The sequence below is a fragment of the Streptomyces caelestis genome (assembly GCF_001279005.1).
Taxonomy (GTDB): domain Bacteria; phylum Actinomycetota; class Actinomycetes; order Streptomycetales; family Streptomycetaceae; genus Streptomyces; species Streptomyces heliomycini.
The window spans coordinates 1-115,343 of the sequence record NZ_LGCN01000154.1; the positions used below are offsets into that span (position 1 = coordinate 1).

General features: G+C 74.2%; 74 protein-coding genes and 8 pseudogenes. 42 read left to right on the plus strand and 40 right to left on the minus strand.

From position 1 onward, the window contains the following. Window positions 1-6,141, plus strand: a 6,141-nt coding sequence (locus ADK41_RS14310; protein ID WP_053670248.1) for a type I polyketide synthase, incomplete at its 5' end; no start/stop codon positions are given. Between the two features lie 692 nt (window positions 6,142-6,833). On the opposite strand, the gene ADK41_RS14315 is transcribed toward ADK41_RS14310, so the two are convergent. The 9 genes from ADK41_RS14315 to ADK41_RS14355 all read right to left on the minus strand — a co-directional run bounded on the left by ADK41_RS14315 (window position 6,834) and on the right by ADK41_RS14355 (window position 21,843). After that, a complete protein-coding gene (locus tag ADK41_RS14315; RefSeq protein WP_030826423.1) occupies window positions 6,834-7,682 on the minus strand; it encodes an ABC transporter permease in 849 nt (282 codons plus the stop codon). A 31-nt stretch (window positions 7,683-7,713) separates the two neighbouring features. Continuing rightward, window positions 7,714-8,709, minus strand: a complete 996-nt coding sequence (locus tag ADK41_RS14320) for a daunorubicin resistance protein DrrA family ABC transporter ATP-binding protein (protein ID WP_030826425.1) — start codon at window positions 8,707-8,709, stop codon at window positions 7,714-7,716. A 121-nt stretch (window positions 8,710-8,830) separates the two neighbouring features. After that, window positions 8,831-14,080, minus strand: coding sequence for a type I polyketide synthase (locus ADK41_RS14325; protein WP_030826427.1), 5,250 nt, complete (start codon window positions 14,078-14,080; stop codon window positions 8,831-8,833). Between the two features lie 203 nt (window positions 14,081-14,283). Continuing rightward, window positions 14,284-16,557, minus strand: coding sequence for an aminodeoxychorismate synthase component I (gene pabB, locus ADK41_RS14330; protein WP_030826429.1), 2,274 nt, complete (start codon window positions 16,555-16,557; stop codon window positions 14,284-14,286). A gap of 160 nt (window positions 16,558-16,717) precedes the next feature. After that, a complete protein-coding gene (locus ADK41_RS14335) occupies window positions 16,718-17,488 on the minus strand; it encodes a thioesterase II family protein (RefSeq protein WP_030826432.1) in 771 nt (256 codons plus the stop codon). A 319-nt stretch (window positions 17,489-17,807) separates the two neighbouring features. Then, window positions 17,808-18,002 (minus strand): ferredoxin, encoded by a 195-nt coding sequence (locus tag ADK41_RS14340; protein ID WP_030826435.1) that lies wholly within the window; start codon window positions 18,000-18,002, stop codon window positions 17,808-17,810. Between the two features lie 88 nt (window positions 18,003-18,090). Beyond that, window positions 18,091-19,272 carry a cytochrome P450 gene (locus ADK41_RS14345; RefSeq protein WP_030826438.1) on the minus strand — a complete coding sequence of 394 codons (1,182 nt, stop codon included), beginning with the start codon at window positions 19,270-19,272 and terminating at the stop codon, window positions 18,091-18,093. Between the two features lie 70 nt (window positions 19,273-19,342). Further along, window positions 19,343-20,401, minus strand: a complete 1,059-nt coding sequence (locus ADK41_RS14350; protein ID WP_030826441.1) for a DegT/DnrJ/EryC1/StrS family aminotransferase — start codon at window positions 20,399-20,401, stop codon at window positions 19,343-19,345. Window positions 20,402-20,466: 65 nt separating this feature from the next. Next, window positions 20,467-21,843, minus strand: a complete 1,377-nt coding sequence (locus ADK41_RS14355; protein WP_030826444.1) for a glycosyltransferase — start codon at window positions 21,841-21,843, stop codon at window positions 20,467-20,469. Between the two features lie 347 nt (window positions 21,844-22,190). On the opposite strand from ADK41_RS14355, the gene ADK41_RS14360 reads away from it, so the two are divergent. The 6 genes from ADK41_RS14360 (at window position 22,191) to ADK41_RS14385 (ending at window position 34,150) form a co-directional block, all read left to right on the plus strand. After that, window positions 22,191-25,097 carry an ATP-binding protein gene (locus tag ADK41_RS14360; RefSeq protein WP_030826448.1) on the plus strand — a complete coding sequence of 969 codons (2,907 nt, stop codon included), beginning with the start codon at window positions 22,191-22,193 and terminating at the stop codon, window positions 25,095-25,097. Between the two features lie 25 nt (window positions 25,098-25,122). Next, entirely contained in the window at window positions 25,123-27,972 is a 2,850-nt protein-coding gene (locus ADK41_RS14365; RefSeq protein ID WP_051843158.1) for an AAA family ATPase, read from the plus strand. Between the two features lie 4 nt (window positions 27,973-27,976). After that, on the plus strand, window positions 27,977-30,787 hold the full coding sequence (locus ADK41_RS14370) for a helix-turn-helix transcriptional regulator (RefSeq protein ID WP_030826454.1): 2,811 nt from the start codon (window positions 27,977-27,979) through the stop codon (window positions 30,785-30,787). 520 nt (window positions 30,788-31,307) lie between these two features. Next, window positions 31,308-31,964, plus strand: coding sequence for a PAS and helix-turn-helix domain-containing protein (locus tag ADK41_RS14375; protein WP_037804237.1), 657 nt, complete (start codon window positions 31,308-31,310; stop codon window positions 31,962-31,964). 82 nt (window positions 31,965-32,046) lie between these two features. Beyond that, entirely contained in the window at window positions 32,047-32,820 is a 774-nt protein-coding gene (locus tag ADK41_RS14380; RefSeq protein WP_030826461.1) for an aminotransferase class IV, read from the plus strand. Window positions 32,821-32,944: 124 nt separating this feature from the next. Then, the gene (locus ADK41_RS14385; protein ID WP_030826463.1) at window positions 32,945-34,150 is read left to right on the plus strand and encodes a glycoside hydrolase family 64 protein; all 1,206 of its coding nucleotides are present in this window, start codon (window positions 32,945-32,947) and stop codon (window positions 34,148-34,150) included. A 60-nt stretch (window positions 34,151-34,210) separates the two neighbouring features. On the opposite strand, the gene ADK41_RS14390 is transcribed toward ADK41_RS14385, so the two are convergent. Continuing rightward, a complete protein-coding gene (locus ADK41_RS14390) occupies window positions 34,211-36,832 on the minus strand; it encodes a SpoIIE family protein phosphatase (protein ID WP_030826466.1) in 2,622 nt (873 codons plus the stop codon). Between the two features lie 121 nt (window positions 36,833-36,953). On the opposite strand from ADK41_RS14390, the gene ADK41_RS14395 reads away from it, so the two are divergent. From ADK41_RS14395 to ADK41_RS14405, 3 genes are read left to right on the plus strand one after another with little or no spacing between them, the layout of a single operon-like run. Further along, on the plus strand, window positions 36,954-38,051 hold the full coding sequence (locus tag ADK41_RS14395) for an AI-2E family transporter (RefSeq protein WP_030826471.1): 1,098 nt from the start codon (window positions 36,954-36,956) through the stop codon (window positions 38,049-38,051). A gap of 38 nt (window positions 38,052-38,089) precedes the next feature. Then, window positions 38,090-39,313, plus strand: coding sequence for a cysteine desulfurase-like protein (locus tag ADK41_RS14400; RefSeq protein ID WP_030826474.1), 1,224 nt, complete (start codon window positions 38,090-38,092; stop codon window positions 39,311-39,313). Continuing rightward, window positions 39,306-39,899, plus strand: coding sequence for a DUF1990 family protein (locus ADK41_RS14405; RefSeq protein WP_063756530.1), 594 nt, complete (start codon window positions 39,306-39,308; stop codon window positions 39,897-39,899). The genes ADK41_RS14400 and ADK41_RS14405 overlap by 8 nt, the downstream gene beginning before the upstream one ends. Here the strand turns inward: ADK41_RS14405 and ADK41_RS14410 are convergent. Both ADK41_RS14410 and ADK41_RS14415 read right to left on the minus strand, forming a co-directional pair. After that, window positions 39,841-41,757 (minus strand): AMP-dependent synthetase/ligase, encoded by a 1,917-nt coding sequence (locus tag ADK41_RS14410; protein WP_030826478.1) that lies wholly within the window; start codon window positions 41,755-41,757, stop codon window positions 39,841-39,843. The two genes, ADK41_RS14405 and ADK41_RS14410, sit on opposite strands and share 59 nt — an antisense overlap. A gap of 101 nt (window positions 41,758-41,858) precedes the next feature. Then, on the minus strand, window positions 41,859-42,071 hold the full coding sequence (locus tag ADK41_RS14415) for a hypothetical protein (protein ID WP_030826480.1): 213 nt from the start codon (window positions 42,069-42,071) through the stop codon (window positions 41,859-41,861). 464 nt (window positions 42,072-42,535) lie between these two features. On the opposite strand from ADK41_RS14415, the gene ADK41_RS14420 reads away from it, so the two are divergent. The 4 genes from ADK41_RS14420 (at window position 42,536) to ADK41_RS14435 (ending at window position 47,861) form a co-directional block, all read left to right on the plus strand. Then, complete coding sequence (locus ADK41_RS14420) at window positions 42,536-43,300, plus strand: ABC transporter ATP-binding protein (protein ID WP_037804239.1); 765 nt, start codon at window positions 42,536-42,538, stop codon at window positions 43,298-43,300. 3 nt (window positions 43,301-43,303) lie between these two features. Continuing rightward, window positions 43,304-45,832, plus strand: coding sequence for an FtsX-like permease family protein (locus tag ADK41_RS14425; protein WP_030826486.1), 2,529 nt, complete (start codon window positions 43,304-43,306; stop codon window positions 45,830-45,832). A 113-nt stretch (window positions 45,833-45,945) separates the two neighbouring features. Continuing rightward, a complete protein-coding gene (locus tag ADK41_RS14430; protein ID WP_030826489.1) occupies window positions 45,946-47,214 on the plus strand; it encodes a sensor histidine kinase in 1,269 nt (422 codons plus the stop codon). After that, window positions 47,202-47,861, plus strand: coding sequence for a response regulator (locus tag ADK41_RS14435; protein ID WP_030826492.1), 660 nt, complete (start codon window positions 47,202-47,204; stop codon window positions 47,859-47,861). Before ADK41_RS14430 ends, ADK41_RS14435 begins: the two co-directional genes overlap by 13 nt. 242 nt (window positions 47,862-48,103) lie before the next feature. Here the strand turns inward: ADK41_RS14435 and ADK41_RS14440 are convergent, their stop codons facing one another. Continuing rightward, a complete protein-coding gene (locus tag ADK41_RS14440; RefSeq protein WP_030826495.1) occupies window positions 48,104-48,649 on the minus strand; it encodes a DoxX family protein in 546 nt (181 codons plus the stop codon). Between the two features lie 127 nt (window positions 48,650-48,776). Between ADK41_RS14440 and ADK41_RS14445 the strand changes: the two are divergent. From ADK41_RS14445 to ADK41_RS14470, 6 genes and pseudogenes are all read left to right on the plus strand, one after another. Next, window positions 48,777-49,101: pseudogene (locus ADK41_RS14445) on the plus strand (nuclear transport factor 2 family protein). A 547-nt stretch (window positions 49,102-49,648) separates the two neighbouring features. Then, window positions 49,649-53,023: a pyruvate carboxylase gene (locus ADK41_RS14450; RefSeq protein WP_030826500.1), complete on the plus strand. Its 3,375-nt coding sequence runs from the start codon at window positions 49,649-49,651 to the stop codon at window positions 53,021-53,023. A 66-nt stretch (window positions 53,024-53,089) separates the two neighbouring features. Then, complete coding sequence (locus tag ADK41_RS14455; protein WP_030826503.1) at window positions 53,090-53,800, plus strand: hypothetical protein; 711 nt, start codon at window positions 53,090-53,092, stop codon at window positions 53,798-53,800. Between the two features lie 47 nt (window positions 53,801-53,847). Further along, a complete protein-coding gene (locus ADK41_RS14460; protein WP_030826507.1) occupies window positions 53,848-54,660 on the plus strand; it encodes an SAM-dependent methyltransferase in 813 nt (270 codons plus the stop codon). Between the two features lie 46 nt (window positions 54,661-54,706). Further along, window positions 54,707-55,450, plus strand: coding sequence for a class I SAM-dependent DNA methyltransferase (locus ADK41_RS14465; protein ID WP_030826510.1), 744 nt, complete (start codon window positions 54,707-54,709; stop codon window positions 55,448-55,450). Between the two features lie 190 nt (window positions 55,451-55,640). Next, window positions 55,641-58,652, plus strand: a complete 3,012-nt coding sequence (locus ADK41_RS14470; protein ID WP_030826513.1) for a family 16 glycoside hydrolase — start codon at window positions 55,641-55,643, stop codon at window positions 58,650-58,652. Here ADK41_RS14470 and ADK41_RS14475 read toward each other — a convergent pair. After that, complete coding sequence (locus tag ADK41_RS14475) at window positions 58,649-58,885, minus strand: hypothetical protein (protein WP_030826521.1); 237 nt, start codon at window positions 58,883-58,885, stop codon at window positions 58,649-58,651. The two genes, ADK41_RS14470 and ADK41_RS14475, sit on opposite strands and share 4 nt — an antisense overlap. A 250-nt stretch (window positions 58,886-59,135) precedes the next feature. Here ADK41_RS14475 and ADK41_RS14485 point away from each other — a divergent pair, with 250 nt between their 5' ends. Continuing rightward, window positions 59,136-59,927: a VOC family protein gene (locus ADK41_RS14485; RefSeq protein ID WP_030826527.1), complete on the plus strand. Its 792-nt coding sequence runs from the start codon at window positions 59,136-59,138 to the stop codon at window positions 59,925-59,927. Between the two features lie 25 nt (window positions 59,928-59,952). Here ADK41_RS14485 and ADK41_RS14490 read toward each other — a convergent pair whose 3' ends face one another. From ADK41_RS14490 to ligA, 4 genes are all read right to left on the minus strand, one after another. Next, complete coding sequence (locus ADK41_RS14490; protein WP_030826528.1) at window positions 59,953-60,342, minus strand: RidA family protein; 390 nt, start codon at window positions 60,340-60,342, stop codon at window positions 59,953-59,955. A 278-nt stretch (window positions 60,343-60,620) separates the two neighbouring features. Beyond that, on the minus strand, window positions 60,621-61,271 hold the full coding sequence (locus tag ADK41_RS14500; RefSeq protein WP_030826530.1) for a phosphoribosyltransferase: 651 nt from the start codon (window positions 61,269-61,271) through the stop codon (window positions 60,621-60,623). A 131-nt stretch (window positions 61,272-61,402) separates the two neighbouring features. Further along, window positions 61,403-62,311, minus strand: coding sequence for an SMP-30/gluconolactonase/LRE family protein (locus ADK41_RS14505; protein WP_030826532.1), 909 nt, complete (start codon window positions 62,309-62,311; stop codon window positions 61,403-61,405). A gap of 216 nt (window positions 62,312-62,527) precedes the next feature. Beyond that, entirely contained in the window at window positions 62,528-64,600 is a 2,073-nt protein-coding gene (gene ligA, locus ADK41_RS14510; RefSeq protein ID WP_030826535.1) for an NAD-dependent DNA ligase LigA, read from the minus strand. 119 nt (window positions 64,601-64,719) lie between these two features. On the opposite strand from ligA, the pseudogene ADK41_RS43910 reads away from it, so the two are divergent. The 3 genes and pseudogenes from ADK41_RS43910 to ADK41_RS14515 form a co-directional block, all read left to right on the plus strand. Next, window positions 64,720-64,812 (plus strand): annotated as a pseudogene (locus ADK41_RS43910) (TetR family transcriptional regulator); the annotation flags it as partial. A 32-nt stretch (window positions 64,813-64,844) separates the two neighbouring features. Continuing rightward, a pseudogene (locus ADK41_RS44235) lies at window positions 64,845-65,078 on the plus strand (hypothetical protein); the annotation flags it as partial. 296 nt (window positions 65,079-65,374) lie between these two features. Continuing rightward, the gene (locus tag ADK41_RS14515; protein WP_030826539.1) at window positions 65,375-68,650 is read left to right on the plus strand and encodes a glycoside hydrolase family 2; all 3,276 of its coding nucleotides are present in this window, start codon (window positions 65,375-65,377) and stop codon (window positions 68,648-68,650) included. A 66-nt stretch (window positions 68,651-68,716) separates the two neighbouring features. Here ADK41_RS14515 and ADK41_RS14520 read toward each other — a convergent pair whose 3' ends face one another. The 7 genes from ADK41_RS14520 to ADK41_RS14550 all read right to left on the minus strand — a co-directional run bounded on the left by ADK41_RS14520 (window position 68,717) and on the right by ADK41_RS14550 (window position 78,612). Continuing rightward, the gene (locus ADK41_RS14520) at window positions 68,717-71,074 is read right to left on the minus strand and encodes a glycoside hydrolase family 2 (protein WP_030826542.1); all 2,358 of its coding nucleotides are present in this window, start codon (window positions 71,072-71,074) and stop codon (window positions 68,717-68,719) included. A gap of 132 nt (window positions 71,075-71,206) precedes the next feature. After that, entirely contained in the window at window positions 71,207-72,241 is a 1,035-nt protein-coding gene (locus ADK41_RS14525; protein WP_030826544.1) for an ABC transporter permease, read from the minus strand. Continuing rightward, window positions 72,238-73,200 (minus strand): ABC transporter permease, encoded by a 963-nt coding sequence (locus ADK41_RS14530; RefSeq protein WP_030826553.1) that lies wholly within the window; start codon window positions 73,198-73,200, stop codon window positions 72,238-72,240. The genes ADK41_RS14525 and ADK41_RS14530 overlap by 4 nt, the downstream gene beginning before the upstream one ends. Continuing rightward, complete coding sequence (locus tag ADK41_RS14535) at window positions 73,193-74,752, minus strand: sugar ABC transporter ATP-binding protein (protein WP_030826554.1); 1,560 nt, start codon at window positions 74,750-74,752, stop codon at window positions 73,193-73,195. Before ADK41_RS14535 ends, ADK41_RS14530 begins: the two co-directional genes overlap by 8 nt. A gap of 64 nt (window positions 74,753-74,816) precedes the next feature. Then, window positions 74,817-75,914 carry an ABC transporter substrate-binding protein gene (locus ADK41_RS14540; RefSeq protein WP_030826556.1) on the minus strand — a complete coding sequence of 366 codons (1,098 nt, stop codon included), beginning with the start codon at window positions 75,912-75,914 and terminating at the stop codon, window positions 74,817-74,819. 613 nt (window positions 75,915-76,527) lie between these two features. Next, window positions 76,528-77,559 (minus strand): LacI family DNA-binding transcriptional regulator, encoded by a 1,032-nt coding sequence (locus ADK41_RS14545; RefSeq protein WP_030826557.1) that lies wholly within the window; start codon window positions 77,557-77,559, stop codon window positions 76,528-76,530. A 99-nt stretch (window positions 77,560-77,658) separates the two neighbouring features. Next, the gene (locus ADK41_RS14550) at window positions 77,659-78,612 is read right to left on the minus strand and encodes a substrate-binding domain-containing protein (protein WP_063756532.1); all 954 of its coding nucleotides are present in this window, start codon (window positions 78,610-78,612) and stop codon (window positions 77,659-77,661) included. Window positions 78,613-78,745: 133 nt separating this feature from the next. Between ADK41_RS14550 and ADK41_RS14555 the strand changes: the two genes are divergently transcribed. Then, window positions 78,746-79,936, plus strand: a complete 1,191-nt coding sequence (locus tag ADK41_RS14555; RefSeq protein ID WP_030826562.1) for an MFS transporter — start codon at window positions 78,746-78,748, stop codon at window positions 79,934-79,936. Between the two features lie 111 nt (window positions 79,937-80,047). Here ADK41_RS14555 and ADK41_RS42505 read toward each other — a convergent pair whose 3' ends face one another. Then, a complete protein-coding gene (locus tag ADK41_RS42505) occupies window positions 80,048-80,392 on the minus strand; it encodes a hypothetical protein (protein ID WP_199822384.1) in 345 nt (114 codons plus the stop codon). 69 nt (window positions 80,393-80,461) lie between these two features. Next, entirely contained in the window at window positions 80,462-81,292 is an 831-nt protein-coding gene (locus ADK41_RS14565; protein WP_030826564.1) for an alpha/beta fold hydrolase, read from the minus strand. 115 nt (window positions 81,293-81,407) lie between these two features. On the opposite strand from ADK41_RS14565, the gene ADK41_RS14570 reads away from it, so the two are divergent. The 3 genes and pseudogenes from ADK41_RS14570 to ADK41_RS43130 all read left to right on the plus strand — a co-directional run. Further along, the gene (locus ADK41_RS14570) at window positions 81,408-82,019 is read left to right on the plus strand and encodes a DUF998 domain-containing protein (RefSeq protein WP_030826567.1); all 612 of its coding nucleotides are present in this window, start codon (window positions 81,408-81,410) and stop codon (window positions 82,017-82,019) included. Between the two features lie 149 nt (window positions 82,020-82,168). Beyond that, window positions 82,169-82,333 (plus strand): annotated as a pseudogene (locus ADK41_RS14575) (aldo/keto reductase); the annotation flags it as partial. Window positions 82,334-82,442: 109 nt separating this feature from the next. Further along, window positions 82,443-82,731, plus strand: a pseudogene (locus ADK41_RS43130) (DUF4396 domain-containing protein); the annotation flags it as partial. A gap of 12 nt (window positions 82,732-82,743) precedes the next feature. Here the strand turns inward: ADK41_RS43130 and ADK41_RS14585 are convergent. Continuing rightward, window positions 82,744-82,956 (minus strand): hypothetical protein, encoded by a 213-nt coding sequence (locus tag ADK41_RS14585; RefSeq protein ID WP_030826569.1) that lies wholly within the window; start codon window positions 82,954-82,956, stop codon window positions 82,744-82,746. Between the two features lie 210 nt (window positions 82,957-83,166). On the opposite strand from ADK41_RS14585, the gene ADK41_RS14590 reads away from it, so the two are divergent. From ADK41_RS14590 to ADK41_RS14610, 5 genes are read left to right on the plus strand one after another with little or no spacing between them, the layout of a single operon-like run. Further along, the gene (locus tag ADK41_RS14590) at window positions 83,167-84,021 is read left to right on the plus strand and encodes a DUF4132 domain-containing protein (RefSeq protein ID WP_030826570.1); all 855 of its coding nucleotides are present in this window, start codon (window positions 83,167-83,169) and stop codon (window positions 84,019-84,021) included. Continuing rightward, complete coding sequence (locus tag ADK41_RS14595) at window positions 84,018-89,075, plus strand: hypothetical protein (protein ID WP_030826571.1); 5,058 nt, start codon at window positions 84,018-84,020, stop codon at window positions 89,073-89,075. The genes ADK41_RS14590 and ADK41_RS14595 overlap by 4 nt, the downstream gene beginning before the upstream one ends. Window positions 89,076-89,110: 35 nt before the next feature. After that, window positions 89,111-90,280 (plus strand): ATP-binding protein, encoded by a 1,170-nt coding sequence (locus ADK41_RS14600; protein ID WP_030826572.1) that lies wholly within the window; start codon window positions 89,111-89,113, stop codon window positions 90,278-90,280. 5 nt (window positions 90,281-90,285) lie between these two features. Beyond that, window positions 90,286-93,822, plus strand: a complete 3,537-nt coding sequence (locus ADK41_RS14605) for a vWA domain-containing protein (RefSeq protein WP_030826577.1) — start codon at window positions 90,286-90,288, stop codon at window positions 93,820-93,822. Next, complete coding sequence (locus ADK41_RS14610) at window positions 93,819-95,576, plus strand: SWIM zinc finger family protein (RefSeq protein ID WP_030826580.1); 1,758 nt, start codon at window positions 93,819-93,821, stop codon at window positions 95,574-95,576. Before ADK41_RS14605 ends, ADK41_RS14610 begins: the two co-directional genes overlap by 4 nt. A gap of 245 nt (window positions 95,577-95,821) precedes the next feature. Here the strand turns inward: ADK41_RS14610 and ADK41_RS14615 are convergent, their stop codons facing one another. From ADK41_RS14615 to ADK41_RS14625, 3 genes are all read right to left on the minus strand, one after another. Continuing rightward, window positions 95,822-96,331 (minus strand): hypothetical protein, encoded by a 510-nt coding sequence (locus ADK41_RS14615; RefSeq protein WP_030826583.1) that lies wholly within the window; start codon window positions 96,329-96,331, stop codon window positions 95,822-95,824. A gap of 180 nt (window positions 96,332-96,511) precedes the next feature. Continuing rightward, complete coding sequence (locus ADK41_RS14620) at window positions 96,512-97,603, minus strand: DUF475 domain-containing protein (RefSeq protein ID WP_030826586.1); 1,092 nt, start codon at window positions 97,601-97,603, stop codon at window positions 96,512-96,514. Between the two features lie 139 nt (window positions 97,604-97,742). After that, window positions 97,743-98,705, minus strand: a complete 963-nt coding sequence (locus ADK41_RS14625) for an NADP-dependent oxidoreductase (RefSeq protein ID WP_030826589.1) — start codon at window positions 98,703-98,705, stop codon at window positions 97,743-97,745. A gap of 125 nt (window positions 98,706-98,830) precedes the next feature. On the opposite strand from ADK41_RS14625, the gene ADK41_RS14630 reads away from it, so the two are divergent. Further along, on the plus strand, window positions 98,831-99,811 hold the full coding sequence (locus ADK41_RS14630; RefSeq protein ID WP_030826592.1) for a GlxA family transcriptional regulator: 981 nt from the start codon (window positions 98,831-98,833) through the stop codon (window positions 99,809-99,811). Between the two features lie 24 nt (window positions 99,812-99,835). On the opposite strand, the gene ADK41_RS14635 is transcribed toward ADK41_RS14630, so the two are convergent. From ADK41_RS14635 to ADK41_RS14645, 3 genes are all read right to left on the minus strand, one after another. Then, window positions 99,836-101,368: an FAD-dependent oxidoreductase gene (locus ADK41_RS14635; RefSeq protein WP_030826596.1), complete on the minus strand. Its 1,533-nt coding sequence runs from the start codon at window positions 101,366-101,368 to the stop codon at window positions 99,836-99,838. 48 nt (window positions 101,369-101,416) lie between these two features. Then, window positions 101,417-102,304: an AurF N-oxygenase family protein gene (locus tag ADK41_RS14640; protein ID WP_030826599.1), complete on the minus strand. Its 888-nt coding sequence runs from the start codon at window positions 102,302-102,304 to the stop codon at window positions 101,417-101,419. A gap of 150 nt (window positions 102,305-102,454) precedes the next feature. Further along, window positions 102,455-102,637, minus strand: a complete 183-nt coding sequence (locus ADK41_RS14645; RefSeq protein WP_030826601.1) for a hypothetical protein — start codon at window positions 102,635-102,637, stop codon at window positions 102,455-102,457. Window positions 102,638-102,651: 14 nt separating this feature from the next. Between ADK41_RS14645 and ADK41_RS14650 the strand changes: the two are divergent. After that, window positions 102,652-103,638, plus strand: a pseudogene (locus ADK41_RS14650) (MFS transporter); the annotation flags it as partial. A gap of 57 nt (window positions 103,639-103,695) precedes the next feature. Here ADK41_RS14650 and ADK41_RS14655 read toward each other — a convergent pair. The 3 genes and pseudogenes from ADK41_RS14655 to ADK41_RS14665 form a co-directional block, all read right to left on the minus strand. After that, complete coding sequence (locus tag ADK41_RS14655) at window positions 103,696-105,255, minus strand: mucoidy inhibitor MuiA family protein (RefSeq protein WP_030826612.1); 1,560 nt, start codon at window positions 105,253-105,255, stop codon at window positions 103,696-103,698. Window positions 105,256-105,261: 6 nt separating this feature from the next. Beyond that, window positions 105,262-107,272, minus strand: a pseudogene (locus ADK41_RS14660) (DUF4139 domain-containing protein). A gap of 123 nt (window positions 107,273-107,395) precedes the next feature. Further along, window positions 107,396-107,581, minus strand: a complete 186-nt coding sequence (locus tag ADK41_RS14665) for a hypothetical protein (RefSeq protein ID WP_051843162.1) — start codon at window positions 107,579-107,581, stop codon at window positions 107,396-107,398. 367 nt (window positions 107,582-107,948) lie between these two features. Between ADK41_RS14665 and ADK41_RS14670 the strand changes: the two genes are divergently transcribed. After that, the gene (locus tag ADK41_RS14670; protein ID WP_037804244.1) at window positions 107,949-108,203 is read left to right on the plus strand and encodes a hypothetical protein; all 255 of its coding nucleotides are present in this window, start codon (window positions 107,949-107,951) and stop codon (window positions 108,201-108,203) included. A gap of 483 nt (window positions 108,204-108,686) precedes the next feature. Here ADK41_RS14670 and ADK41_RS43915 read toward each other — a convergent pair whose 3' ends face one another. Further along, window positions 108,687-108,812 carry a hypothetical protein gene (locus ADK41_RS43915; RefSeq protein WP_267883144.1) on the minus strand — a complete coding sequence of 42 codons (126 nt, stop codon included), beginning with the start codon at window positions 108,810-108,812 and terminating at the stop codon, window positions 108,687-108,689. A 362-nt stretch (window positions 108,813-109,174) separates the two neighbouring features. Between ADK41_RS43915 and ADK41_RS14675 the strand changes: the two genes are divergently transcribed. Both ADK41_RS14675 and ADK41_RS14680 read left to right on the plus strand, forming a co-directional pair. Continuing rightward, window positions 109,175-110,878, plus strand: coding sequence for a SpoIIE family protein phosphatase (locus ADK41_RS14675; protein WP_030826620.1), 1,704 nt, complete (start codon window positions 109,175-109,177; stop codon window positions 110,876-110,878). A gap of 27 nt (window positions 110,879-110,905) precedes the next feature. After that, window positions 110,906-111,430 (plus strand): annotated as a pseudogene (locus ADK41_RS14680) (methyltransferase domain-containing protein); the annotation flags it as partial. Between the two features lie 62 nt (window positions 111,431-111,492). Here the strand turns inward: ADK41_RS14680 and ADK41_RS14685 are convergent. Continuing rightward, complete coding sequence (locus ADK41_RS14685) at window positions 111,493-112,095, minus strand: sugar O-acetyltransferase (RefSeq protein WP_030826625.1); 603 nt, start codon at window positions 112,093-112,095, stop codon at window positions 111,493-111,495. 201 nt (window positions 112,096-112,296) lie between these two features. On the opposite strand from ADK41_RS14685, the gene ADK41_RS44240 reads away from it, so the two are divergent. From ADK41_RS44240 to ADK41_RS14700, 4 genes are read left to right on the plus strand one after another with little or no spacing between them, the layout of a single operon-like run. Next, window positions 112,297-112,560, plus strand: a complete 264-nt coding sequence (locus ADK41_RS44240) for a carbohydrate-binding protein (RefSeq protein WP_420706761.1) — start codon at window positions 112,297-112,299, stop codon at window positions 112,558-112,560. Continuing rightward, complete coding sequence (locus ADK41_RS44245) at window positions 112,509-112,853, plus strand: hypothetical protein (RefSeq protein WP_030826627.1); 345 nt, start codon at window positions 112,509-112,511, stop codon at window positions 112,851-112,853. Before ADK41_RS44240 ends, ADK41_RS44245 begins: the two co-directional genes overlap by 52 nt. Window positions 112,854-112,895: 42 nt before the next feature. Beyond that, window positions 112,896-113,165 (plus strand): hypothetical protein, encoded by a 270-nt coding sequence (locus tag ADK41_RS14695; RefSeq protein ID WP_030826630.1) that lies wholly within the window; start codon window positions 112,896-112,898, stop codon window positions 113,163-113,165. Between the two features lie 9 nt (window positions 113,166-113,174). Continuing rightward, window positions 113,175-113,759 carry a hypothetical protein gene (locus ADK41_RS14700; protein ID WP_051843163.1) on the plus strand — a complete coding sequence of 195 codons (585 nt, stop codon included), beginning with the start codon at window positions 113,175-113,177 and terminating at the stop codon, window positions 113,757-113,759. Window positions 113,760-114,041: 282 nt separating this feature from the next. Here ADK41_RS14700 and ADK41_RS14705 read toward each other — a convergent pair whose 3' ends face one another. Continuing rightward, window positions 114,042-114,812: a GNAT family N-acetyltransferase gene (locus ADK41_RS14705; RefSeq protein WP_030826636.1), complete on the minus strand. Its 771-nt coding sequence runs from the start codon at window positions 114,810-114,812 to the stop codon at window positions 114,042-114,044. Window positions 114,813-115,343: the final 531 nt, after the last annotated feature.

The window sequence follows — 115,343 nt, forward strand, 5'->3', positions numbered from 1 at the left end:
CGTGCGGTGCTGCAGCTGGTGCGCTCGCAGGTGGCGGCCGTGCTGGGGCACGGTTCGGCCGAGGCGATCGGACCCGACCGCGCCTTCCAGGAACTGGGCTTCGACTCGCTGGCCGCGACCGAACTGCGCAACCAGCTCAACCAGCTCACCGGACTCAGGCTCCCCGCCACCCTGGTCTTCGACCACCCCAACGCCCTCGCCGTCACCGAATTCGTGGAGGCCGAACTGGCCGCCGCGTACCCGGTGCCGGGCGACGACACGGACGGCGACGGCGCAGAGGACGGCATCCGCCGCGCGCTGCGGTCGATCCCGACCAGGCGCCTGCGCGACGCCGGTCTGATGGACGTCCTCCTCGAACTCGCCGACGAGGACGGAGCGCCGGCGCACGCCGAGGCCGTCGCGGACGGGGAGGAGTACGACACCGACCTGGACGGCGACGCGGACGGCACCGTCGACGCCGTCCCGGACGCCCGGGACGTCCCCCTTGTCGAGGCCGCCGAGCTCTCCGAGGCTCCCGCGGCCCCCGACGCCCTGCGCGCCGCCCGTGCGGAGACCGCGCGGCTGCGCCGGGACAACCGACGGCTCACCGCCGCCCGGCACGAGCCGATCGCCATCGTCGGGATGGCCTGCCGCTACCCGGGCGGAGTGACCTCGCCCGAGGACCTGTGGCGGCTGGTGACGGACGGCGCGGACGCCATCACCCCGTTCCCCGAGGACCGGGGATGGGACCTGTCGATGCTGCGCGACCCGGAGGCCAAGCACCCCGACGGCTACTACGCGCGGGAGGGCGGCTTCCTCGACGGGGCGGCCGACTTCGACCCCGGGTTCTTCGGCATCTCGCCCCGCGAGGCACTGGCGATGGACCCGCAGCAGCGGCTGGCGCTGGAACTGTCCTGGGAGGCGCTGGAACGCGCGGGCATCGACCCCGGCTCGCTCAAGGGCAGCCGTACCGGTGTCTTCGCCGGCGTGATGTACCACGACTACCCGGGCAGCGACGGCAACGGCAGCGTCGTCACCGGCCGCATCGCCTACAAGCTCGGCCTCGAGGGCCCGGCGGTCTCCGTCGACACCGCCTGCTCGTCCTCCCTGGTCGCGCTGCACCTCGCGGTGCAGGCACTGCGGCAGGGCGACTGCTCGCTCGCCGTCACCGGCGGTGTCACCGTGCTGGCCACACCCGGTGTGTTCGTCGAGTTCGGCCGCCAGGGCGGGCTCGCGCCCGACGGCCGGTGCAAGTCGTTCGCCGCGGCGGCCGACGGCACCGGGTTCTCCGAGGGCGCCGGCTTCCTCGTGGTGGAGCGGCTGTCCGACGCGCTGCGCAACGGGCACGAGGTACTGGCCGTGGTCCGGGGCTCCGCCGTCAACCAGGACGGCGCGAGCAACGGGCTCACCGCCCCCAACGGCCCCTCCCAGCGCCGTGTGATCCGGCAGGCCCTCGCCAACGCGCGGCTCGCCGCCGACCAGATCGACGCGGTCGAGGCGCACGGCACGGGCACCACGCTCGGCGACCCGATCGAGGCCCAGGCGCTGCTCGCCACCTACGGCCAGGACCGCCCCGAGGAACGCCCCCTGTGGCTCGGCTCGGTGAAGTCCAACATCGGCCACACGCAGGCCGCCGCCGGTGTCGCGGGCGTCATCAAGATGGTGATGGCGATGCGGCACGGCGTGCTGCCCGCCACCCTCAACGTGGACGCCCCCAGTGACCAGGTCGACTGGACCACCGGGTCCGTCGCGCTGCTGACCGAGCAGCGGGAGTGGACCGGCACCGGCCGCCCGCGTCGCGCCGGCGTCTCCTCCTTCGGCATCAGCGGAACCAACGCCCACGTCATCGTCGAGCAGGCGCCTGCCGCGGCGCCGACGGCCCCCGCCGTCCCCGGCGGGGCGGACGACGCGGCCCCGGCGCCGGCCGCGGTCGTACCGTGGCTGCTGTCGGCGCGCGACCAGGACGCCCTGCGGGCCCAGGCCGAACGCCTGCTGGCGCACGTCGAGCAGGCCGCGACGGCCGGTGCGGACGCGCCGCGCCCGCTCGACATCGCGTACTCGCTGGCCACCACCCGCGCGGCGTTCGAACACCGCGTCGCGGTCGTCGGCGCGGACCGCGACGGGCTGCTGGCGGCCCTGGGCGCGGTCGCGCGGGGCGAGGAGCCGGCCACCACGGCCCGAGAGGGACTGCTCGCCGTCCTCTTCCCGGGGCAGGGATCGCAGCGGCTCGGCATGGGCCGGGACCTGTACGAGCGGTTCCCGGTGTTCGCCGAGGCCTTCGACGCGGCCTGCGCCGGACTGGACGAACACCTGGACCGGCCGCTGCGCGAGGTCGTCTGGGGCGACGACGAGGCCACCCTGAACGGCACCGCCTACACCCAGGCCGCCCTCTTCGCCCTCGGCACGGCCCTGTACCGGCTCGCCGAGTCGTTCGGCATCGTCCCCGAGTACGTGGCGGGGCACTCCATCGGCGAGGTCACCGCCGCCCACGTGGCCGGGGTCTTCACCCTGGAGGAGGCCTGCGCGCTGGTCGCCGCCCGCGGCCGGCTGATGCAGGCGCTGCCCGCCGGCGGCGCCATGGCGGCGGTGCAGGCCACCGAGGCCGAGGTACTGCCGCACCTCACCGGCCGCGTCGGTGTCGCCGCCGTCAACGGCCCCGCCTCCGTGGTGGTGTCGGGTGCCGCGGAGGACGTGGAGAAGGTGGCCGCGGTCTTCCGGGAGCAGGGCCGCCGTACGACCGCCCTGCGGGTGTCGCACGCGTTCCACTCCCCGCTGATGGAGCCGATGCTGGAGGAGTTCCGGGCCGTGCTGGAGCGGCTGTCGCCCCGGCCGCCCGCCCTGCCCGTCGTCTCCAACCTGACCGGCGCCCTCGCCACCGCGGACCAGCTGTGCTCCGCCGACTACTGGGTACGGCACGTCCGCGAGGCCGTCCGCTTCGCCGACGGGGTGCACACCCTGCACGAACAGGGCGTCACCCGGTTCCTGGAACTCGGCCCCGACGGCGTCGCCTCGGCCATGGCGCGCGAGACGCTGCCCGAGCACGCCGTGACCGTCGCCGCCCAGCGGCGCACCACCCCCGGCGAGACCGCCCTGGTCGACGCCCTCGCCCGGCTGCACGGCCACGGCGTGCCCGTCGACTGGGCCGCGTTCTTCGCCGGCCGGGGCGCCCGCCGGGTCGCCCTGCCCACGTACGCCTTCCAGCGGCGCCGCTTCTGGCCCGCGGAGACGCACATGGGCGCGGGGGCGGAGGCCGCCGGTCTGGCGCCCGCCGACCACCCGCTGCTCAGCGGCGTGGTCGAACTCGCCGGATCCGACGGCCACCTGTTCACCGGACGGCTGTCGGTCGGCACGCACGGCTGGCTCGCCGACCACGTCGTCATGGGCGCCGTCCTCGTCCCCGGCACCGCCCTGCTGGAGCTGGCGGTGCACGCCGCGAACTCCCTGGGCTGCGAGCTGGTGGAGGAACTCACCCTCGCCGCACCGCTGGTCCTGCCCGCCCGGGGCACCGTCCGGCTCCAGGTCGGCGTCGGCGCCCCCGACGACTCGGGCCGCCGCACCCTGGGCATCCACTCCCGGCCCGCCGACGACACCGGAGCCACCTGGACGACACACGCCGAGGGCGTCCTCGCGACCGGACTGGCGACCTCGGCCGCCACGGACTTCGACGCGACCGTCTGGCCGCCCGAGAAGGCCGAACCGCTCGACACGGACGGCCTGTACGAACGCTTCGAGGACTCCGGCTTCGCCTACGGACCGGTGTTCCGGGGACTGCGGGCCGCCTGGCGGCGCGACGGCGAGGTGTTCGCCGAGGTCGTCCTGCCCGACGGCGCCGACGGCGGCGCGTACGGTCTGCACCCGGCGCTCTTCGACGCCGCACTGCACGCCACCGCACTGGCCGGCACCGCCGTCGACGGCGACTCGCCGCAGGACGGCGGGACCTCACAGGGCGGCGGGGTGCCGTTCTCCTGGAACGGCGTGTCCCTGCACGCGGTCGGCGCCTCCGCCGTCCGTGTCCGGCTCTCCCGCGCCGACGACGGCACCCTCGCGATCGCCGTCGCCGACACCACCGGCGCCCCCGTGGCCACCGTCACCTCCCTGGTGACCCGCCCGCTCGCCGCCGCGCAGCTCGGCGGCGCGGCGGGCGCCGACCGGGACTCCCTGTTCGCCCTGGACTGGGTCCCGGCGCCGGAGCGGACGGCGGGCACACGGCCCGACGCACCGGCGGCCGGATCCACGACCGGAGCCGGGAGCGGTGACGAGGCCGCGCGGGTCGCCCTGATCGGCCCGGACGACGGCGTCCTCGAGGCGGCCGTCCGCGCCGCCGCCGCTGCCGACAGGTACGCGGACCTGACGGCACTGGCCGACGCGGCGGCAAAGGACCCGGTACCACCGGTCGTCCTCCTGCCCGTCCACACCGGTGCCGCACCGGCCGACCGGGCAGGCGCCGCGCACACCGCGACGGCCCACGTCCTGGAGACGCTCGGCGTCTGGCTCGCCGACGACCGGTTCGCCGCCTCCCGCCTGGTCGTCGTCACCCGGGGCGCGACCGACGGAGCCGACCCGGCCGCGGCCGCCGTATGGGGCCTGGTGCGCGCGGCCCAGGCGGAACACCCCGACAGGTTCACCCTGCTGGATCTGGAGAACCCGGCCACGGACACGGACATGGCCATGGAGAGGGCGACGGGGACAGCGGCGGTACTTCCGTCCGCCGTTCTCGCGCCCACCTCCGACGAACCGCAGCTCGCGGTGCGCGAGGGCCGGGTGCTCGTGCCCCGGCTGGTCCGGGTCACCGCACCCGAGCCGCAGGGCACGGACGGCTGGGACGCCGAGGGAACCGTCCTCGTCACCGGAGGGACCGGCGGTCTCGGTGCCGCCGTCGCCCGCCACCTGGTGGCCGAGCACGGCGCGCGGAGCCTGCTGCTGGTCAGCCGGCGCGGCCCCGCCGCCGACGGCGCCGGCGAACTCGCCGCCGCACTCGAGGCGGAGGGCGCCCGGGTCACCGTGGCCGCCTGCGACGTGACGGACCGCGCCGCCCTCGACCGGCTGCTCGCCGAGGTGCCCGCCGACCGGCCGCTGCGCGCCGTGATCCACGCGGCGGGCGTCCTGGACGACGGAATGATCGACTCCCTCACGCCCGAGCGGCTCGCCGCCGTGCTGCGGCCCAAGGCGGACGCCGCCTGGCACCTGCACGAGGCGACCGCGGACCTCCCGCTCGACGCGTTCGTGCTGTTCTCCTCGGTGGCCGGCACGCTCGGCAACGCGGGCCAGGCCAACTACGCGGCGGGCAACGCCTTCCTGGACGCCCTCGCCCGGCACCGCCGGAACCGGGGCCTGCCCGCACTGTCCCTCGGCTGGGGCCCCTGGACCAGGGGCAGCGGCATGACCGGCGAGCTCGGCGAGGCCGACATCGCGCGGATGACCAGGGCGGGCATGCCGCCGATGCCGCCGGAGCAGGGCCTGGCCCTGTTCGACACGCTCCGCACCGCCGACGCGGGAGCCGCGGTCCTGCCCGTGCGGCTGGACCTGGGGGCCCTGCGGTCCCTCGGCGAGATCCCGCCGCTGTTGCGGTCACTGATCCGGGTGCCGTCCCGCCGTACGGCCGCGACGGCGGCCGGGGCGGCGGCCGCCGCGGACCTCACCCAGCGGCTGTCCGCACTCACCCCGGCGGAGGGCCGGGAAGCACTGCTGGAGCTGGTGCGCGGTCAGATCGCCACCGTCCTCGGTCACCTGGACCCGGCCGACGTCGAACCGGACCGGCCCTTCCAGGACCTCGGCTTCGACTCGCTGACCTCCGTCGAACTGCGCAACCGGCTCGGCGCGCTCACCGGCACCCGCCTCCCGGCCACCCTCCTGTTCGACTACCCCACGCCCAGCGAACTCGTCGCCCACCTGTACGCGCGCGTCGCCCCGGCCCCGGCCGGCGCGCAGGAGACGGTCCTGGCGGAGCTGGACAGGCTGGAGAAGAGCATCTCGGGCATCGAAGTGGACGCCGACCTCTTCGCACAGGTCGCGGCCCGGCTGGAGGTGCTGCGCGGCAAGTGGCAGTCGCTGCGCACGGAGGCGTCCGCCGCGCTCGGCGACAAGGACGACGCGTTCGACTTCGACTCCGCCACGGACGAGGAGGTCTTCGACCTGCTCGACAACGAACTCGGCCTCTCCTAGGAACGCGTCGGCCGGGCGAAGCCCCGGCGCCGCCGATGCCGCCCTCCCCGCCGCCGGCGGGGAGGGCGGCATCGTTTCCGGGGGCGTCCCCGGACGGGGCGGCCCCTCCCGGTCCACCGGCCGCCGTGGGACGCCCCGCGCGGGGGCGGACCACTCCGCACGCGCTCCGCTTCACACCCGAGAACGGGGAGGTCGACCCGTTTCCCGTTCCCCGGATGACCGTTCGGAGTGGGCGCAGGCCGTCGTGGAACCCCCTGACCGGCAGCTTCGCCGTCGGCCTGACACCCGAAGTCGCCCGTTTGGGGGCGCTCGACGACCGCGGCGGGCAGAGCGCCACAGACACCTCGCGAACCCGGGGCGCGCGCCGCATCCGACCGGGACGCGGGCGGCGGGGCCGGCACGGCCCGCGGGGCGTCCCGCGCCGACCACGACGTCCGTGCCCGGACCACGGCCCCGGCGCGCCCGTTCGGCCCTGGCACCGCGCCCGCGGGGAGAAGCGCCGAAGGCCCGCACGGACAAGGGTCGGGGGCCACACGACAAAGGCCCGTGAGCCGCACGACGAGGCGCGTGCCCGCACAGGCAAAGAAGCCCGTACCGGCCGGAGAAGACCCGTGCCCGCACGAGAGAAAGGCCCGTGGGCGCCGGAAGGCGCCCACGGGCCCGGTCCCGCGCCCGGGGGAGTGGCGCGGGAGTCAGAGCGGCCGGCGGAAGCCGGCCAAGGCGGCGAACGCGCCCGCCGCGCTGATCACCGCGCCGATGAGCAGCGCGGGAATCGCGTGGTCGAGGCCGGGCACGTCCAGCGCGAGGGCGCGGGTGGCGTCGATGGCGTACGTCAGCGGGTTCACGTGGGCGACGGCCGCCAGCCAGCCCGGCAGGTCGGCGACCGGCACGTACGCGCTGGACGCGAACATCAGCGGGAAGATCACGATCAGGGCGAGGTTCTGCAGGGGCTCCGCACGCCGCAGCCAGGCGCCGGCCGCGATGAAGGCCCAGCCCAGGGCGAAGCTGATGAAGAGCGTCAGCCCGGCGGACAGGGCGAGTTCGGCGACGCCCCCGTTGGGGGAGTAGCCCAGGACCGTCATCGCCAGCACCATGATCACGAGGATCTGCACGGCGCTGCGCACCAGTCCCACGAGACTGCGCGCGACCAGCAGGGCTCCGGGGTGCACCGGCAGCGAACGCAGCCTGGCGACCACGCCGTTGCGCAGGTCCTCCACGAGGCCCACCCCGGACTGCATCGCCGACTGGGCGGCGTTGTCCACCAGGACGGCCGGCAGCACGAAGTCGAGGTAGCTGACGCCGTCCGGGAAGTGCGGGGGCATGCCCATCTTGCTGAACACCTGGGTCAGTACGAACAGGATGACGACGGGCTGGATCAGCCCGAACAGCACGATGCCCGGGTCGGTCGCCATCGCCCGCAGCGACCGCCCGGTGAGGACCCGCACCTGGGCGACGAACGAACTCCCGCCGAAGTCCGGTGTCTTGAGCGCGACGGTCGCGGGCGCGTGCGGACGCGGAGCGGGAGTGAGCTGCGTGGTCAAGAGGTCCTCCACGGAGGGCGTCGGGCGGCGGTCACGCCGGGATCCGGGCGTGCTGCTCGGCGAGGGTCAGATACACGTCGTCCAGGGTCGGTTCGCCGAACGCCAGCTCGGTGATCTCGACTCCGACCTGGTCCAGCGTGCGGATGACGTCCGCGATCTCCCGGGTGGTGTCGATCGGGACGACGAGGCCGCGGGTTCCGTCCTCGCCGCCGACCGGCGCGAACCCGGCGCCGCGCAGCGCGGCGCCGGCCCGCGCGGGCGCGTCGTCGCTGTCCAGCGTCAGCGTGACGGTGCGCCGGCCGACCGTGGCCTTGAGCTCGTCCGCGGTGCCGGAGGCGACGACCTTGCCGGCGGAGAGCACCGCGATCGAGTCGGCGAGCCGGTCGGCCTCCTCCAGGTACTGCGTGGTCAGCAGGACCGTGGCGCCCTGTTCGACCAGGCCCTCGACGATCTCCCACAGCTTCAGCCGGCTGGACGGGTCCAGGCCGGTGGTGGGTTCGTCGAGGAAGATCACCTGAGGGCCGCCGACCAGGGAGACGGCCAGGTCGAGGCGGCGCCGCAGCCCGCCCGAGTAGCCGCTCGCGCGCCGGTCGGCGACCGTGGTCAGCTCGAACAGCTCCAGCAGCTCCTCGGCCCGGGAGCGGGCGGCCCGGCGTCCCGCCCCGAGCAGCCGGGCGATCAGGACGAGGTTGTCCCGGCCGCTGAGCTGCGTGTCCACCGACGCGAACTGGCCGGTGAGACCGATACGGCGACGGATCTCGAAGGGGTCGCGGGTCACGTCGTACCCCGCTACCGAGGCCCGTCCCGAGGACAGGGGCAGCGCGGTGGTGAGAACGTTGACGAGTGTGGTCTTGCCGGCTCCGTTGTGGCCGAGGAGGGCCAGGACGGAGCCCCGGCGGGCGCTGACGCTGACCGAGTCCAGGGCGTGGACCGTGCCGTACGACTTGCTGACGGCGTCCGCCTCGATCATCAGATCGCCGGAACCGGGGTCGGGCTGGGTGACGGGGGGCATGAGGAGCCCGCTCATGAGGTGATCTCCCACTGGTGGACGTGTGGATGTGCGCGGAGCGGAGGACCGGCCTTTGGCCCATCCGTGGATGCCGCAGCCCGCCGGGGACGGGCGTCGGGGCGTGGACGCGTGCCGCCGCCTACCGGTCGTCGCCCCCGTCCATGAGGCGGAACAGGTCCTCGTCCGAGGCGCCCTCCAGGTCCAGCGGCCCGCCGGCCGGTGCCGTGACGTCGGCGCGGGCCGGGGCCCAGCGCGCGGCCAGCGTCCTCAGCCGGGCCGCCGTCGCGGAGTCGAGGCCGGCGCCCGAGGTGAGCAGCGCCTCCAACGCGTCGACCAGGGCGCCCGCGTCCCGGGCGCGGACCGGCCCGGAGCGCCGGAGCGTGTCGCACACCAGCCGGGCCACCGCGGCGGGGGAGGGGTGGTCGAAGACCAGGGTCGGCGGCAGCCGGACGCCGGTGACGGCGGTGAGCCGGTTGCGCAGTTCGACGGCGGTGACGGAGGTGACGCCCAGTTCGGTGAAGGCCAGCCCGGGACCGGCGTCCGGCGGCAGCTCCCCGCCGACCACGGCCGCCAGCTCGCCGCGCACCAGGTCCGTCACCAGGGCCTCGCCCTCCGCCTCGGTCAGACCCGCCATCCGTTCGGCCAGCGCCGGCGCCGCGTCCGCCGCTCCCACGGCCTCCGGGCTCGTCACGGTCACCGTCCCGGCGGGCACCGAGGCCAGCCAGTACGACTCGTGCTGGAAGGCGTACGTGGGCAGCGGCACCGTCCGGGCCCCGGGCAGCACCGCCCGCCAGTCGACCGGCAGCCCGTGCGCGTGCAGCCGTACGGCGGCGGCGAGCAGGGCCCCTTCCTCGTCCTCCCCGCCCCGCAGCAGCGGCTCCACCACCGGCCGGACGCCCGGCTCCCGCTGCCCGAGCCGGGCCTCGAGGCACTCGTCGACCATGGGGGTGAGCGCGGCCTCCGGGCCCACCTCGACGTAGACGCCGGTGCGCGCGTCGGCGAGCAGCCCGACCGCGTCCGCGAACCGGACCGCCTCCCGGGCGTGCCGCACCCAGTGGCCGGGATCGCGGGCCTCCTCGGCGGTCAACGGGCGGCCGGTGACGCCGGAGATCAGCGGCAGGCCGGGCCCGGCGAAGGACAGGCCCGCCACGGTCTCCCGGAACTCGGCGAGCACCGGGTCCATCAGCGGCGAGTGGAAGGCGTGGCTGACCGTCAGCCGACGTGTCTTGTGCCCGGCGGCGGCCAGTTCACCGGCCAGTTCGGCCAGCGGACCCTCCGCGCCCGACAGCACCACCGACCGCGGGCCGTTCACCGCGGCGACCGCGATGTCCTCGCCACGCCCCTCCAGCCACGGCAGCACGTCGTCCTCGGAGCAGCGGACGGCCACCATCGCGCCGCCCGGCGGCAGCGACTGCATCAGCCGGCCGCGCGCGGCGACCAGGGCGCAGGCGTCCGGCAGGCTCAGCACGCCCGCCACGTGCGCGGCGGCGATCTCGCCCACGGAGTGGCCCACCAGCCGCGCGGGCGTCACCCCCCAGGAGACCAGCAGCCGGTACAGGGCGACCTGGAAGGCGAACAGGGCGGGCTGCGCGTAGCCGGTGCCGTGCAGCAGTCCGGCCTCCTCGCTGTCCGGTCCGGCCCACATCACCGAGGTCAGGGGGCGCTCCAGCAGGGGATCGAGCTCCGCGCACACCTCCCGCAGCGCGGCGTCGAACACCGGGAACGCGGCGGCGAGCGCGCGGCCCATGCCGGGACGCTGACTGCCCTGCCCGGTGAACACGAACGCGGACTCCGGGGAACCGCCGCCCGTGTTCCGGCCCGTCGCTCCCGCGGCGTCGCCCCGGGCGAACCCGGCGGCGGCCGCTGTGAGCGCGGCCCGGTCGGCGCCGGTGAGCACCGCCGTACGGCCGTGCAGGGAGCGAGTGGTCAGGAGGGAGTAGGCGATGTCGCGGGCCAGCACCTCCGGGTGCGCCTCGGCGTACCCGGCCAGCCGCCGGGCCTGGCCCCGCAGCGCCGCGGTGTCCCGCGCCGACACCAGCCACGGCACGACGGCCCCACCGGCCCCCGGGACGGCCCGCTCGGCCGCACCCGCACCCGCACCCGCATCCGCGCCCGTCGGCCCGTCGGCCCGCTCGGCCTCGACCGGGGCCTCCTCCAGGACGAGATGGGCGTTGGTGCCGCTGATGCCGAACGACGAGACGGCCGCCCGGCGGGGCCTGCCGTCCCGGGCCGGCCACTCGCGTGCCTCGCTCAGCAGCCGAACGGCGCCGGAGGACCAGTCCACCCGGGTGCTGGGGGTGTCCGCGTGCAGGGTGCGCGGCAGCATTCCGTGTTCCAGCGCGAGGACCATCTTCATCACCCCGGCCACGCCGGCCGCCGCCTGGGTGTGGCCCAGGTTCGACTTGACCGAGCCCAGCCACAGCGGACGCCCCTCGGGACGCTCCCGTCCGTAGGTGTCGAGCAGCGCCTGCGCCTCGATCGGGTCGCCGAGCGGTGTACCGGTGCCGTGCGCCTCCACGGCGTCCACGTCCGCCGCGGTCAGTCCCGCGTCGGCCAGCGCCCTTCGGATGACCCGGCGTTGGGCGGGACCGTTGGGTGCGGTCAGCCCGTTGGAGGCGCCGTCCTGGTTGACCGCCGAGCCGCGGATCACCGCGAGCACGGGATGACCGTTGCGCCGGGCGTCGGACAGCCGCTCCAGGAGCAGCAGGCCGGCGCCCTCCGACCAGGCTGCCCCGTCGGCGCCCTCGGCGAAGGACTTGCAGCGGCCGTCCGGGGACAGGCCCCGCAGCCGGGAGAAGCCCACGAACGGCGCCGGCGTCGCCATCACCGCCACGCCCCCGGCGAGCGCCAGCTCCGACTCCCCGGACCGCAGTGACCGGCACGCCAGATGCAGCGCGACCAGCGACGAGGAGCAGGCCGTGTCCACGGTCAGGGCGGGGCCGTCGAGACCCAGGGTGTACGAGATCCGCCCGGACAGCGCACCGGCGGAGGTGCCCACCGGGAGCAGCCCCTCCAGTTCGCCGGACGGGTCGGTCGCGCCCGTCGCGTAGTCGTGGTACATGGCGCCGGTGAACACACCGGTACGGCTGCCGCGCAGCGTCAGCGGATCGATCCGGGCCCGCTCCACGGCCTCCCAGGCGAGCTCCAGCAGCAGTCGCTGCTGCGGGTCGGTGGCGAGCGCCTCCCGTGCCGACATGCCGAAGAACCCGGCGTCGAAGTGGGCGGCGTCGCGCAGGAAGCCGCCCTCGCGGGCGTAGGAGGTGCCCGGGTGCTCCGGGTCGTCGTCGAAGAGGGCGTCCAGACGCCAGCCGCGGTCGGTGGGGAACCCGGACACGGCGTCCACGCCGTCGGCCAGCAACGCCCACAGCGCCTCGGGGGAGGCGGTGCCCCCGGGCAGCCGGCAGGCCATGCCCACGATCGCCACGGGCTCGTCCCCGGGCACCGGGCCGGGCGGCGGTTCCTCGTCCCGGCTGTTCAGCCCGGCCAGTTCCCGGGCGAGGGCGGCCGGGGTCGGGAAGTCGAAGGCCACCGCGGCGGGCAGCGCAAGCCCCGTGGCCTCGGCGAGCGCGTTGCGCAGCCGCACCGAGGCCACCGAATCGAGGCCGTGCGCGCGGAACGTGACGTCCGGTCCGATGGGTTCCGTACCGTCCGCTTCCCCCGTGCCGAGCACCTCGGCGACCGCGGCGACGACCAGGTCGAGAGCCGTGCGCGGGTCCGGGCGGGGCGCGCCGGCGGGAACCGGCTCGGGGTGCGCCGCGGCGTCGGCCAGGATCCGCTCCAGCGCCCGCCGGTCGATCTTCCCGGCGGGTGTGCGCGGCAGGGCCGGCAGGACGACGAGCTCCAGCGGGATCTTGTACTCGGCGACGCCGCGTTCCCGCAGGAACGCCGTCACCTCCCCGAGGCCGACCGGGCTCCTCGACACGTTCCCGGCGTCCGGCGACGCGGTCACCACCAGGCAGGGGTACTCCCCGAGCCGCGGATCGGGTTTGGCGACCACCGCCAGCGGACCGACGCCGGGCAGATCCGCCAGCAGGCCCTGGATCTCCACGGCGTTGAACTTGCGCCCGCCCACGTTGATCAGTTCGGCGGAGCGGCCGTGGAACACCACCAGACCGTCCGCGTCGATCGAGGCGAGGTCACCGGTGCGCAGCCAGCCGTCCTCGGACACCACCGACCGGGTCAGCTCCGGCTCGCCGTGGTAACCGCGGAACATGCTGGGGCTGCGGTAGTACAGCTCCCCGGACTCGCCGGGGGCGCACGGCCGCCCGTCCTCGGCGAGGACGCGCATCTGCGCGCCCCGCACCGGCCGCCCCACACTGCGCGTGGCGACCTCCGGCGGGTCCCCGGCCAGACTGCTGGTGCCGTTCCCGGCCTCCGACATGCCCCACACCACGACCAGCGCGGTGTCCAGGGTCTCCCGCACCTCGCGCACCAGGGCGGCGGGCAGGGCGGCGCCGGCGGTCAGCACCCGCTCCGGGCGGAAACCCGGACCCGACTCCGACTCCCGGGCCCGCGCCACCACGTCGTGCAGCTGCGCCGGTACGGCGACCACCACGCTCGGCTGCTCCGACCGCGCCAGCTCCAGGAAGCGGTCCACGTCCCACGAACCCAGCAGCACCTGACGGCCGGAACGGAACAGCGCCGAGTACACCGACTGCAGCCCGAAGCAGTGGGTCAGCGGGCACGCCGTGATCAGGGTGCCGCCGTACGGCCCGGCGCTGTCCTCGGTCGCCGCACGGGAGTTGGTGAGCAGCGAGTCGTGGGCGTGCAGACAGATCTTGGGCCGCGCGGAGGTGGTGCCGGAGGAGGGGAGCAACAGCAGCGGCGCGTCGGGCCGCACCTCCACCGGCCGGGGCCGCTCGCCCGCGCAGCGCGCCAGCAGCCCCTCGACCGTCTCCGCTCCGTCCGTCGCGTCGCCGCCGGCGACCAGCACGGCACGCAGCGACGGCAACGCCTCCCGCAGCACCGCCGTGCCGAGCGGGCTGCCGGCGTCCTGGCTGTCCGACGGCAGCGCGAGCACCGCCGGGCCGACCCGTTCCAGCAGGGCCCGCACGTCGGCGGGGGCGTTGCCCCGGTGGACGGGCAGGGTGACGGCCCCCACCGACGCCGCCGCCAGGTGCAGCGTGACGTACTCCCAGCAGTTGGGCAGGTGCAGGGCGACCACGTCGCCGGGTTCGACACCGGCCTCCTGGAGACCGTGGGCCAGCGCGTCCACCTCGGCCCGCCACTCCTGCCAGGTCCGGGCGCGTTCGCCGTCCACCAGCGCCACCGCGTCACCCCCGTCGCGCACGGCCGCGGCGAACACGGCGGGCAGGGTGAGGCCGTCCAGCCCGCCGTCGGCGGCACCGGGCGGTTCGATCACGTAGTCGTCAGCGTGGACGGGCACCATCACTCCCGGGGGTCGAGCGTTTCCGGCGAAGGGGGGACCCTCCCAGGCTGTTGCCCGACACCCCGGGTTTTCCCTAGACATGGGCCGCCGTGCGCATACCGGAGCCGGGGCGGGGGGAGCAGGCGCCCGCCCGCCCGGCCGCCCGCGGGCACGACGGCGTCCCGGCGGAGCCCCGTGGCTCCGCCGGGACGGCCCCTCGTGGGTCAGCCGGACCGGGGCAGCGCCTCCCGTCCGTTTTGCGACACCCCCCGGGCGGCCGGCTCCGTCGGAGCGGCCCCGGCCGCCGCGTCGTCGTCCGCGAGGTCCACGCGTCCGGGGAACGCGGCGCCGAGCAGCCGCAGCAGCGGCGTCGCCTTCACCGCCGTCTCCTCGAACTCCGCCGCCGGGTCCGACAGCGCGATGACGGCGCCGCCGACGCCGTAGCGCAGCCGGTTCCCGCTGAGCACCACCGTGCGGATGACGATGCTCAGATCCACCGCCCCGGTGAGCGAGAAGTAGCCGATGGCCCCCGAGTACACGCCGCGCGGACCGCCCTCCAGCCGGTCGATGATCTGCATGGTGCGGATCTTCGGCGCGCCCGTCATCGAGCCGCCGGGGAACGCGGCGCGCACGGCGGCGACCGGGCTGAGGTGCGGGCGCAGCCGTGCCCGCACCGTGCTCACCAGCTGGTGCACCGTCTCGTACGTCTCCACCTGGAACACCGGGTCCGCGACGACCGAGCCGACCTCCGCGCACCGGCCGAGGTCGTGCCGGACCAGGTCGACGATCATCAGGTTCTCGGCGCGGTCCTTCTCGCAGGCCGCCAGCTCCCCGGCGAGCCGTGCGTCCTCCCGCGGGGTGCCGCCGCGCGGCCGGGTGCCCTTGATGGGTTTGGACTCCATCACGCCGTAGCGGTCGATGCGCAGGAACCGCTCGGGCGAAGTGCTGAGCACGGCCATCGGCCCGAAGTGCAGGAACGCGGCGAACGGCGCCCGGCTCACCCGGCGCAGACCACGGTACGCCTGCCACGGGTCCAGGTCGGTGTCCGCCTCGGCCATGTTGGTCAGGCACACCTCGTAGGTCTCGCCGGCCGCGATCTCCTGCTGGCAGGCGTCGATCAGCTTGAGGTAGGCGTCGCGGTCGTGGCGCAGCACCACCGGCCCGGTGCCGCCGGCCGCGGGGGGTTCGTAGGGCTCCGGTTCCCAGCCCGCCACCGTCTCCAGGGCGGCGGCGGCCGAGGCGAGCCAGGACCGCGCCGCCTCCTCGTCGCCGTCCTCGGCCAGGGCCAGCAGATAGGTCGTGTCGGTACGGTGGTCGAGCACCAGGGCGCGGTCGGCGAAGACGAGGACGGCGTCGGGGTCGGGGGAACGGTGCGCCGCCTCCCCGTCGCACTCCGCCTTCAGTTCGTAACCGAGGCAGCCGACCCAGCCGAGGGCGAAGTCGAAGGGCAGCTCGGGCACGTCGGTGCTCAGTCCGGCGAGGTCCCGCTCCAGCCAGGACAGGAAGGCCGACCGTTCGACGCGGGTGGCGCCGCCCTCGGTGACGGTCACGGTGCCGGCCTCCACGTCCGCCCTGGCGACGCGGGCCAGCGGACCGGAGGCGTCCCCCATCACGGACAGCTGTCCGAGGCGTCCGCCCGGGCGGCTGCTGTCCAGCCAGAACGGGTGGTCGCCGGTGCGGAACAGCCAGTCGAAGGCGACCTCCGCGTCCCAGCGGGTGCGCAGCCGTTCGACGAGGACCCGCAGCCGCCGGGGCGAACCGCCGTCCGCCGCCCGGTCACCGGCCCCGGCGGTCGCCGCCGCCCGCCCGCGGCCCGCGCCCGCCGTCGCGCGCCCGGCCGCACCCGTGGCGTCGGGAGACCGCCGCTGTTCCGGAACGCCCCGCGCGACGGCCGGCCCGCTCCCGCCGGGGCGGGAACGGCCGTGCCGCTCGGTCAGCCGGCGGAAGTTCTCCAGCAGTCGGTGGCCCTCCCGGGTGCCGATCGACTCCGGGTGGAACTGAACACCCCACAGCGGCAGCGTCCGGTGGCGCAACGCCATCAGCACCCCGTCCGGCGACCACGCCGTGGCCTCGAGCTCCGGCGGCAGGTCCGTCACGGCGAGGGAGTGGTAGCGGACCACCTCCAGCGGCTGCGGCAGCCCCTCGAACAGCCCGGTGCCGTCGTGCCGCACGGCGGAGGTCCGGCCGTGGCGCGGCTCGGGCGCGCGGCCCACCGAGGCGCCGTGGGCCAGTGCCATCCCCTGGTGGCCCAGGCACACCCCGAGCACGGGCAGCCGGCCCTCCTCGGCGATTCCCGCGCACAGCCCGAAGTCGGCGGGCCGGTGCGGTGTGCCGGGGCCGGGGGAGAGCACCACGTTGTCGAAGGAGTCGAGGAGCCCTCGCCGCCACGCCGGGTCGTCGTTGCGGATCACCTCGGGCTCCCGCCCGTTGACCCGGGACAGGTAGTGGAACAGGTTGTAGGTGAACGAGTCGTAGTTGTCGACGAGCAGTGTGCGCATGAGCGTTTCCTTGTCCAGGAGGCGCGTGAGCGGAAAGTGACGTGGAACGTGACGGACGCGGGTGACGGTCCGGCCGTGTGCGGGCTCTCCGGTGGTGGGTCGACCACGACTCCTGCACCTGCCCGGGCGGTGCCGTCCGGCGGCGCCGCCCGGGCGGACGTCAGGACGCCGGGGCGGACCGTGCCAGGTCGAGGGCGTCGGCGATCTCGCCGTTGACCGCGCTCAGGTGCTGGGTGAGGAAGAAGTGGCCGCCGGTGAACACCCGCAGCCGGAAGGGGCCTTCGGTGTGCTCCCGCCAGCTCTCGGCCTCCTCGACCGTGGTGAGCGGGTCGCCGTCGCCGGTGAGCACGGTGATCCCGCAGCGCACCGTCCTCTCCGGCGGGCAGGAGTACGTCTCGATGGCGCGGTAGTCGCCGCGCAGCGCCGGCAGGGCCATGCGCAGGATCTCCTCGTCGCCGAGGACACCCGCCGCGGTGCCGTTCAGCCGCTTCATCTCGGCGACGATCCCGTCGTCGTCCCGCAGGTGCACCTCCTCGGCACGCGTGGTCGACGGGCCGCGCCGGCCGGAGGCGATGACGGTGAGCGGTCCGGCGTCCTTCTGCTCCAGCCGCCACGCCGTCTCGAAGGCCAGCGCCGCGCCCATGCTGTGCCCGAAGAACACGCTGGGCCGGTCGTCCAGCGCCAGCAGCTGCTCGGCGACCAGGTCGGCCAGCCGGCCGAGGTCCTCCACGCAGGGCTCCTTGCGCCGGTCCTGACGGCCGGGGTACTGCAGCGACAGGACCTCGGCGGCCGGGGCGAACCGAGCCGAGACCGGGTGGTAGAAGCTGGCCGAACCGCCCGCGTGCGGGAAGCAGACCAGCCGTACCGCGTCGGCGTCGGCCGGGTGGTAGCGCCGCAGCCACAGGGCCCCGGTGTCGTCAGCGGTGGTCACGGTGTGAGTCCCTTCGGTGATGCCGCGGCCGACGGTGCTCCGCCGGCCGGGCGGGTCCGCGGCGGTCCGCACGGGCGCACCTCCCGTTCGCGGACCGCCGCGGCCCGCTGTGCTCCCGGCGGGCCGTGACGGGCCTCTGGCCCCGTCGCGGCCCGCCGGGAGACCCGTGACGGGGCCGGCCCCGCAGGACCGTCCCGCCGCGGAAGTCCTTCCGTCCGTCGCCGCCGCACGCGTGTCCGCCGCGCGCCGCGCCGCCCGTGCGGCCGGGCCCGCGGACACCGTGTGTCCCGCCGGGCCGTCCGCCCCGCCGCGGGGGCGGTCAGTCCTCATGGACGGTGATCGAGCCGGACGGGCACAGGTCGCCCGCGGCACGGGCCCCGTCCGCGTCCGCCTCCTCGGGCTCCCTCACCAGCAGGGTGACGATCCCGTCCTCGTCCTGGTCGAAGACCTCCGGCGCGTTCAGCGCGCACTGGCCCGCTCCGACGCACCGCTCTCTGTCGACGGTGACGCGCATGCTCGTTGCTCCTCATGGGGTGGGTACTCGGGCGGCGGTGGGACCGGGTGCCGCCGGGACCGTCCGGCGGCACCCGGGAGCCGGTGGCCTACCAGCGCACCGGCAGCTCGTGGAGTCCGAACAGGATCCCGTCGTACTTGAAGGCCAGCCCGTCCGGTGGGACGTCCAGTTCGAGCGTCGGGATGCGTTCGAACAGCTTGCGGTAGGCGATCTCCATCTCGACCCGGACCAGGTTCTGGCCGAGGCACTGGTGGACGCCGTAGCCGAACGCCACGTGCCGCCGCTCGGAGCGCTCCGGGTCGAAGGCGTGCGGGCAGCCGAACACCTCGGTGTCGTGGTTGGCGGCGGCCAGCAGCGGGACGATGCCCTCGCCCTTGCGGATGAGCCGGCCGGCGATCTCCACGTCGTCGACCGCGACGCGCAGCGCCACCATGTCGGCCACCGAGTGCAGCCGCAGCAGTTCCTCCACCAGCCGTTCGTGGCCGATCCACTGGGGGTTCGCGAGCAGGGTGACCACACCGAGGCCGATGTTGTTGGCGGTGGTCTCGTGCCCCGCGATCAGCAGGAGCAGCAGCACGCCCGACAACTCGACGCTGGTGAGCTGCCCGGTGGCCAGCAGCCGACTGATCAGGTCGTCGCCGGGCCACTTCTCCTTGATGGCGATCAGACGGTTGATGTAGCGCAGCAGTTCCCGGGTGGCGGTGGCCCGCTCCTCGTCGGTGGAGGTGCGGATGGCGACCAGGGTGCGGGTGCGGGACTCGAAGAAGTCACGGTCCGCCGGCGGCACCCCGAGCAGCGAGGAGATCACCAGGGACGGTACCGGCAGCGCGAAGTCGCCGATCAGGTCGGCCCGGTCGCCCGCGGCGAGCATCGCGTCGATGCGCTCGTCCACGGTGCGCTCGATCGCCGGGCGCAGCTCGCGGACGCGCCGCACGGTGAACTCCGGGATGAGGACCTTGCGGAACCGGTCGTGCTCGGGGGAGTCCAGCCCGACGAACCAGCCCGGGATCTGGTCCTGCTTGGGCACCCCCATCGTCTCGCCGACATTGGGGAAGCCCTCGTTGTCCGGATTGGCGCTGATCTTCGGGTGGGTCAGCACCGCGCGCACGTCCTCGTGCCGCGTCACCAGCCAGACCGGCACCCCGTTCGGCAGGTGGGACAGTACCAGACCGTTCTGCTCGCGATGGCTCGCGTACTGGGACAGGGGCAGCGGTTCCTCCGGCGTGCGTCGGGGGAAGCCGACCACCGTGGGGCCGGTGCTGGTCGTCATGTCCGTTCCTTCTTCCTCTTCCTGAGGTGTCCAGGGGCGCCGCGCGAAGCCGCGGTCGGGTCCCGGCGGTTCAGCCCGCGGAGTAGAACTCCCGGACGGCGCCGGTGATGTACTCCTGCTCGGCGGCGGTCAGCCCCGTGTGGGTGGGCAGGTACAGGCCGTCCTCGCCGAAGCGGTGCGCGTTCAGGGACGGCCACACCGGGTCGAGGTAGCCGGGCTGCCGGCTCATGGGCTTGAAGAACAGCCGGGTCTCGATGCCGCGGTCCGCCAGGTGGGCCCGGAGCTCCTCGCGGCGCTCGGCGCGCAGGTCGTACATCCACAGCACGTCCCGCGGCGGCATCAGCGTGATCCCGGGAATGTCCTCGAGGCCCGCGTCGTAGCGGGCCTCGATCTCGCGGCGGGCGGCCAGGATCTCGTCCAGCCGCTCCACCTGGGCCAGCGCCACGGCCGCCTGCATGGCCGTCATGCGGAAGTTGTAGGCCAGCTTCTTGTGCAGGAAGCTGTGGTCGCGGGTGAACGCCATGGCCCGCAGGTGCGCGAGCTGCCCGGCCAGCCGTGGATCGTCGGTGAGGCAGATCCCGCCCTCGCCCGCTGTGATGATCTTGTTGGCGAAGAGCGAGAAGCACGCGATGTCCCCGACCGGCCGCACCCCGTGCGCCTCCGCCGAGTCCTCGACCACCCGCAGGTTGTACTGGTGCGCGATGTCCATCACCGCGTCCATGTCGCAGCGGCGCCCGTAGACGTGCACCGGCATCAGCGCCTTGGTGCGCGGGGTGATCTTCTCCTCGATCAGGGAGACGTCGATGTTCAGGTCGTCGCCGCAGTCCACGAAGACGGGTGTCGCCCCCGTGTACGTCACCGCCCAGGCGGAGGCCACCATGGTGAACTCCGGCACGATCACCTCGTCGCCGGGACCGATGCCCAGCGCGCGCAGCGCCAGGGTCAGCGCGGCCGTGCCGGAGGAACAGGCGACGCCGTGCGCCACGCCGTTCCACTCGGCGAAGGCCTCCTCGAAGCGCCGCACGTAGGGGCCCTGTGAGGAGATCCAGCCGCCGGTGACGGCGTCGGTGACGTACTCCAGTTCGCGCCCGTCGAGGGCGGGCCGGGAGACGGGGTGGGTGAAAGACATGCGTCCTCGCTGCGATGGTGCGTGCGATGGCTGGAAGGAGGGGGCGGCCGGCGGGTGGTCCGGCGTCATGGTTTCGGCAGCAGGCCCAGGATCAGGTCGGCCGCCGCCTTGCGCCCGCCGGCCGCCCGCTGGAGCGCGCCCAGCCGCTCCGCCCGCTCGCGGAAGGACGGGTCCTCGACGACCCGGGTGAGCTTGTCGACGACGTCGTCCGGGTCGACGGTCCCCGGCCGGTCCAGGGTCAGGCTGATGCCGAAGTCACGGCCGCGCACCGCCTGGTCGAAGCAGTCCACCCACAGCGGCCGCACCACCTGCGGCTTACCGAAGTAGACGCCCTCGTGGTAGGCGTTGCCGCCGCCGTGCGAGAAGAACACCGACACCTTCGGGTGGGCCAGCACGTCCAGTTGGGACGGCACCCAGCTCTCCACCCGCAGATTGCCGGGCAGTGAGCCGGCCGGCGGCAGCAGGTGCTGCTGCTCCTTCGGAAGCTTCCACAGGAACTGGTGGCGGTCCGACATCCGGCGGGCCACCTCCACCAGCGCCGCGACCTCCTCGCGAGTCAGCCGGGTGATGGTGCCGAAGCCCATGTAGACCACCGAGGACTGCCGGTCCAGCCAGCCGCTGAGATCCTCGTCGTCCGGGCACTCCGGCAGCGGCGGCAGCAGGGCGCCCACCAGGCGGAGCTTCTCCGGGACGTCGAAGGGGTAGTCCAGCTCCGGGATGGAGGAGCACAGCACCATCTCGGCCGCGTCCACCCGGGTCAGGGCGTTGGGCGGGGCGATGCCGAGCTCCTTGCGGATCGCGGCGTCCTCCTTGAGCGCCTTGCCCATCGACGGGTGCAGGAACATGAAGAGCGTCCGCCACCTGAACAGTGTGTTCGCCAGCTTCTGCCGGGGGGTCATCTCCAGCGGCAGACCGGAGTTGGGGACCGGGAAGTTCTTCGGGGTGTAGGACGCGCCGAACGGGTTGTGCGAGGTCAGCACGTTGCTCGGGACGAACGGCACCGACAGCACGTACGGAATGCGGTGGGTGAGCGCCAGGTCGACGCCGAAGCCGCTCACGCAGTCGATCACCATCAGCGCCGGCCTCACCTCCTCGACCACCTTCTCCAGGGCGCGGTACTTGCGCGCCTGGAGCGCCGGCTTGTACGACTGCCGGACCACGGCGCGGTGCGCCTTGAACCGCGAGGACTGCGTGACCTCCCGGTACACGGCGTCGTCCCAGGTCACCGCCGACAGCTCGGACACCACCTCACCCAGTGAGGCGAACGACACCGCGGAGTCGGCGGCCAGCGCCGCCACGTCGTCCCGCCGGTGCTCGTCGGTGGCGAACCACAGGTCGGGCACACCGCGCCGGGCCAGTTCCCCGGCCAGCACCAGCAACGGGTTGAGCAGTCCGCTCTCGGGGAGACCGACGAAGAGGATCGGCCGGGCGGCGGAGTCCATGAGGGCCCTTTCACGAGGTGACTGCCGAAGCCGCCGGGCGGCCGCGCGGGCACGACCGGCAGACGGACAGGCAGGACGGGGTGGTCCGTGTGCGGCCCGTCGGCCGGGGCCCGAGTCGGGCGGCGCCGACCGCACCCCACCTTGATCTCACGGCCGTACCCAGGAAATCCTTAGACTTGCCCCGCGCGGCCGGACGGGACACCGGACGCGAGGCACGGGGCGAGCCTGCGTCGAGGCAACCGGTGTTCCCTGTACGGTGGGTGCACCGAGCGTTCCGTATGTGCCGACGACGGAGGGCTGCCCATCGGAGCGTTGTCCCGGCCTCAGCACGACGCAAGGGAGACCACGTGACGAAGCGGGAACGGGCCGCCGGCCCGTCCCATCCCCTGGTCGGCCGTGAGGCCCACCTGGGGACGCTCGCCGCCGGAGCCGCCGCCGCCCGTGCCGGGCAGCCCCAGCTGATCGTCCTCGACGGGCCGGCGGGAGTCGGCAAGACCTCACTGCTGCGGGCCGCCCTCGACGGCGGCGGGCCCTGCGACGGCATGACCGTGCTGTACGGGGCCTGCAGGGCGATCGACTCCGGCAGCGGATACAGCGGTGTGCGCGCCCTGTTCGGACCGCTCAACCTCACCGCCCGCCGCGGCCGTGCCCCGTCGCTGCTCGAAGGGAACGCCCGCCACGCCCTGCCCGCCCTCGCCCCCGACCGCGTCGACGGGGACACCGCGTCCGGCGCCACCTATCCCGCGCTGAACGGCCTGTACTGGCTCGCCGCCGGACTCATGGCGGACCGCCCTCTGGTGCTGGCCCTCGACGACGTCCACTGGTGCGACGAACGGTCCCTGCGCTGGCTCGACTTCCTCCTGCGCCGCGCCGACGGAATGCCGCTGCTCGTCGTGCTCGCCCAGCGCACCGCGTCCGAGCGCACGGCCGGCCCGGCTCTGACCGACCTGGTGGCCCACCACCGGTCCCTGGCGCTGCACGTGCCGGCACTGTCGGCCCGCGACGTGGAGACACTCGTCCGCCGGACCTTCCCCGGGACTCCGCCGCGGCCGTCCTTCGTCGGCGCCCTCACCACCGTGACCGGCGGCAGTCCCCTGGAACTCCAGCGGATCCTGCACAAGCTGCGTACCGCCGGGGTGGGTCCCGACGACACGGGCGCCCGGCGGGTCACCGAACTCGGCGGGCGGGCCGTCGCCGCTTCCGTGCGCGAGGCACTGGACGGCCAGCCGGCCGGAGTGCGCGAGGTGGCCCGGGCCCTGGCCGTGCTCGGTCCGGAGCGGCCCGAACACCTCGCCGCCCTCGCAGGGGTGTCCGCCGTGCAGGCCGAGGAGGCCGTGGACGTCCTGCGCCGCTTCGCCCTCGTCCAGCCCGACCGGACCGAACTGGTGCACGACATGGTGCGTGCCGCGGTGCTCTCCACGGTCGGTTCCGCGGCCCTCGCCGATCTGCGTACCCGTGCCGCCCAACTGCTCAGCGACGTCGGACGGTCCCCCGAGCAGATAGCGGGCCAGCTGCTGCTCCTCCCGCGAGCCGACCAGCCGTGGATGACCGCCGTCCTCCTGGACGCCGCCGCGCAGGCGGAGCAGCGAGGGGCTCCGGAGGCCGCCGCGCGCTACCTGGAGCGCGTCATGGAGACCGGGCCCGACACACCCGAGATCCGGATACGGCTCGCCGGAGTCCTCTCCGAGACGGACCCGGCCCGCTCCCTGACCCTGCTGCACGAGGCACTGGCCCTCACCGGCGACGTCCGCACCCGCGCGACGGTCGCGGTCCGGCTCGCCCTGACCTGTCTGCGCGTCCAGCGGTCACCCGAAGGCACCCGCGTACTGACCGAGGCCCTGGACGCCCTCCACGCCGAACTCGGCACCGATCCCGAACCCGCCGACCGCGAACTCCTCACCATGGCCGAAGCCGCCCTGCTGATCGTCGGCGCCGACGAGAAGAGCACCCTGCCCGCGGTGCGCGAGCGGGCCGCCCTGCTGCCTCCGCCGCCCGGGGACACGCCCGCCCAGCGCCAGCAGCTCGCCATGCTCACCGTGCTCACCGCGACGGACAGCCGTTCCGCCGCCGAGTCGGTCCGCCAGGCCCGACGTGCCCTGCGCTTCCCGGGAGCGGCACTCGGCGCGTGGTCGCTGCTGCCCGCCTCCCTCGTGCTCTCCCTCGCCGACGAGACCGGCGAGGCACTCGACGCGCTGGAGACGGTGCTGCGCGACAGCCGGCGGACCGCGGCGGTGTGGACGTACGTCCTCGCACTCTCCACCCGCGCCTTCGTCCACTTCGACCAGGGCGACGTCCCCCAGGCCCTGGCGGACGCCCAGAGCGCCCTCGACCTGCTCGGAGAGGGGAGCTGGGGCGAGGGCGCCGTCCTGCCGCAGATCGCCTGCGCGCTCGCCCTCACCGAACACGGTGAGCCCGACCGGGCCGAGGAGGTGCTCCGCACCATCAAGCGCCCGCGCATCGAGGCCTTCGCGTGGGAGTACCACTGGTACCTCATGGCACGGGCGCGGGCACGGTACGCGTGCGGCGACCCGGAGAGCGCCCTCGAATTGCTGCGCACCTGCGGGGACTCCCTGGCCGGGGCGGGACTCGTCAATCCGGTCCTGGCCCCCTGGTGGCTGGACGCCGCCTGTCTGCTGGCGGAGTCGGGCCGCTTCGACGAGGCCCGGGCGGCGGCCGACCACGGCGCCGGACCCGCCGAACGCTGGGGAACTCCGCGTGCCCTGGGCTACGCCGCCCTGGCCCGCGGCGTCGCCACGCCCGGCCCGGAAGGAATCGCCGGGCTCCGGGAGGGGGTGCGCCGGCTGGCGGCCTCACCGGCCCGTGCCGACCACGCCCGCTCGCTGCTGCTGCTGGGCCGGGCCCTGCTGGCCGACGGCGCGTCGGGCGAGGCCCGCGAACACCTGCGGGACGCGGTCGGGCTCGCCCGCCGCTGCGGCTGCGTGGCGCTCGCCCGGCGGGCCCGCGAGGAACTGGTCGGGGCCGGCGGCAGGATGCGCGAGGTCACGGTGTCACCGCTGGACATGCTGACCGGCACGGAACGCGCGGTGGCCACGCTGGTCGCCTCGGGAGTGACCAACCGGGAGGCCGCGGAGTCCCTGTTCGTGACGGTGCGCACGGTGGAGCTCCACCTCACGAGCGTCTACCGCAAACTCGGGATCACCCGCCGTGCCGAACTGGCGGGCGCCCTGCACGAGGACATCCCGCCCCCTTCCGGTCTCCGCGAGGGGCGCACCGGATCCGATGCGACCCGGTGAGGCCATGCGGGCACAAGGCGATCCGATGAACGTCCCGGACCAGGCGGGCGAGGGAGGGCGCGGGCGTTCCCGCGGCGACGGACCGGCGCTCGCCGATCTCCCTCTCCTGGAACGTGACCGCGAGCAGGCCGTGCTGTCCGCCGTGATCGGAGAGCTGCGGTCGGGCCGTTCGGCCGTGGTCACGGTGACGGGTGAACCCGGCGCGGGGCAGGGTGAGTTGTTGCAGTGGGCGGCCCGGCACGCCACCGAGCGGGGACTGCGCGTCCTCACGGCTCGCGCGACACCCGCGGAACGGGACCTGCGCTACGGCGTGGTCGGCCAACTGCTGTCAGGGCACGAGGAGTTCGCCGGCCATCTGCCGCATCTCCTCCTCAACCAGGGCGGGCCCGGCCGGTTCCCGGGGCTCGCCCGTCTGCTCACCGTGGCGCGTGACCGGCCCGTCCTCCTGGTGGTGGAGGACATCCACCAGCTCGACCCCGACTCGCTGCGCTGGCTGGAGGCCCTGATACGCCGGTTGCCCCGCGCGCCGCTGGCCGTGCTCACCAGCAGCATCCGCACGGCGGACATCGGCCTCGACTGGTGCGGGGGAAGTCCGCTCACCGGCTCGGCCACCACGGTCGAACTCGCGCTGCCCGGCCTCACCCACGCGGGGACGGCCGACGCCGTACGGGCCGCCTGCGGCACCCTCGGCGACCGCTCCTTCATCACCGCCGTCGCCGACGCGACCGGGGGCAACCCCGCCGTCGTGCGCGACACCCTGCGCCGCTTCGCCCGAGCGGGGCACCCGCCGGACACCGACCACGTGGAGCACGTCCGCGCCATCGCGGCCCAGGTGACCGGCGAGCACGCCGCCGCGGCGCTCGACGGGGTGCGGGACCCCGTCGTCCTCGACGTCCTGCGCGCCCTCGCGGTCTGCGACGACCTCCTCGACTTCCCGCTGGTCCTGGCCTTGGCCGGGCCGGGCGCCATGCCCGAGACCCGGCTCCGCGCCGCCCTGCTGGACAGCGGTCTGGTCGCCGTGCGCGACGGCCGGTTCCGGGTGCGCGGTCCGGTGGCGCGCGCCCGCATCGTCGAGGAGATGCCCACCGCCGAGCGTGCCGACCTGTACGCACGCGCCGCCGAACTGGCCCACCGGGCTGCCGCGGACGACCAGGGAGTCGGCGATCTGCTGCTGCCGGCCCGCCCGGCCGGCGCCCCGTGGGCGGTGGACACACTGTGCCGGGCCGCCGCCGCCGCGCTCCGCGGTGGCCGCCGCGACCGTGCCGCCGCCTATCTCTCCCGGGCCCTGGCCGAGCCGCTGTCCGAGGAGACCCGCATCCGTGTCCTGCTCCGACTGGCCCGAGTGGAGCTGGTGATCGCACCCGTCGCCGCCGGGCGCCGCATGGGTGGCATCATCCGCGAACCCGGAGAGGTGGCCGCGGCCTTCCGGGCACGGGCCGGCGACCTGTGTCTCCTCGGCGGTGACACCGACACCGCCTGGCGCGCCCTCGCCGAGTTCCTCGTCGACGGTCGCCCGGACGGGGGCCGGGGGGCGCCGTCCGACCCGGGGTCGGCGGAGGCGGCCACCGCCCGGCACGAGGAACTCACCGCCCTGCTCCGGGTGGCGCAGCCGTTGCGCCGGGAGTCCGCCGGGATCGCCTTCCCGCCCGCATCGGACCTGTCCCGTGCGTCGCGGAACCCGGCCGTGAACGGCGTGCGGGCGTGGGAGGACGCCGCGCGGGGCGCCGATCGCGAGGAGGCCCGCGGACAGGCCCGTGCGGCCCTGGCCCCCGATCCCTCCGGCCGGCCCCCGCTCACCGTGCCCAGGTTGCTGGCCTGCCGCACGCTCCTGCTCACCGAGGACGGGGAGGAGGCCGAGACACACCTGTGCGCCCTGCTGGCCGAGGCCCACCGCGAACGCTGCTCCGTGACCGTCGCCCGGGTGCTCGCCCTCCGCGCCGAACTCCACCTGCGGCACGGCCGTCCCGACTCCGCCGCCCGCGACCTGGCCGCCGCCGACCGCGAACTGCCCCCGGACAGCAGGCATCCGCTGTCCTACCCCTACTGGACGGCGCTCGGCATCCTCACCGACCTCGCCAACGGCCGGCCGGACCGGGCGCGTGCCGCCGCCGGGCGGCCCGTGCCGCCTCCCGCCGACGAGTCCGTGAGCGGTGCACGACTGCTGTTCGCCCGTGGCCTGCTGGCCCAGGCCGACGACGACCCCCACCGGGCCCGGTCGCTCTTCCGGGCCTGCGGGCGCTGGCTCCTGCAGTACGGCTGGACCAATCCGGCGCTCCTTCCCTGGCGCTCCCAGGCCGCCGAGGCGGCCCACGCCCTCGGCGACGCCGCACAGGCCCTGAGGCTGGCGCGGGAGGAACTCGAACTCGCCGAGCGCTGGGGCACGCCCGGTGCGATCGGCGCGGCCCAGCTCTGCCTCGCCGCGCTGGGTGGTGAGGGACGCCTTCAGCGGCTCCGATCGGCCGTCGACAGCCTCGGCCGGGCTCCCTCCCGGGCCGCCTACACGCGCGCGATCATGACGCTGGCCTCCGCCGAGAGCGGCGAGCCCGGCCGGGCGACGGCCGTCGCCGCCCCGGCGACCGGCAGGGTCGACACCGGGAACGCCGGACCGCACGAGGGCGCGGTACCGCGTCCCCGCGTCCCCGCGCCCCCGCAGGACCTCGCCGACGCACCGACGCCCGCGTGGCGGACCCTCTCACCGGGCGAGCGGTCCGCCGCCGCGCTCGCCGCCCGGGGTTTCGCCAACCGGGAGATAGCCGCCGCGCTGTCGGTGACCACCCGCACCGTGGAGCTGCGCCTCAGCGGTGTCTACCGCAAGCTTCGCATCCGGGGACGCGACGACCTGCGCATCCTGGTCCAAGGCACGGAGGACGACTGACCGCATGTTGCTGGAGCGCACCACCGAAACGTCCCTGGTCGACGCGGCGCTGGCCGCCGCCGGCCGGGGCAGATCCTCCCTGATCCTGGTCACCGGCCCGCTCGGCATCGGGAGATCGGCCCTGCTGCGGTCCCTGCCCGCGCTTGCCGACGGCCACGACGACATCCGGGTGCTGCGGGCCAACGCGGCGCCCATGGAACAGGACTTCGCCTTCGGAGTCGTGAGGCAGCTCTTCGAGAACCTGCTGTCCGAGTCGTCCGAGGACACCCGCGCCCGCTGGATGGACGCCCACGCCTCCTTCGCCCGCCACGTCTTCGCCGACGACAGCGCCTCACCCGGAGCGGACCAGGCCGCCGCGGCCACCGAGGCGGTCCTGCACGGCCTGCTGTCCCTCCTGGCCAACGTCAGCGCCGACGGCAGGCTCCTCGTCCTCGTCGACGACCTCCAGTGGTCCGACGTGCCGTCCCTGCGCTGGCTCACCTACCTCGCCAAACGGCTGCACGGCCTGCGGGCCGTCGTCGTGTGCGCCCTGCGCGACGGGGACCCCCGCACCCACCACACCCTGGTGCGGGAAGTCAGGGAGGCCGCCACCCAGACCCTCCGGCCCGCGTCGCTCAGCCTCGACGCCACCCGCGAGCTGGTGCGCGACCACTTCGGTGAGCCCGGCGACGACGCCTTCGTCCACGCCTGTCACGAGACGGCCGTCGGCAACCCCCTGTTCCTGATGTCCATCCTGCTCGGCATGGAGCACGCCGGCCTGCGGCCGCTCGCCGAACACGCCGACCGGGCACGGTCGCTGCGTCCCTCGCAGCTGCGCAAGCGCCTCGCCGGCATCCTGCGCACCCAGGCCCAGCCGGTCCGTGACCTCGCGGCCGCCATCGCGGTGCTCGGTGACCACGTCGACCCTGACAACGTTGCCTGTCTGGCGCGCCTCGACTCCGTGGGCTACCCGGCGGCGCTGCGCACCCTGGCGGCCCTCGGGCTCGTCGCCGCGGACGGGGAGCCGCGCTTCGTCCACCGGGTCGTACGGGACGCCGTCGAGTCGACCCTGACCATGGTCCAGCGCGAGCAACTCCACGACGAGGCGGCCGCGCTGCTCTACACCTCCGGCCGCCCCGCCGAGCAGGTCGCCGCGCAGCTCATGGCCGTCGTCACTCGTCACCAGCCCTGGACCGTGGACGTCCTGCGGTCCGCCGCCGACACCGCCCTGCGCCGGGGCGCCCCCGACGCCGCGGTCCGCTACCTGCAACGCGCCCTTCTCGACAGCGCCGCGCAGGGCATCGACCGGGCCCGTCTGCTCGTCGAACTCGGCACCGCCGAGCGTTTCTTCGACCCGTCGGCCTGTGAACGGCACATCGCTCAGGCGATCAGCCTGCTGCCCGAGGCGCGGGACCGTGCCACGGCGGTGCTGCGCATCGCGCCCATCCCCCTCGGCCCCGCTCCGTCCGGTGTGGTCGACCTGCTGCGCCAGGCCGCGGAGGGACTCGGGCCGGCCGCCGCACTCACCGGAACCGATCGCGACCTCGCCCTGCGCCTGGAGGCCAGGCTGCGCCACTGCGCCTACGAGGACCCCTACGAACTCGCCGATGCCGCCGAGCACTTGCGCCGCCTCGGTTCCGAACCGCCGTTGGACACCAGCGGCGATCGGGAGCTGACGATCGCCCTGCTCCTCGCCGCCACCTTCGGCGCCGGCCTGCCGGCCGCGGATGTGGTCGGCCTGGCGGAACGCGTTCTGGACCGGGAACCGGCGACCTCCGCCCGCGTCCAGTCCACCCTTCCCCTGGTGGTCATCACCATGGTCGCCGCCGACTCCGTGGAGGCGCTCGACTCCTGGCTCGCCGTCGAGTACCGGGCCCGGGAACAGCACACCGCCCCGACCGACGCGCTGGTGCACATCGAACGGGCCCTGATCCACATCGGCCGGGGCCGGCTCGACCAGGCCCGCGAACAGTCCGAGACCGCCCTGCGCATGACCGAGGCCGACCGGCGCAGTCTCGGCACGGTCGCCACCCTCGCGCACGCCATGGTGGCGTTGGAGACCCGGGACCCCTCACTGGTCCGACGCGTGGTCCGGCGTGCCGAACACATCCGTGACGAGGGACTGACCGTCACCGCGATGCTGCACCTGTTGCAGGCCGCCGGCGACGTGACGGCCGGCGACCTCACCGGAGCGCTGGACTCCCTCCAGTCCTGCGGCCGCCGCCTGGACGCCGCCGGCTGGCAGAACCCGGTGCTGTTCCCCTGGCGTCCTTGGGCCATCGGTGTCCATCGCCGCCTCGGAGACCTTCGTGCGGCGCGTTCCCTCGCGGAGGAGGAGCACGCCCGGGCCGAACGGTGGGGGGCGCCGGTGGGTCTGGGCCGGGCGCTGCGCCTGCTGGGCCGGCTGGAGGAGGGCGGCCGGGGAACGGCTCTGCTGCGTCAGGCGGTCACCGTGCTGCGCGGCTCCGCCCATCAGCTGGAACTCGCCCGCGCCCTGCTCGCACTCGCCGAACGCCTGGGCGGGGGAACGGAGTCGGAGGCGCTGGCCCGTGAGGCCACCACGCTGGCCACCGCGTGCGGTGCGCCGTGGCTGGTGGAACGCGCCGCCGCCGTCGGCGGCGGGTCGTCGCTCTCCGCCGTCCCCGTTCCGGAGGCCGTCCTCACCCGCACCGAACGCCGGGTGGCCGCCTTCGCGTGCAGGGGCCTGACGAACCAGGAGATCGCCGAGACCATGGGAGTCAGCTCCCGGGCGGTGGAGAAGCACCTCACCCATTCCTATCGGAAACTCGGCATCGCCGGCCGACGAGAACTGATCGCCCTGATTTCCGGCGCATAAACGGTGTCCGACCCGAGGGAATGAGTCCTTCCCGCGCGCCCGGAAACGGTGTGCGGAATTGAACCACCGTGCCCGGGCGTTTCCGTGTGCCGGGTCCGCGGTGTGGCGGGGTCTCCGTCCGCCCGGGGCGGGCCCGGCCGCCCCGGGCGGGCCGGTACCGTCGCCCCGGCGTGTCGAGCACCCCTCCCTGGCGCTCTTACCAGGGATTTCAATGAGATGTGAGCGGTCTGTCCGCTTGCGGTCGCCGTGGGCGCACCGAACCCCCGGGTCACCGAACCCCTTCGGTACGGGACCGTACCTACCGAAGGGCCGACCACAGTATTGGTGAGCGGGCCCCGGTTCGCATTGACCCGCGGATACCCGTCTCCGTAATCTCCGCATCATTCAGTCACCGGCACGGCGTTTCAGCGGGATCGGGCACTTCCGTGCCCTCTCCGAAAGACGTCCGTGTTCTTGGTTCCCTCGCCGCACCAAGCAGAAGGGCCTGAGTTCCTTGACGCTCTCTCCCCACGACCTCGTCATGGATCGTCCGCACACTCTCGACGGGACCGGGGCGCTGGACGCCGCGGCCGCCGGCGTCTACGGAGCCCACACCTCCGTGGCCTGCCTGGACCCCACCCTGACCATCCAGCAGGTCAATCAGGAGTTCGACCGCCGGTTCGGCAGCCCCGCGGAGGACCTCTGCGGCCGGTCCTTCTGCGACCTGGTGCACCCCAGCGTCCGGCAGCCCCTGATGCAGCAGTTCTCGCGCATGCTGGAGGGCAAGCGGCACCGGTTCGCCACCGAGATCATCACCCTGGGCCAGGACACCGCGCACACGCTTCCGCTGACCGCGATGGCGGTGCGCGGCGGCCACATCCCGGACGTCGCCGCGATCCTGGTGATGCTGCCCGCGGCGGACGGCGAGAGCGCGGACTCCGGGGTCGTGGTGCCCCGGAAGAAGCTTCTCAGCGAGGTGGACGCCCGTATCCTCGAAGGCATAGCCGCCGGCGTCTCCACCGTGCCGCTCGCCGCCCGCCTCTACCTCAGCCGCCAGGGAGTCGAGTACCACGTCTCCGGTCTGCTCCGGAAGCTCAAGGTGCCGAACCGGGCCGCCCTGGTCTCCCGGGCCTACTCCATGGGCGTGCTCAAGGTCGGCACCTGGCCGCCGAAGGTCGTCGAGGACTTCGTCAAATGAGTCCGGTGTCCGCGGGCCGGCGCGCACTGTGCCGCGGCGACCGGTGAATCCCCTCTCCCCGACGGGTGGCGCGGCGGGCTCCGTGACCGAACTGAACGGCTCGCCCGTCGCCCCGGAGGCGCTGAGGACACTGGCCCTGACCAACTACGGCCACTTCACCACCATGACGGTCGAGGACGGCCGGGTCCGCGGACCGGAACTGCACCTCGACCGTCTGGCCCGGGACTGCCGTGTCCTCTTCGACGCGCCGCTCGACCTCGGGCGGGTGAGGGCCTGGGCGCGCCGGGCGGTGCCGGCGGCAGGCCGGTGCACCGTACGGATCACGGTCTTCGATCCGGCCCTCCACCTCGGCAACATCGCCCAGGACGCGGAGCCGCAGGTTCTGGTGACGGCCAGGCCCGCGCCCGCCACCGGGGCGGAGCCGCTGCGGGTACGGACCGCCGTTCACCTCCGGGACCTGCCGGAGGTGAAGGGCGTCGGCCTGTTCGGCGTACTGCGGCTGCGGCGTGAGGCGCGGAGGGCCGGTTTCGACGACGTCCTGTTCACGGACGGCGACTCGACGGTGCTGGAGGGCAGCACCTGGAACGTCGGCGTCGTCCGTGAGGGCCGGGTGGTCTGGCCCGCCGGCCCGGCCCTCGCGGGCACCGCCCGTGAGCTCCTGCGCCGCGCCGGGGCCGGAACGACCGCCCGCGTCGCGTTGCCCGAACTCGCCGCGTGCGAAGCCGTGTTCGCGACCAACGCCGCCGTCGGGGTCGTCCCCGTCACCCGGGTGGACGACCTCGTGTTCCCCGCCGACCACCCCACGGTGACCGGCCTCGTCGAACGCTACGCGTCGCTCCCGGCCGAGAGGCTGTAGTGCGCACGCGCCCCGGACCGGGGCGCGTGCACGCCACACTGTTGACAGGTCTACATCAAAGCGAAACGCTTGAGAGCGCTCTCACTTCCTTCCCCCCACCGACGAAGTCGAACGGAGGCAGAGCATGCTCCGCCTATTCGGACGCCGCATCCTCACCGTGGGGACGGCCATCGCCTCGGTGATCGCCGGCTCACTGCTCACCGCGGGGACGGCCGCCCCCGCCCACGCCGCGGTCCCGGACACCATCCCCCTGAAGATCACCAACAACTCGGGCCGCGGCGAGCAGGTGTACGTCTACAACCTCGGCACCCAGCTGTCGACCGGCAGGCAGGGCTGGGCCGACGCGAGCGGCACGTTCCACCCCTGGCCCGTGGGCGGCAACCCGCCCACCCCCGCCCCCGACGCCTCGATCGCGGGCCCGGCGGCAGGACGGTCCACGACCATCCGCGTCCCCAGGTTCTCCGGCCGCGTCTACTTCTCCTACGGCCGCAAACTCGTGTTCAAGCTGACCACCGGCGGTTTGGTGCAGCCCGCCGTGCAGAACCCGACGGACCCCAACCGCGACATCCTCTTCAACTGGTCCGAGTACACGCTCAACGATTCGGGCCTGTGGCTCAACAGCACCCAGGTCGACATGTTCTCCGCGCCCTACTCGGTGGGGGTGCGGCGCGCCGACGGCAGCACGGCGAGCACCGGAAAGCTCAGGCCCGGCGGCTACCACGCGGTCCTCGACACGCTCAGGGGGCGGCCTGGAGGCTGGGCCGGACTGATCCAGACCCGCTCCGACGGCACCGTGCTGCGCGCCCTGTCCCCCCTGTACGGACTGGAGACGGGCGCCCTGCCGGCGTCGGTCATGGACGACTACGTCGACCGGGTCTGGCGGAAGTACACCGGCTCCACCCTGACCGTCACCCCCTTCGCCGACCGGCCGGGCGTCGCGTACCACGGCCGGGTCTCGGGTGACGTCATGCACTTCACCGACAGCGCGGGAGCCGTCGTCACCAGCTTCCGGAAGCCGGACGCCTCCTCCGTCTTCGGCTGTCACAGGAGGCTCGACGCCCCCAACGACCAGGTGCGCGGCCCGATCTCCCGCACCCTGTGCGCCGGATTCAACCGCTCCACGCTCCTGACCAACCCCAGCCAGCCCGACTCCGGCTCCGGCGGCTTCTACCAGGACCCCGTCACCAACCACTACGCCCGCGCCGTCCACGCGCAGATGGCCGACGGCAAGGCGTACGCCTTCGCCTTCGACGACGTGGGCCACCACGAGTCGCTCGTCCACGCCGGCGACCCGAGCGAGGCCTCCCTCAGCCTCGACCCCTTCAGCTGACCGGGCCGGTGGCGGCGCGCGGACCGGACGCGCCGCCACCGGACCACCGGGGGACGACGGTCAGCGCGGCGGCACCGGCCGCACGGCCAGGACGGCGATGTCGTCGTCGCTGTCGGCCCCCAGACCGATCAGCAACTCGTCGCAGAACACGTCGAGGGGCTCCCGGGCCAGCGCGCCGGCATGCCGGCGCAGCCGCTCCAAGGCGTCGTCCAGATGCTCTCCCCGGCGCTCGATCAGCCCGTCGGTGTACAGCAGCACCGTCGAGTGCGCCGGGACCGCGTCCCGGGCCCGCGGACGGACCGTCCGGGGCTCCACCCCGAGCAGCAGCCCCGAGCCGTCCTCCAGATAACGGGTGCGGCCGTCCGCGTCGACGAGCAGCGGCGGCGGATGCCCGGCGGAGGAGTGCACCAGCTCCCAGGGGCCGTCCTCACGGCCCTTGACCACGGCGTAGACACAGGTGGCGGTGGACTCGCGGTACAGGCTGTGGTTCGCCATGTCCAGGTGGCGCAGAACGGTCTCGGGCGGCTCCTGACGGTCCACGGCGATCCCCCGCAGCATGCTGCGCAGCTGGCTCATGGCGATGGCCGCGTCCAGGTTGTGCCCGGTGACGTCACCGATGACCAGCGCCGTGTCCCCGTCGGGCAGGACGAAGCAGTCGTACCAGTCACCGCCGACCTGCGCGGTGGCCGAGGAGGCCGCGTACCGGGCGGCCAACCGCAGATACCCGACCTCCGGCAGCCTGGGCAGCAGCGACCGCTGGAGACGTTCGGCGATGGTGCGCGTCTCCTGGTGGAGACGGAGGTTGTCCACCCCCAGGGCGAGACTGTGCACCAGGTCGTGGACCAGCGGCAGATCCTCCTGCGTGAACGGCGTGTCCCGCCCGCGGCGGGCCACCGTGAGGGCGCCGATGATCTGCCGGCGGGCCCGCAGCGGGGCGACGACCGCGCTGTCCGCGCCCATGGTCCGGAACAGCCCCAGGTAGTGGGCGTCCAGAGGGCTCGCGCCCTGGCCGGACGACGGCGGCCCGGTGAGCAGCAGCGGGCCCGCCCCGCGCAGCGCACGGGCCAGGGGACCGCGGGCGGCGTCGGACACCGGCGGAAGGCGGCCCTCGTACTCCTCGGGCCAGGTGTCACGGGAGGAGCGGTGGGTGATGGACACCCGTTCCACCTGGTCGTTCTCCGTGAACAGGTCGACCGCGCACCAGTCCGCCAGCCGGTGGGTGAGGATCCTGCCCACCTCCTCCAGGCCCTCGGCCAGCTGCGACGCGTTGCTCAGCGCGGCCGCCGTGTCGGCCAGCAGCGACAGCCGCTCCAGCGCGGACCGGTCCGCGTCCCGGCCGGGATCCCCGGTGGCCGCCGCGGGCGCCCGTCCCGGTTCCCGCTGTGCCACGGACCGGGCACGGCCGGGCGGTCGCGTGGCGGCACCGGGAACCGCCGCCCGCGGGGCGAGCTGGGCGACGAACACGGTGCGGCCGTCGGCCGTCTCCTGCGGCTGGATGAACAGCCGTACGGGGATCAGCCGGCCGTCGCGGTGCAACGCGGGCAGCGGCACCGAGCGGCCCAGGATCCGGGGCTGCCCGCTGAGCAGCAGGGACGTGAACGCCGCGGCGTGCCGTTTGCGGAGGTGTTGGGGGACGAGCGTGGTGAGCGGCCGCCCGACGAGCTCCTCCGGGCGCCAGCCGAGCAGGTCCGCGGCCGGCCCGTTCGCCGCGATGATCCGGTTCCGCTCGTCGGCGGCGATCGTCGGAGCCCTGCTCGCCCGCACCTGCCCGGCGTCCCACGTCACCAGCTCCGAGGGACTGGCGCCCGGCTCCCCGGGCACCACCGTCCACGCCGTGGGGGACGCCCCGGCCAGCTGCCCGACGACCTGGTCGAACAGCCACTGGTGGAAGAGGCGCTGCCGCGGCAGCGCCGGAAGCGTCAGCAGACGCCCCGCACGGGCCTCCTCCTCGGCCAGGTCCAGCACCGCGCGCAGGATCTGCACCGACGGCTCGGCGTCCGGCGGCACCGACAGGGGCAGCGAACGGATCGCCTGCCCGGAGGGCTCCCGCCGCAGCGCCGCCGCCACGGACGCGGTGATCAGCCGGCTCGTGTCCAGCGCGACGGCCAGGTCCTCCGGGGGGACACCGGGATCGTGGCCGGCGCCGCCGGCCAGGGTCACCTCGCGCAACAGGGTGTGCCGGTGCTGCTGAGCCGCCGCGTAGAGCGCCGCCGGCACGTCGAGCAGTGTCACCGTCGCCCCCGGGCCACAGGACGCCGCGGCGGGTTCCCAGCCGTCCGGGGAGCGGGGCGGTCCCTCGGGCCGCAGCTCGAACCACACCGTCTTGCCCCCGTCACCGGTCTCGACGCCCCGCCGGGACGACAGTCCGGCGACCAGCGGCAGACCCAGTCCCGTGCCGGCGTAGGGCGGGCATCCGTGCGGCACGAGCCCGCGGTCCGGCCGGCGGTCGCCGACCCGCACCCGGACCGTGCCGTCCTCGACGCGGACCGCCACCTCCGCCTCGGTGCGGGCGTGCAGGACGACGTTGGTCACCAGCTCACTGACCAGCAGTTGGGCCGTGTCCACCAGGTCCGGCGCGGCACCGCCGAGGGCGGCCCGCACGAACCGCCGGGCCTTTGCCACGCTCTCCGGCGCCGGAGGGAACCGGCGCGACGGTGCCCCGCGGGCCTTGAGGTCGCCCATGACCTCAGTCTGCCCCACCGGCCCCGGACGTTCCCGGCCGACACGGCGAAACCCCGCCGGCCCTCCTCCCGGGCGGATCCCGGGTGATCACCGTGACCGGCGGGCCCCATAGGGTGCCTCCATGTCTGCCACGTTGAACGCGGGGAGAACCCGCGCCGCGCTGCGTACGTCGGCGCGTGTCTCCGGTGAGCTGCTGCTGGTCCTGGTGGCGGCCGCGGTGGTGCTGTGGATGCTGGGCCGGATGTGGTCGGTGGTCTGGCCGTTGATCATCGGTCTCCTCCTCACCACGCTCACCTGGCCCCCGACCCGTTTCCTGCGCCGGCGCGGGCTGGCCCCCGCGCTCGCCGCGTCCCTGGTGACCGTGGTGTTCCTGCTGGTGGCCGCGGGCACCGTGGCGCTGATCGCGGTACCTGTGGCGTCGGAGTCCGGCAAGCTGGCCGACGGCGTCGTCGAGGGCGTCCAGAGGCTGCGCGAATGGGCCGCCGGACCGCCGCTGAACATCGACGACGCCCAGATCGCCGGTGCCTTCGACACCGCGACCGGTCGCATCCAGGACAGCGCCGGCGCCATCGCCACCACCGCCGTCACCGGCGTGAGCACCGTCTTCAGCGGCGTGGTCACGGCCGTGCTGGCGCTCTTCCTGATGTTCTTCTTCCTCAAGGACGGCCCGCGCTTCCTGCCGTGGCTCGGCCGGCAGCTCCCCGGCCGGCTGGCCACCGACGTCCCGGCCGTGGCCGCGCGGTGCTGGGACGTCCTCGGCTCCTTCGTACGGTCACAGGCGCTCGTCGGCCTGCTCGACGCCGTGTTCATCGGACTGGGGCTGTGGCTCCTGGACGTCCCCCTGGTGCTGCCGCTGGCGGTGCTGACCTTCGTGTCCGCGTTCGTGCCCATCGTGGGCGCCCTGTTCGCCGGCTTCGTCGCGGTGCTGATCGCGCTGGTGTCCAACGGCCTGACGGACGCGCTGCTCGTGCTGGCCGTCATCGTCGTGGTGCAGCAGCTCGAGGGCAACGTGTTCCAGCCCATGATCCAGAGCCGTGGCCTCGGACTGCACGCGGCGGTCGTCCTGCTGGCGGTGACGCTCGGCGGCGGTCTCTCCGGCATCGTCGGCAGCCTGCTCGCCGTACCGGTGGCCGCACTGATCGCGGTCGTCTGGAACTACCTGCGCGAGCAGCTCTCCGACCCGCCGCTCGAACCACGGGCCGACGGCCCGTCCGCCTGACCGGCACACCCGCACACCGCATCGACAGGAGGCCTTCCATGACGTACGACCTCGCCGCCCTGCGCGCCCGGATTCCCGCGCTGGCCGCCGGCACCGCCCACTTCGACGGCCCCGGCGGCACCCAGACGCCGCTGCCCGTCATCGAGGCGATCACCGCCGCGCTCTCCCGGCCGCTCTCGATCCGCGGCGACGGCCTGCCCGGCGAGCGCAACGCCGAGACCGTCGTCGTCGAGACCCGGCGCGCCATGGCCGACCTGCTGGGCGCCGACCCGGCGGGCGTCGTCTTCGGCCGCAGCGCCACCCAGCTCACCTACGACTTCTCCCGCACCCTCGCCGCGACCTGGTCGCCGGGCGACGAGGTGGTCGTCACCCGGCTGGACCACGACGCCAACATCCGCCCCTGGGTACAGGCGGCCGAGCGGACCGGCTGCACCGTCCGCCGGGCGGACTTCGACCCGGCCACCGGCGAACTGACCGCCGACGACATCCGTGACCGGCTCACCGGGCGCACCCGGCTGGTCGCGGTCACCGCGGCCTCCAACCTGATCGGCACGATGCCCCCGATCGCCGAGATCGCACGGGTCACGCACGAGGCGGGCGCCCTGCTGTACGTCGACGGCGTGCACTACGCCGCGCACGCCCCGGTCGACGTCGAGGCGCTCGGCGCGGACTTCTTCGTCTGCTCCCCGTACAAGTTCCTCGGCCCCCACCACGGCGTCCTGGCCGCCCGCCCCGAGCTGTTGGAGACACTGCGCCCGGACAAACTGCTGCCCTCCACGGACGCGGTGCCCGAGCGCTTCGAGCTCGGCACGCTGCCCTACGAGTTCCTCGCGGGCACCCGTGCGGCGGTCGACTTCCTGGCCGGGCTGGCCGCCGAGCCGGGCGGCAGCCGCCGGGAGCGGCTCGCCGCGGCGTTCGAGGGGATCGAGGAACACGAGGGCGTCCTGCGCGACCGGCTGGAGAAAGGGCTGGCGGACCTGGAACAGGTCACCGTCCACTCCCGGGCGGCCCGGCGCACCCCGACCCTGCTGCTCACCCTCGACGGCCACCGCACCGAGGACGCCTACCGCTTCCTCGCCGAACGCGGCGTCCACGCGCCCTCCGGAAGCTTCTACGCGCTGGAGGCGTCCCGCCGCCTCGGCCTCGGCGACACCGGCGGCCTGCGCATCGGGCTGGCCCCGTACACCAGCGCCGAGGACGTCGACCGGCTGCTGTCGGGCCTGTCCGCCTTCCTGGGGCGGAGGGCGGACGCGCGTGGGTGAGGACGGCGGTCTCACCTACGGCCCCCGCGGCGTCACCGCCCCGCAGGCCCCGGTCCGGCCCGCCTCCCCGCCCGGCTTCCGCCGGTTCGAGGCGACCGTGACGATCGGACGGGGCGAGGACGTCCGGAACGCCGCCGGGCAGGCGGTGCTGCGGTGGGAGGTCAAACGGCGCAGCGGCTTCGCCGTCGCCCCGGCCGACGGGGGCGGCGTCGGCGCGCGCGAGCGCGGGCGGTACACCGTCACGGCGGGCCTCGGCCGGTGCGTCGTCCGGGAACCGGTCGAGGTCGTCGCCGTGGTGGAGACCGGGGACCGGTGCGGTTTCGCCTACGGCACCCGCGAGGGCCACCCGGTCAGCGGGGAGGAGGCCTTCGTCGTGCACCGGGACGACGACGGCCGGGTCCTGCCGACCCTGCGCTCCCTGACCCGGGCGGCGCCGAGGGGCCCCTGGCGCCCGCTCTTCCCCGTCCTCCCGCCGGCCCGGCTCCACGTCCGCGGGCGCTGCCTCCGCGCCCTGCGGGACGCGGGGGTCAGGAGTACAGGGCCGCGATCTCGTCCGCGTAGGCGTCCTGCGCCGCCCGCCGCTTGACCTTGAGGGACGGTGTCAGGAGTCCGTTCTCCTCGGTGAACTCGCCCTCGATCAGGGTGAAGGCGCGGACGGACTCCGCGCGGGAGACGGCCTCGTTGGCGTAGTCGACGGCCCGTTGCACGTCGGCGCGCATCCGCGGGTCGCGCACGACCTCGGACATCGGGGTGTCGGCGGGCATCCCGCGCACCGCCAGCCAGTGGGCGACCGTCTCGGGATCGAGGGTGATCAGCGCGGCCACGAAGGGGCGGTTGTCGCCGACGACGAGGCACTGGCCGACGGGCGGGCGGCTGCGCAGCCGGTCCTCCAGGACGGCCGGGGAGACGTTCTTGCCGCCGGAGGTGACGATGATGTCCTTCTTGCGGCCGGTGATGGTCAGATAGCCGTCCTCGTCCAGGGAGCCGAGGTCGCCGGTGGTGAACCAGCCGTCGTCGAGCACCTCGTCGGTGGCGGCCGGGTCGTTCCAGTAGGAGCCGAAGACGATGCCGCCCCTGACGCGCACCTCGCCGTCGTCGGCGATCCGGACCGCGGTGCCGGGGACCGGCAGCCCGACCGTGCCGGGGCGGGGGCCGAGCGGCGGGACGAGGGTGGCGGCGGCGGTGGTCTCGGTCAGGCCGTAGCCCTCGTAGACCATGATCCCGGCCGCGTAGAAGAAGAGGCTGAGGTCGCGCTCCAGCGGGGAGCCGCCGCTGATGGCGTAGCGCGTCCGGCCGCCGAGCTCCTTGCGGACCCGGCGGTAGACCAGCAGGTCGTACAGGGCCCAGGCGGCGTACAGGCCGGGGCCGGGGCCCTTGCCGCGGCCCAGGAACCTGTCGAGGTGGGCCTCGCCGAAGCGGACGGCGACGCGGTGGGCGCGTTCGAAGGAGGCGCCCCGGCCGATCCTCTCGGCGGTGGCCCGGCCGGTGTCGTGGATCTTCTCGAAGAGGTAGGGGACGCCGACCAGGAACGTCGGGCGGAACGCCTTGAGCGCGGGCCGGAGTTCGTCGGGCCTGAGGCTCGGGAAGTGGCCGATCTCGATGCGGGCGAGCAGGCAGGCGAGCTGGATGGTGCGGCCGAGGATGTGGGCGAGCGGGAGGAAGAGCAGGGTCGAGGCGACCTGGTCCGTGACCTCCTTGAAGACGGGGTGCAGCAGCTCGACCGTGTTGGCGGCCTCGGCGTGGAGGTTGGCGTGGGTGAGGGCACAGCCCTTGGGGCGTCCGGTGGTGCCGGAGGTGTAGCAGACGGTCGCCACGGTGTCGGGGGTCAGGGCCGTGCGGCGCTCGGTGACCTCCTCGTCGGGGAGGTCCCGGCCGAGCGCGGTGAGCTCGGCGAGGGCGTCCGCGTCCAGTTCCCACACGCGCGGGGGTTCGGGATGGGCGGCGGTGCCGGCGGCGACGGCGGCCGTGTGCCGCGCGGTCTCCGTGACGACGTACCGGGCGCCGGAGTCATGGACGATCCACCCCACCTGCTCCGCGGAGGAGGTGGGGTAGACCGGCACGGTCCGGCCGCCGGCCGACCAGACCGCGAAGTCCAGGACCGCCCACTCGTAGCGGTTGCGGGACATCACGGCGACCCGGTCGCCCGGTTCCAGCCCGGCGGCGATCAGCCCCTTGGCCACGGCGGTGACCTCGGCGGCGAAGGCCTTCGCCGTCACCGGGCGCCAGGCGCCGTGCTCCGCACGCCGCAGCACCACCGCGTCGGGGGCCTCGGCCGCGTTGGCGAACGGGATGTCGGCCGTACTGCCGGTGGTCCGCCGCGGGGCCAGGGCCGCGGTACGGACCTCGCGCACGACGCCGTGTTCGTCCCTGACGGTCTCGACCCCGGCCCTGCCCGTCAGATCCGTGCGTCGTTTCGCCCGTTTCAGATCCCTGCGTACGCCCATGGCGGCTCCCGGTCGCGGCTGGTGCTCTCGTGCTGGTGCTTCCGTACTTACTTACCCGGGAGTCAACTTACCCGTGCGTAAGGACGAGTCAATGGGCCGGGTCACTCCGGGCGGTCCGCCGCGCGGATCGACCCGGCCGGCTCACGGACGTCCTCGTCCTCCGTCCGGTCCGCCAGGTCGTCGGCGCGGTCGGAGAGTTCACCGAGGCCCGGGGCGCCGGGCAGCGCGCCGTAGCGGTGATCGGGGGAACGCGGGGCGTCGGCGAAGCGGGCCGCGGTCGCGGTGACCGTCGGAGCGCGCCGCGCGCTCCACACGGAGCCGGCGAGGTCGTCGGCCTCCAGGACGCCCGTCGCCTCCCGCGCGGCGGCCGCCGGTCGGCAGGCAGTTCGCCGCCGTGGGCGCGAGCAGCGCTCCGACCGGCCGTCGTGTCCCGTGCCGCCTCCTCGTCCGTGCCTCCTCGGTCGGTTGACGCCGACTCCGGTGACGGTGACGGCGCGGCGGGCCGGAAGGTGCGGTACGGAGCGTTGCGGAGGGACCTCGAAGAGGGCACGGACCGGGCCCGCCGAGACCGGCAGGCGATCCTCCGTCGGCCTGCGGCCCCGCCGCCGGGACCGCGCCGGACCGGGGCGAACGGCGCGCGCACGGGCGTGGTGCCGCCGGCCGGGCGGGTAGTGCCTGCACCACCACGATCGGGTCCCTGGCTGCATGGGCGGCGGCCCCCGCGTCTCCTACCGTCGTTCGGGTCCCACGAGGAAACACGCCCGGAAGGCGCCCCACCATGCCAGTGACCCCGGCCGACGTAGCCGTCGGCCTCGACCATGTGTACAAGACGTACGGCGGTGACCAGCCGGTCGTGGCGCTGGACGACGTGAGCGCCGTGTTCACGCGCGGCACGGCGACCGCCGTGACGGGGCCGTCCGGATCGGGCAAGAGCACCCTGCTGCACTGCGCGGCCGGACTGGACCGGCCGGACTCGGGGACGGTGCGGATCGGGACCACCGATCTGTCGTCGATGTCCGAGAAGCGGCTGACCGAACTGCGCCGCAGCCGGGTCGGCTTCGTCTTCCAGGCGTTCAACCTGGTGGGCGCGCTGGACGTGGAGCAGAACATCATGCTGCCCTCCCGGCTGGCGGGTCGCCGGCCGGACCGGGCCTGGGTCGCCGAGGTGATCGGACGGGTCGGCCTCGGCGACCGGCTGCGGCACCGGCCCGCACAGCTCTCCGGCGGCCAGCAGCAGCGCGTCGCCATCGCCCGCGCGCTCGTCGCCCGGCCCGAGGTGATCTTCTGCGACGAGCCCACCGGAGCCCTGGACACCCGGACCGCCGCCGACGTCCTCGCCCTGCTGCGCGAGGCGGTCGACCGGTTCGGGCAGACCGTCGTCATGGTGACCCACGACCCGGTCGCCGCGTCCTGCGCGGACCGCGTGCTGGTCCTCGCCGACGGGCGGATCGTGCGGGACATGCCGCAGCCCGGCGCCGAGCGGATCGCCGAACACCTGGCGTCGCCGGCCCGCCGGCCGTCCGTCGCGAGCCGGGAGGGATGAGCCGTGCTCCACCTGGCCGCGCAGACGGTGCGCTTCCGCAAGGGCGGCTTCGTCGCCACGTTCGTCGCGCTCGCCGCCGGTGTCGCCGTCCTGATGACCTGCGCCCTGCTCGTGGAGTCCGGATGGCGCTACCGGGGCGAGCCGGAACGCTACGGCGCCACGGCCGCCGTCGTCGCCGACCGGGAGCTGCGGGTGGCCGGGCCGACGGTGTTCGGCGAGACCGAGTACACCACCGTGACGCTCCCCGAACGCGGCGGTGTCCGTGCCGCGTTGACCGGCGAGCTGGCCGCGGTGCCCGGTGTGGCACGCGCGGTGGGCGACCGTGCGATCGCGGTCGCCACGACGGTGGCCCCGGACCTGCCGACCACGGGACACGGCTGGGCGAGCGCCGCCCTCGCCCCGTACCGGCTGGTCTCCGGTGAACCCCCGCGCGCCGACGGGGAGATCGCCGTCGACGCCCGGATCGCCGACGGCCGCGGGCTCGCCCCCGGCGGCACCGTGGACGTCATCGCCGGGGGAGAGAGCCGGCCGTACCGGGTGAGCGGCGTGGTCGAGACGGACGGCGCGTCCGGGGACGGGGCGGCGCTGTTCTTCACCGACGCGCGGGCGGCCCGCCTCGACCCGCACCCGGACCGCTTCGACGCCATCGGCGTCCTCACCGAGCCGGGCGCCGACCGCTCCGCCGTGCTCGCCGCGGTGCGCCGGGTGGCGGACGGCGCGGGCGCGACGACGTACACCGGTGACGAGCGCGGACCGGCCGCACAGCCCGAGGCCGCCACCGCACGGGACCTCACCCTCCAGGCCGGCGGCGCGTTCGGCGGATACGCCGCGATGATCATCGGCTTCGTCGTCGCCGGGACCGTCGGCCTGTCGGTACGGCACCGGCGCCGCGACCTCGCCCTGCTGCGCGCCGTCGCGGCCACCCCGGGCCAGGTACGGCGGATGCTCCTCGCCGAGGTGGGCCTGCTCGCCCTGGTCGCCGCCGCCGTGGGCGTCCCGGCCGGACTGCTCGCCACGCGCTGCGTCCGCGACGAACTCGTGTCCCGGGAGTTCGTGCCCGACGGCTTCGCCGTCCGGGGCGGGATGCTGTCCGCGGCGGCCGTGACCGTCGCCGTCGCCGCCGTGGCGCTCCTGGCCGCCTGGATCGCCGCGCTGCGCGTCACCGGGATCAAGCCCACCGAGGCGCTCGGGGAAGCGGCCGTCGAGCGCGGCCCCGGCAGCAGGACGCGGATGGTCGGCGGCCTGGTGTGCCTCGCGGCAGCGGTGTCCCTGACCGCGTTCACCGGCGCCGCCTCCGGCCAGACCGCCCTGGGCGCCGCCGTCAGCATGCTCTACACGTTCGTGCTGGCGGTCGCGCTGCTGGCCCCCTGGATCAACCGGGCCGCGGCCCGGTTCCTCGGGCCGGTGCTGCGAGCGGTGTGGGGCGACGGCGGCTACCTCGCCGCCGCGAACCTGCGGGCCAACGCGCGCGGCACGGTCGCCGTCCTCACCGCGCTGGTGCTCTCCGTCGGCTTCGGCGGCACCGTCTGGTTCCTGCAGGACAACCTCCAGCGGCAGACCGTGGTCCAGAGCCGTGACGGCGTCCTCGCCCAGTACGCCCTGACCGGCGCCGCCGGCCTGCCCGCCTCCGCCACGGCCGACGCCCGCCGCATCCCCGGCGTGCTCGCCGCCACCGGGGTGCGCCGCACCTCGGTCGTCGTACCGGGCCGGCTCGAGGCACAGGTGGTGGCCGCCCAGGGCATCGACCCGAAGGGGGTGGAGCGGACGATGGACCTGAAGGTCCGGTCCGGCAGTCTCGCCGGGTTGCGCGAGGGCACCGTGGCCGTCTCCACCGCGCAGGCGGACGCCGCCGGCTGGCGCCTCGGGGACCGGGCCGAACTGTGGCTGGGCGACGGCACACCCGTCACCCTGCGCGTCGTCGCGCTGTACGAACGCGGCTGGGGCTTCGGCGACGTCACCCTCCACACGAAGACCCTCGCCGGACACACCGTCACCGGACTCGACGATCACGTGCTCGTCCGCACCGCGCCGGACGCCGACGCCGGCACCGCCCTGGCCGCCCTCGCCCGCCGCCATCCGGCCGCCGCGGTGGTGGACGCCGACCGGCTGACCGGCGACATCGCCCAGGACCTGGCCGTCAGCGGCTGGCTGAACAAGCTGCTCGTCGCCGTCCTGGTCGGATACGCGGTCCTGGCCGCCGCCAACACGCTCGTCATGGCCGCCCTGGCCCGGACCCGGGAACTCGCCCTGCTGCGCCTGGTCGGCGTCACCCGCCGCCAGGTGAAGCGGATGGTGCACGCCGAACAGGCCGGCCTGCTGGGCGTGGCGCTCGCCATCGGCGGCGCGATCGCGGCCGTCACCCTCACCACGATCGTCAACGCCGTGGCCGGGCAGCGCGTGCCCCACGTCCCGGCCGCCGGCTGGGCCGCCGTCGTCGGCGGCACCGTCATCCTGGCGCTCGTCGCCACGGTGCTTCCCGTCGGCCGGCTCCTGCGCACCCCGCCGGTCGAGGGCATCGGCATCCGCGAGTGAGCACACCGCGCCGGTCCCGGGCCCGGAGCACGCCCGGCGCCGTACCACTGGGCGGATGGCCCGGCGGGCCCGGAACCGGGTGCCCTATCCTCCAGACCCGGGAGGTGTGGACGGTGGTGACTCAGGACGGGGCGGCGGCCGGCCGGCCGGGGCCTCCACGGGCCGTGTCGGCCCGCGCCCGGGTCGCGCTGGACGCCCTGGAACACCTCATCGGCGGTATGGGCACCGGCCTGCTGGCGCTGCTCGCGGTGCTGTGGCTGGCCCTGACGGCGGCGGCCTGCCTGGTCGGCGCGGGACTGTGGCTGCTGCCGTCCGCCCTGCACGCGGTGCGGGCCGTCGCCGACCGGGAGCGGACCCGGCTGTCCCGGTGGGGCCCGGAGATCATCGGTCCGGCCGCACCGCCGGCCGGGCTGCGGGCGGCGCTCGCGGACCGTGCCGTACGCCGTGAGGTGCGCTGGGTCTGCGCGCACGCGCTCTTCGGCCTGCTCCTCGGACTGGTCGGGGCGACGCTGCCGCTGAACGCCGCGCACGACGTCACCTTCCCGCTGTACTGGCGCCTCCTGCCGGAGAGCGAGGCCACCGCGGCCCTGGGCTGGTGGACCGTGCGGGACTGGCCCGGCGCCCTGTCCGTCACCCTGTTCGGCGTGCTGTCCGTCGCCGTCATCGTGCTCTGCGCTCCCGCGCTCGCCCGCCTCCAGGCATGGCCCGGACGGCGGCTGCTCGGCCCGGACGCCGGGACCGACCTCGTCCTGCGGGTCGCCGAGCTCACCGCCACCAGGGCCGCAGCGCTCGACGCCCACGCCACCGAACTGCGCCGTGTCGAACGCGCGCTGCACGACGGCACACAGAACCGGATCGTCGCGGTCACCGTGCTGCTCGGCGCGGCCCGCCGCGCCCTGACCCGCAACCCCGGTGAGGCCGACGCCGTCCTCGAGCGCGCCCAGGAGGCCGCCGAACAGGCGCTGGCCGAACTGCGGGCGGTCGTCCGCTCCATCCTCCCGCCGGTCCTGGCCGACCGCAGTCTGCCCGACGCCCTCACCGCCCTGGCGGCCGACTGCCCGGTGCCCTGTCGCGTCGACACCGACGTGCCCGGCCGGTGCCCGGCGTCCGTGGAGGCGACGGCGTACTTCGTGGTCGCCGAGGCCCTCAGCAACATCGCCAAGCACAGCGGCGCCCGCGACGCCGGTGTCGTCGTACGCCGCGTGGACGACCGGCTGTACGTGGAGGTCCGCGACGACGGCCGAGGCGGCGCGGACGAGCGCAACGGGTCGGGGCTCACCGGCATCCGCCGACGCACCGAGGCGCACGACGGAACACTGGAACTGGCCAGCCCTCCCGGCGGCCCCACCACCCTGAAGGTGACCCTGCCATGCGGATCGTGATCGCCGAGGACGACGCCCTGCTGCGCGAGGGGCTGGCGCTGCTGCTGCGCGCCGAGTCCCTGGACGTGGTGGCCACGGCCGAGGACCCCGACGCCTTCCTGGACGCCGTGGACGCGGAGAAGCCGGACGTCGCCATCGTCGACGTCCGGATGCCGCCCACCCACACCGACGAGGGGATCACCGCGGCCGTGGAGGCCCGGCGGCGCCGGCCCGAGCTCGCCGTCCTCGTCCTGTCCGCCTACGTCGAGCAGGCCTTCGCCACCGACCTGCTGGCCCAGGGCAGCGCCCGGCTCGGCTACCTGCTCAAGGAACGGGTCGGCCGGGTGGAGGAGTTCCTCGACGCGCTGCACCGGGTGGCGCGGGGCGGCACCGCCATCGATCCCGAGGTCGTGGCCCAACTGCTCACCCGCACCCGGCCGGACGCCCGGCTGCAGCGGCTCAGCCCGCGCGAACGGGACGTGCTGGCGCTGATGGCCGAAGGGCTGGGCAACGGGGTCATCGCCGAACGGCTCGTGGTCACCGACGGCGCCGTGCACAAGCACATCCGCAACATCTTCGCCAAGCTCGACCTGGCGCCGACCGACCGCACGGACCGCCGTGTCGCGGCCGTGCTGCACTACCTGGAGGACGCCCGGCGCCGGGCCTGACCCGGCGGGCCGGGCGCCGCCGGGCCGGGCCGCGAGCCGCTCGGCGGGGGACTCGGCCCGGGCGGCCGCGTCCTGGTGGGCGTGCTCGCGGGAACTCCCGAGGAGCGGGACCGGCCCGGCCGCCGCCGGGTTCCGCGCCGGAGCCCGCGTCCGAAGGGCTCGGCAAGTGGGCCGGGACGCGTCCGCCCGAGGCCGGGTGCCGCGGGGAGCCGACGGGCCGCCGAGGCCGTCGGAGCGTCGGGCTACTCCTCGAACAACGCCTCCTGCTCGCCCTCCTTGGCCTTCCGCAGCCGCCGGACACGCGCCCCCACCGCCGCCGTCGTGGCCGCCGCGGTCACCGCGAAGGCCACCGGGATCATCCAGTTCCGGTTGACCGCGTGGCCGAGGACGTGATCCAGGGAGAGCCGGCCGGGACCCGCGACGGCGAGTCCGGCGGCCGTCAGGCCCAGGGAGGCGGCGTACTCGAAGCCGCCCTCCTGGTTGAAGAAGCCGTTGGGCGTGTGCACGGCGGACGCGCCGGCCATCGCGCCGGCCGCCGCGGCGCCCGCCGCCGGGGTGGCGAGACCGAGCGCGAGCAGCACACCCCCGCCGGCCTCGGCGAGACCCGCCGCCGTGGCGCTCGCCCTGCCGGGCGCGTAGCCGATGGACTCCATGAACTGGCCGGTGCCCTCGATGCCGCCACCGCCGAACCAGCCGAACAGCTTCTGCGCGCCGTGCGCCGCGAGCACCCCGCCCGTTCCCAGCCGGAGCAGCAGCAGGCCCAGATCACGTCGGTCGTAACAGGTCACGTCGTCTCCCGGAGCAGTGGCTTGGCCCGACCACCGTCGCATCCCCGCCGCCGGCCCGGCGCGCCACCGGTCGCCGTTCGGGTGACGCGGGTGGCGGGGCCCGGCGGCCGGTACGACGCCGGCGGGCATGACGATCCGGAGCACCCGTCTCGGCGACCCGGCCGTCCGCGCCTTCGGTCACGGCCGTCGACCACCACGACCGGGACGGTTTCCCGGCTCTGCCGGCGTCCGGCGCCACCATGGCGGACGACGGTGGTGAGCACGACCTCACCGAGTGGATCGACCGGGAGATCTTCTCCTCCCACGGACATCCGGAGGCCGACGACGAGTCCGGCGGCGGCCTCCTCCTCGCCCGCCACCGCGACGACACCTGGGGCGAGCTGCGCACCCGCTGGTCCTTCACCGTCGACGACGACGGCCGCATCTCCCGCTTCGAGACCGATGAGGCCTGACCCGGACCTCACCGCCCGGGCCGGGCGCGGTCCGCTCCGTCGAACGTCGGGGCGGCGCGGGCCGGACGAGGGGAGGGGTGGCGGTCCGGCCCGGCCTCCGCCCGCCGGCCGGCTCCGCCACGGGCGGACGGCGTGGAACCCCGCCATGGAACCCACCGCGACAAGCGGTCGCTCTTCTCACCGGCTTCCGCGTCGCACGGAGGCGTACCGTCGCACCGAAGACCGTCGCCGCGCCGGCCCCTCTCGGGGCGCCCTCCGCGCGAGCCGCCACGCCCGCACGAGGCGCCGTCGCCGGCCCGAACGCCGGGGGCGCCGTCGTGGGCAGCCGCATCGTCCCGTGCCCGGCGGGAGGACGAACCGCTCGAGATCACGGACCGGCGCTCCACCGACACCTGTGAGGGAGCGCAGAGGGCGCAAGAGGCGACGTTTCCTCTTGTGGCCCCTCCCACCGCCGTCGGACCGGAGGTGAGTGGCCCGGCTCACATGGCGTACCGGACCCGCCACCGACACGATGGTCTTCGTCACCGGCAGGCTGAAGGGATCGAGCATGTTCCGCAAGGTGCTGGTCGCCAACCGCGGCGAGATCGCGATTCGGGCGTTCCGCGCGGGCTACGAACTGGGCGCCCGAACCGTCGCCGTCTTCCCGCACGAGGACCGCAACTCGCTGCACCGGCTGAAGGCCGACGAGGCGTACGAGATCGGCGAGCCGGGACATCCGGTGCGGGCCTACCTCTCCGTCGAGGAGATCGTCCGCGCCGCCCGCCGCGCGGACGCCGACGCCGTCTACCCGGGCTACGGATTCCTGTCCGAGAACCCAGAGCTGGCGAGCGCCTGCGAAGAGGCCGGCATCACCTTCGTCGGACCCAGCGCCCGGATCCTGGAGCTGACCGGGAACAAGGCCCGTGCCGTGGCCGCCGCCCGCGAGGCCGGTGTACCCGTGCTCGCCTCCTCGGCGCCCTCCACCGACGCCGACGAACTCGTCCGTGCCGCCGACGGCATCGGCTTCCCCGTGTTCGTCAAGGCGGTCGCGGGCGGCGGCGGGCGCGGCATGCGCCGCGTCGAGGAGCCCGCCCAGCTGCGGGAGGCCGTCGAGGCGGCCTCCCGGGAGGCCGCCTCCGCGTTCGGCGACCCCACGGTGTTCCTGGAGAAGGCCGTCGTCGAACCCCGCCACATCGAGGTGCAGATCCTCGCCGACGGACAGGGCGACGTCATCCACCTGTTCGAGCGGGACTGCTCGGTGCAGCGCCGCCACCAGAAGGTGATCGAACTCGCGCCCGCGCCGAACCTCGACCCGGAGCTGCGCGACCGCATCTGCGCCGACGCCGTGAACTTCGCCCGGCAGATCGGCTACCGCAACGCCGGCACGGTGGAGTTCCTCCTCGACCGGGACGGCAACCACGTCTTCATCGAGATGAACCCGCGCATCCAGGTCGAGCACACGGTGACCGAGGAGGTCACCGACGTCGACCTGGTGCAGGCGCAGCTGCGCATCGCGGCCGGCGAGACGCTCGCCGACCTCGGTCTCTCGCAGGAGACCGTCACCCTGCGGGGCGCCGCGCTGCAGTGCCGCATCACCACCGAGGACCCCGCCAACGGCTTCCGCCCGGACACCGGCCGGATCAGCGCCTACCGCTCGCCCGGCGGCTCCGGCATCCGCCTGGACGGTGGAACCACCCACGCCGGTACGGAGATCAGCGCCCACTTCGACTCGATGCTGGTGAAACTCACCTGCCGGGGCCGGGACTTCGGCGCCGCGGTGGGCCGGGCCCGGCGCGCGGTGGCCGAGTTCCGCATCCGCGGTGTCGCCACCAACATCCCCTTCCTGCAGGCGGTCCTGGACGATCCGGACTTCCGGGCCGGACGCGTCACGACGTCGTTCATCGAGCGGCGTCCCGAACTGCTCACCGCCCGCCACTCCGCCGACCGCGGCACCAAGCTGCTCACCTACCTCGCCGACGTCACGGTCAACAAGCCGCACGGCGAGCGGCCCCAGCTGATCGACCCGCTGACGAAGCTGCCGCCACTGCCCCCCGGTGAACCGCCGGCCGGCTCGCGGCAGCGGCTCGCCGCACTCGGCCCCGACGGCTTCGCCCGCGGGCTGCGCGACTCGCCGACCATCGGCGTCACCGACACCACCTTCCGCGACGCCCACCAGTCGCTGCTCGCCACCCGCGTCCGCACCAAGGACCTGCTCGCCGTCGCCCCCGTGGTGGCGCGCACCCTGCCCGAACTGCTCTCCCTGGAGTGCTGGGGCGGCGCCACGTACGACGTCGCCCTGCGCTTCCTCGCCGAGGACCCGTGGGAGCGCCTGGCCGCCCTGCGGGAGGCCGTGCCCAACATCTGCCTCCAGATGCTGCTGCGCGGACGCAACACCGTGGGCTACACCCCGTACCCGACCGAGGTGACCGACGCCTTCGTCCAGGAGGCGGCGGCCACCGGCATCGACATCTTCCGCATCTTCGACGCGCTGAACGACGTCTCCCGGATGCGGCCCGCCATCGACGCCGTACGGGAGACCGGCACGGCCGTCGCCGAGGTGGCCCTGTGCTACACCGCCGACCTGTCCGACCCGTCCGAGCGGCTCTACACCCTGGACTACTACCTGCGGCTGGCCGAGCGGATCGTCGAGGCGGGCGCGCACGTCCTGGCCGTCAAGGACATGGCCGGACTGCTGCGGGCGCCCGCGGCGGCGACGCTGGTGTCGGCGCTGCGCCGGGAGTTCGACCTGCCGGTCCACCTGCACACCCACGACACCGCCGGCGGCCAGCTCGCCACCTACCTCGCCGCGGTCCAGGCCGGCGCGGACGCGGTCGACGGAGCCGTGGCCTCGATGGCGGGCACCACCTCCCAGCCCTCCCTGTCGGCGATCGTCGCCGCGACCGACCACTCCGGGCGCCCCACCGGACTGGACCTGACGGCCGTCGGCGACCTGGAGCCCTACTGGGAGAGCGTCCGCAAGGTCTACGCACCCTTCGAGGCCGGCCTGGCCTCGCCGACCGGCCGCGTCTACCACCACGAGATCCCCGGCGGGCAGCTGTCCAACCTGCGCACCCAGGCGATCGCGCTGGGCCTCGGCGACCGCTTCGAGGACATCGAGGCGATGTACGCCGCCGCCGACCGGATGCTCGGCCGCCTGGTGAAGGTCACCCCCTCGTCGAAGGTGGTCGGCGACCTGGCACTGCACCTGGTGGGCGCGGGCGTCTCCCCGGAGGACTTCGAGGAGGAGCCGAACCGGTTCGACATCCCGGACTCCGTCATCGGCTTCCTGCGCGGCGAGCTGGGCACCCCGCCCGGCGGCTGGCCCGAGCCGTTCCGCAGCAGGGCCCTGCGCGGCCGAGCCGAGCCCAAGCCGGTCCGGGAACTGACCGCCGACGACCGCGAGGGCCTGGCGAAGGATCGCCGGCCGACCCTCAACCGCCTCCTCTTCCCCGGCCCCACACGGGAGTTCGAGACGCACCGCCAGTCCTTCGGCGACACCAGCGTCCTGGACAGCAAGAACTTCTTCTACGGGCTGCGCCCCGGCACGGAGTACGCCGTCGACCTCGATCCCGGGGTACGGCTGCTCATCGAACTGCAGGCGGTGGGCGACGCCGACGAGCGGGGCATGCGCACCGTGATGTCCACCCTGAACGGCCAGCTGCGGCCGATCCAGGTCCGCGACCGGGCGGCGGCCTCCGACGTCCCGGTCACCGAGAAGGCCGACCGCGCCAACTCCGGTCACGTCGCGGCCCCCTTCGCCGGCGTGGTGACCCTCACGGTCGCCGAGGGCGACGAGGTGGCGGCCGGCGCCACGGTGGCCACCATCGAGGCGATGAAGATGGAGGCCGCGATCACCGTCCCGAGGTCCGGCACCGTCACCAGGCTGGCCATCAACCGCATCCAGCAGGTGGAGGGCGGCGACCTCATCGTGGAACTCGGCTGAGCCCGCGGGCCGGTGGGGCCGGACCCGGTCCGTCCCGTCGGCGGCGCGGCGGATAGGGTCCGGCCCATGCCGGGGATACAGGGACCACGTGGCTCCGCGAACGGGCTGTGGGCCGCCTTCGCACTGGCCGCGTGCGCGGGAGCGTTCGCCTGGCTGCTCGGGTGGCTGGCGGCCGGGGTGTCGGAGCTGGACGAGCGCTGCGCCCACGGAATGGTGGGCCCCGGGGGCGACTTCCGGGTGGAGCGGAGCAGCTTTCCGCCGGGGGTGCGCTGTGTGTTCGCCGACGGCTCCACGGTCTCCGCGGGTGACTTCTTCGGCTGGGTGCTGTGGGTGTGCGTCGTGGTCGCCGCGGCCTGCGCCGTCCTGGCGCTGATCCGCGAGTTCGCGGGGCTGCGCCAGGAGCGGGCCGTGGTCCGGTTCGGGGTTCTCGCCCTCGTCTCCCTGACGGTCCTCGCGGTCCTGTGCGCGGTCGTGCCGACCGTCCTGGCCCCGCCCGGCCGCGATCCGCTGTCCACCTGTCCGGCGTTCACCACGGGCGTCTACGAGCGCGCCTTCGAGGTACGGCGGGCGGTGTTCCCCGCGCAGGCGACGTGCGTCTACCCGAGCGGCGTCACCCACGATCTGGTCCCCGCATGGTGGGGGACGATGACCTGGGGCGCGCTCGGTGCCGTGGCGATCGCCCTCCTCGGGCTGGTGCGGGCGGTGCGCCGGCACGGCTGGAGACCACCGGGCCGGCGTTCTTTGGCAGCGGCTGCCCGCTCGGCGCGGGACACGTAGATTATGCGTTGGCCAAAGCATTCCCTGACGGACGACGGACGGTACCCATGACCGACCCTGCGACGGCGCCCGGATCGGCGCAGCAGAAGATCGACACCTCGGTGCCGCATTCGGCCCGGATCTGGAACTACTGGCTGGGCGGGAAGGACAACTACCCCGTCGACGAGGAGGCCGGCGACGCCTACACCGCCGTCTTCCCCGGGATCGTCACCATCGCCCGCAGCAGCCGCGCCTTCCTGCGCCGCACCATCGCCTATCTGGCGGGCGAGGCCGGCATCCGGCAGTTCCTGGACATCGGGACCGGACTGCCGACGGCCGACAACACCCACCAGGTCGCCCAGCGGATCGCCCCCGAGTCCCGGATCGTCTACGTCGACAACGACCCGATGGTCCTGGCCCACGCCCGCGCCCTGCTCTACTCCACCCCCCAGGGGGCGACCGCGTACGTGGACGCCGACATCCTGGACCCGGACCGCATCCTGGAGGCCGCCGCCGGGACGCTGGACCTCGGGCGGCCCACCGCGCTCATCCTCAGCAACATCCTGGGCCACATCGCCGACCACGACCAGGCCCGTTCCGTCGTCACCCGGCTGATGGCCGCGCTGCCGTCCGGCAGCCACCTCTCCGTCAACGACGGCTCGCGGGGCGTCGACCCCGTCTTCGAGCAGGCCCAGGACGCCTACAACGAGAGCGGCGCCGTGCCCTACCACCTGCGCACCGTCGACCAGATCACGGCCTACTTCGAGGGCCTGGACCTCGTCGAACCCGGCGTCGTCCCCGTCCCGCTCTGGCGCCCGGACAGCGACACCCCCGCCCCGCAGCCCATCGGCGAGCACGGCGGTCTCGCCCGCAAGCCCTGACGTAATTCGCTGGACAACTCCCGTGCCGAGGGCGAGCGTTGGTGCAATGGAGCAGAAGGAGATCTGGGACGCGGACACCGCCCGACGCTATGACACGCCCGGCACCGGCATGTTCGCGCCCGAGGTTCTGGACCCGGCGGTGGACCGTCTCGCCCGGCTCGCGGGGGAGGGGGCGGCACTCGAGTTCGCCATCGGCACGGGCCGGGTGGCCGTCCCGCTCGCCGGGCGCGGAGTGGCCGTCACCGGCATCGAGCTGTCCCCGCCGATGGTGGAGCAACTGCGCACCAAGGCCGACGAGGCGACGATCCCCGTGATCATCGGTGACATGGCGACCACGGCCGCCCCCGGTGAGTACACCCTGGTCTACCTCGTCTTCAACACCATTTCCAACCTGCTCACCCAGGCCGAGCAGGTCGAGTGCTTCCGCAACGCCGCCCGCCACCTCGGCCCCGGCGGGCGGTTCGTGATCGAACTCTGGGTTCCCGAGCTGCGCAAGCTGCCACCGGGCCAGACGGCCACGGTCTGGCACTCCGGGTCCGGGTACATCGGCCTGGACACCTACGACGTTCTGCGCCAGCACGTCGTGTCGCACCACTTCCACTTCGACGACAGCCGGCAGGCGGAGCTGTTCCGCAGCCCGCACCGCTACATCTGGCCGGCCGAACTCGACCTCATGGCCCAACTGGCCGGTTTCGAGCTGGAATCCAGGCATGCGGACTGGGACGGCGCCGAGTTCACCGCCGAGTCGCGTTCCCATGTGTCCGTCTACCGCATCCCGCCCTCCCGGTAACCGCGCACCGGTTCCACAGCGCACCCATGACATCGATGAACACTGCCCACCGGAAGGACTTTGAACTCATCGAGTACAAAGTCTGGACGGGTTGAGCAGAAGTCTCCTAGCGTGTCGGCCGCACCGTCGGCGTTTCGCCCATTCGGCACCGGAGTCATCCGGCCCTCCGGTCGACCCAGCAGGAGGAAGCATGGACGCACGGCTGTACCGGCGCGCCCGAAGATCCCTGACAGGACTGCTCGTCGGCGCGTTCGTCGCGGGCGGGCTCTGGGGAGCCCCCTCGGTATCGGCCCGGCCGGGCTCCGTGCCCCGGGCCGACGTGCCGCCACAGGAGCCCGGAGTCACCCTGCGCGTCTTCGACGTCCAGGTCCCGCTCGAGAAGATCTGCACCCTCAAGCCCGGACAGACCCCCAACGTCGACAGGCTGATGCCGACCGTCGACTGGAGCACGACCGGCGACTTCGGCGGGTTCGGCGACAACTTCGTCACCCAGGTCACCGGCAACATCCACGTGCCGGCCGACGGTTCGTACACCTTCCGGCTGACCAGCGACGACGGCTCTCGGCTGCTGATCGACGACCGGCCGGTCATCGACCACGACGGGCTGCACGGCGCCGAACCCAAGGACGGCTCCGTCCAACTCGCCGAGGGCGTGCACGCGTTGCGCATCGACCACTTCGAGCGCGGCGGCGACCAGGTGCTCAACCTCGCCTGGCGGCCGCCGGGCGCGAGCGACTTCGAGACCGTGCCGAACGCGGCGCTGAGCACCGACGCAGGCGTGGTCCGGGTCACCGCCCCGGGCCGCAAGGAGTGCGAGGGCGTCAGGGACTCGCCGGGCGACGGCCTCCCGCTCAACTCGGTGCGCCCCGACCACACCCTCACCGACCTGCGCCCCGAGGGCTTCGAACCGCAGGTCACCGGCATGGACTGGCTGCCCGACGGCCGTCTGGTGGTGAGCACCTGGGGCGGCACCGACAACACGGCCGGCGAGGTCTACGTCATGGACGAGGTCACCGGCACCACCGGCCCGGACCAGGTGAAGGCCACGAAGATCGCCGAGGGCCTCAAGGAGCCGATGGGCCTCAAGGTCGTCGACGGCACGATCTACGTCTCCCAGAAGCACGAGCTGACGGAGCTGGGCGACAGCGACGGCGACGGCGTCATGGACGAGTTCAAGACCATCGCCACCTGGCCCTACGGCGGCAACTTCCACGAGTTCGCCTTCGGACTGCTGTACCGCGAGGGCTCCTTCTATCTGAACCTGTCCGTCGCCATCGACTACGGCGGCGCCACCACGGATCCGCAGCCCGCGCCCGGCCGCGGCGCGACCATCAAGGTCGACAGGAAGACCGGAAAGGTCAGTTACCTCGCCGGCGGCCTGCGCACCCCGAACGGCATCGGCTGGGGCCCCGGCGGTGACCTCTTCGCCACCGACAACCAGGGCGGCTGGCTCCCTTCGTCGAAGCTGGTCCACATCAAGCAGGACCGCTTCTTCAACCACTACACCAACCCCGCCGGCCCCTTCGACTCCGAGCCGGTGACCCAGCCGGTGCTCTGGCTCCCGCAGAACGAGATCGCCAACTCGCCCAGCACGCCGCTGCACCTGACCAAGGGCAGGTTCAAGGGGCAGATGCTGTTCGGTGACGTCACCTACGGCGGTCTCCAGCGCGCCTACCTGGAGAAGGTCAAGGGCCAGTACCAGGGCGCCGTCTTCCGCTTCACCCAGGGCCTCGAAGCCGGCGTCAACCGGATCACCATGGGCCCCGACGGCGCGATCTACGCGGGCGGTCTGGGAGCGGACGGCAACTGGGGCCAGGAGGGCAAGCTCAGGTACGGCCTCCAGAAGCTGACGCCGAACGGCGGCAACACCTTCGACATCCAGGCCATGCGGGTGAAGAAGGGCGGCTTCGAGCTGGAGTACACCCAGCCGCTGTCGCAGGAGACCGCCGACGACCTCGTCAGCCACTACGAGGCCGAGCAGTGGCGCTACACCCCGACGCGCGACTACGGCGGACCCAAGATCGCCGAGGAGACCCTGGAGGTGACCTCGGCGAAGCTGTCGCGCGACCGCAGAAAGGTGACCCTGGCCGTCGAGGGACTCAAGCCGGGCCGCGTCGTGCACGTCCGCTCCCCGCGCCCGTTCAGCTCGGCGTCGGGCGAGACCCTGTGGAGCACGGAGGCCTGGTACACGCTCAACGCCATGCCGGGCAGGCAGCCCGCACCGGGCCCGCTGTACGAGGCCGAGGAGGCGTCCCTCACCGGCGCGGCCGGCGTCAACACCGACCACCGGGGCTACTCCGGCAGCGGGTTCGTCGACCGGTACGGCACCCGGGGCGCCACCACGACCTTCGACGTCGAGGTGGACCGGAGCGGGACGTACGACCTGGGGCTGCGCTACTCCAACGGCCCGAACCCCTTCCAGGGCACCAAGTCCCTCTCCCTGTACGTCAACGGCCGGAAGGTGGGACAGACCGGGTTCCGCAGCACCGGCGACTGGGACACCTGGTCGACGCAGACCGAGGCCCTGCGCCTGCGCGCCGGGCACAACACCGTCGCCTACCGGTACGACGAGGGCGACACCGGCCACGTCAACCTCGACCTGCTCAGCGTCGACCGGCACGGCGGTCCGGTCGGCCTGTTCGACGGCGACGGCCTCGACCGGTGGCAGCACACCGACGGGCGCCCGGTCCAGTGGCCCGTCACCGACGGCGCGATGGAGGTCTGCTGCGGGGACATCCGCACCAAGGGCGGTTACGACGACTTCAAGCTGCACGTGGAGTACCGGCTGCCGAAGCTGCCCCCGGACGTGACGGGGCAGGACCGCGCCAACAGCGGCGTCTACCTCCAGGACCGCTACGAGATCCAGATCCTGGACTCCTACGGCGACACCACACCCGCCGCCGACGAAGCGGGGGCGATCTATCTGAAGAAGGCCCCGGACGTGAACGCCGCCAGGGCGCCCGAGACCTGGCAGTCGTACGACATCGTCTTCCGGGCCGCGCGCTACGACGCCGAGGGGAACAAGACGGCCGACGCGCGGGTCACCGTGGTGTGGAACGGCAAGAAGGTCCACGACGACGTCGCGATCGACGGTCCGACCGGCGGCGGAGCGCCCGAAGGTCCCGCAGCCGGGCCGATCCGGCTGCAGGACCACGGGAGCGCGGTGCGCTACCGCAACATCCGTATCGAACCGCTCGGTTAGCGCGCGGTGACCGGGTCCGACGCCGCGCCGTCCGAAGCGGACGGCACGGCGTCGGACCCCTCGTCCCCGGCCGTGCCCGGGCCGCGCAGACCGATCATGCCGAACGCGGTCGGGGCGGCGACGACGGCGGCCGCCGCACCGCACACCGGGTACGCGGTGCCGAAGCCGCTGCCCAGGGCCTCCAGGGCGACGCCGTGCGCCTCCGCGCCCGGGGCGCCGGGGGGCGCCTCCATGGTTTCCGTCAAGACGCGCACAACGCGCTGCTGCCGCCGGACGCCTCCCACCTGCCGGTGGGCCGCCCCGTCACCCACAAGACCTACCGTGACGCCGCCCACCCCTCGCGGCTCCTGCTGCCGTTCACGAAGCGTGGGGCGGCGGACGAGGAGCAGCCGGCCCGCGACGCCCGGACGGCGAAGCCGGAGGGCGGGTGTCAGTGCCCGGTGGCACGCTGAGGCCAAAGGGAACCAGCGAAAGGACATCGCGGTGATCACCACTGACTTCGCCCCCGGCTCGCCCTGCATGCTCGACCTCGGCACCCCCGACGTCCGGGCCGCCGCCGCCTTCTACGGCGCGGTCCTCGGCTGGGACTACGAGCCCATGGGCGACGGGGAGGACGTGGAAGGGGGGATGTTCGGCAAGAACGGCAAGATGGTCGCCGGACTCGGCAAGCTCACCGAGGAGGGCGCCCGTCCGGCGTGGATGATCTACTACACCGTCACGGACGCGGACGCGACGACCGAGGCCGTCGAGCGTGCCGGCGGCACCGTGCGGGTCCCCCCGACGGACCTCGAGCAGTGGGGGCGGATGGCGCAGTACAGCGACCCGCTGGGCGGCCAGTTCGCCGTCTGGCAGCCGGGGGAGAGCAAGGGCGTCGACCTGGTGGACGAGCCGGGCTCGCTGTGCTGGACCGAGCTGTACACGAGCGACGCGGCCGCCGCGAAGGAGTTCTACGGCGGAGTCCTCGGCTGGCGCTACAGCGACATGCGGATGCCGGGCGGCGAGGGCACCTACACCATGATCGTCCCGTCCGGTCTGCCGGAGGAACGGATGCACGGCGGCCTGATGGAGGTCGGCAGGGAGGAGCTCGCCCTGGCGGGCGGCCGGCCGTACTGGCATCCGGTCTTCGCCGTCGCCGACTGCGACGCCGCGGTCGCCGCGGTGCGGGAACTCGGAGGGAGCGTGCAGATGGGGCCGGAGAACGCGCAGGGCGTGGGCCGCCTGGCCGTCTGCCTCGACCCCTTCGGGGCGGACTTCGTGGTGCTCGCCGAGATCTGAGGGCCCGGCTCGCCGTGCCCCGACGTCACCGGGCCGGCCGCTGCGCGTACACCTCGATCTCGATCTTCATCCGGGGATCGGCGAGCCCGCACACGAGCATGGTGGCGGCCGGCCGGACCTCGCCGAAACAGCGGCGCAGGACCGGCCGGCAGGGCTCGAATTCGGCCCGGTCGGGCAGCAGGTAACGCACCCGCACCACATCGGCGAAGGTGCACCCCGCCTCGGCCGGCGCGGCCCCGATGTCGCGCAGACACTGCTCGGCCTGCTCCACCACGTCGTCGGAGATCGTCATGGTGGTGTAGTCGAAGCCGGTCGTGCCGGACACGTGCACCGAGTCCCCGTGGATCACGGCGCGGGCATAACCGATCTGCTCCTCGAACGTCGAGCCGCCGAGGATCGCGCGTCGCTCTGTCATGCGCGGGACGCCATGGGGCCGGCATCGATACGTCCACTACGGCGGAGGGCATGACCTGACATCTCCGGGCATATGCCGCGCCCCGGGCTTCGCCCCGAGCTCCCGCTGCCACGACCGCACGCCTTCGTCGTCCTCGCCGAGGAACCGCGCTCCGGCCGCGCGGCCGCCCGCGTCGCCGTCTCCCGTGCCCGCGTCGCCGTCGCCCGGCGGAGGAACGCCCCGAACCCGCCGGTCGTGAACCCGCCGGCCACCGCCGGCCACCGTCGGCCAAGAGGTGCCTAGGCCGGGTGCAGCTCCCGTAGGGCGTCCAGCACCTCCTGGTCGGTGACCTGGTGGAAGTCCTCGTACCACTCGCCGACGGACCGAAGCCGCTGCGGCTGGTACAGGGAGACCACGTCGTCGGCCTCGTCCCGCAGCGCCGCGGCGGTTTTGTGACCGCACACCGGCACGGCCAGCGTCAGCCGCAGGGGGCCACCGCGCCGAAGGCGCCGCAGCGCCGCGCGGGCGGTGATCCCCGTGACCAGTCCGTCGTCCACGACCACGATGCTGTGACCGCCGACGTCCGGGACGGGGCGCCCGCCGCGGTAGACCCACTCCCGCCGGTGCAGCTCGACCCGTGCCCGGGCCACCTCGGCGCCGAGCCTGTCCTCCGAGAGGTCCAGGGCCCTCAGTCCCGTACGGTCGAACACCGGGGGGTCGTCCCCGGCGATCGCCCCGATACCCACGTCGGGGAACCCGGGGGCCCCGATCTTGCGGACGACGAGGACGTCCAGGGGCACCCGCATCGCCCGGGCGATCTCCGCACCGACCGGGACGCCACCGCGGGGCAGCGCCAGCACGGTCACATTCGCGAGGTCGCCGCTGCTCGCCCACTCCAGCATCCTGACGGCCAGCTCCTGTCCGGCCTGCGCACGGCTTTGGAATCGCACGGCTCGCTCCCTTCCTCGGCCACCCGTGCCGGGTAACCGTCATCGCCCCGCCACTCACCCGCGGGTGTCACGAGGGAGTACGAGGCGGACGTCGGAGCACGGCCGGGCGACCTCGACGCCGCCCGGCCCGTTCAGAGGCGCGGGGCCCCGGTCACCGACATCACCAGGGAGTACAGGGAGGTGGTGGCGGTGATGAACAGGCGGTTGTTCCTCGGTCCGCCGAAGGCGATGTTGGAGACGGGCTCGGGCACCCGCAGCTTCCCGATGAGGGTGCCGTCGGGGTCGTAGCAGTGCACGCCGTCGTCGAGGGCGGCGGCCCACAGGCGGCCCTCGTCGTCGAAGCGGATGTTGTCGAAACGGACATCGCCCCGGCCCTCGGCGAAGACCTCGCCGTCGGACAGGGAGCCGTCCTCGCGGATGCCGTACACGTGGATCCGGGCGGCGCGCGAGTCGGAGACGTACAGCCGGCTCTCGTCGGGGGACAGAATGACCCCGTTGGGCCCTTCGAACCCCTCCGCGGCGAGGTGGACGTCCCCCGACGCGGGGTCGATCCGGTACACGTTGCACGCGCCGATCTCCGACTCGGCGCGGTGGCCCTCGTAGTCGCTGATGATGCCGAAGTCCGGGTCGGAGAACCAGAGCGTGCCGTCGGAGCGTACGACGGAGTCGTTCGGGCTGTTGAGCCGCTTGCCGTCGTACCGGTCGGCGAGGACGGTCACGGTCCCGTCCGGCTCGGTGCGGGTCACGCGGCGGTTGCCCTGCTCGCAGGTGACCAGACGCCCCTGCCGGTCGACGGTGTTGCCGTTGCTGTGACCGGCAGGGGCGCGGAAGACGCCGACCGTGCCGGTGGCCTCGTCCCAGCGCAGGATGCGGTCGTTCGGGATGTCGCTCCAGAGCAGCTGGCGCCAGGCGGGCAGGTACAGCGGGCCCTCGGCCCAGCGGCAGCCGTCGTACAGGACCTCGAGCCTGCTGTCGCCGTTCACACAGCGTCCGGTACGGAAGCGGTCGTCCAGGATCTCGTACGGGCCGTCGGCGGGCATGGCGTCCTCTCGTGGAGAGTGATCGGAGGGCGATTCAACCATGCGCGCCCGTCACGCCCGGCCGGGCGCGACGACGGGCGGCGACCGGGCCGGACACCGGCCCGGTTCGCGGAGCGCCTCGTGGTCCGGGCGGGCGTGCGCGCCGAGCGGCGTGGCGCCGGGGGCCGGGGAGGACCACGAGGGGCGCCACCGCGCGGGCCGCGACCGGGGCGAGGCTCAGTCGAGGAGGCCGGCGACCATGGTGGCGAACTCCTCCGGGGTGGCGAGGCGGACGTCGAGCTGTTCGGCCTTCGCACGCTTGGAACCGGCTCCCTCGCCCGCGACCACGAGGGCGGTCTTCCTGGAGACGCTGGAAGAGGAGCGTCCGCCGGCCCGTTCGACGAGTTCGTTCATCTCGTTGCGGGAGAGCTTCTCCAGCTTCCCGGTCATCGCGCCGGTCACCACCACCGTCATCCCGGCCAGCGGGCCGTCCTCCGCCGGCGCGTCGCCCCCGGCCCCGGGGGGCGGCGGCGGAGTGGCGCCGGGTTCCGTCATGTTGACGCCGGCGGCGGCCAGCTTGTCGATGAGCGGCGCGAGTTCGGCCAGCTCCGCGACGATCGAGGGAGCCTTCTCCGCTCCGATGCCCTCGACCCGCTGCATGGCCTCGGCGTCCGCCGCGCGGACGTGGTCCATGGTGGCGAAGTGGCGGGCGATGCGCCGTGACATGGACCTTCCCGTGCCCCGCACGCCCAGCGCGCACAGCACCCGCGACAACGGCTGCTCCTTGGCCCTGGCGAGCGCGGCGAGCAGGTTGTCGGTGCTGGTCTCGCCCATCCGCTCCAGGGCGAGCAACTGCTCGCGCCGCAGGGTGAACAGATCGGCGAGATCGGCGATCAGGCCGGCGTCGACGAGCTGCACCACGCGGGTGGCGCCCAGACCCTCGATGTCGAGCTGGTCGCGGCCCGCGGCGTAGGCGAGGGACGCGACGAGGTGGCAGTTGCGGCCCTGGGCGCACCGCCAGCGTTCCTCACCGGTGTCGATGTCCGAACCGCAGCGCGGACACTGTGCCGGGAACTCGATCGGCCGTTCCTCACCCGTCCGCAGATGGGCCACCGGCGCCTCGATGCGGGGGATGACGTCGCCCGCGCGGTGGACCATGACGTGGTCGCCCAGGCGCAGGTCGCGGCGGGTGATGTCGGCCGGGTTGTGCAGGGTGGCGTAGGTGATGGTGGAGCCGTCGATGACGACCGGTTCGAGGACGCCGCGCGGCGCGATGATGCCGGTGCGGCCGACGTTCCACTCCACCTCCAGCAGACGGGTGATCTTCTCCACGGCCGGCAGCTTGTAGGCGATCGCCCAGCGCGGCGCGCGGGAGCCGGACCCCGCGGCCCGCCGGTCCTCGGCGAGGTCGGCCTTGACGACGATCCCGTCGATGCCGAACGGCAGCTCGGCGCGGACCGCGGCGATCTCCCCGACCCGGTCCAGGACCTCCTCGACGGTCTCGGCGACGGTGTCCGGGACGGCGGTCCGGGCGCTGGTGTGCACCCCGAGGCCCGCGGCGAACGCCATCAGGTCGCTGTGCGCGAAGTCGTTCAGCTTCTCGGCCAGTGCGGAGTCGGTGTCGGGCAGCGGCAGCAGTCCGTAGCCGAAGAACGTCATCGGCACCGTGTAGAGCCGCTCCCTGGCCCGCAGGGTGCCCGCCGCCGCGTTGCGCGGATTGGCGAACGGCTGCCCGCCGTGACCGGTGCGCACCTCGTTGGCGTACTCGAACTGGGCCGCCGTCATGAGGACTTCGCCGCGCACCTCCACGGTGACCGGCTCGTCCAGCTTCTCGGGCAGCCCTTCGACGGTGCCGATCGCGTGCGAGACGTCCTCCCCGGCCGTCCCGTCCCCGCGGGTGATCAGCCGGGTGAGGCGGCCGTCGCTGTACCGGGCGGCGATCGCGAGCCCGTCCAGCTTCGGACCCACGCTGAAGCGCGTCGCGTCACGGCCGGTACGGCGTGCGAGGGACGCGGTCCAGGCGGTGAACTCCTCCGCGGAGAACACGTTGTCCAGACTGAGCATCGGCACCGTGTGCGGTACGTCGCCCTCCACCGCGCCACCGGCGACCTTCCCGGTGGGGGAGTCGGGCAGTATCCCGTCGGGATGCTCCGCCTCCCAGTCGGCGATCCCGCGCACCAGCCGGTCGTACGCGTCGTCGTCCAGCGGCGAGGTACCGCCCTCGTAATAGGCGGCGGCCGCACGCACGGCGTCCTCGACCGCCTGCGCGTAGGCGGCGGCGTCCACGATCACTGCTGCAGGTGTTGTCATGCGTCGCATCCTGCCGCCCACCACTGACAACGGGGTTCGCCGATGGTCAGGGTCGGCACGCGTGTGCCTGAGATCATGAGGCACACGGGTAATCGTTTCAGTCGATTGCGAGGACGGCTATGGCAGCCCGCGCAGGACTCACCGCCGAACGCCTGACCCGGGCGAGGGCCGAACTCGCCGACGAGGTCGGCTTCGACCGGGTGACCGTCTCGGACGACGCCCTCCTGCGCAACTGGCCCGCCCCCTGACCGCGGACCCCGCACCCCGACCACGCCCCGGGCCCGCCGGCCACCCCGGCACACGGACGGAAACCACGCCCTCCACCCCGCACATCTGGACCACCACGCCCGTCACCGCCGACCTCGTACGCGGCGCCCTCGACCTGGAACCCACGGCGAACGGGGTCCTGCCCCACCGCCTGCCCGCCCGGGCCCGCGCCCGGAACACCGACGGGCAGTCCGCCATGGCGGAGTCCCGTCACCTCCGCACCGAGGGGTCTGCATCGATGGAGCAGGGCCTCGCGGGACGGTGAGCGGCGGCGGGCGCGTCAAGAGGGCCGTCGCCCCGGGTCGCCGCCGCGCGCACCGTCATCACGTCGCGGTGTTCCACGAACTGACGGTGCGTCAGCTGTGCGCGAAGCCTGGACAGTCGTCGGGCGGCGTGTTGTCATTCCGCTGCACGCCGGATTTCCAACGTTGGAATGAAAGGTCGGCCGAGCCGACGGCCATCTCTGTTTCGTCCTGGCCCCATGCCCTCTGCGCGAGGAAAGGTTCGATGACAAGACAACTCATCCGTCCGGGATCCAGATCGTGGGCCCTGCTGACCGTGACCGCCCTGGCCCTGTCCACGGGCGCCCTGACGCCCGTCGCGTCGGCCGCCGTGCCGACGGCCGCGGTGTCCGCCGGCTCGACCGCCGCCGCCGCCGACGTCGTGGTGCACGGCCTGAAGGGCGAGTACTTCAGCATGTCGGCGCCGGGCGCCCGGGACTTCGCCGAACTCGGCGGCACCCTGCTGGAACCGCAGATCAACTTCTCCGGACTGACCAGCACCTTCGAGGAGCTGACCGGACGCACGGAGCACACGACCGCCCGCTGGACCGGGCAGATCGAGGCGCCGGAGACCGGCGAATACACCTTCCACGCCATCGGCGACAACGGTTTCCGGCTCTTCATCGACGACGAGCCGGTCATCGACCACTGGGTGGGCGACTGGGACAAGGAGCAGAGCAGCGCACCTGTCAGGCTGACCGCCGGCGAGAAGCACGACTTCCGCATGGAGATGTTCCAGGACGTCGGCGGCGCCAACATGTTCCTGCGCTGGTCGACGCCGACGATGGCCAAGCAGCTGGTGCCGACGACGGCGTTCACCCCGCCCGCCGGGTTCGAGGTCTTCCCGGTGGAACCGACCGTCACCGAGGACGGCCGGCGGCTGCGCGCCCGCTTCGAGGACCGGGTGGGCGACCTCGCCGAGGTGGCGGACCACCTCACGATCGAAGCCGACACGACCGCCATGCCGGTCACGTCGGTGACGGCCGCCCCCGGCGACCGCAACTCCCTCCTGATCACGCTCTCCGAGCCGGTCCAGAAGAACCAGCAGGTCCGGTTCACCTACGACGGCGAGGGCGGCCTCACGGCCGGCGGCAAGGCCGTGCCCCGGATCGTCCGCTACGCCACGAACACGTCCACCCACCGCATCACCACCCCGTGGGGCGACAAGGTCGACACGAGGAACCCGCTGCCGGAGTACCCCCGCCCGCAGCAGGTCCGCTCGAAGTGGAAGAACCTCAACGGGCCCTGGCAGTTCAGCGGCGCGAAGGCCGGTGAGCAGCCGGTCTTCGGCAAGGACCTGGACGAGAAGATCATCGTGCCGTTCCCGGTCGAGTCGCAGCTCTCCGGGCTCGAGCGGCACGAGGACCACATGTTCTACCGCAAGCTCGTGGACGTGCCGAAGAGCTGGAAGGTCGGCAAGAGCGGCAACGCCAACCGGCTGAAGCTGAACTTCGGCGCCGTGGACTACCGGGCCACCGTCTGGGTCAACGGCGAGAAGGTCGCCGAACACACCGGCGGCTACAACGCCTTCACCGCCGACGTCACCGACGCCCTCAAGAGCCGGGGCAAGCAGGAGATCGTGGTCGCGGTCACCGACACCGGCGGCGCCGACCAGCCGATGGGCAAGCAGTCCACCAACCCCGGCGGCATCTTCTACACCCAGTCGTCCGGCATCTGGCAGACCGTCTGGATGGAACCCGTCGCCGACACCTCCATTGACAACGTCGTCACGACGCCCGACATCGACACCGGCACCCTGGCGGTGACCGTCGAGTCCGAGGGCGCCTCCCGGCACGCCCGCGTCGAGGCCGTGGCCCGCGACGCCCGCGGCAAGGTCGTCGGCAGGGTCAGCGGACCGGCCAACAGCGAGCTGGACCTGCGCGTGGCCGGGCAGCACCTGTGGAGCCCGGACGACCCCTACCTCTACGACCTCGACATCAAGCTGAAGGACGGCAGGTCCACCGACAAGGTCGGCAGCTACTTCGGCATGCGCGAGATGGGCGTCGAGGAGGTCGGCGGCCACCGGAAGCTGGTCCTCAACGGCAAGCCGGTCTTCTCCCTCGCCACCCTCGACCAGGGCTTCTGGCCCGACGGCCTCTACACCGCGCCCAGCGACGACGCCCTCGCCTTCGACCTGAAGGCGCACAAGAAGCTCGGCTTCAACGCCGTCCGCAAGCACATCAAGGTGGAGTCGCCCCGCTGGTTCCACCACGCGGACAGGCTCGGTCTGCTGGTCTGGCAGGACTTCGTCTCCGGGAACCTCACCAACGAGACCGGACGGAAGGCCTTCGTCGACCAGGGCCGCGAGATGATGCGCCAGCACCACAACGCGCCCTCCGTCATCGGCTGGATCGTCTTCAACGAGGGCTGGGGCGAGTGGAACCGCGAGGAGAGCGGCCGTATCGCCGAGTCGGTGAAGGCCGCCGACCCGTCCCGGATCGTCAACGCCCACAGCGGTGTCAACTGCTGCAACTCCAAGGGCGACTCGGGCAAGGGCGACATCATCGACCACCACGACTACAACAACGACGACCCGCCCTTCCCGGACCACCGGGCGGCCATGGACGGTGAGCACGGCGGCTTCACGCTGCGCACCCCGGGCCACATGTGGCCGGGCACGCCGACCGTGATCTACAGCGGTGTCACCGACAAGGAGGCGCTGACCCGCAAGTACGTCGAGAACACCGAGAAGTTCTACCTCGACCAGGCCGGCGCCGAACTCTCCGGCTCGGTGTACACGCAGATCACCGACCTGGAGAACGAACTCAACGGCCTCTACACCTATGACCGCCGGGAGATCAAGGTCGATCCGGTCCGGGTCCGTGAGATCAACCGCGAGGTCATCGCGGCCGGCGCCGCGGCGGGCGACCGCGAACCGCTGAGGGGCGGCGGGTCCTGGTCCCTCGACGAGGGAGCCGGCACCACCGCGAAGGACGACGGCCCGAACGACAAGCCGCTCACGCTGAGCGGGGGCGCCACCTGGACCACCGGAGTCAGCGGCAGCGCGCTGAAGTTCGACGGCCGGGGGCAGTACGCGCAGACCGACGGCCCCGTGGTCGACACCACCGGCAGCTACACGGTCTCCGCCTGGGTCACCCTCGACTCCCTGCCCGGCAACTACGCCACCGCCGTCAGCCAGGACGGACGGCGCCAGGCCAGCCCCTTCTACCTGCAGTACGGTCAGGGCGCGTTCGCCTTCAGCACGCCCGACGGGCAGCGCGCACGGCTGGCGACCACGCCGGAGACCGACCGCTGGTACCACCTCGTCGGTGTGCGTGACGACGCGACCGGCCGGATCAGGCTCTACGTCGACGGCAAGCCGGTGGCGACCGCCACCGCCGGCCCCGCCTACGTCGCCACCGGCCCCCTCGCCGTGGGCCGCGCCCAGTGGAACGGCGAGAACACCGACTTCTGGGACGGCGCGGTGGACCAGGTCCACGCCTACGACAAGGCGCTCACCGCCGAGGAGGTGAGCGCGCTCTACGACGGGGAGAAGCGGTGACCCCCTCTCGACGGCGGGGTGGTGCGGGCGCCCATGGGCGCCCGCACCACCCCGTTCCTCATGGCGTCAGGGGGCCCAGGGGGCCTCCACCGCCCAGGTGGTGTCCTCGGCGAAGAGGGCGGGGCTGTCCCAGGCGTGGGCCCCGCCCGGGGTGGCCAGCCACAACTCGGCGTCGTAGTGGCGCAGATACTGCCCGGGGAAGTTGTAGGCGGACAGCCTCACCCCGCCGTTCGCGCCCCGGACCGGGCAGAAGGTGGCGTCGGCGCGGAACAGGTCGCCGCTGCCGCCCTCCTTGTACACGCGGTAGGCGCGGTGGCGCAGGTACTCGCCCGGGTAGTTCCGCGACTCGAACGAGTAGCAGGTGCCGTCGGCCAGACCGGGCACGATCCGCCACGTCGCGTCGTTCCTCAGCAGCGCGTCACTGCCGCCGGTCACGACCGCGGTGAACACGGCGCCGTCCTGGTGCCGCACCGAGCGGTCGGTGTGGCCCGGGGTCGTCACACGGAGGGACTTGTACTGACCGGTGGGCAGCGTCACCGGGGCGGCCGGTGAGCGGGACGCGTCGATCAGCGCCCGGTTGGCGGCCCTGACCCTGGCCTCGTCGACCTTGACCACCTGACGGTCGTAGGTGAGCAGGCCGTTGGCCTCGTTCTCGACGTCGGTGATCTCGGTGTAGACGGAGGCGGACAGCCCCCGGGGCACGCGCACCTCACGGATGCCGTCCAGCAGGCCGACGAACCGGTCGTTCAGGTGCGCGAGGCCGGGCTGGTCCTCGTAGCTGAAGCCGCCGCCGGGATACCACTCGTGGCCGGCCACCCTGAAGCCCAGTCCGCCGAACTCTCCGAGGACCGCGGCGCGGGTGGCGCTGGGCACCGTGGTGCCGGGACCCACGTAGACATGGTGGTCGACCACGTCGCCGTTGCCGCCGTCGACGGCCCCGCAGCAGTTGACCCCGCTCATGTTGTCCACCAGGCGCGACGGGTCGTACGCCTTGACCTCGTCGGCGATGCGCGCCTGGTCGTACTGGCCCCAGCCCTCGTTCTGGTTGACCCACATGACCAGCGCGGGGGAGCTGCGGTGCTGGTCGATGACGCGGTCGTACTCGGCCTCCCACTGCGCGCGCGCCGCGGCGTCCGGGGTGCGCTCCATGGACGGCATGTCCTGCCAGACGAGGAGCCCGAGCCGGTCGGCCCAGTAGAACCAGCGCTGCGGCTCCACCTTGATGTGCTTGCGCACCATGTTGAAGCCCAGGTCCTTGTGCTTCTGCAGGTCGAACCGCAGGGCCGCGTCGGTCGGCGCGGTGTAGATGCCGTCCGGCCAGTAGCCCTGGTCGAGTGTGCCGGTCTGGAACACGAACTGGCCGTTGAGCACGGGCCGCAGGACACCGTCCACCCGGGCGAGACCGACGGTGCGCATGCCGGTGTAGCTGCCGACCGTGTCGACCGTCGTCGAGCCGGACAGCAGGTCGGCGCGCACGTCGTAGAGGAAGGGATCGTCGGGTGTCCACCGGTGGGCGTTCGGCACCGGGACGGTGAACTCCGTGCCGACGGGACCGGTGGCCGTGCCGACTATGGTGCCGCCGGAGGAGACGGTCACGCGGGCCTGGTGTCCGCTCGTCCCGGCTCCCCGCACGGTCACCTTGAGCCGGCTGTTGGTGAGGTCGGGCACCATGTCGAGCCGGGTGATGTGCGCCGCCGACGTGGGCTCCAGCCACACCGTCTGCCAGATGCCGGAGGCGGCCGTGTAGAAGATGCCACCACCCGGGTGCGGGGTGACGTCGTTCAGCCGCTGCTTGCCGACCGCCTGGGTGCCGTTCTGGGTGGGGTCCCACACGGAGACGACGAGCGTGTTGGCGCCGCCGCGGTTCAGCAGGCCGGTGACGTCGTAGGAGAAGGAGTCGAAGCCGCCGTCGTGGGTGGCGCCGGCCTGCCGGTCGTTGACCCACACGGTGGTGCGCCAGTCACTGGCGCCGAAGTGCAGCTGGACGCGCCGGCCGTCCCAGCCGGCCGGGACGGTGAACGTGCGTTTGTACCAGAGCTTGTCGTTCTGGGTGATACGGCGCTGGATGCCGGACAGCGCCGACTCGGCGACGAACGGCACCCGGATCTGCTCCGGGAACGCGGCGGGCCGGCCGGCGTTCGCCGCGGTGACAGCGAAGTCCCAGACGCCGTTGAGGTTCGCCCACTCGGGGCGGGTGAGCTGCGGGCGCGGATACTCCGGCAGCGGGGTGTCGACGGGGACCTGGTTCGTCCAGGGCGTGGTCATCGGCGCGGGCTTCGGCGTCCACGCCGCGGGTGCCGCGGTCGCTGCCCCGGGGACGGTGAGGGCGGTGCCGGCCAGCAGGGCCAGCACCGCCAGAACGGTTGCCGTCCACCGCGGTCTCGGGCGGGCGGCGAGTGGGACGGGTGCGGGTGTCCTACGCATCGTCACTCCTCGGGAAGTGGGGGTGGGAGACGTACGCGTGCGAGAAGCGGCCGGCCGCGCGAGGAGCGTGACCGGCCGCCGTACCGGACGCGGCGGCGCGAGCCTGAGGCAACCCGCCACCGCGTCCGGGGTCTACAGCAGTTGCCGTCGGCGCCCCAGCCATGTCTGGGCGACGACCACCACGGCCAGGAAGGCACCGCTGACGACCTGCTGGTAGGAGGAGTCCAGCGAGCCGATCTGGTTGATGACGTTCTGGATCACCTTCAGCAGCAGCACCCCGACCAGCGACCCGCTGACGTGGCCGAGCCCTCCGGTGAGCAGCGTGCCGCCGATGACGACGGCGGAGATGGCCTCCAGCTCCATGCCGTTGCCCAGGATGGTCACCCCGGAGGCGAGCCAGGCGGCGTTCAGCGCCCCGGCGAGGCCCGCCAGCACCCCGGACAGCGTGTAGACGAGGATCTTGGTGCGGGCCACCGGGGCGCCCATCAGCGCCGCCGCGTCCTCGTTGCCGCCGACCGCGTACACGTGCTGTCCGAACCGCGTCCGGCGCAGCACGACCGCCCCGGCGACGAACAGCGCCAGCATGATCCACACCGGGTTGCCCAGGCCGAGCGTGCTGCCCTGCCCCAGCTCGGCCAGGAACGAGCCCTTGCCGATGAGATAGGTGTCGGCGCCCTCGTCGGTGATCGCCAGCATCAGCCCCCGGGCGCCGAGCATGGCCGCCAGGGTGACGATGAACGGCGCCAGGCGGGAGCGGGCCACCAGCAGGCCGTTGACCACGCCGATCGCGCCGCACACCACCAGCGGCAACAGCAGCGCCACCAGCGTCCCGTGCCGGGAACCCCAGGCCGCGAGGACCCCGCCGAGCGCGAACAGCGAGCCGACCGACAGGTCGATGCCCCCGGTGATGATCACGAACGTCATGCCGAGCGCGACGATCGCCAGGAACGCCGAACTCGTCGCCATGTTGCTGACGTTGTCGCCCGTGGCGAACGAGTCGAAGCTGAACGTCGCCACCAGGGAGACGATCACCAGCACCGCCAGCGCGCCGTGCTGCTGGACCAGGGCGGTCAGCCGCTCGGACCGCGCCGGCCCCACGGGCCCGTCGCCCGCCGGCCGCCTGCCGTCGTCCACGCTCACCGGCGCCTGCGTCTTCGTGACGGTCATCGCTTCCCCCGTCCCCGCGCCGCGTAGACCGCGGCCACGATCACCACGGCCTGCGCGATCTGCGTCCACGACGGCGGCAGATCGTGCTTGATCAGGGTGGCGGTGAGCAGCTGGATGAGGACCGCGCCCGCCACCGTCCCGGCGATGTTGACCCGGCCGCCGGTGAGCGGCGTCCCGCCGACCACGACGGCGGTGATGGCGGACAGCTCCATCAGGTTGCCCAGCGACGTCGGGTCACTGGCCTGCAGCCGCGCGGTGGCGAGCACCCCCGCCACGGCGGCGAGCAGCGCGCAGATCACGTACACGAGGATCAGCACGCGGCGCACCGGCAGTCCGGCGAGCTGCGCGGCCGGACGGCTGTCGCCGATGGCGAGCAGCTGCCGTCCGAAGGTGGTGCGGCGCACCACGAACGCCACCAGCAGCGCCAGCCCGGCGGCGATCAGGATGAGGTACGGGATCCCCAGCACGTCACCGGAACCCAGCGACGCCAGCTGCGGGTTGCGCAGGTCCTGGAGCTGCGGCAGCAGCACCAGGGCCACGCCACGCCCGCCCACCATCAGGGCGAGTGTCGCCACGATGGGCTGCACCCCGACCAGCGCCACCAGCGCCCCGTTCGCCAGCCCGACCGCGGCGGCGAACACCGCCACCACGAGCAGCGCGGGCACCAGGCCGTAGCCCAGGTAGAGGGCGGTCACGGAGGCCGCCAGCGCCATCACGGCACCCACCGACAGGTCGACGCCCTCGGTGCCGATGACCAGGGCCATCCCCAGCGCGACGATGATGACGGGCGCCACCTGCACGGCCTGGGTGCGGAAGTTCTCCGCGGACAGGAAGTGCGGCGTGATGGCGATGTTGACGACCAGCAGCAGCGCCACGCCGGCGTACACGCCGTACTTCTGCAGCCACTGCAGGGCGCGGGCCTTGTCCAGCGGGGCGGTCCTGAGTGCGGCTTCAGCCATCGGTGGCCGCCTCCTCGACCGCGTCCCCGTCCGGGGAGTGCCCGGCGATGGTCCGCATCAGCTTGTCCTCGGTGACCTCGTCGCCGGTCAGCTCGCCGACGACGGCACCGTCCTTCAGTACGACCACGCGGTCGGACCCTTCGATCAGTTCCTCCAGGTCGGAGGAGATGAGCAGGACGCCCAGGCCGTCCGCGGCCAGTTCGTCCACGAGCTTCTGCACCTCGGCCTTGGCCCCGACGTCGATGCCCCGGGTGGGCTCGTCCAGGAGCAGCACCTTGGGGTTCATCGCCAGCCAGCGGGCGAGCAGCACCTTCTGCTGGTTGCCGCCGGACAGTTCACCGACCTTCTGCCGCGGCGAGGACGCCTTGATGCGCAGTCGCTCGACGAAGGTGTCCACGATGCTGTCGACGCGTGCCTCGGAGACCAGGCCGAAGCGGGAGAGCCGGGGCAGGACGGCCAGCGAGATGTTCTCGCGGACCGACAGACCGGGCACGATCCCCTCGCTCTTGCGGTCCTCCGGCAGCAGACTGATGCCCGCCCGGATCGCCGCGGGGGTGGAGCCGCCGCGCAGCGGGATCCCGGCCACCGTGATGCTGCCCGAACTCGTCGGCAGCGCACCGGAGACGGCCTTCGCGGTCTCGGTGCGCCCGGAGCCGAGCAGCCCGCCCAGGCCGACGACCTCGCCGGGACGGATGCTCACGGACACCTCGTGCAGGGTGTGCGGGACCGTCAGTCCGCGGGCCTCCAGCACGGGCCGGCTGTCGGTGGCGTGGTGGCCGCCGGTGAACTTCGTCAGACCCTCCCGGCGGACCTCGCCCAGCTCCCGGCCCAGCATGGTGGAGACCAGGGAGAGCCGGTCGAGGTCGGCGAGCCGCCCGTGGTGGACGCGACGCCCGTCGCGCAGCACGGTCACCGTGTCGCACACGGCGTAGAGCTCGTCGAGGCGGTGGCTGACGTAGACGACGGCGATGCCCTCGTCGCGCAGCCGGCGGATGACCGAGAACAGCGTCTCGACCTCCCGCGGTTCCAGGGACGAGGTCGGCTCGTCCATGATGACGATCCGGGCCTCGCTCGCCACCGCGCGGGCCAGGGCGACCATCTGCTGCGCGCCGACGCCGAGGGCGCGCAGCGGCCTGCGGACGTCCACCCGGACGCCGTAGGCGCCCAGCGCCTGTTCGGCCTCGCGGTTCATGCGGGCGGAGTCCAGCAGGCCGAAACGGTTCCGCGGCTCGCGGCCCAGGAAGAGGTTGCGGGCCACGCTCAGCAGCGGGATGAGGTTGACCTCCTGGTAGATGGTCGAGATCCCGGCCTTCTGGGCCTCCAGCGGGGTGGCGAAGGAGACCTTGTCGCCCTGGAAAACGATGTCACCGGCGTCGGGCCGGTACACCCCGGTGAGGAGTTTGATGAGGGTCGACTTGCCGGCGCCGTTCTCGCCGATCAGGGCGTGCACCTCACCGGGGTGCAGGGTCAGGTCCACGTCGTCCAGGGCCCGGACGCCGGGGAAGGACTTGCTCAGTCCGCGGACGGCGAGGACTTCGGCGGGGGGAGCCACCTGTGCCTCCAGGAAGAAAGGGGTGACGGACGGACGGGGGCCCGTGAGCCGGGCCCGGAGCGGATCAGTAGGCCTTGCCGAGGTCCTGCTCGGCGTTGTCGGCGTCGTAGGCGCTGTCCTGGATCACGACGTCCTGGGGGACTTCCTTGCCCTGGGTGAAGGTGTCCAGCGTCTGGAACGCCAGCGGGCCGAACCTCGGGTTGGACTCGATGACGCCGCTGATCCAGCCGTCGACGACGCCCTGGACGGCGTTGCGCGTGCCGTCGACCGTGACGATCCTGATGTCGCCGGCCTTCTTGCCGGCGCCCTTGAGCGCGGCGACCGCGCCCAGGCCCATCTCGTCGTTCTCCGCGTAGATCCCCTTGATGCCGGGCTTGGACTGGATGAGCTGCTCGGTGACCTGCTGGCCCTTCTCACGGGTGAAGTCACCGGTCTGTTCGAAGACGACCTTCAGGCCGGGGGCCTTCTCGGCGACGCGCTCCTTGAAGCCCTTGGTGCGCTCGGTGGTGACGTTGTTCCCGGCCGAGCCCAGCAGGATGGCGACCTCGCCCTTGCCGTCGGTGGCCTCGATCATCTGGTCGGCGGCACGGCGGCCCTGCTCGACGAAGTCCGAGGCGATGAAGGAGACGTAGTCCTTGCAGGCCGTGGCGTTGATCTTGCGGTCGATGGTGACGATCGGGACCTTCTTCGCGGCGGCGGCCTGCAGGACCGGGTCCCAGCCGTCGGAGTTGAGCGGCGCGATCACCAGCAGGTCGGCGCCCTTGGCGAGGAGGTCCTGGACGTCGCTGATCTGCTTGGAGAACTGCGACTGGGCGTTGGCGGTGAGCAGCTCGACGCCCCGCTTCTCCGCCTCGTCCTTGATGGACTGCGTCTCCGCGATGCGGAACGGGTTGGCCTCCTTCTCCGACTGGGAGAAGCCGACCGTGGCGCCCTTCAGGTCGATCTTCTCGCCACCGTAGGCGTCGATGGTGCAGGTCTTGCTGCCCGGCTTCGGTGTGACGACCTTCTGCTCGGAGTCGGCGGCGGCCGCCGGGGACTTCTTGCCGTCCGACGCGTCGTCCTCCGACTTGGCGCAGGAGGTGGCGGTCAGGGCCACGGCGGCGGCCAAGGCCACGACCACGGGACGGGCGAGGAGGCGGGAACGGTGAGTGGTGCGCTGCATGGTGACCCCGATCCGGGTGACGCTGAAAGGGAACTGGGGAGCCGAAGGACGCGCGGACGTGGTGCTGCTCCCCCTGTGCGAAGCGGCGTCCGGTGCGCCGCAAGGAGGTTTTACATCGTTGGAAGAGGGCTGTAAACCCCCTGTGCACGAGGTGCGGACCGAACGGAGCGAAGAGCCGGCGGCGCGTTTTCCGGGCCGCCCGACCGGGCAAGCGCTTGCCGGGAAGGCCCCGTTCTCCACGGGCGGTTGTGCCTCGCCCGGTGCTTCGAAGGGCTGGGAGGCGCCCCGGGAGCGGACCCGGGGGCGTTGGGGGAGGCGCCCCGCGAACGCCGGGCCGCGCACCCGTCACGCCGCCGAGCGCGTCCGACCGGCCCCCGGTCGCGCGCACTCCGGCGTGCCGGTGCTCATGGGCGCACGAGGTCACGCCGGTTCCGCGGGTGTGTCGCGTTCCCGGCGCGCCCGCCCGGCCTCCGGCCGCCGCCCGGTGTGTCACCCGCCGGCGATCCCCGTGCCACAGCCGTGTCGTGTCCGCGGCGGCACCAGGGGCGCGGGTTCGTCGCGAAACCGGGGACGCCGCCCGTGACGTACTACCCGGACGGGCGCGCCCGGTGTCTCAGGCGTGCGCCGGCTTCTCCGCGGCGGCCCGCCCCAACGTGCTCTCCCGTTCGGCGAGTCGGTAATCCGCCCGGATCCGGCGCGGCTGCGGCGCCCGGTCGTTGAGGCGGGCGAGCACCGACTCCACCGCCAGCCGGCCGATGGCGGCCTTGTCCGGCGACACGGAGGTGAGCGTCACCGCCCCGAAGCGTCCCTCGATCACGTCGTCGAAGCCGACGACGGCGATGTCCTCCGGTACCCGCAGCCCCCGCTCGTGCAGCACCCGCATCGCCCCGATCGCCATCGGGTCGTTGTAGGCGAACACCGCGTCGGGCCGCCGTCCGCCGTCCAGGATGTGCCGCATGGCCAGCGCCCCGTCGGCGTGTCCCCAGCCGTCGGTGGCGGCGACGAGCCCTTCGTCGGCCGGCAGTCCGGCCGCGGTGAGTTCTTCGCGCCAGCCGCGCACCCGCAGTTGCGCCGGCTCGCTGCGTCCGCGCCGGGCCCCGATGAACGCCACCTCCCGGCGCCCCAGACCGATCAGGTGCCCGACGGCGGCGCGGGCCGCGGCCACGTTGTCGATGGCGATGTGGTCGTACGGCAGGTCGTAGTCCCGCTCGCCGAGCAGGACCAGCGGCACGTCCTCGGCGCGGTCGCGCAGGTCCTCGGCCTCCAGCTCGATGGGGCTGAGGATGAGGCCGTCGATGACCCGGGCCCGGAAGCCCTGGCTCACCAGCAACTCCTGCTCGCGCATGCCCCCGGTGTGGTCGAGCAGCACGATGTAGTCGTGCTCGGACGCCGCGTCGATGACGGAGGCGGCCAGTTCGGCGAAGTAGGGGTTCCCGAGCTCGGGCAGGGCGAGCGCGATGATGCCCGTACGCCCCTTCCTCAGGTGCCTGGCGGCGAGGTTGGGCCGGTAGCCGAGCGCGTCGATGGACCGCTGCACACGCTCGCGCATGGCCGGGGTGACGTGCTGGTAGTTGTTCACCACGTTGGAGACGGTCTTGATGGAGACCCCCGCGTGCGCGGCGACGTCCTTGAGGCTGACCCGCACGGCAATCCCTTCGTGAGCGGCCCGACCCGGTTGGTCGGTGCGGATGCCCGCCGTCACCATGAGCCGTGCGCCGAGCCGCTGGGCTCAAGTTTTACAACGTTATACACGCCGTTCCGCGACACTGACAAGGCGTGAACGAGGGCGTGCCGGGAACGGCCCGCGGGCCTCGCCGGACCGGACGGCTTTCGAGGGCCGGCGACGGGGCCGTCCAGGGAAGTGTCGTCCCGGCGGGCCCGCGCCGTCCACCGACGCGGGCCCGCGTCCACGGGCGGGCCGCCGGCCGGAGCGGCCCGGCCTCCCTCGGCCTCCCGAGCCCTCCCGCGCGATCGGCCGGTGCCCCGCCGTCTCGTCGACCGCCGGTCCGCCCGGCCCGCCCGCGTCGATACGGTCCGGCAGCGACTTCACCGCCCGCCGCGCGACGCCACGCTTGTCCGGGGCGACGGTGGTGAGGGCGGGGATGCTGAACCGGGTGGCCTCGATGTCGTCGAACCCGACCACGTCGAGGTCCTCGAACACCGGCCGGCCGTCCGCGTGAAGGGCCCGCACCGCTGTGAGCACCAGGCGGTCGTGGAGGCAGGGCGCCACGTGGCCGGCGCTGCCGGGCAGGTCGCACTCGCCCAGCGGTACCAGCGGCAGCCGGGTTCCGCGATCGGCCGGGGCGCCGGGTTCCAGGGCGAGCGGCGAGCGGACGACACCGCCGGTGGACCGGGCGTCGTCCCCGCGCACCGCGGCCGGTTCCTCCTCGTGCCGCCCGCCGGTCCCGGCCGGCAGTGTGGTGCCGCCCCGGTCTTCGGTCCCCGCCATGACGTGCCGGGCCGGTTCGGCGAAGCAGGCGACGTCCAGGTCCGCCACGGCCGGGGCGATCACGCCCGTACGGCCCCGGCGCGGCTGCCGTCCGGCGATGTCGCCCCGGTGGCCGAGGGCGTCGACGGCCCCCTGTACCGCGGCCCGGGTCCGCTCGAAGACGTGCCCGTAGTCGCCGAGGACGTTCGCCCTCGTCTTCGCCGAGACGCCGGCGCACTCCGCGACGTCCGTGATCCAGGGCCTGCCCATGCTTCCCTTCTCCCACCTCCCGCCGTGTCCGGGATCGTCACGGCAGCTCCGACGGGCGGGGCCGCGGACGGTCGGTGACCCCCGGTGGCGTGCCGGAGGGGACCGCTGCGGGCTGAGGCGTTAGCGTCGGGACATGGCCGGTGATCGCCGCGGATGGCGGGCGTGTCTGCTCGGCGGTGCGGTGTTCGCGGTGTGCATGACCGGCACCACGCTGCCGACCCCGCTCTACCCCCTGTACCAGCAGAAGTTCGGCTTCTCCGAGCTGACGGTCACCGTCGTGTACGCGGTGTACGCCTTCGCGGTCATCGGAGTGCTGCTGCTGGCCGGCAACGCCTCGGACGCCGTGGGCCGGCGCCCGGTGCTGCTGTGGGGTCTGGGGTGCGCGGCCGCGAGCGCCGTCTGCTTCCTGTGCGCCACCGCGCTGGGCTGGCTGTACGCCGGGCGGCTGCTGTCCGGGTTCTCCGCCGGACTGTTCACCGGCGCCGCCACGGCCTACGTCATGGAGTCGGCGCCGCCCGGCGGAACGTCCCGGGCCACGTTCGTCGCCACCGCCGTCAACATGGGCGGCCTCGGCTGCGGCCCGCTGCTCGCCGGCCTCCTCGCCGAGTACGCGCCCTGGCCGCTGTACCTGCCGTTCGCCGTGCACCTCGCCCTGGTGGCCTGCTCGGCCGCCGTCCTGCTGCGGCTCCCGGAGACCGTGGCGGAGCGCCGCCCGCTGAAAACCGTACGGCCGCAGCGGCCGGGGGTGCCGGCGCGGGTGCGGCCGGTGTTCGGCCCGGCGGCGGCCGCCTCCTTCGTGGGGTTCGCGTTGTTCGGCGTGTTCACCTCCGTCAGTCCGGCCTTCCTCGCGCGGTCCCTGGACGTCACCGATCACGCCGTGAGCGGGCTGGTGGTGGCGCTGGCCTTCTTCGCCTCGACCGGCGGGCAGCTGGCCGCCGGCCGGGCCGGCCCGGTCCGGTCACTGCCGCTGGGCTGCGCCGGACTCCTCACCGGGCTGGCGCTGCTCGCGGCCGCGTTGTACTGGGACCTGCTGACGCTGGTGGTGCTCAGCGCGGTCACCGGAGGATTCGGCCAGGGACTCGCCTTCCGTGGCGCGCTGTCCGCGGTGAGCGGGGCGTCCCCGTCGGACCGGCGCGCGGCGGTGATCTCGACGCTGTTCGTGGTGGCGTACCTCGGCATTTCGGTGCCGGTCATCGGTGTCGGGCTGCTGACCGGCCCGATGGGCCTGGAAGGCGCGGGGCTGGTGTTCATCGCCTGCATGGGAGCCCTCGTCGTCGCGGCGGCCGGCTACCTCCTGCGCCGGCCGGTGCCGGCGGGGACGTGAACACCGGCCGTGCGCGGCGGCCGGCTCACTTCGGCCGGGCGGAGTTGCGGACGACGTCGACGAAGTCGATCCGGGGAAGACCGGGGACGAAGTGCTCGAGGACGTCCGCGTTCACCGTGCCGAAGGCGCCGTCCGGGCGGTGCCTGAAGCCGTCGGTGAAGGCCTGGAGGATCTGCCGCCTGAAGTCCGGGTGGGGATGACCTCGCCGGTCCGCGCCCGGATGATGCCGCCGAGGCGCGGGCCGGGCACGTCGGTCGCGACGCCCGCGGTGGTGACGGCGGTTCCAGGCGTCGGTCCGTAGAGGATCTCCGGGGTGGTGCGCGGGGCGTCGGCCGTCCACACCTGCTCCGCGTCCCCCTCGGACAGCCCGTGGCTCAGCGGGAACGCGCGTGCCCGGTCGGCGCCGTACCGGTCGGCCCCGCTGAAGAACTCCGCGGGGCCGGAGAGATCCAGCATCTTCACGCCGTCGAGGACCGGTGCTCCGACCGTGTGTGCTTTCGGCGCCGTCCGAACGACCGGGCCGCGCTAGGACCTGATGAACTCCAGGATGTCGCGGTTGAGGACGTCCGGATGGGTCGCCAGCATGCCGTGGGGGTACCCCTCGTAGGACTTCAGGGTGCCGTTCTTGAGCAGCTTGACCGTCAACGGGGCGGAGTCCTCGTAGGGGACGACCTGGTCGCCGGTGCCGTGCGCGACGAGGACCGGGACGTCGATCCGCCGGAGGTCCTCGGTGAAGTCGGTCTCCGAGAACGCCTTGATGCACTCGTAGTGGGCGTTGGCCGCCCCCATCATGCCCTGCCGCCACCAGTTGTCGATCAACCCCTGGGAGACCTCCGCGCCGGGCCGGTTGAATCCGTAGAACGGGCCCGACGGCACGTCGATGAAGAACTGCGCGCGGTTGGCGGCCAGGGCCGCGCGGAACCCGTCGAAGACGTCGATCGGCAGACCGCCGGGATTGCTCTCGGACTTGACCATGACCGGGGGAACCGCGCCGACCAGCACCGCCTTCGCGACCCTGCCGGGCTCGGCCCGCGCGACGTACCGCGCGACCTCTCCGCCGCCGGTCGAGTGTCCGACGTGTACGGCCCCTCGGAGATCGAGGGCTCCGGTCAGCGCCGCCACGTCCGCGGCGTAGGTGTCCATCTCATGGCCGGTCGAGGTCTGACTGGAGCGCCCGTGACCACGTCGGTCGTGCGCGATCACGCGATAGCCGTGGGAGAGGAAGAACAGCATCTGGTTGTCCCAGTCGTCGGCACTGAGCGGCCAGCCGTGGTGGAAGACGATCGGCTGTCCGTCGCGCGGACCCCAGTCCTTGTAGAAGATGACCGTGCCGTCGGGGGTGGTGACCGTGCCCATGGATGATCCCTCCGCGTGATCCGTACCGACGGCACTCACCCTACGCTCCGGCTCGGCGCGCCTCATCTCCTGAATGTCCGCTGAGGGATGACCGGACGCGTCTTATGGTGGTTCGATGCCGCTTGTTACCAGATGGGCCCTCCTGTCCTCGGGATGTGCGCCCGTCCTGTTGATCGGGGGCTGGACGACCGCGGCGTCGCTGGAGGGACCCGCCTACGACCCCGTCACTCAGACGATCAGCGTCCTGGCGGCCTACGGAGCCGCGGGGTCCTGGGTGATGACCGTCGCGCTGCTGGCGCTGGGCGCCTGCCATCTGCTCACCGCCTGGGGGCTGCGGGCGGCGGCGACGGCCGGACGCGTGGCGCTGGCCGGCGGCGGAGTGGCGGCGCTGGTGGTGGCGCTGCTGCCGGTGCCGAGCAGTGGAGGGTCCCTGCGGCACGGTTCGGTGGCCGCCGTCGGATTCGCGCTGCTGGCCCTGTGGCCGCTGCTGGCCACCGGCGGAGGCGCCGCTCCATGGGCGCTGCGGCCGGCGGTCTCGGCCGCGGCGACCGCCTTGATGCTCGTCGGCGCCGTGTGGTTCCTCGTCGAGACGCACCGTCAGGGGGCGGCCGGTGTCGCGGAACGCGTGGTGACGACCCTTCAGTCCCTGTGGCCCTTCGTGGTCGTCACCTCCTGCCTCCGTCATGCCGCAGGCGGCGACGAGCCGCCCGCGGGCCGGACGGGTTGACGGAGGCCGGTGAGGCGCGGGCCGGTGCGACGGCGTGCGGGCGTCGACGGCGAACAGACCGTCGAAGGCGAGTACGAGGCGGCGGCGCCGGGTCCGCAGCTGCCGGTCCGGCACGGTGCCGCCGTCCGGTGGGCGCCGCCGAGCGGCGGCTCGGCCCCCGCACCCGGGAGCGGCTGACCGAGGCGCTGCCCGCGGCGGCCCTGGACCTCACCGCGGACGACCTCGCGGAGATCGAGAAGGCGGTGCCGCCGGGCGCCGCCCGCGGCGACCGCTGTCCGCCCGCTTTCATGGCCGGTCTCGGGGTGGGCAACTGAGCCGGGCGACTCCCGCCCGAGCGGCCTGACGGCACGGCCGGCGCGGTACGGCGCGCTCCCGGCGCGCCCGGGTCTGCGGCGGAATCCGCCCGCAGACCCGGGCCGCCGCATCGCCCTCGCCTTCGGTTGCTCCTTCACGCTCCTCGCGGTGGTGCGCGCGGGCCTGCCCCCAAGGCCGCGATCGGAGTGGCGCCGGCCGCCGGCACGGTCTCCATCGCGGTGAGGGAACCGGGCGACAACGCGATCATCGCCCTGACGCCGGGCGCGATGGACGCGCAGCTGTCGGACGGGCTGTTCCGATCGGCGGCTTCGCCGTGGCGTTCGCGGTCACCACGCCGGTGAACAAGTGGATGACCGGCCGCGGCAAGGGCCACGCCGTCGCCCACGCGCACCCCTGACCGCGGACTGTCTCAGGGCTCGCGGTCCAGGACGCGGCGGGCCGCCTCGGCCTCCGCCGCCGACGGGGACAACTCGTCGAGGGAGTCGAGCTCGGTGTCGGCCTCCAGCTCCCGCTCCCAGGCCGCCGCCAGCCGTTCCTGCTCCTCGCGGGGCCTGTTGCCGACGACGTCCCGGTGGTGAGGGTCCAGGGCCGTGAGGAACCGTTCGACCGGATCCATGGGCATGCCGTGCTCCTTGTCGCTCGAAAGGGGCCGCGCTACCGGTCCAGGATGGCCAGCCCGCCCCGGGGCGGCGGCCCGACACGGCCTGCGGCCACCCTGATGGCCCCGCTCCGCGGCGGCGCCCGTCCCGGGGGAGGAGGACCCCGAGGCCCGTTGTCAGAGACCTCCTCTACAGTTCCCGTCACTTGATCACTGCGGGTGCGGGAGGCACGCATGGGGTGGGTGTCGGCCGGCGGCTACGAAGTCGCCCTCGACGACGGCAAGGTGGTGTGCCGCAACGCGGCCGGACGGCGGCTGAAGTCCGTGCCGCCCAAGATCGCCGACGATCCGGCGGTGGTGGGGCTGCGCCAGCTCACCGAGTGGCTGGAGCGGCATGAACGGCAGTGCCTGGCCGATGTGGAGCGGTGGATGGTGCGCTCGCTGCCGGTGCCGTTCGAGGTCCTGGCGCGGGTGTGGCCGGACCCCGCCTGGCAGGCCGCCCTCCGCGACGTGGTGGTCACCGGCGCGGACGGCACGGTGGCCGGATTCCTGCGGGACGCCGACCCCGAGCGCGGCCTCGGCCTGGTCGACCTCGACGGCGACACCGTCCGGCTCACCCCCGGCCTGGTCCGCCTGCCGCACCCCGTGCTCCTCGACGATCTGGAGGAGCTGCGGGAGTTCGCCGTCGAACTCGGCGTCGAACAGCGCGCCCCGCAGCTGTTCCGCGAGGTGTGGCACCGGCCCGCGGCATTCGACGCCGAGGCCCTCTCCGTCGAGGACTACGCGGGCGGCGCCTTCAAGGAGCTGAGGTTCCTGCACGGCCGCGCGACCCAGCTGGGCTACCGCGTGCGCGGCGGCCACGCCGTGTGCTCCGTCGTGGAGGACGGCCGCGCCGTCGAGGCCCGGGTGTGGGTCGGCGACTACGACGGCTACGAGGAGACGGAGACCGGCCCCCTGGTCTTCACCGACCCGGTCGGCCGGGTGCTGAAGCTCGGCCGGATCGGGCCGGTGGCCTGGTCGGAGGGCATGCGCATGGCGGCCGCGCTGTACGCCGGACGCGACATCGAGGACGAGGAGCGTGCGGCATGACGACCCACGACGGATTCACGTACGACGAGACCACCTCCGCCGCGCTGCTCGACGCCGGCGCCGTACTGCCCCCGGGCACCACCGACCGGGAGGACGCCGACGTCCTCACCGTCCGCACGTACACGCACACCGCGCTGGACGGGCGGAAGGTCGTGCGGCTGGTGCCGGGCACGCTGGGCGAGGCGGAGGACCTCGCCCTGGACTTCCTCGGACTGGTCCGCGAGCCGGAGACCCGAGAGGTCGGGCAGGTGCGCCGGGAGACCCTCGGCTTCCCCGCGTGGGCGCTGGTCAACGACCCGGCGAACGGGCACCACGCGCTGGCGCTGGTCAAGGACGTCGAGCGGCTCGCCCGGCAGGCCAAGTCCCGTCCCGGCAACGCCAAGGACGGCTTCGAGGCGCTCGGTGAACGGCTCGGCCGGGCCGTGCCGCACTTCCTGCCCACCTTCTACGAGCAGGCCGCCCGCGTCTTCCTCCAGCACGAGAACACCACCTACGCGGCGGCGTTCTTCGGCAAGGCCCGCGACGCGGAGCGGGTGCACGCGCTGACCGTGGACGAGGAGCGGCAGCGGGCCGTGTTCCTGGAGTTCGCCTTCGCCGGGGCCCTGACGGTCAAGGCGCTCAAGGAGCACGTGAAGGCGCTCGCGGCGCGGCTCACCCCGGCCGACGCCTGGGCGCAGTTCCGGCAGCTGACGGTGGAACGCTGCGCGGCCGGCATGCCGCCGTACGCGTCACTGCCGCAGGACGCCCGCGCCCTGATCAAGGCCGCCGGCCTGGACCGGGTCACCGAGGAGTGCGCCCTGGTCGCGGACCTCCTCGCGTCGCCCGCGGCGGTCCGGGCCCCCGCGTCCTTCTGGAACGCCTACCGGGCGACCCTCGTCCTCCTCGCCGGACGGCGGCCCGACGTACGCGGCCGGCTGCTGGAGATCATGCCGGCCGGTCTCGGCCGCTCCACCGAGGACGACGAGTCCTGGCTGGCGCTGCTCGCCGAGACCGGCGCCGACCGGCTGCTCACGGGCGAGGACGGGGAGACGGACGCGGTCGACGCGGCGGACTGGCTCACCCGCTGGGCCCTGCACCGCAAGCACGGCGGCACGGTCGGCGACCGCTCGCCCGCCACCCTCGCGCTCGTGGAGCGCATGGCCGCGCGCCTGCGCGACCAGGGCCGCCCCGTCGACCTCTTCACCGGCCGCTGGCACGCCGGCGCCGACCTCGACCTGCTGGACCTGTGCGTGGCCCAGGACGTGCCGCTGGCCCGGCCCGGGGCCGGCACGGACGTCCACCTCGACCTCGGCCGGTGGCTGGAGGACACCCGATCCGGGCGGCGCGACCTGACGGCCGTCGCGGCGGACCGGCACGGCCGCCGCATGCTCTACGACGCCGTCGGCGACCACCACCGCCGGCACACCCGCCGAGGAACGCCGGAGGGAATCGCCGGCCACCCCGTGCTCGCCGACGTGCTCCGCGAGTGGCTCGACGACGCCGCCGGCGAGCTGCACCGTGCGGCCGGCCTGGCGGCCGCACGCGCGGCGCTCGAGCGGCTGAGCCCGTTCCGCGCGATCGCCGCACGGATCAGCCCGGGGGCCGTCGCCCGGGCCGCCGCGCTCGACATCGCACCGCTGCTCGGCAACACCCTGCGCGCCGGAATCCCGGACGAACTGGGCTGGCCCGCCCTCGACGAGGCGCTGCGCCGGCTCGACGCCGAGACCCGGCGCGACAGCGAGGACACCCTCGCCGTCCACGAGGCCTGGCCGGCCCTGATCCTCTCCCGACGGCACAAGGCGATCGTCGTGGGACCGCAGGACGTCCTGCTGGAGCACGACCTGCGGCTGCCGGTCGAACTCGGCCGCTGGCAGCGCCCGTCGTTCCGCTACACGGACGGCGAACTGCTGGTGATGTGGCGGCACGACGGCAAGCAGTACGGCTACTGGTCGGCCCGCCCCACCGAGGTGTTCCCGCTCGGCGGCGAACAGCTCCCCCACTGGTACGGCAGCGGTGACGCCGGCGAGACCTCGATCCCGCTGCCGGACGGCGGACGGGCCACCGGCGGACGCGCCCTGCACGCCGGCGACACGGTCCTGCCGCCCGCGCGCCGCATCCTCGGGGACGGCACCTCGTACTGGCGCCAGGGACGACAGGGGACGCGGCAGGTGTGGCTCGAGTACGACCCGGCCACCGGCACGCACGGGCGTGCCTCGCTGCCCGCCCTCCTGCGCTCCGGCATCCGCGACGACGCCACCCTGCTCCCGCAGCACTGCGCGGTGCTGCCCCTGCAACCCGGCCTGGAAAACAGCCCGTTCGGCACGGACGGCACGGTCCTCGGCCGCTGGGTGCGCACCGAGGGCGACGGCGACGAGGCCCGCACCACCGTCGGCACGCCGGACGGCCGGACCGTCACCCTGCCGACGGCGCACGGACGGATACCGGGCGTCGCGATCGGCGCGCTGCGGCTGCCCGGCGGCGTCGCGCCCGTCGTCGTCGCCCACCACCGACAGATCGCCCTGTACGCGACCGACGACACCGCCGCCCTGCGGGAACTGGGCCGGCTGACACCGCTGGAGCGCGGCGGCGAGTTCGCCGCCGGCACGCGACTCGTGCCGCCGGTCGACTTCTGGCACGCGCTGCGGCCACGCGACGAGAACGCCTCGGCGCTCCTGCGGACACTGAGCGACGAACAGGCCGGGGAACTGCTGCGCGCCGGGGCCGAGGCACTGGCCGAGCGGCAGGCGAGGATCGCGGCGGCGGGGGAGCGGGCCGACTCCCCGCAGGCCACCGGGGGGCGGAACCCCGCGGGGGCCACCACCGGCGAACCCGCCGTCCCCACCGCCGACACGGTGGTGCGGGAGGCCGTCTCCCGCTCCCTGCCCGCCCTCACCGAACCGCACCTGCTCAAGGGCGTCGCCGCCCTCGTGCACGCGGTGCTGCGCCTGGCGGCGTCCGTCGCCGCCTTCGTCACGCCCCCGGTCGAGCGGCCCAGGACCGAACGCAGGCGCACCGAGGGCATGTTCGCCGACTACAGCCCCGAGGACGGCGACGAACAGACCCTGCGGGAGGCGACCTCCGGTCTCGCCGACCTGCACGGCTGGTGGGGCGGCGAACGGAACTGGAGCACGCTGCGCCAGATCCGCGCCGTGAACCACGTCCTGTCCGGCAGGCCCGCCGACGGCAGGCCCCTGCCCGCGTCGTCCCGGTCCACCGGGGCCGCCGACGGGTGGCGCAGCGACGAGTTCACCGTCCCCGGTATCGGCGCGGTGTGGCCCTGCGTGCTCGACGCGCTGCGCCCGCTCGCCTACCGCGCCGCCTCGCCCACCCTGACGGAGCCGCACCGCCGGGCGTTGCTCCTGCTGTTCGAGGCGATCACGGAGGGCCCGCTGGCCGCGCCCGGGGGCGCGCTGCGCGAGGTGGTGCTGAGCGAGCCGCACGACAAGCAGGAACGCGTCGGCCAGGTGCTGCGCCGGGAGGGCCGCACCGTCGTCGTCATCGGCGGCCGGAACGTCGACCACCGCACCGGGCGGGTCGGCTGGCTCGCCCTGGACCACGATCCGGCCGGCGTCTTCGGCGCCGTCGCACACTTCACGCTGGAGCGGGAGACCGCGCACCCGCCGGTGTTCCCGGCCGAGGCGCTGGCCGCCGTGACCGCCCTGATCCGGGACAAGGGCGCCGCGCCCTGGCAGCCGGAAGCGCCCGCCGCCCTGGCCGCCGCGACGAGGGACGGGCTGGGCCCGGTACAGGCGGCCCTGCTGCTCGCAGGGAAGCCGTCCCAGCTCACCGACGAGGTGATCGCCGCCACCGGTCTGAAGCCGCGCCAGAAGCAGCTCGGCGACGCGCTGCTGGGCTCGCTGGAGCCCGGCGACCGGCTGGCGCTCATCGGCGCGCTGCTCCCCGAGAACCCCGCCGACCTGTGGACCGCCGGACCGGACACGGACGCGGCGGGCCGCGTGTGGGCCGAGCGCCTCGACGGGGTCGTGCGCCTGCCCGAGGACCTCGCCGGAGAGCTCTCCCTGGCAGGGCTGACCACCGGCTCCGCCGAGGAGGTGCTCAACCCGCACCGCACCCCCTGGATCAGCCGCACCACCGTGCAGCGGCCCGACAAGGACGGCGACCTCGTACCGGACGACCCCCGGGCCCTGCCCGGCCGGTACCACCTGACGCGCGCCGTGACCGCCCTGGCCGGGCTCGCCTACTCCCTGCCGTACGGACACCCCCTGCGTGCCGTCCTGCCCGAAGGGCTCACCGCGCTGCGCCGCCGCGTCGCGGACCCCGGACTGCTGCTCGACCTCGACCTGGAGTGGACCGAGAAGGGCACGCCGACCGCCGCCGAGCTGCGCAAGGCGTACGGACTGCCCGCCACCGGCGGCGCCGACGCGCACGGACTGACACCCGTCGGCGAGGCGCTGGTGCTGCGTCCCTGGTACGGGGACCAGGAGGCCGTCCTGGTCCGCACGAGCGCCCTCACCGCGGTGGACGACCCCCTGTTCGGACTGATCGAGGGGCTCGTCGGACCCGGACGGTACGACGGCGCGCAGGCGCTGCGGACGATCCTGGGCGACGAACTCGCCCGCGCCCTCGCGGCCGGAACGGATCCCGCGGGGCCCACCGGCTACGCCCAGGACCCGACCCTGAGCGTGCCCGGCCTGGTCGCCGAGGTCGCCGGGACCCACGGGCTGGGCGAGGACGCGGCGGCGCTCTACCTGCAACTGCTGGCCCTGCCCGACCCGACGGACCACAACCGCGCCCGCTGGACGGGCTGGAAGCCCGCCCGCGCGAAGAAGGCCCGCGCCGAACTGGCCGCCACCGCTCTGGTCGTCGAGGCGAAGCGGGCCCGCGCCGGACGCACCCTCTTCCTGCCGTGCGGCTGGCTCGACCTGAAGTCCCCCGGCCGGCCGGTGGAGATCTGGAAGCGGGGCCTCTACCCGGTCCACGACCGCTCCAGCGCGGTGCCGCTGCTGCCGGTGCCCGAACTGTTCGCGCGCGCCTGGGACCGCGTCCGCGCCGGCGACGCACCCGCCTACGAGGAACTCACCACCCGCGCCACCCGCAAGGGCCGCCGCCGATGACCACCGTCCACCCGCACCCGGAAGAACCCGCGCCGATGACCACCACCCCGTCCCCTTCCCCGGCCCGCCAGATCGTCCCGCCCGAGGACCGGTACGCCACCGAACTCGCCTTCCTCGCCGCGTACGACGACGGGCCGCGCCCGCCCGCCTGGCGGCTCAGCCCGCGCGCGGTCGTCACGTTCGTCATGGGCAGCGGGGGCCGGGCCCTGAAGCTCCCCGACGGCGCCGAGGCGCCCGGCGCAGTCCCGCGGCGCCTGGTGGTCGAGGACAAGTTCGTCGGGGACCGGGCCCTGGTCGAGCGGTGCGTGGTGACCCTCGCCGGCGAGCGCGGTCTGCTGCTCGTCGGCGAGCCCGGCACCGCCAAGTCGATGCTGTCGGAGCTGCTCTCCGCCGCCGTGTGCGGCACCAGCGGCCTGGTGGTGCAGGGCACGGCCGGCACCACCGAGGACCAGCTCAAGTACGGCTGGAACTACGCGCTGCTGCTGGCCCAGGGGCCCACCCGGCAGGCGCTCGTGCCGTCCCCCGTCCTGACCGCCATGTCCCGGGGCGCGATCGCCCGCGTCGAGGAGGTCACCCGATGCCTGCCCGAAGTGCAGGACTCGCTGGTGTCGTTGCTCTCCGAGCGGCGCATCGCCGTGCCCGAACTGGCCGGCACCGACGACGCGCTGGCGCACGCGGCACCCGGCTTCAACCTCATCGCCACCGCCAACCTCCGCGACAAGGGCGTCTCCGAGATGTCCGCGGCCCTCAAGCGCCGCTTCAACTTCGAGACGGTCGGCCCCATCGGCGACCTCGACGCCGAGACCGCGCTGGTGCGCGGCCAGGCGCGGGCGTCCGTGGAGCGCGCCGGGGCGCCGTTCCAGGTCGACGACGCCGTGCTGGAGGCCCTGGTCACCGCCTTCCGGGATCTGCGCGAGGGCCGGTCGGCGGAGGGCTGGGAGGTGGAACGGCCGTCGACGGTGATGAGCACCGCCGAGGCCGTGTCCGTCGCCGGCGCGCTCGCCCTCGCGGCGGCCTACTTCCCGGGCGACCGCGACGTCCTCGGACTGCTGCCCGGACACCTGCTCGGCGTGGTCCGCAAGGACGACCCTGCCGACGCCGCCCGGCTGCGCGGCTACTGGGACGGTCCCGTCCGGCGCCGCGCCGAGCAGGGCTCCGCCACCTGGCGCACCCTGTGGGACCTGCGTACGGTTCTGGAGGGCTGACGGCCGTGTCCCTCTCCCGCAGGGCGGCCCCGCAGGGCCCGCCCGTCCCGCCCGACGAGGCGCTCGCCGCCCTCACCGGCCCGTCCGCGCCCTACCTCGTCGGGGTACGGCACCACGCGCCCTCCCTGGCCGCCGCCCTGCCCGCGCTGCTGGACGACGCGGAGCCGCAGGTGCTGCTCGTCGAACTGCCCGCGGAGATGCAGCAGTGGCTGCCCTGGCTGGGACACGAGGAGACACGGGCCCCGGTGGCGCTCGCCGCCGCCCCCGGCGAGGGCGGCGACGGGGGACCGGCGTTCTACCCGTTCGCCGACTTCTCGCCCGAACTGGCCGCCGTGCGCTGGGCCGCCCGGCACGGCGTGCCGGTGGTCGCCTGCGACCTGCCGCTCGCCGACCGGGCCTGGACCGACGGGCGCCGGGCCGCGGGGACGGGGTCCGGCGGACCCGGTCTCGCCACCGCGCTGCGGACCCGGCTGACGGGCCGCCCCGGCGACGACCTCTGGGACCGGCTCGTCGAGACGTGCGCCCCCGGCTCCCCGCCCGAGGCCCTGCGCCGGGCCGCCCTGCTCACCGGGTGGGCCCTGCGCGAGGACGCGGCCGCCTCGGGCGGCGTACCGGAGCTGGACCTGCGGCGCGAGCGCTGGATGCGGGCCCGGCTGGCCGAGGCCACCGCACGGGGCGAGCGGGCCGCCGTGGTGGTCGGCGCCTTCCACGCCCCGGCGCTGCTGCGGCGGGACACGGGGGAGGAGGACACGACGGCCACGGACGACGCGCGACGGCCCGTGTGGAACACCTCCCTGATCCCGTACACCTACGCCCTCCTCGACGAGCGGTCCGGCTACCCGGCGGGCATCCGGGACCCGGAGTGGCAGGACATGGTCCTGCGCGCGGCGGGCGACCCGGCCGCGCTGGAGGAGGCGCTGACCCGGGCGGCCGTACGCGTCTGCGCCGAACTGAGGAGCCTCGGCCACCCCTCGGGACCGGCCGACGCCCGGGAGATCAGCCGGCTCGCCTCCGACCTCGCCCGGCTGCGCGGCCTGCCCGCGTCGGGCCGCGGCGAACTGGTCGAAGCCGTCCAGACGGTGCTCGCGCAGGGCGAGCCGTACGGGCGCGGCCGAGCCGTGGCACGGGCGATGGAGCGCGTGCTCGTCGGCACGCGCACCGGGCGTCCCGCCCCAGGGGCACCGCGCAGCGGACTCGTCCCCGCGGTCGAGGCCGAGCTGGCCCGGCTCGGCCTGCCCGGCCCGGAGACGGGCGGCCCCGGCCCCGCGCGGGACCTGCGGCTCGACCCGCTGCGGTCCGACCTCGACCGGCGCCGTGAACTGCTGCTGCGCCGGCTGACGGTGTGCGGCGTGCCCTACGGGGAGGCCAAGGAGGTCGTCGGCGCGGGCGGCGCCGAGGCCCTCACCTCCCGCTGGGAGGTGCGCTGGACCCCCGCCACGGCGGCCGTGCTGACCGCGGCCGGAGTACGCGGAGTCACCCCCGCACAGGCCGCCGAAGGAGTCCTGCGCGAACGGCGGCGCCAGGAGCGCGACGAGGGCGGGCCGACCGCCGCGCAGGCTCTCGAAGGGCTCGAACGGGCGGCGGAGTGCGGCCTGAGCGGGCTCGCGGACGAACGGCTCGGCGACATCGCCGACGTCCTGCCCCAGGCCGGCACCCTGCCGGAGCTCCTCGCCGGGCTGTCCCTGCTCGACCGGCTGCGGGCCGGTCATGTCCCGGGGCTCCCCGCCGAGCCGGACCGCGCGCCCCGGGCGGCCGCCGCCGCGGAGCTGCTCACGGCGGCGGCGGTGCGGCAGGTCGACGGACTGACCGGGTCCGAGGACCCCGCCGACGCCCACGCCCTGCTTGAACTCTCCCACCGGGCCGACCTGTCGGGCGGCATCCGGCTCGCCGGCGCCCTGCACCGCCTGTCCGCCGGCGGCTCCCCGCTGATGCGCGGTGCCGCCGGGGCCGTACGCGTCCTGCTCGGACACGAGGAAGCACGGGTCTTCGGCGACCGCGTGGCCTCCTGGGTCGACGGGGCCACCGACCCCGGCTCCCGCGCCGCCCTCACCGCCCGGCTCGGCGGACTGCTGACCGCCGCCGGCCCCCTGCTGGAGGCGGCGGCGCCCGCGCTGGAGCCCCTGCTCACCCGGGTGACCGAGCTGCCCGACCGGGCGTTCCTCGACCGGCTCCCCGCGCTGCGCGGCGGCTTCGACACCCTGAGCCCCGCGGCCCGCGACCGCCTCCTCGCGGCCGTCGAGGAGCGTCTCGGCGCCGCGCGCGTCGCCGACACGGACGGCGTCGCCCCGGCCACGCTCGCCACCTGGACCGAAGCGGACTACGCGGCCCGCGGGGCCCTGCGGTCGCTGGGCCTGCTGCCCCCACCGGGCGGCGGTCCGCCGCAGGGCGCGCCGGAGCGCCCGGAGAGCGGGGCTCCGGCGGCCGCCGAGGAGCACCTCCTCGCCCCCGCCGACCGCTGGCGCCTCCTCCTCGGCCGCCGCGCCGACCGGCTGCCGCCGTCCGCCGCGCCGCTCGCCACCGCGCTGGACGAGCTGTACGGCAGCGGACGCGGCGAAGGCAGCCGGGGGGACCTCACGGGCCCGGGAACCGGCGGAGGACGCCAGGCGCCGTACCCCGGAGTGCGGGAGTGGTCCGAGGAACTGGCCGCGCTGTTCGGGCCGGGCATCCGGGAGGAAGTGCTGGCGACCGCCGCCGCGTCGGGCCGCGGGGACGTCCTCGCCGAGCTGGACGCGGACAGCGTACGGCCCTCGGTGGACCTGCTGCGCACCGTCCTGCGGCACGCGGGCGGACTGCCCGAGGCCCGGCTGGCCGCACTGCGCCCGCTGGTACGGCGGCTGGTCGACGCGCTGACCCGTCAGCTGGCCACCCGGCTGCGCCCCGCCCTGCACGGCGCCGCCCTGCCCCGCCCCGGCAGACGGCCCGGCGGCGGCCTGGACCTGCCCCGCACCCTGCGGGCCAACCTGGCGACCGCGCGCCGCGCCCCGGACGGCACGGTGCGGGTGATCCCCGAGCACCCGGTGTTCCGCACCCGGGGACGCCGGGCCGCCGACTGGCGGCTGATCCTGGTCACGGATGTGTCGGGGTCCATGGAGGCGTCCACGGTGTGGGCCGCGCTGACCGCCTCCGTCCTGGCGGGGGTGCCGACCCTCTCCACCCACTTCCTGGCGTTCTCCACGGAGGTCGTCGACCTCACCGGGCACGTGGACGACCCGTTGTCGCTGCTGCTGGAGGTCAGCGTGGGCGGCGGCACCCACATCGCCGCCGGCCTGCGGCACGCGCGCGAGCTCGTCACCGTGCCGTCGCGCACGCTCGTCGTGGTCGTCAGCGACTTCGAGGAGGGCTACCCGCTCGGCGGTCTGCTCGCCGAGGTCCGCGCACTGGTCTCGGCCGGCTGCCACGTCCTGGGCTGCGCGAGCCTCGACGACACGGGCCGGCCCCGCTACTCCACGGGGGTCGCCGGCCGGCTCGTCGCCGCCGGCATGCCCGTCGCCGCCCTCAGCCCGCTCGAACTCGCCCGCTGGGTAGGGGAGAAGATCACATGAGCCCGGACCTGCCTCCGGTCGTCCCGTCCGTCACCGCCGACCTCGTCGCGGCGCTCTCGCCCCGGCTCCGCAAACGGCTGGACGCGGGCGTGACCAAGCTCCTGGCGCGTCCGGCCGTCCGGGAGGGCGACACCGTGCGGATCGCCGTCGACGACGAGACCGACGTCGTCCTGCGAGCGCCCGGCGGGACGGTGACCGACGCGGACGCGATCCGCTGCGGATGCCTGCTGGCCCCCGACTGTCTGCACCGCGCGGCGGCGGCCTCGGCCGCGCCGGTCGCCGAGGAGGCCCCGGCCTCCGCCGAGGTCACGGAGACGGCGGGGGAGACGGGGACGGCGCCGACGGAGCCCGACGCCGCCACCGCGGAGCAACGCGCCGCGGCCCGGGCGGTGTTCGACGCGGCCGCGGCCGTCCTGGAGGCCGGCGCGGACGGCGCTGGCGCCGTGCTCCAGGCGGAGCTCCTGCACGCCGCGCACACCGCCCGCCTCGCCGGTCTCCCACGGGCCTCGGCCGCGGCGGTCTCCGTGGTGAGCGGGGTGCGCGCGGCCCGCTCCGGCGACCCCGGACACCGCCTCACCGACCTCGCCGGCGCGCTGGCCGCCGTCCTGGGCGTCGCCCACCGCCTCCCGCACGCCACCGGCCCGGACCTGGGCGAACTGCGCGGCACGGTCCGGCAGCCGTACCGCCCGGACGGCTCCCTGCGGCTGTACGGGCTCTTCTCCGAGCCCGTCCTCACCGCGACCGGGTACGCGGGCGCGGTCACCTGGACCGCCGACGCGGACGGGCGTCTGTACACGGTCTCGGACGTGGCGCCGGGCGGGCCCGCCCGGGCGACCGGCGCCGCCGACCGGACCGTGCGGATCGGCGACACCGCCCTGACCCACCGGGAACTGTCGCGCGCGGGACTCGCCGTGTCCGGGGCCACCGTCTCCCCGACGGGCCGTCTCGGCGCGGGGGCGGGGGTGCGGGCGGTCCGCGCGTCCGGCGCCGCCTGGCGCGCGGACCCGCTGGACCGGCTGTGGGCGGTGCCCGCCGCCGAGCAGGTGGCCCGGGCGCTGAACGGCGGACAGGACCTGCTGTTCCTGGAGGTGACCCTCGCGGGCACGGTGCGGGAGACGACGGGCGACTGTCTGCTGGCCGACTGCGCGGGCCTGCCCCTGCGGCTGGCCACCGCCCACGACGATCCCGCACTCCCCTGCCGCGACAACCTCCGTCTGCTCGCCGCCGCCGGGGGCAGCCGGCTGCGGGTCGTCGCGCGCCTGGCACCGGGCCCGTACCCCCGCGCCCTGCTGCTCGCCACCGAGCACCCCACCGATCCCGGCGCCCGGGTGGACCTCGGCCTGGACCGCCTCCAGCGCGCGGACCTGCCCGCCGGCGCGGTCGCGCCACCCGCGCGGACCGTCCCCACCGGGGACGAGGCCCCGCTGCACCTGCTGCGCCGCCGCGTCCACCAGGCGGTGCCGGGAGGCCGCCGTGTCCTCGCCCTCGCCGGGAACCGGCCGGGCGACGGCACCCGGCTGCGCCGTCTCGGCCTGGCCACGGCGGGCGATCTCCTCGACGACCTCCACGCCGCCGCCGCGGACCGCTCCCGCGACCCCTTCGGCCGCCTGCTCCCGGCCGACACCGGCCGCTTCGCCCGGGCCTGGCTCGCCGCCGCCGTCTACACCGACGAGGTCGAGCGGGCACTGTGCGCGGCCGCCTGGGGAGCCGCCGTGAACGAGGCGGCCCCTGCGGCGGCTCCCGGCGCCTCCTGACGCTCCTCGAAAGGACCGCTCGACGCCGTCCCCGTCGTCGTCCGTCGCCCCCGGGCCCGCACGGGGGCGTCATCGGCACGGTCCCGCGGCCCGGCCCGAGGACCCGGTCGGGATCGGGCCGGCCCGGCCGCCGACGCCCTCGCCCGGCAGCGGCACCGGAATCCCGGGTGGGGTCACGGTGACCGTGGACGAGATCCACCCGCACGTCCCGAACCGCTCAGGACCGTGGACCGCCGGACGAGTCGTCAGGCGGCCTGGTGGACCACGAGCTTGAACTCCGCCAGGACGATGTTCCGCGCCACACTGTCGTCATGGGTGGCGCGCACGGCGAGCGGGACGGCCGGGTCGACGAAGACGCCCCAGTGCTTCGTCCAGCACTGCATGCCGGGACTCGGCGGCCGGTGCTCCGTCGCCGTGGTGTCGTCGGGCGTCGGAGTGAGGCCGAGCGGGTCCCGGACGAACTGGTCCCGCAGTTCGTCGTAGTTCCCGGCCTCCCACTGGATCATCGCGTACAGGACGCCCCAGCCGGCCGTGCTGGGCCATATCAGCCCGGACCGGGCGTCCGAGTCCCAGTTCGTGACCACGTACCCGTCCGGCTGGTTCACCTGGTGCATGGAGAACCGGTCGGTGGACTCCGCGGCCCCGAAGGGGAAGCGAATGACCGTGTAGGGGCTGTTGGCCGGGACCGACTGCGGAGTGTCCCGCTTCAGGGAACACACCTGCACTCCGGGCGAAGCCGTCGCGTCGATGGGCATGCCCCGAATCTGCCCGTCACCGGGCGATTCGATGCGGCCTGGCCGGGAACGGGCCGTGTGGGCGTAAACCTGGTATGTCGGACGACCCGCTCCGCCTCCCCGGCGCGGACCGGGACGCGCGGCGCCGGCGAAGGATACCGGCCTCACGACGTGGGCCTTCGGCGGCGCCCGCCGGTGAGCTCACCGGCGTGCGGCGCGGTTGTGGCGGACGGAGGAGGAGAACGACGCGCTGATGAACGCGACGCCGATGAGGCCGGTGACGATGTCGTTGATCTCGTAGCGGATGCTGACGAGGAGGATGAGGGCGAGCGCGCCGATGGCGTAGTGCGCGCCGTGCTCCAGGTAGACGTAGTCGTCGAGGGTGCCCTGGCGGACCAGATAGACCGTCAGGGACCGGACGTACATGGCGCCGATGCCCAGGCCCAGCGCCATCAGGACGATGTCGTTGGTGATGGCGAACGCGCCGATGACGCCGTCGAAGGAGAAGGACGCGTCCAGGACCTCCAGGTAGAGGAAGGTGAAGAAGGCGGCCCTGCCCGCCAGGGCGACCGCGGGTCGCCCCGTCCCGGCGTCCTCGGAGTGCTGCCCGGCGTGCCCCCCGGCCTCCTCGTCGGCCAGCCTGCGCTCGAAGAAGTCGGAGAGTCCGCTCACGATCAGATAGGTGATCAGGCCCGCGATGCCCGAGACGAGAACCGTCTGGGCCTTGTCGGCGTGACCGCCGCCGTGCTGGTGGGCGTGGACGGCGAACGTCGTGGCGGTGACGAGGAGGACCCCGAGGGCGACGCAGACCGACAGCATGTCGATCCGGCCGAGCCTGGCCAGCGGCCGTTCGACCGGGCCGAGCCACTTGGTCTCGCGGTCCTCCAGGACGAAGTCGAGGAAGATCATCAACAGGAACATCCCGCCGAACGCGGCGATCGACGGGTGCGCGTCGGTGACGAGTTCCTGATAGCGGGCCTTGTCGGTGAGCGCGAGGTGGACGGCCTGGGGCGGGGAGAGCCGGGCGGTGACGGAGACGATGACGACGGGGAAGAGCAACCGCATGCCGAAGACGGCGATCAGAATGCCGACGGTGAGGAAGATCCTCTGCCAGAAGGCGTTGAGCTTCTTGAGGATGCCGGCGTTGATCACCGCGTTGTCGAAGGACAGCGACACCTCCAGAACGGCGAGGACGGCGACCAGCCCCAGCGCCGTCCAGCCGTCGTACAGCACTCCGGCGACCAGGCCGAGGCCCGTGACGGCGAAGGCCCAGCGGAACGTCTTCAACAGCACGCGGCACTCCCCACTCTCTCGTCGCGCTCGTCGCCGGAGGACGGGCCCCGTTCCAGTGCCCCTCTCGGTGATGTCTACTACGCCGGTGCCGCGGAAAGGCGGCCGACACCGCGCGAGTGGTCCGTCGACCGCACGCGGATCACCCCGCGACGTCCAGTACGAGCTTGCCGCGGGTGCGGTTGGTCTCGCCCCGACGGTGCGCCTCGGCGGCCTGCTCCAGCGCGAAGACGTGCTCGACCGCCACCCGGACCGCTCCGGAGTCGACCAGACCGGCGATGGCGGTCAGGGCCGCGCCGTCCGGCTCGACCAGAAGCGGACTGGTGCGCACCCCGGCCCGGCCGGCCGCGGCGGCGAGCGCCGGGGAGACACCGCCCGGGACGGAGACGACCAGGCCGCCGGGCCGGGTCACCGCGACCGACCGCACGTCGGTGGCGTCCAGGCCGCCGATCAGGTCGATGACGACGTCGACCCCGCCGGTCGCCTCCTCGAACCGCTGCCGGGTGTAGTCGATCGTCTCGTCGGCGCCCAGCTCCTCGAGCCAGGCGTGCCGGGACTCACGGGCGGTCGCGACCACTTCGGCGCCCAGGTGCCGGGCCATCTGCACCGCCAGATGCCCCACACCGCCGGCCGCGGCGTGCACCAGTACCCGCTGACCGGCCCGGACACCCGCGGTGTCGACCAGCGCGTGCCACGCGGTCAGCGCCGCGAGGGGCAGGGCGGCGGCCTCGGCGTGCCCGATCGAGGCGGGCTTGCGCGCGAACTGACGGGACGGCGCCGTCACGTACTCGGCGTAACCACCGGCCGGGCGCGGGAACCAGGGCATCGCGTACACCTCGTCACCGGGCGCGAGCGTGGTGACGCCGAAACCGACCTCCTCGACGACCCCGGAGACGTCCCAGCCCAAAATCAACGGCAGCCTCTGCAGTCCCGCCATGCCCTGTCCCGCGCGGGTCTTCCAGTCCACCGGGTTGATCCCGGCGGCGTGCACCCGCACCAGCACCTCGGTCGGCAGCGGTTCGGGCCGCGCGACCCGCCCGACGGTCAGCACCTCCGGCCCGCCGAACCCGCTGAGGGTGACGGCCCGCATGGTGTGCTCGCTCATGCTCTCCTCGTTCCTGTCCGTTTCGCCCGTACGACGACCGGGCCGCGCCCGGTGATCATCAGCTTCGTCGCACCGCCCCGGACACGGCGAGTGGCTGGAGAGCCACCTGTCGTACCATTCCAGCCATGGCGCACCGCATTGCCGTTCTCGCTCTCGAAGGCGTCCTCACCATGGACCTCGGCATCGCCGCGCGCGTGTTCGGCGCGGCGCGCGATCCGTCCGGCGCACCGCTGTACTCCGTGACGACCTGCTCGCTCGGCGGTCGGCCGGTCCGCACCCACGAGGGCTTCCGGATCGCCGTCGACGACGACGAGTCCCTCCTGGAGAACGCGGACACCGTGGTGATCGCCACCCAGGAACCCGAGGGGCATCTGCTCGCCACCGGCGAGCTGCCCGCGGAGGTCGCCGGGGCGTTCGCCCGGATCAATCCGCACACCCGCGTCGTCAGCCTGTGCACCTCGGCGTTCCTGCTCGCGGCGGCCGGGCTGCTGGACGGCCTGCGGGCCACCACCCACTGGGCGCTCTGCGACTCGTTCGCCCGGCTCTTCCCCCGGGTCGAAGCCGATCCGGACGTCCTGTTCGTCGACAACGGACGCATCCTGACCTCGGCGGGCGGGGCCGCCGGCATCGACGTGTGCCTGCACCTGATCCGCCGGGACCACGGCGCGGCGGTGGCCGGCGCGGCGGCGCGCCGGTGCGTGGTCGCGCCGTGGCGCGAGGGCGGGCAGGCGCAGTTCATCGAGCACCCGGTGCCGAAGGACGCCGACCGCTCCACCTCGGCCACCCGGCAATGGGCCCTGAACCGGCTGGCCGAACCCCTCACCCTGGAGGACATGGCCCGGCACGCGCACATGAGCGTGCGCACCTTCACCCGGCGGTTCCGCGACGAGGTGGGCACCAGCCCTCTGCAGTGGCTGCTGCGGTGCCGGCTGGACCAGGCGCGCCGGCTGCTGGAGTCCACCGACCTGACCGTCACGCGCGTGGCCACGGCGAGCGGTTTCGGCGACGCCGTCGCACTGCGCAAGCACTTCTACGGCCACCTCGGCCTGTCCCCACTGGCCTACCGCCGTGCCCACAACGCCCCGGACCCGACGGCGACGGGCTGACCGCCCCGGGATCCCGCCGGACGGTCAGCGGCGACGGCGCCGTACCAGGCGGCGGAAGGCCCTCGGCCCGCCGGCCGGTGCGGGCAGGGCGCCCGCCACCGCGTCGGCCAGCAGGGAGGCGACGGTCTCGGCCGCGCAGGCGCGGTTGGCGCCGATGCCTCCCGAGGGCCCGCGTTTGATCCAGCCGACGACGTACGTCCCGGGTCTGCCGGCCACCCGGCCGCGCTCGTGCGGCACGGTCCCGGTGGTCTCGTCGAACGGCAGCCCCGCCTGGGCCACCCCGCGGTGGCCGACCGCCCGCAGCACCAGGCCGGCCGGGATCTCCAGCTCGGCGGTGGTGCCGGTGACCCGCACGGCACGCGTCTCCTCGCCCCCGCACACCGCCACGGGGGAGGAGAGGAAGCGGAACACGATGCGCCGCCGCCGTCCCGCCGCGCCCGGCGGCAGGGACCAGTCGACGGCCTCCCGCGCCACGCCCCGCAGCACCGCCGCCTTGTCCCCGGCGCCGGAGGCGTCGACCGCCGCGCCGATGCGCGGATCGTGGTCGTCGATGAGCAGATCCACTCCGGGAAGGTGCTTCAGGGCGAGCACCTCGGGCCTGGTGTACGCCGCGTCCTCCGGTCCGCGGCGCCCGAGCAGCACCACCTCGCGCACCTTGCTGCGGCGCAGTTCCGCCAGCGCGTGGCCGGCGATCCCGGTGCCGGCCAGCGTCTTCGGGTCGGTGACGAGGATCCGTGCGACATCGAGGGCGACGTTGCCGTTGCCGACCACGACCACACGCTCGCACGACAGGCCGACGGCGTCCGGAGCGACCTCCGGGTGCGCGTTGTACCAGGCCACGAACGTGGTCGCGGGGACACTGCCCGGCCGGTCCTCGCCCGGAACGCCCAGCCGCCGGTCCGTGCCGGCGCCGACCGCGTAGATCACCGCGTCGTGGTGCGCGGCGAGTTCCGCCGCCGTGACGTCGGCGCCCACGTCGAGGCCCAGGTAGGTCCGTGCGCGCGGATGGGTGAGGAAGCGGGCGAAGGTCTCGCCCACCTTCTTCGTGGCCGGATGGTCCGGCGCCACGCCGTACCGGACGAGCCCGCCGGCGACCGGGAGCCGGTCGACGAACGTCACCTCGGCCCGCGTGTGCAGCAGCAGGTCCCTGGCGGCGTACATGCCGGCCGGGCCGGTGCCGACGATCGCGACCCGCAGCGGCCCGAAGTCCGGGGGCAGCACCCGGTCGAAGGACGGCGCGCCCCAGGCGTGGAGGTTCGGGCCCGAACGCGCCGGTGTCCCCGTCTGCTCGGGGGCCTGCCCGTCCTGCTCGAAGTAGGCCGCGTTGATCCGCGCGTACTCCCGCTGTCCGCCGGTGAGCCGGTCGACCGGGAGGACGGCGTCCACCGGGCAGGCGTCGGCGCAGGCGCCGCAGTCGATGCAGGCCCCGGGGTCGATGTGCAGCAGCTCCGTGCTGCCGAAAGCCCGTTCCTCGGGCGTGGGGTGAATGCAGTTGACCGGGCACACGGACACGCAGGTGGCGTCGTTGCAGCAGGTCTGGGTGATCGCGAAGGCCATGGTCGTCCACTCTGCTGAAGGCCGGGAGGGGGCGCGGACCGGAGGTCGTCAGACGAGGTGGGCGCGCTTGTAGAAGTGGAGCGCCGGCCCGGTGAGCAGTCCCACCGAGGCCAGGAACTCCATCAGGCCCGAACAGCTCGCCCGCATCATCGACTTGTGGTGCTCGTTGGCCTTCGCCTCGCGCAGGGCGCGTGCCTCGTCCAGGCCGGCGTTCGCGTAGACCTTCCGGTTCACCATGCTGGTGACGATGACGTAGGCCGCGACGGCGATCAGCAGGGCGTGGACCCGGCGGCGCAGCCGCCCGGCACGCGCGAGGCGCCTGCGCGTCTCCTCGCGGGCGAACTTCATGTGCCGGGACTCCTCGACGACATGGATGTTGTTGATGGTGCGGACGAAGGGCACGACCCGCTCGTCGCGCATCCAGTCGCGCTGCATGACGTCGAGGACCTCCTCGGCGACCAGGATCGCCGCGTACGCGGCCTCGCCGAAGGCGACGGTCTTGAAGAGCCTGCCCAGTTCGAGCGCGACCCGGTGCGGCCGGTAGGCCGGGGCCCCGAGCTTCTTCGCCCCGCGGGCGAACATGATCGAGTGCCGGCACTCGTCGGCGATCTCGGTGAGCGCCCACTGGACGGTGTCGTCCGTCGGGTCCTTGGCGTAGATGTCCCGCAGCACCATCTGCTGCAGGATCATCTCGAACCAGATGCCGGTGCCGGCGACGGACGCCGCCTCCTGGCGCGTCAGCGCCTTGCGCTGCGCGTCGGTCAGCTCGTTCCAGTACGCCGTCCCGTAGAGCGTGCTCCACTCCGGGCTGGCGCCGTGGAAGTCCGTGTCGAGCGGCGTGTCCCAGTCGACCTCGGTGAGCGGGTCGTAGGAGAGCTGCGCGGACGAGTCCAGCAGCCGCCGGGCCATGCCGTCGTCGGAGGTCCTGTTCCCCATGCCGAGGGCTCCTCGCATCGAGTCCGGTCAGTATTACCGCGGGTAACCATCCCGCTTGCTGACGAACTGTATAGCAAGAGGGGCCGTGTTCCTACCCCCGAGTAGCGGAAGGGGGCCTCCGCGTCCCGGATGTCACCTCCCGTCCCGGATTCACTCGACTCCGCCGGGAGTGGGCTGGGGCGTGCGGCCGGCGAGGACCTCCCGCAGCCGCTGCGTGCCCTGCTCGACGGCCGCCGAGGTGCTGTCCTGCTCGACCCCTCCGAGCCCGCCGTCGGTGACCGTGATCGCGTTCGCGTCGATCCGGACGGCGGCCACCTCCAGGGTGAGGGCCACGGGCTCGCCCCCGCTCCTCCACCTTCATCGCGGAGTACGCCCCGGACAAGCGGCGCGGCTGCTTCGGCAGCTTCCTGGAACTGGGCACGCCGGCCGGGTACACCGGCGCGGCGGGTCCGGTGACGGCCCTCACCGCCTGGCTCGGCACCGAGGCGATGGACGCCTGGGGCCGGCGCATCCCGTTCCTGGCGGCCGGGCCGCTGGGCATCGTCGGCGTCCACCTGCGGCTGAAGCGGGACGACACACCGGCCTGTCCGAAGCTGGAGCAGGGCGACGTCCACGTCTCCGAGGCCGCGAGCCAGAAGGAGACCACCGCCCGGCGCGACCTCGCCAAGATCTTCCGGCAGCACTGGCGGACGCTGGTGCTGTGCGTCGCCCTGGTCGGCGCCCACAACATCACCGACTACCTGCTGCTGTCGTACATGCCGACGTACCTCTCGGACGAGCTGCACTACAGCGAGACCCACGGTCCGCCGATCCTGGTGGCCACCATGGTGCTGCTGATGCTGGTCCTCAACCAGGTGGGCCGGCTGAACGACCGGTACGGCCGCAAACCGTTGCCGACGACCGGCATGCTGGGCTTCTTCTTCCTGCCCGTCCCGGCGTTCCTGCTGGTGCGGCAGGGCAGCCCGCTCGCCGTCTCGGCCGGCACGCCGATGCTCGGCCTGTCACTGGTCCGCCTGCTCGGCACCATGTCGGCGGCGCTGCCGGCCATGTTCCCGACATCGGCGCGCTACGGCTCCCCGTCGGTCGGCTACGACCTGTCGGCGTCGCTGTTCGGCGGCACGACACCCCTGGTCATCACGGCGCTGACCGGCGCGACCGGATCGGACGTGATGCCGGCGTACTACACGATGGCCGCGGCTCTGGTCGGTGTCGTCGCGGTGGCCTGCATGAAGGGGACGGCCCAGCAGCCGCTCGAGGGTTCACCGCCCTCGGTGCAGACGGAACGGGAGGCGACGGAACTGGTGCGGTCGCGGACACCGGCGCCGAAGTCCTGACGGGGACCCACCGGACGGCGACGTGCCGAGGACGCGGCAGCGGTGCCTCCCCCGGAGTCACAGGCCGGTGACCTTGCCGCTCGCCGAGACGTCGTAGACGAGGGTGACCGTGCGCCGCCCGCCCGGGGCCAACGGGACGTTCCAGCGGACGATGCCGTCCGCGTCGACGGCGTCGGGCGCGGGGGAACAGCCGTCCCGGCGCAGGCGCACCTCCACCGCCGAGACCTCGGAGACCGGGACGCGCTCCCGGACGACGACCACCCGGTCGTCGTGCTCGCCGGGGGCGGAGAACCTGGAGAGGTGCAGCCGGACGGTCCGGGTGAGCACGGTCCGCTGGGTGAGGCCCGCGGTCTCGCGGGTCTCCTCGGCCTCCCGCAGCACCCGGTGGTCGTCCCGGCTGCCGAAGGCGAGCTCGACGGGGGCGCCGGGCGCGGTGAAGTCCAGGGTGCCGCGTCCGCTGAACCCACTGCCGCGGACCAGGTCGACGGGCCCGGCGAGCAGCGCGTGGCCCGACAGGTTGTCGCACCGCACCACCTGGCTGACCAGGGGCGACAGCTCGGGCGAGCAGGCGTACTCACTCCTCGCGGCCGCGGTGAAGGAGGACAGCGGAACACGGTGGGCGCGGCCGTCCGCCGGCACGGAGACCGGCGCGGGGGAGTGGAGCACGCGCACCTCGCCGCCGTCGTCCACACCCGGCGGTCCGAGCACGGGGACGGGGCCGAGGTCCGCGATCTCCTCCTCGCGCAGGTCGACGTGGACGGTGCGGCGCTCCGCGGCGGAGCGGTCGGTGAGCGTCAGCCGGTCCTCGCCGAGCCGGGGCGGCTCCGCGCCACGCGCGGAACGCGCCGTCGACAGGGTCAGCCGTACGTTCGACCAGTCCTCGCCGGTGCGCTGCCAGACGATCGCGTCCGTGTCCAGCGTGAGGGACTCCCCGTCGAGCACGGCCCGGTAGGCGGGCCGCCACACCGCGCACGGGGTGAGGTGGCTCAGGCGCAGCCCGGCCTGCCCGGCGGCCGAGGCGTGCACGGTCAGCTCGATGTGACCGACCAGTTCGGCGGGTTCCGTCTCGGAGAGCCGCACGGCCCGCTGGACGTCGGAGAGCTCGGCGAGGACGGTGGCCGACTCGGCCTCCACGGAGCGCAGCCGCTCGCCGTTCGAGTCGCGTTCGTCGTCCACCCGGTCCAGCTCCCGGGTCCAGCGGTCCCTCTCCGCCTCCCCGGAGCCGGCGCCCTCGCCGATCTCCCGCAGCAGATCGGCGGCGAGACGGCCGAGCAGGTCGAGGCGGGTACGGAGCCGGTCACACCGCTGCTCCAGCGCCGTCCGTTCCTCTTCCAGGGCCGTCGCCCGCCGGCGCAGCGCGGAGTCGTCGTCGGCGGGCGACGGCCCGCGCGGCGTCCAGTCGCGGACGATCCGCGCGTCGAGCACGGCCGCCGGGTGGCCGGCGGTCAGCTCGGCGTGCAGGGTGCGGTCGACGGCCAGCGCGCTGACCGGTCCGAGGCGCAGCCGCTGCGTGCCGGCCCGCAGGTCGAGCACGATCGCGCGCTCGACATGAGCGCGGTCCTCCGTACAGGTGACGGCGGTGACGGGGAGGGGGATGAGCTCCGATGACGTAGACATGCTGGGTCAGCTCCTGCGGTTGCCGCCGGCGAGGGCCTTGCCGGCCGGGATCCGGATGTCGTAGCCGCCGTCGAGGGCTGCGGTGCCGCCGGCGGCAACCGCAGGAGCTGACCCAGCATGTCTACGCCATCGGACCTCATCCCCCTCCCCGTCACCGCCGTCACCTATAAGGCGCGTCGGAGGTGACGGGCACGCGCTCGCGGACCTCCACGGAGACGGGCACCGCGAGCCGGTTGGCCAGCTCCACGTGGACGCGGTGCTCGAGCACGGTGACGTTGTTGCGCAGCCCCGCCGTCGACTCGTGCAGATGCACCCGGCGGGTGACCCCGATGGCCTCGGCCGGTCCGAGCCCCACCCGGCACACGCCGCCCGGGGCGAGCGTGGGGAGGGCGGCCGTCAGCAGGAAGTCCTCGCCCACGGTGACCTCCACCGGGCCGGCCAGCAGCGCCCGGTCGGTGGCGTTGGAGAGCACCAGCGTCGTGTACACGGTCTGCTCCACGGACGGAACGCAGAGGTACTCGGTGCGCAGGCCGACCGGGATCTCGCCGACGGTGACGGTGTGCCAGGTGCCGTCCGAGGGGATGTCGGCGCGGGCGGCGGCATCGAACCGGTGGTCGAAGGAGCCCGCCGACTCGCGGGGCCGCACGGCGTGTCCGGGAAGGGGCAGCACGCCCACCGTCTCGGCGCGACGGCGGTGCTCGGCGGTCACCGGATCGGCGCCGGAGCCGGGGAACAGCCTGCCCCGGCGGCCGCCCTGTTCGTCCGGGCCGCACAGGACCAGCGCGGAGTAGTCGAGTGCGGCGCCGTCCGGCCGCGGCGGACCGGTCACGGGGGCCGGCGGCGCGTACCCGGCGACGGCCGCGGACGCGGCGGGCGGTGGCGGAGCCGCCCCGGGGGCCGCGGGAGCAGCCGGGGCCGCGGCGGGCGCGGCGAGCCGCGCGGCGGTACGCGGTCTGCCGCTCGGCCGGGCCGGGGCCGGAGGGCCGCCGAAGGCCGGAAGGGAGGCGCCCTCCGGCAGCGGAACGGGCGGCGGTGGGGGAACGGGACCGGGCGCGGCACCGACCGTGGCCCCGGGCGCAGGCCTCGTGCCGGGTCGGGGGCCCGCCGCGTCGTACCCGGCGAAGAGATCGGCCAGCCCCGTCGGGTGCTCGCGCCAGCCCGAAGGCGCGGGGGCGGACTGACTGCGCCCGATGCGGACCGAGCGGAGCCGGGGCAGGTCGGTGCGACGGCGCAGATCGGCGGTGGCCAGGGCGATACGGACACCGGTCCAGTCCTCACCCGTGCGCTGGGCGACCGAGGCGCGCAGCACCAGGGATCCGTCGCTCCCGCCCTCACGACGAGTGAGCCGGTAGGCGGGCACCCAGACGGCGCCGGGCACCCCGTACTCCACCTCCAGCTCCACCTCCGCGCCGTCCGCGCCGTCCAGCGTCAGGACCGCGCACATCGAGTCGGTCACCGGCGCCGAGGGCGCGCCGGTGGAGGCACGGGAGAGTCTGTCCTCGGCGACCGTGAGCTCGTGCTCGGCCCTGCGCAGTTCCTCCTCCAGACCGTGGAGCCCGCTGTGCAGCCCGGTCAGGCGCTCGTCGACGAACTCGGAGAGCTCCAGCCACGCGTCGACCGGGGTACGGCGGTGCGGGTCGTCCCGCCGGCGGGGCGGCGGCACCGGACGGAGCGCTCCGACCTCCTCGATCAGGCCCAGTCGGCGGTCCCGGCGGCCCCGCGCCGCAGCGCAGTCGTCGCGCAGCCGTTCCACCTCGCGCCGCGCGTCGTCCGGCGGTTCCGTGTCGAGGAGTTCGGCCTCCGGCTCCACCCGGGCCTCGGTGACACGCACCCCGGACGTCCCGACGACGCCGGCCCGCAACGAGCCCGGGTCCAGCGAGCGGGGCAGTCCCGCCACCCGCACGCGTCCGCCCGCCGGCACCGCGCCCCGGGCCAGCCGGCGGCAGAGCGCGCCCTGCGCGTACACCACCACCGAATCGAGAGTCGACGCCCACCTCGGGGCTGTTCCAGCCGTCATGTGCTCCCCCGCCCAGCCGTGTCCGTGCCGAGGGCAGCCTACGCGGTGACCTGCCGCCGGTCCTGCCAGGTCCCGATGCCCCGCGGACCACGCGCGACGGGTCGTCGGGAGCCGCCCGCCGCCTCACCAGATCAGGCACCAGTACGTGCCGTGGTGTCCGATGCCGATACGGCTGTCCCACGGAACCAGGCGGGGGTCCGGCCGGCCCACGGCCGCCATCGAGCAGGCGGGGTCACCGACCGCGTCGGCGTTCGCCATGCGGTGGGCGGCGGCCGTCGCGGCCGGGGAGGTGTACCACGTGGTGGTCACCCGCTCACCGCCATCGGCCGACGGCGTCGGCCCGGGCGTCGTGGCGGACGGTGTCCGCACGTGCTCCGAGGGCGCCGGCCGCGTCGACGGTGTCGTCGGTGTCCGTGGCGGCACCGGGCGGGCGGGTGATGCCGAGGGCTTGGGGGGTGCGGACTTCGTGGGGTGTCTGGGTGTGGCGGGTTTCGTGGGGGGTGCGGGTGTGGTGGGCCGTGGCGGAGATGTGGGTGCGGCGGACTTCGTGGGGTGTTCGGGTGCGGCGGGTTTCGTGGGAGGTCTGGGTGTGGCGGGCTTCATGGGGAGTTCGGGTACGGCCGGCCGCGTCGCCGGTGTCCGTGGTGGCACCGGGCGGGCGGGTGATGCCGGAGGCTTGGGCATCGGGAAGCCCGGTGGGAGCCGGGGTGTCGCGGACCGCGTCGGTGGCGGCGGCGGTGGCGTCGCCGGTCCCGCCTTCGGGGTGCGCATGGCCGACGCGCCGGGCGCGGTCCGGTGGGGCACCGGTTGGCGGCTGGGCGGCGCGGACCGGGGCGTGGGCCGCTGTTCCGGAGGCGCCGGCTCGGTCGTCCTCCGCCGGGCCGACGGCAGCGGCTCACCGGTGGGCCGCTGTGCCGACGGGGCCGGCTGACGGGGCCGGGACGTCGGCCCGGGCGACAGCGTGGGCGTCGGCGTCCGCCGTGCCGTGCTCGACGGCTCCGTCGCGAACGTCCAGGACGGCAGGGGGCTCAGCGTCGGAAGGGACAGGTCGTGCGAGGCCGAGGGCGTGGGGCTGGGCGTTCCGCCGTCCTGCGCCACCCACGCCCACACGCCGATGCCGCCGAGGACGAGCACAGCGGCGCCGCCTGCGATCCACGGGGCACGCCGCGGTGGGCGTCGGTGACGGTTCATGGTCTTACTGTCCTATGCGACCTGGCGGGGCGCCTGTCGCGTCGCCTGGACGTCCTGCTTTCCGCCCGTCCGAGTGATGCGGGGCCTCTCCGGCTCCCTGCCGGAGGGGATGGCTGCGGGTGCGACACGTCGACTCGGCTGTGAGTCCGGGGTCATGCGCATCCGTTCGCGCTCGCGACTTCCGATCCGTCGGGGCCGTCGGCCACCGCCGCCCTCGTCGTCTTCACCGGCCGAACGGGCCGAACGGGTCGGCGACCTCGGCGGCGCTCGTCGCGCCCAGCGCCACAGCGGCGAGGACCCGCACCCGGGTCTCGTCGGCGAACGGCCCGGCCACGTCCTCGCCCGTCATGCTCCGTCTCCGTCCTTCCGGGAGCGGCCCCCGGACCATGTCCTCGGGACGCCGCCCCCGCGGCACGTCGGACGCCCGTCGTTTTCCGGGTGCACGCCGACCCGAGGCGGGAAGCCGACCGGGGGCGCCCCCGAAGCCAGGGCGTGCCCGACGGCCGACGGTGGATCGTCCACCTCGTCCCCCGGATGCGTCGTCATCCGCTGCGCGGTCTCGGCGGGGCGAAATTCACCGAAGCCGCCGGACGACGTGGGATCCTCACCCACATGGGCATACGGGGAAGGCAGGAGAACGGGGGAAGGCACGATGCGGCGGGGCACACGGGCGGCGGGCGGGGCGCCGGCCCGGCCGACGAGGAGGTCACGATGACAGGGTCGGAGCGCACGGAGGTCCACGAGCTGTCCGCGCCGGCCGCTTCCGCCGCGCTGGAAGCCATCGGCACGGGCGTCTACGTCGTCGACGAGCAGGGCTACATCATCGCCGTCAACGCCCTCGCCGAGGAACTGCTGGGCCGGCCCGCCGCGGAACTCCTCGGCCAGGACGCGCACGACCTGCTGCACCGCGGTTCGCAGGGGCAGCAGCTGCCGAGGACCCAGTGCGCGATGCGACAGGCGTTCCACGCCGGGTGCCCGGCCCAGGGCGACGAGGACTACTTCGCACGCGCCGACGGTTCGGTGCTGCCCGTCTCCTGGCTGATCGCCCCGTACGGCCTCGGCGACCGGCAGGCCGCCACGCTCGTCGTCTTCTACCCCCCCGGGCATCCGCGGGACACCGCCCGGCGACCGGAGCCGGCGGTCCAGTCGCTGTCGGAACTGCAGAGGCTGGCCCTGCTGGCCGAGACCACCGCGCAGCTGACCTCCACCCTCGACGTCGACGAGGCGCTGCGGCGGCTGGTGGCCCTGGTCGTGCCCCGGCTCGCGGACTGGGTGATCATCGACCTGATCACCGAACGTGACGAGGTGTGGCGCGCGGTCGTGGTCCACGCCGAGGGCGACACGCTGGTGCGGCACGAGGACCTGCAGGGGCCGATGCCGCCGATCCCCCAGGAATCCCAGATGCCCCTGTCCAGAGCCCTGCGCGGCGTCGCCTCCACCCTGGCCGGTCCGCAGACCTACCAGGGGACACCGGATTCCGGCATCGCGGTCGAGCAGGGCCGTCTGTTCCACGCCACGGAGATGCACTCCGCGGCCATCGCGCCCATCCGCAGCCCCCGCGCCGTCCTGGGCGCGCTGACCCTGGGCCGGACCGAGAGCCCGGCGGCCTTCGCCCCCATGGACCTTCCGCTGATCGAGGACATCGCGCGCCGGGCCGGCCTCGCCCTGGACAACGCCCGCCTCTACCAGCGTCAGCGCATGGTGGCCGAGACCATGCAGAACCACCTGCTGCCCCAGATGCCCCGCCTCTCGGGTCTGGAGATGACCGTCCGTTACCTGCCCGCACCCGACGCCTCACACGTCGGCGGCGACTGGTACGACGCCTTCCCCCTGTCCGACGCGTCCACGGCCCTGGCCATCGGCGACGTCGTCGGCCACGACCTGGAGGCGGCGGCCGGCATGGCCCAGGTCCGGAACATGCTCCGCGCCTACGCCTGGTCCCAGCACGAACCCCCCAGCCGCATCGTCGAACGGCTGGACGAGGCGATCCAGCACATCACCGACGTCACCATGGCCACCATGATCTTCGGCCGGATGGAAGCGGCCCACGACGGCCACTGGCGGCTGTCCTGGACCAACGCGGGCCACCCCCCGCCGCTGCTGATCAGCCGGGACGGCCTGGCGAGCTACCTCACCGACGGCCACGGCATCCTCCTGGGCACCCAGGCGGGTGTGCGGCGCCCCGACGCCACGGCACTGCTCCCGCCGGGATCCACCCTGGTGCTGTACACGGACGGCCTCATCGAAACGCCCCGCCAGAACCTCGACACGGGTCTGAACCGGCTGCGCCAGCACGCCGCCGCCCTCGCCCACCGCCCCCTCCTTTCGTTCACCGACCAACTGCTCAGCCGTGTCCGCCCCGCCGACAACGACGACGACGTGGCCCTCCTGGCCCTGCGCGTCCCCGAGGGCTGAGCCCGTAGGAAGGGCTTCGGGGGGCCGGAGGCCGACGTCACCGCCCCGGACTTCGCACCCGGCCGGTTCGGGCTCGTCCACGCGCGCTTCGTGCTGATGCACCTGCCCGAGCACGAGCGTCTGATCGCGGCACTGACCGGACTCGTCGCACCCGGCGGTGTGCTGGTGCTCGGCGACGCGGTCGACCTGACGAGCGACCGGGCGCCCGACACGCCGTACACGGTGGCGATGCGGGCGATGCGGCAGGGGCTGCGGGCGGCCATCGGCACCGATGTCTCCTGGGTGCCGTCGTACCCCCGACTGCTGCGCGGGGCGGGGCTCGTGCGCGTCGCCGCCGAGACGCATGTGCCGCCGCTGCTCCCCGGCAGCCCCATCAGCCGCTTCCGGGCGGCCACATGGGAGCGGAGCAGGGCGGCGATGCTCGCCACCGGCCTGGTCGACGACGCCGCCGTCGACGCCGCGGTCCGGTACCCGGACTCCGACGAGTGCGCCGCGCTGTCCGCCGGCATGCTGACCGTCTGGGGGCGGAAACCCGAGGAGGCCCGCGGTTGACCGCCCGCGCACGGGCCGGCCGTGCCGCTCGGGGCCCCGGCGCACGGCAGGACGGGACGCCCCTACCGCTCGGCGGTACGCGTGGTGAGGTCCTCGTCGGTGATGGCGCGGACCACGCGGCAGGGGGTGCCGAGCGCGACGGTCATCGGGGGGATGCTGCGGCTGACGACGCTGCCGGCGCCGATGACCGACCCGTATCCGATGCGGACGCCGGGCAGGACCACCGCGTTGCTGCCGATCCACACCTTGTCCTCGATCACGATCGGCTCCGAGAACCGCCCGAAGTCGGTACGCCGCGCGGGATGCACCGGGTGTCCCGTCGTGGTCAGTGTCACGCTCGGAGCGATCATCACACCGTCACCTATGCGGATGTCGACGTCGTCGACGAAGGTGAGGTTCACGTTCCCGAAGAAGTCGTCGCCGATGTGGACATTGCTGCCGAACCCGGCGTGGAACGGGGGCAGCAGCACCGTGCGTTCACCGACCGACCCGAAGATCGCGACGAGCAGCGCCCGGCGTTTCTCCACCTCACCCGGTGGGGTGTGGTTGTACGCGAAGATCTGCTCGGTGCGGCGCCGGGAGGCCTGGAAGGCCGCTTCCGACTCGGTGTGGACGAGCCCTGCGGCGATCCGGGCCAGGACCTCTTCCTCGTGCGCGTGCGTCACAGCGGAACGACTCCGTTCGTCCAACCCCCGGGCCCGGGCCCGACGCGCCCTCGGCCGGCCGCGCGCACCGAGCCTATGCCCTCGGATCCGGACCGGGACGGCCCCGTCCCGGATGACGACGTTCCCAGGACGGACAACGCGTCGTGATGACGACCGGGACGGTGACCGCGCGCGGCTCCCCGGGCGAGGCACTGCCGGCGCATGGGGACTCCGCCGGCGTCCAGGTCGTCCACCACACCAGCGCACGGCGGCAGGACGGCCGGCGAGATCCACGACGGCGGCCGGATCTCCTTCACGCCCTACGACCTCGACAACGCCACCGGCTTCACCGCCCGTATCTCCTCGGGCGGCAGCGGCGGCACCCTCGAAGTCCGCACGGGTTCCCGGTCGGCGCCCTGCTCGACACGGCCACCGTGCCGGCCACCGGCGGCCGGGAGACCTTCCAGGACGTCACGGCGCCCCTGACCGGCCGACCGGCCGGCGCCACCACCCTGTACCCCGTGCTCGAGGGCGGCAGCGGCGCCCTGTCCGACGTGGAAGAGTTCTCCTCCGCCACGTCCACCGGCGGCACCCGCACGGGTGAGGGGAGGGGTGACGGCACGTGCCTGGACATCCCGGGCGGTACGTGGAACGACGGTACGCCGGCCCACCTGCGGACCCGCCACACCGGCCCCGACCAGAAGCGGACCCCGGCCTGGTTACGGCAACTTGCCCTGCCCGTCCGCCGCTTGGCGCTTTCGGCCGGGGGTAGCCGATAGGCCTCCAAGGACGAACGAGGCACAGCACGGAGGAGGCCGGCCATGGGAGTGCGCCACGACCACGACGGACAGGAACTCGGCGACCTCGAACCGGGCACGCGCCAGCGCGCCCAGTTGCGCGCACGGGTCGTCGACATCGCCTCGACGGCGCTGTGCGTGGTGCTCGCCCTGTGGGCGGTGTGGAGCATCGTCGGGGTGGTGCGCGGGACGGCGGAATGGGCGTACAGCGCGGTCGCCTGCGTGCTGCTGGCGGCCGCGCTGACCGCCCGGACCGTCGGTCTCCGGCGCGGTGTAGTCCGGTCCGGACGGTAGGGGGCGACGGTGGAACGGCTCAACACCTTCCTCGGCCGCCACGTATGGGCCCAGGTGCTGCTCGTCGTCCTCCTCGGCTGGGTGGTGATCATGCTGATGTCGCCGGGGGAGCCGGCCCTCGCGCTGCTGCTGCGGGCCGCCGTGACCTCGGTGGGCGCGGTGGCCGTCCTGTTGGTGCTGCGCGCGAGGGAGAAGCGCGCGGCCGGCGGCTCGGGCGACCGCCTGGCCGACCTGGACCGCCGGCTGCGCCACGGGGAGATCCCCTCGTCGCCCGCCGACCGGAAGGCCATGCTGGACCTGGTGGAGCAACGGCTCCACCGCACCCGGCACCGGCGTCCCGCCCTGGTGGTCCTCTGGCTGATGTACGCGCTGTGCGTCGCCGCGCCGCTCCTCCTGGGCCTGGTCCGGCAGGCGCTGGTCTGCGGTCTGCTCGGCGCGGTCCTCCTGCCGCTGCTGACCTGGCAGGGCGGTCGGCAGTTGCGGCGCCTGCGCGAGGCGCGCGAGACCCTCCGGAAGGGCGCCGGCGGTGAGGTGCCGGCCGCGCGGGAGCCGGTGGAGGAGCGTGGCCCCGGGCGTTCCTCCTCCGACGGGTGATCCGCCCCCATGTCCGATGTCCGAGCCGTCTCCCCTCAGCCCCACCGTCACGCCGCCCGCCGTGGGCCTGCCGCTCGAGGCGCTGCCCGAACGCTGCCCGGAACTCCCCGACGACCCTCTGCTCGTCACCTTCCGCGCCGGCGGCATCCGGTCCGCCGGCGCGGCGGACCTCCTCGTGGGGGAACGGCTTCGACGCGGCCGACATGAGCCGCGGCCCCGTCGGCCGGCGCGCCGCCGGCGGTCCGCTGCCCACCCGACGACAGCGGCCTCCCGGTACGGCCGTCAGCTTCCCGGGGTGAAGAAGTGCAGCGGGCTGTTCGGCTCGAAGCCGATCCGCGGGTACAGGGGAGCCCCGGCGGCGGTCGCGTGCAGCGTGGCCCGGGTCAGTCCGGTGGCCCGGGCGCCCTCGTACAGGGCCTTGCGGGTCACCGCCTCTCCGTACCCCCTGCGCTCCCACCGCGGGTCCGTGGCCACCAGGACGACGAACAGGCGGCCGTCCGCTTCCACGGTCCCGGCGCACGTCACCGGAGCGCCGTCCCGCAGCCCCAGATAGGCGTGCACCCCCGTCCTCCACAGTTCCGAGCCCACGAGGCCGTCGCGGCCGTCCTCCAACGGCATTCCGTAGGCACGCGAGTTGAGGTCGGCGTAGGCGCGCAGATGCTCGTCCGTGCCGACCCGCACGAACGTCAGGTCCGGGTGCGCCGGTTCGGGGACCGGCAGCAGGTCACCGGCCATACCGATGCCCGAGAAGGCGTGCACCAGACCGGCCCGATCGGCCGACTCGGTCAGGCTCGGGCGCGCCTCGGCGCCGAGGAGGTCCTCGAAGACCCACAGAAAGCCGGCCCGCCGCTTCGACCGCATGATGTCCGCCGCCTGACCCAGCCGCTTCTCCAGGAGCTCCGCGTCCGCCCCCGCCTCGGTGAGCGTGACGCAGTTCCAGAAAGCGAACCGGCACTCCGCCCAGCGCACCGCGACGCCCGGCAGGTCCCGTACGTCCGCGTCCGGATCCCGGTCGAGCACCATCGCCCGCCAGACCGTGGCCAGCTGCTCCATCGATTCCACCGCGTCGGCGAAGTCCCGCGTCACCTTGTCCCCTTTGCTCGAGCACCCGTAGAGGCATGTCTGCCCACCGGCGCCGGCGAAGCACGCCCGAACCGGCCGGATCCGGCGCCGTGGGGGACGCGGGCCGCCGGGGCCGGCGGGCGAGGGAGACGGCGAAGGGCGTGAAGCCGCGCCGGCGCAGGAGGCGCGGGCCTGGCCCGCGATCAGTGACAGGCCCGCGTACGGCGACGCCTCCGCGTCGGCCGGACGGCCCTGCTCATGGATGATCCGGCAGCCGGAGCCACTCCTCCCAGCTCACGTCCCGCCCGATGAAACGAGGCCGCCCGAAGGGCCGGTGCTCGGCGATCCAGCGCGGCACGAACGCGTCCGGCGCCCGCTCCAGCGCACCGGGCGCCGACCGTGTCCCACACCCCGACGAACCTGATCTCCGTCTCGCGCGCGTACGAGCGGCGGAACAACGTGACGGCGGCGCCGTTCGGCTGCTCGGTCGTGGGAGAGTCCTGCTCCAGGCGGGCGCGCGGT

Coding starts and splice junctions, on each gene's coding strand:
- ADK41_RS14320 (WP_030826425.1), bottom strand. CDS start 8,709: ATGAGCGGGCTCCTCATGCCCCCCGTCACCCAGCCCGACCCCGGTTCC.
- ADK41_RS14325 (WP_030826427.1), bottom strand. CDS start 14,080: ATGGTGCCCGTCCACGCTGACGACTACGTGATCGAACCGCCCGGTGCC.
- pabB (WP_030826429.1), bottom strand. CDS start 16,557: ATGCGCACACTGCTCGTCGACAACTACGACTCGTTCACCTACAACCTG.
- ADK41_RS14340 (WP_030826435.1), bottom strand. CDS start 18,002: ATGCGCGTCACCGTCGACAGAGAGCGGTGCGTCGGAGCGGGCCAGTGC.
- ADK41_RS14345 (WP_030826438.1), bottom strand. CDS start 19,272: ATGACGACCAGCACCGGCCCCACGGTGGTCGGCTTCCCCCGACGCACG.
- ADK41_RS14350 (WP_030826441.1), bottom strand. CDS start 20,401: ATGTCTTTCACCCACCCCGTCTCCCGGCCCGCCCTCGACGGGCGCGAA.
- ADK41_RS14355 (WP_030826444.1), bottom strand. CDS start 21,843: ATGGACTCCGCCGCCCGGCCGATCCTCTTCGTCGGTCTCCCCGAGAGC.
- ADK41_RS14365 (WP_051843158.1), top strand. CDS start 25,123: ATGAACGTCCCGGACCAGGCGGGCGAGGGAGGGCGCGGGCGTTCCCGC.
- ADK41_RS14370 (WP_030826454.1), top strand. CDS start 27,977: ATGTTGCTGGAGCGCACCACCGAAACGTCCCTGGTCGACGCGGCGCTG.
- ADK41_RS14375 (WP_037804237.1), top strand. CDS start 31,308: ATGGATCGTCCGCACACTCTCGACGGGACCGGGGCGCTGGACGCCGCG.
- ADK41_RS14385 (WP_030826463.1), top strand. CDS start 32,945: ATGCTCCGCCTATTCGGACGCCGCATCCTCACCGTGGGGACGGCCATC.
- ADK41_RS14390 (WP_030826466.1), bottom strand. CDS start 36,832: ATGGGCGACCTCAAGGCCCGCGGGGCACCGTCGCGCCGGTTCCCTCCG.
- ADK41_RS14395 (WP_030826471.1), top strand. CDS start 36,954: ATGTCTGCCACGTTGAACGCGGGGAGAACCCGCGCCGCGCTGCGTACG.
- ADK41_RS14400 (WP_030826474.1), top strand. CDS start 38,090: ATGACGTACGACCTCGCCGCCCTGCGCGCCCGGATTCCCGCGCTGGCC.
- ADK41_RS14410 (WP_030826478.1), bottom strand. CDS start 41,757: ATGGGCGTACGCAGGGATCTGAAACGGGCGAAACGACGCACGGATCTG.
- ADK41_RS14420 (WP_037804239.1), top strand. CDS start 42,536: ATGCCAGTGACCCCGGCCGACGTAGCCGTCGGCCTCGACCATGTGTAC.
- ADK41_RS14435 (WP_030826492.1), top strand. CDS start 47,202: ATGCGGATCGTGATCGCCGAGGACGACGCCCTGCTGCGCGAGGGGCTG.
- ADK41_RS14450 (WP_030826500.1), top strand. CDS start 49,649: ATGTTCCGCAAGGTGCTGGTCGCCAACCGCGGCGAGATCGCGATTCGG.
- ADK41_RS14455 (WP_030826503.1), top strand. CDS start 53,090: ATGCCGGGGATACAGGGACCACGTGGCTCCGCGAACGGGCTGTGGGCC.
- ADK41_RS14460 (WP_030826507.1), top strand. CDS start 53,848: ATGACCGACCCTGCGACGGCGCCCGGATCGGCGCAGCAGAAGATCGAC.
- ADK41_RS14465 (WP_030826510.1), top strand. CDS start 54,707: ATGGAGCAGAAGGAGATCTGGGACGCGGACACCGCCCGACGCTATGAC.
- ADK41_RS14470 (WP_030826513.1), top strand. CDS start 55,641: ATGGACGCACGGCTGTACCGGCGCGCCCGAAGATCCCTGACAGGACTG.
- ADK41_RS14475 (WP_030826521.1), bottom strand. CDS start 58,885: ATGGAGGCGCCCCCCGGCGCCCCGGGCGCGGAGGCGCACGGCGTCGCC.
- ADK41_RS14490 (WP_030826528.1), bottom strand. CDS start 60,342: ATGACAGAGCGACGCGCGATCCTCGGCGGCTCGACGTTCGAGGAGCAG.
- ADK41_RS14505 (WP_030826532.1), bottom strand. CDS start 62,311: ATGCCCGCCGACGGCCCGTACGAGATCCTGGACGACCGCTTCCGTACC.
- ligA (WP_030826535.1), bottom strand. CDS start 64,600: ATGACAACACCTGCAGCAGTGATCGTGGACGCCGCCGCCTACGCGCAG.
- ADK41_RS14515 (WP_030826539.1), top strand. CDS start 65,375: ATGACAAGACAACTCATCCGTCCGGGATCCAGATCGTGGGCCCTGCTG.
- ADK41_RS14520 (WP_030826542.1), bottom strand. CDS start 71,074: ATGCGTAGGACACCCGCACCCGTCCCACTCGCCGCCCGCCCGAGACCG.
- ADK41_RS14525 (WP_030826544.1), bottom strand. CDS start 72,241: ATGACCGTCACGAAGACGCAGGCGCCGGTGAGCGTGGACGACGGCAGG.
- ADK41_RS14530 (WP_030826553.1), bottom strand. CDS start 73,200: ATGGCTGAAGCCGCACTCAGGACCGCCCCGCTGGACAAGGCCCGCGCC.
- ADK41_RS14540 (WP_030826556.1), bottom strand. CDS start 75,914: ATGCAGCGCACCACTCACCGTTCCCGCCTCCTCGCCCGTCCCGTGGTC.
- ADK41_RS14550 (WP_063756532.1), bottom strand. CDS start 78,612: ATGGGCAGGCCCTGGATCACGGACGTCGCGGAGTGCGCCGGCGTCTCG.
- ADK41_RS14555 (WP_030826562.1), top strand. CDS start 78,746: ATGGCCGGTGATCGCCGCGGATGGCGGGCGTGTCTGCTCGGCGGTGCG.
- ADK41_RS42505 (WP_199822384.1), bottom strand. CDS start 80,392: ATGCTGGATCTCTCCGGCCCCGCGGAGTTCTTCAGCGGGGCCGACCGG.
- ADK41_RS14565 (WP_030826564.1), bottom strand. CDS start 81,292: ATGGGCACGGTCACCACCCCCGACGGCACGGTCATCTTCTACAAGGAC.
- ADK41_RS14570 (WP_030826567.1), top strand. CDS start 81,408: ATGCCGCTTGTTACCAGATGGGCCCTCCTGTCCTCGGGATGTGCGCCC.
- ADK41_RS14585 (WP_030826569.1), bottom strand. CDS start 82,956: ATGCCCATGGATCCGGTCGAACGGTTCCTCACGGCCCTGGACCCTCAC.
- ADK41_RS14590 (WP_030826570.1), top strand. CDS start 83,167: ATGGGGTGGGTGTCGGCCGGCGGCTACGAAGTCGCCCTCGACGACGGC.
- ADK41_RS14595 (WP_030826571.1), top strand. CDS start 84,018: ATGACGACCCACGACGGATTCACGTACGACGAGACCACCTCCGCCGCG.
- ADK41_RS14600 (WP_030826572.1), top strand. CDS start 89,111: ATGACCACCACCCCGTCCCCTTCCCCGGCCCGCCAGATCGTCCCGCCC.
- ADK41_RS14610 (WP_030826580.1), top strand. CDS start 93,819: ATGAGCCCGGACCTGCCTCCGGTCGTCCCGTCCGTCACCGCCGACCTC.
- ADK41_RS14615 (WP_030826583.1), bottom strand. CDS start 96,331: ATGCCCATCGACGCGACGGCTTCGCCCGGAGTGCAGGTGTGTTCCCTG.
- ADK41_RS14625 (WP_030826589.1), bottom strand. CDS start 98,705: ATGAGCGAGCACACCATGCGGGCCGTCACCCTCAGCGGGTTCGGCGGG.
- ADK41_RS14630 (WP_030826592.1), top strand. CDS start 98,831: ATGGCGCACCGCATTGCCGTTCTCGCTCTCGAAGGCGTCCTCACCATG.
- ADK41_RS14635 (WP_030826596.1), bottom strand. CDS start 101,368: ATGGCCTTCGCGATCACCCAGACCTGCTGCAACGACGCCACCTGCGTG.
- ADK41_RS14640 (WP_030826599.1), bottom strand. CDS start 102,304: ATGGGGAACAGGACCTCCGACGACGGCATGGCCCGGCGGCTGCTGGAC.
- ADK41_RS14655 (WP_030826612.1), bottom strand. CDS start 105,255: ATGTCTACGTCATCGGAGCTCATCCCCCTCCCCGTCACCGCCGTCACC.
- ADK41_RS43915 (WP_267883144.1), bottom strand. CDS start 108,812: ATGACGGGCGAGGACGTGGCCGGGCCGTTCGCCGACGAGACCCGGGTG.
- ADK41_RS14675 (WP_030826620.1), top strand. CDS start 109,175: ATGACAGGGTCGGAGCGCACGGAGGTCCACGAGCTGTCCGCGCCGGCC.
- ADK41_RS44240 (WP_420706761.1), top strand. CDS start 112,297: ATGGGGACTCCGCCGGCGTCCAGGTCGTCCACCACACCAGCGCACGGC.
- ADK41_RS14695 (WP_030826630.1), top strand. CDS start 112,896: ATGGGAGTGCGCCACGACCACGACGGACAGGAACTCGGCGACCTCGAA.
- ADK41_RS14705 (WP_030826636.1), bottom strand. CDS start 114,812: ATGGAGCAGCTGGCCACGGTCTGGCGGGCGATGGTGCTCGACCGGGAT.